Consider the following 113,679-nt stretch of genomic DNA (forward strand, 5'->3'; position numbering starts at 1 on the left):
GCCATGGCTCCGCCATGGCGCCCTCCTCCGCCGTGCGATGCACGGCACCAGGACCCGCTCCCCGATCCGGCCTGATCCGAACGAAAGACCCTAGGGGCTGTCAGGGAAACGCGAGCGCGTCCGGGCCCAGGGGCGGTACGAGTCCCTCGGCCGCCGCACGCGTGAGCAGTCCGCGGACCGCGGCGTAACCGTCCTCGCCGAGGTCGGCGGTGAACTCGTTGACGTACAGCCCGATGTGCTGGTCGGCGACGGCCGGGTCCATCTCCTGGGCGTGCGCCAGGACGTACGGACGGGAGGCCTCCGGGTCGTCCCAGGCGGCCCGCACCGAGGCGCGGACGGACTCGGCGAGCCGGCCGAGCGTCTCGGCGCCCAGCGCGCGCCGGGCGATGATCGCGCCGAGCGGGATCGGCAGTCCGGTGGTCAGCTCCCAGTGCTCGCCCATGTCGGCGAGCTTGTGCAGCCCGTAGTTCTGATAGGTGAACCGGGCCTCGTGGATGACCAGTCCGGCGTCCACCTTGCCGTCCCGTACGGCCGGCATGATCTCGTGGAACGGCAGGACGACGATCTCGCCGACCCCGCCCGGCAGCGTGTCGGCGGCCCACAGGCGGAACAGCAGGTAGGCGGTGGACTTCTCGCTGGGCACCGCGACCGTACGGCCCGTCAGGTCGGTTCCCGGCTCGCGGGTGAGGACCAGCGGTCCGCAGCCCCGGCCCAGCGCGCCGCCGCACGGCAGCAGGGTGTACGTGTCGAGGACGTACGGCAGGACGGCGTACGACACCTTCAGCACGTCCGACTCGCCGCGCTCGGCCATGCCGTTGGTGATGTCGATGTCGGCGAAGGTCACGTCCAGCGCGGGGGCGCCGGGGACGCGCCCGTGGGCGAGGGCGTCGAAGACGAAGGTGTCGTTCGGGCAGGGCGAGTACGCGATCTGCAGCGGCTCAAGTCTCATGCGGGTTCCAACTCTCCAGTGCGGGCGCCAGCTTCCCGAAGCCCTCGGTGAGGGCGGCGAGGGCGTCGGCGATGCGCCAGGCGGCACGGTCGCGCGGCCCGACGGCGTTGGAGACGGCGCGGATCTCCAGCACGGGCACCCCGTGCGCGGCGGCGGCCTCGGCCACCCCGAACCCCTCCATGCCCTCGGCGAGCGCGCCGGGGTGCCGGGCGCGCAGGGCGTCGGCGCGGGCGGCGGTGCCGGTCACGGTGGAGACGGTCAGGATGGTGCCGGTACGGGCGCCGGTGGCCTCGGACGCGACCCGTACGAGTGATTCCGGCGGGCGGTGGGTGACGGTTCCGAACCCGAGTTCGGTGACCGGCAGGAAGCCGTCGGCGGTCTCGGCGCCGAGGTCGGCCACGGTGACCGCGTCGGCGACGACGAGGGAGCCGACGGGCGCGCCGGGCGGGAAACCGCCGCCGATCCCGGCCGAGACCACCAGGCCGTAGGGCCGGCCGGCCAGCGCGGCGGCGGTGAGGGCGCCGGCGGTCGACGCGGCGGCGAGCGCCGGGCCGACCCCGGCGGCCAGCAGGTCCCATCCGGCGGCCGTACGGCACAGCACCGCACCCGGCAGCCGTACCTCCTCGGCCGCGGGCAGCGCCCGGGCCACCGCGTCCCGCTCTACGGGGACCGCGGTGGCGACCAGGACCCGTGCCGCCGTCGTGATCAGGCCTTCTTCAGCTTGAAGGACCAGACGCCCTCGTTCGACTTGCCGCCCATGCGGATGGAGACCGTGTTGGTGTTGCCCTGGGTGCCGTACTGCGCGCTGAAGAACGCGCTGCTCGGGATCGTCCGGTACGTCTCCTTGCTGGTGTCGGTGAACTGGCGTCCGTTCACCAGGAGGATCCAGCCGGCGTCCGCGATCTTCGGGTCGACACCGACGCGGACGGTCTCGTCCTGGCCGACCTTGATCGACTTGACGTCGTCGGCCTTCTTGACGCACTTCGCCAGCGACTTGTCGTCAAGGGCCTTGCCGTCGTTGTAGCAGAGAGCCTCGGCGTTGACCGAACTCCTGCCGACGGTGATCGTCGCGACGGGTGTCGGCTTGTCGCAGGCCGACAGGACGAGCAGTCCGGCGGAAACGGCGCCGGCGGCGGCGACGGCGCGGCGGCGTCGCACAACGGATTGCAGCGTGGTCATGGCCGAAGGCTATCGGGCGCCCGTGGCCGCCCGCCCACGCGGGGTGCGGCGTGCCCGGTTCGTTACGCCGGCCGTGCCCGCGGCCGGGCGGCCCGGGTCCGGATCGTCACGCCACCCGGGCCCGGGCCCGGGTGCCGTGCCGGGCCGAGGCGAGCAGCCCCCGCAGCGTGGTCAGCAGACCGACGGCCACGAACGCGGCGCCGACCAGCAGCCCCACCGTGCCGTTGAGCGGCATCACGATGCCGACCGCGCCGCCGAACACCCACGCCATCTGGAGCAGCGTCTCCGAGCGGGCGAACGCCGAGGTCCGCACCGCCTCCGGCACGTCCCGCTGGATCAGCGCGTCGAGTGCCAGCTTGGCCAGCGCCTGCGCGAACCCGGCCACCGCGGCGAGGCAGGCCACCAGGAACGCCCCGAAGAACACGGCGGCGATCACCGCGGCACCGAGGACCACCGCGACCACGGTCACGATGATGATCTCCGGGGCGCGGGACCTGAGCCACGCCCCCACGGCCGTCCCCAGGGCGTTGCCCGTCCCCGCCGCGACACCGACCACGCCCAGGGACACCGCCGCGCTCTCCCCGGTCAGCGGGTGCTCGCGCAGCAGGAACGCGAGGAAGAAGATCAGGAAGCCGGACAGGCAGCGCAGGCCGGCGTTGGCGCCGAGCGCGTGCGTGACGGCGGGCCCGACGGTCCGCAGCCCCGGCCGCTTCGCCGGGGTGCGGCGCGAGCCGTGCAGGTGCTCCTCGTCGGCCGCGAGCAACGCCCTGCCCTCGCCCCTGGCCGAGTCGACCGAGGTCGGCAGGGAGAACGACAGGATCGTTCCGCCGACGAAGATCAGGAAGGCGCCGTACAGCGGCCACGGGTCACCTATGGCGTGCAGCCCCGCCGCGACCGGCGCGGCGGCACCGGTGGCCAGCAGCCCGGCGAGGGTCACCCGGGAGTTGGCCTTCACGAGCGAGAACCCGGGCGGCAGCAGCCGGGGCACGACGGCACTTCTCACCACGCCGTACGCCTTCGACGCCACCAGCACGCCCAGCGCCGCCGGATACAGCTCCAGGCCGCCGCTCGCCACCGCGCCCGAGATGATCAGCGCGAGCAGCGCCCGCGCGAGCATCGCCCCGGCCATCGCCGCCCGCCGCCCGTGCGGCAGCCGGTCCAGCAGGGGCCCGATGACGGGGGCGAGCACCGTGAACGGCGCCATGGTGATGGCGAGGTACAGCGCGACCCGCCCGCGTGCCTCGTCGGTGGGCACCGAGAAGAACACGGTGGAGGCGAGCGCCACGGTGATCATCACATCGCCGGCGCCGTTCACCGCGTGCAGTTCGATCAGCTTGCCGAGGCCCGACTCGCCGGCCCCGTGCGCGTGCGTCACCCTGCGGATGCCCCGCGCCGTGCCGGTGACCGGAAGGTGCAGGGCACGCCCCATCGAGCGGACGGCGCCACCCACCCGGCCCGAACCGCCGCCCCGACCCTCTACCTTGTCCGCGGCTGCCACGACGTTCATAGTGCCCCGAGATGGGCTTGGATAGTGCCCTCCGGATGCGTGTGGCGGCGTACAAAGCTCTGATCGGGGCCCGCCGGGGCTTCGGATCGGGTGCCGCGCCCGCCACTCGGCCGGGGCGGGTGGCCGGGTCGGGGAATCCACGAATCCCGCCCGGTGTAGCGTGCCTATCTCAGCCATAACGCAGAATGGATGGCAGAGGTGCGCCCGGGCGCGCGGATGCAGACGTCGATGCGGTCCCCTGGTCCGCTCCGTAGGCGAAACCGCCGGAGGCAGCCGCACTCGATGAGACGGCGTAGGAGAGAAGCGATACCTGTGAGCGCAGCGACCACGCGAAGCCGCACCCCCGACCGCCTGTGCGCCGAGGCCGTCGACCTCGCACGTGCCGCCGCCGAGGAGGCCGCCGCGCCCGGCGAGGTCGGTGAGCACAGCGGCCTGGTGTCCGAGGGCGACCGCGTTGTCACGCACTTCTTCGCGTGCGAGGAGCTGGGCTACCGGGGCTGGCGCTGGGCCGTGACGGTGGCCCGCGCCTCCCGCGCCAAGGCCGTCACGCTCGACGAGGTCGTCCTCCTGCCCGGCCCCGACGCCCTCCTCGCCCCCGAGTGGGTCCCGTGGAGCGAGCGCCTGCGCCCCGGTGACCTCGGCCCCGGCGACCTGCTCCCCACCGACCAGGACGACCTGCGTCTGGAGCCCGGCTACACCGGCGAGGAGGAACCGCTGCCGAGCGCGGCGGTCTCCGAGGAGATGCGGGAACTGGCGGAGGCGGAGGACGCCGACGTCACCCCCGGCACGCCCGCCGCCCAGCAGGCCGTCCCCGCCCGGGGGACGATCGCGGCCGTCGCCGAGGAACTCGGCATGCGCCGGGCCCGCGTCCTGTCCCGCTACGGCCTGCACAGCGCCGCCGACCGCTGGGAAGAGGCCTTCGGCCCCAAGACCCCCATGGCCCAGGCGGCCCCCGCCAGCTGCGTCAGCTGCGGTTTCCTCGTCCCCATCGGCGGCTCCCTCGGCCAGGCCTTCGGCGTCTGCGCCAACGAGTTCTCGCCGGCGGACGGCCACGTGGTCTCCCTCGCCTACGGCTGCGGCGGCCACTCCGAGGCGGCGGTCATGCCCAGACCCCCGCAGCCGGCCGCGCCGGTCATCGACGAGACCCGGGTCGACCCCTTCCCGCTCCGCCCCGCCCGCGACTCCGGCTCCGTCCCGGACACGGGCGACGACGAGACGGCGGAACTGGGCCACTCCTGACCCACCGCCCCCGCGGCCGGGCCGTCCCCCGACCGCAGGCACACCTCCGCCCACACCGTCTTCCTCGGTGACGGCCCGGGCGCCGTGCCCCACCGCCGCGCGAGCGCGTCCACGAGCAGCAGCCCGCGGCCCGCGTCGGCGTCCGGCGCGGGCCGCCCGGGCACGGGCAGCCGGTCACCGCGCGTGTCGGTCACCTCGATACGGAGGGTGTCCCCGACGGCGTACAGCGTCAGCCGGAAGTCCCGGCCCGTGACCCGCCCGTGGGTGGCCGCGTTGGCGGCCAGCTCCGCCACGATCAGCGCCGCGGGATCCGGCGGGAGCCCCCAGGAACGGAGCTGCTCTGTGGCCAACAGCCGGGCCAGCCGGGCCCCTCGGGGCGTGGGTGACAGCTGCACCGTGAAGTTCGGGACGGGGGTGGAGATCTGCTCGTTCACATCGCCCAGGGTGGCCGCGCCTGCTACCTGTGAACAGTGACTGCGCGATTGCGTACGGTCACTGTCCATCGCTTGTCCGGGCGGGTCCGGGCTGTCGAGAAGGGGGTGCGCTGTGAGCGAGGAAGAGGAGCCGGGGTGGGAGGTCGATCCCGACGACGAGTGGGGGCTCGCCGTCATCGCCACCGTGGGGCGCCAGTTGAGGCTGCGCCGGGAAGCCGTGGGCATGCGGGCGTCCGACTTCGGCAGGGCCATCGGGTACGGCGAGGACATGGTCTACAAGGTGGAGGCCGGCAAACGCATCCCCAGGCCGGAGTACCTCGACAAGGCCGACAGGGTCCTGGACGCGGGTGGGCTGCTCGCCGCGATGAAGGAGGACGTGGAGAAGGTCCGCTATCCGAAGAAGGTGCGGGCGCTGGCGGAGCTGGAGGCCAAGGCCGTGGAACTCCAGCTCTATGATCCGCTGAACGTCCACGGGCTGCTGCAGACGCCTGAGTACGCGCGGGCACTGTTCATGATGCGGCGGCCGGCTGTCACGCAGGACGACATCGATCGGGGTGTGAGGGCGCGGACGTCGCGGAAGTCGGTGTTCGCGCGTGATCCGGCACCCGAACTCAGCTTCGTCGTGGAGGAGTGGGTGCTCCGGCGTCCCTTGGGTGGCAGGCAGCTGCTCCGGAAGCAGCTGGAACACGCCCTGGAGGTGGGGCAGTTGCGGAGCGTCGAAATCCAGGTGATGCCGATGGATCGGCCGGAGCATGCTGGAACTGAAGGCGGTATCGAGGTGCTGAAGTTCGAGGACGGTTCGGCGGTCGGGCGCTCTCCGGGTGTGGCCAACGGCCGTCCGGTTTCCGAGCCGAAGCAACTCCGCATCCTCGAACTGAGGTATGGCATCATCCGGGCGCAGGCGCTCTCCCCGCGGGAGTCGCTGGCCTTCATCGAGCACCTGCTGGGAGAGACATGATCCGCTGGTTCAAGAGCAGCCACAGCAGTAGCAGCGATATCGACTCCTGCGTCGAAGTCGGTCTGGACTGGTTCAAGAGCACCTACAGCAGTGGCCCTGACGGCGACTCCTGCGTCGAGGTCGCCGCAGCCCCCTCCGCCGTCCACATCCGTGATTCCAAGCAGACCGGCGGAGCCGTCCTCACCGTGGCGCCCGCGACCTGGACCGACTTCGTCGGGCACGCGGCCACCGGCTGAACTACCCCCGGGTCAGGGTGGTCTCGTGGGCGGTGCGCAACTCCGCCTCAGGCGTGGTCAGTTCCAGGCGGAGGTGGGCCGCACGACCGCGCAGGGTCAGGGTCATGAGCTGGTTGCCGAACCACGGCCCGCCCTGCTTGCGCCAGACCACCGGAGGTCGCTCGCAGCGGCCGTGCCGGGCGAGGAGGCGTCCCAGCAGGCGGGCCGGGGCGCTCCAGCCGAAGCGGAAGCCGACCCGCATCGACAGGGGCACGGAGTTGTGGACGGGTGAGCAGGTGAGCTGGACGACGGGGATGCGAGGTCCGTCGATCGGCCAGGAGGCCCGGGCCAGGTAACCGTGGTGCACGTCTCCGGACAGCACGCACACGCTCGCGGGGCCGTCCGGCGCGGTCCCGGCCTCGGCGATCAGCGCGGCGAGGGAGGCGAAGGAGCGGGGGAAGGCGGCCCAGTGCTCCAGGTCGGCGCGGCGGCGCAGGTACTCGCCGAAGCGGGCCCAGCGCGCCCCGCGTTCCCCGGCGCACAGGGCGGCGTCCCAGTTCTCGGTGTCGTGCACGAGGTGCGGCAGCAGCCAGGGCAGGGACGTGCCGAGGAGCAGGTGGTCGTACGACCCGGGGTCGGACAGCACCTGTTCGCGCAGCCAGTCGGCCTCGCTGGGGGCGAGCATGGACCGGCGGTCCTCGTCCAGGACCCGTGCCGCCCGGGAGTCCACCATCACCACGCGGACCCGGCCGAAGTCGCGCCGGTAGCTGAAGCGGACCGCGGCGGGGTCGGCGTCGGCCCGCGTGGCGAGGTCGCGCAGCGCGCCGGTGCCGTCGGGTGTGGCGCGCACGGCGGCGTAGGCGGGGTCGTCGGCCAGTTCGGCGGGGGAGAGGTTGCCGAGGTGCTGGTGGACCCAGTAGGACATCAGGCCGCTGAGGAGCCGTTCCTGCCACCAGTCGGTGGCGCGCATGTCGGCGAGCCAGGAGGCGGAGGTGTTCCAGTCGTCCACGACGTCGTGGTCGTCGAAGATCATGAAGCTGGGCACGGTGGACAGCAGCCAGCGGACCTCGGGGTCGAGCCAGGACTCGTGGTAGAGGTGGCAGTACTCCTCGTAGTCCGTGACCTGGCTGCCGGGCGCCTTGTCCAGGTCACGGCGGCCGGCCAGCCAGCGCCGGGTGTCCTCGGAGGTCTCGTCCGCGTACACCTGGTCGCCCAGGAGCAGCAGGACGTCGGGGCGCTGGGCGCCCGGGTCGGCCGCCAGCCGGGTGGCGAGGGTGTCGAGGGCGTCCGGGCCGACCGGGTCCGTGCCGTCGGCCGGGGGCGCGGCCCAGCGGCAGGACCCGAAGGTGACCCGGACGGCGTCGCCGGCGCCGGGTGACCGGATCACGGAGGGCGGGAAGCGGGAGTCGGGCAGGGGCCACACCGGGGCGTCGTCCAGGAACACCTCGTACGACGGTGAACTGTCCGGCCGCAGCCCGGTGACCGTGACGAGTGCGTAGTGGTGTCCGGCCACCTGGAAGGTGGGGGCCGTGCCGCCCGCACCGTCCGAGCAGCGCACCTCCACCGTGCAGGGGCGGCTCGTCTCGACCCACACGGTCGCGCACGAGTCGTCGGTGTACCTGAGTACTGGTCCCAGACGCAGTTCCGGCACGTGTGGGCCCTCCTGTCTCACACCGTACGGATAGGAACGACCGTAGCGACCGTACAGGGCGCGGCGGACGGCGGTCGCCCCCGGTCCCAGGTCGTGGGTCTGGCTTCGGTCTCCGGGGGCACGTGGGAGAAAGGTGAGGTCCGGCGGGGTGGCCCCGGCGAGTGGCCAGGCGGGAGAGGCGGTCCATGGCCGAGCACGAGCAGGTGACGGAGACACGGGGCACCCACGGCACGGTGAGGGAGGACGACCTGCTGCGGGGTCTGGAGGTGGACGACCGGCAGCCGGAACGGCCGGTGCTCCTGGAGGCCGACGGCGGGCCGATCGAGACCTGGCGGGAGAACCATCCCTACGACAGCAGGCTCGGCCGACGCGAGTACGAGCGGACCAAGCGGATACTCCAGATAGAGCTGCTCAAACTCCAGCGCTGGGTGAAGGAGACGGGCCGGCGGGTCGTCGTGGTGTGCGAGGGCCGGGACGCGGCCGGCAAGGGCGGCACCATCAAGCGGATGACCGAGCGGCTCAACCCCCGCGGGGCCCGCGTGGTGGCGCTGGACAAGCCGACCGAGCGCGAGGCGGGACAGTGGTACTTCCAGCGGTACGTGACGCACCTCCCGGCCCGCGGCGAGATCGTCTTCTTCGACCGCTCCTGGTACAACCGGGCGGGAGTCGAGCGGGTCATGGGTTTCTGCACGGAAGCCGAGTACGAGCAGTTCCTCGTACAGACCCCGATGTTCGAGCGGCTGCTCACCGACGACGGCATCCTGCTGGTGAAGTTCTGGTTCTCGGTGTCCCGCGCGGAACAGCGCACCCGCTTCGCGATCCGCCAGGTCGACCCGGTACGCCGCTGGAAGCTCTCCCCCACCGACCTGGCCTCCCTCGACCGCTGGGACGACTACACCGCGGCCAAGGTGGCGATGTTCCGGGCGACGGACACGGCACACGCGCCCTGGACGGTCGTGAAGAACAACGACAAGCGGCGGGGCCGGCTGGAGGCGATGCGCAGTCTGCTCGACCGCTTCGACTACCTCGCCAAGGACGACACGGCGGTGGGCACCCCCGATCCGCTGATCGTCGGTGCGGCGGACACCCTGCTGGAGCCGGGTGAGGAACCCACGGCGCTGTCGCCGACGCCGCTGGCCGGGCCCGGCAACGGCCCCGGGAACCATCCGGGCCGATCGTGACGGCCGGCCGCTTCCACAGCTGAGGAGACACAGACCATGGGGACGGTGGTCCATGTCCCGCAGACACGGGACATGATCGGGGAGGAACTCTCCGGCGACGAGGCCTTCACCGCGCTGCGCCGCTACGGGGGCGTGCGGCTGCTGCTCGACGCGTTCTCCCGGTTCCGCTACGCCGACGGTTTCACCAACGCGCGGGCCCTCGGCTTCCAGATCGTGCTGGGCATGGTGCCGCTCCTCATCGCGCTGGTCGGCCTCGCCACGGCCGCGCACACGGAGAGCGTGGGGCGCGTCATCGAGCTGACCCTGCGCGGGATCGTGCCGGGGGGCGGCTCCGACGTCATCCAGGACGCGCTGCGCGGCACCCGCCGCACCGCCGGCTCCGACCTGTGGGGCAAGGTCGCGCTCTGCCTGGGCCTGGCCTTCTCCGTCCTCAACCTGGCGTCGGCCATGGGCCAGGTCGAACGGGGCGCCAACCGCATCTACGGCATCGAACGGGACCGGCCCTTCCCCCGCAAGTACGCCAGGGCCGTGCTCCTCGCGTTCGCCGCCGGCGTGCCGATGGTCCTCGGCTTCCTCGTCCTCGTCGCGGGCGAGGCCGTCGGCGCCGCGACGGCCGAGACGCTGGGCCGGCCCGCGCCCCCGGCGTGGTGGGGCGCCCTGGAGGTGCCCGTGGGCACGGCCCTCGCGTGGATGGCGTCCGCCGTCATCCTGCGCTGGTCGCCGCGCCGGGACCAGCCCGGCTACACCTGGCTGGCGTTCGGTTCCGCCGTCCACCTGGTGCTGTGGGTCATGGCGACCTGGCTGCTGGCCCTGTACGTCTCCCGGAGCGGCTCCTTCGGCGCCGTGTACGGGCCGCTCACCGCCTTCGTGGCCCTGCTGCTGTGGGCCAACCTGACGGCCGTCGCCCTGTTCCTGGGCATCGCGTTCGCCGCCCAGCTGGAAGCCGCGCGCGCCGGTCTGGGCCGCGCCGTCAACCCGGATCCGGGGCCGGGCCCCTGACCCGGGAGGCGGGGCACCGCCGAGGGACGTTCCCCCTGGCCACTGACGTTCCCGGGCCCGGGCCACCGCCTCCCGCCCCGCGGCCGCCCCGCCCCTTCGGTCTCCCGCCCGTCCGCGCTGTACCTTCGTCCTCACGTCGACGAGGAGAGTGAACGTGAGCAAGTTCGTGCGGCCGGCGGCCGAGGGCGCCGACCCCTTCGGCACCGCCCGTCTGCGCCGCGGCGTTCTCGACGCCTGGGCCACCAGCCCCGCCCGGTTCCGTGAGGACGCCAACGCCGAGGAGGACCTCGTCCTGGGCGGCTACCGCGACCGGCTCGTGGTGGAGCTGGCCCAGAACGCCGCCGACGCCGCCGCCCGGGCGAACGTGCCGGGACGGCTGCGGCTCACCCTCCGCGACGGCGTCCTGGTGGCCGCGAACACCGGCGCGGCCCTGGACGCGGCCGGCGTCGAGTCGTTGTCCACGCTGCGGGCCTCCGCGAAGCGGGACGCCGGGAGCACGCACGGCGCCGTCGGCCGGTTCGGCGTCGGTTTCGCCGCCGTCGTCGCGGTGACGGACGAACCGGCGGTCGTGGGGCGGCACGGCGGGGTGCGCTGGTCCCTCGCCGAGGCAAGGGAGCTGGCCGCCGACACCGCCCGGCACAGCCCGGGGCTCGGTGACGAGGTGCGGCGCCGGGACGGACACGTGCCCCTGCTGCGGCTGCCCTTCGCCGCCGAGGGCACCGCTCCGGACCCGTACGACACCGCCGTCATCCTGCCGCTGCGGGACGCCGCCGCGGCCGGTCTGGCCGAGCGGCTGCTCGACGCCGTCGACGACGCGCTGCTCCTCGCCCTGCCGGGACTCGAGGAGGTCGTGATCGAGGTCGAGGCCGCGCCGGCCCGCACCCTGCGCCGGCGCGACGACGGCGGCCTCACCGTCGTGGAGGACTCCCGGGAGGGAGCGACGGCGTGGCGGACCGCGTCCGCGCACGGCCCGCTCACTCCCGACCTGCTCGCCGACCGGCCGGTGGAGGAACGGCTGCGGCCCCACTGGTCGGTGACCTGGGCGGTGCCCGCCGACGAGCAGGGGCGGCCGGTGCCGCCCCGCACGAACGCCGTCCTGCACGCGCCGACCCCCAGCGACGAGCCCCTGGGGGTGCCCGCCCTGCTCATCGCCTCCTTCCCCCTCGACACCACCCGCCGGCACGCGGCGCCCGGCCCCCTCACCGACTTCCTGGTGCAGCGCGCGGCCGACGTCTACACGGAACTGCTCGCCCGGTGGCGGCCGGTGACGGACGGGATCATCGGCCTCGTGCCCGGGCCGCTGGGCCGGGGCGAGCTGGACGGGGCGCTGCGGCAGGCGGTCCTGGAGCGGCTGCCGCGGACCGCCTTCCTGCCGCCGGCCGTCGAGGCGGACGGCGACGAGGAACTGCCCGAGGCGCTGCGGCCCCGGGACGCGGAGGTCGTGGAGGGCGCCGGGGCCGGCACCGTGCGCGTCCTCGCCGAGGTGCTGCCCACGCTGCTGCCCGCCGGGCTGGAGCGGCGCGCCGAGCTGCGCACCCTCGGGGTCGCCCGGCTGCCGCTCGCCGACGCCGTCGACCGGCTGGCCGGGCTGGAGAAGGACCCCGACTGGTGGTGGCGGCTCTACGACAGCCTCGCCGGCGTCGACCCCGACCGGCTCTCCGGGCTTCCGGTGCCCCTCGCGGACGGCCGTACGACCGTCGGGCCCCGGCAGGTCCTCCTGCCCACCCCCGACGCCGCCCCCGTCGACCCGGACGTCCTCGGCCGGCTCGGGCTGAAGGTCGCCCACGAGGATGCCGCGCACCCGCTGCTGGAGAAGCTGGGCGCGCTGCCCGCTTCACCGCGCGCGGTGCTGACCACCCCCCAGGTGCGGGCCGCCGTGGCCGGATCCCTGGACGAGGGCGGCGGGATCGGCTGGGAGGAGGACGCGCCGGACGCCGAGGAGCTGGCCGAGACCGTCCTCGCCCTGGTCCGGGACGCCGCGCTGGAGCCGGGTGACGAGCCCTGGCTGGGTGCCCTGGCGCTGCCCGACGAGGACGGGGAACTCTCGCCCGCCGGTGAACTCGTCCTTCCCGGCAGCCCGTTCGCCCGGGTGATCCGGGAGGGCGAGCTGGCCGCCGTGGACTCCGGCCTGGCCGAGCGGTGGGGCGAGCAGCCGCTGGCCGCCTGCGGGGTGCTCGCCGACTTCGCGCTCGTCCGCGCCACCGACGTCGTCCTCGACCCGGACGAACTGGACCCCCGCGAGGGCGACTACGCCGAACCGGACGACGCCGGCCTGCTGGACGCCGTCGACGTGTGGTGCGAGGACATCCTCGACCGGTTCCCGGACAGCCCGGTGCCGCCGGTCGCCACCGAACTCGTCGCCGTCCGCGACCTTGACCTGGTGGACGACGCCCACTGGCCCGAGGCACTGGCCCTGCTGGCCCGGCCGCCGCTGCGGGACGCCGTGACCCAGCCGGTGCGGATCCTGCTGCCCGACGGCACCCACGAGGCCGTACGGCCGTACACCGCCTGGTGGTTGCGCGGGCATCCGGTCCTGGACGGCCGGCGTCCGGCCGGTCTGCTCGCCGCCGGCGGGGACCCGCTGCTGCGCGGGCTGTACGACGAGGCCGACGCCACCGGGTTCGGGGACGAGCAGGTGCTGCGGGCGCTCGGCGTGCGCACCTCCGTCGGCGCGCTGCTGGACGAGCCCGGTGGCGCCGCCGAGCTGCTGGACCGGCTCGCCGACCCGGACCGCCCGGTCACGGCCGCCCAACTGCACGGCCTGTACGGGGCGCTGGCGGAACTGGACCCCGAGCAGGTGACGCTGCCGGACGAGCTGCGGGCCGTGGTCGACGGCCGGGTGGAGGTCGTGGACGCCGGTGCGGCCGTCGTGGTCGACTCCCCGGACCTGCTGCCGTTCACCTCCGGGGTGCCGCTGCTGCCGGTCCGGCCCGCGGTGGCCGCCGAGCTGGCCGAGCTGCTCCAGGTGCGGCGCCTCAGCGAGTCCGTCACCGGCGAGGTGCACTCCGAGGGGACCGAGCACGAGGTTCCCCGCCCCGTGCGGGTGCTGCTCGGGCCGCGTACGCCGGGCACCTACGTCGAGCACGGTGAACTCGTCGTGGACGGCGTCGAGATCGACTGGCGGCTCACCGACGACGGCGTGCTGCACGCGGCCACGCTGGAGGGCGTCGCCGCCGGGCTGGCGTGGGCGGCGGGGCAGTGGCCGCGGCGGTTCGAGGTGGCCGCGCTGCTGGAGGACCCGTCGCGGACGGAGGAGCTGGCGCGGGACCGGTGGTTCGACTGAGCTCGACGGTAGTTTCAGGAAAATCTCATCAGTAGTACAACCTTTCACTATGTCCCCACGTCACATGTGCGGAGTCACACGACTTCCCAGATCTGATCGTGGGGACAACACATGCGTTTTCGAGTCTCTGTCGCCGTCGTCGGCGGTGCCCTGGCCCTGTCCGCCCTCGCCGTGCCGGCCGCGCAGGCCAGCGGCAGCCAGGGCGACACCAAGATCACCAAGGTGGTCGTGGACGGTGACAACAAGGTGTCGGTCGGCATCTCCAGCGCGGTCACCGTCAAGGTCAGCGTGACCGCCACCGACGGCTCGGGGATCAAGAGCGCCGACGAGTTCGACCTCTACGGCCCCGACTACGGGTACGCGACGACCGGCAAGCCCACCTGCACCAAGGTGAACGCCACCACCTCCACCTGCACCGCCTCGGTGAAGATCGACCCGAAGACGGACTACCTCACCAACAAGAGCGCCGGCACCTGGTACGTGGACGCGTGGGTCGACGCCAACGACGAGGACTACATCTGGAAGGAGAAGGCCGGCTCCTTCTCCTTCCAGCGCGCCGCCAAGCTCACCGTCAACGCGGCCCCCGAGCCCGTGACGAAGGGCAAGACCCTCACCGTCACCGGCGCCCTCACCCGCGCCAACTGGGAGTCCCTGAAGTACGGCGCCTACGGCTCGCAGGCCGTCAAGCTCCAGTACCGCAAGAGCGGCTCCAGCACGTACACCACGCTGAAGACGGTCACGGCGGACTCCAAGGGCAACCTGAAGACCACCACCACCGCCTCGGCCGACGGCTACTACCGCTACTCCTTCGCGGGCAACTCGACCACCGCCGCGGTCAGCGCCGCCGGTGACTTCGTCGACGTGAAGTAACCGGCCGGGATTTCAAGCACCTTCTCCATCAGGGACAAGAACACATGCGCTTCCGTGCCACCGTGGCCGCCGTCTCCGGCGCCCTGGCCCTCTCCGCCCTCGCCCTGCCGGCCGCGCACGCGGCCGACGGCGGGGCGTCCTACCGCGCCGGCGTCGCCGAGGCCCTCGCACGGCACACGTCCGGCAAGGCGGCCTTCACCGCCACCGCCGCGCCGATCGGCGACCTGGACGTGTCCTTCTCCGACTTCAGGATCGCCAAGGCGGTCAAGGTCGGTACGACCAACCGCGTCTCCACCACGGTCACGTTCACACTGACCCACGACGCCGGCCTGGACCCGACCGGCGACGGGTTCGCCACCGGCCCGCTGATCTACCGCGGCTCCTCCGACGACCCCGACAACGTCCTGGGCGGCGAGGACCCGGCCACCTGCGTCAAGAAGACGGCCACGACGGCCACCTGCAAGGGGCCGATCGACATCAACCCGCGGGAGACCGACGCCGACCTGAAGCTGTTCAACAGCCAGGCGGGCACCTGGCACGGCGCGGGCCTCGCCCTGGACATGGTCAACGACAAGTCGGCCGTCCAGTTCGGCCTGGGCACCACCCTGGTCCAGCGCGTCTCCACGCTGACGGTCAACGCCTCCCCGGAGCCGGTGAAGAAGGGCAAGACCCTCACCGTGACGGGCAAGCTCGCCCGCGCCAACTGGGAGGACCACAAGTACCACGGCTACACCGGCCAGTCCGTGCAGCTCCAGTTCCGCAAGAAGAGCTCCAGCACCTACACCACGCTGAAGACCGTCAAGACGGACTCCACGGGCAACCTGCGGACGACGACCACGGCTACCGCCGACGGCTACTACCGCTTCTCCTTCGCCGGCACCACGACCACCCCGGCGGCCAGCGCCACGGGTGACTTCGTCGACGTGCAGTAGTCAGGCGGCACTCCTCCTGGAGTGTCACCCGCTCCGTCCGTCGCCGCCCCGGACAACGCACGACCGGGGGGCTGCCTTCGCAGGCAGCCCCCCCGGTCCCGGGTGGTGTGCGAGCGAGGTGACGAGCAGACCTGTCCCGGTTACGTGAGTCTCAGGCCGGGAAGCGGCGGTCCACCCACCTCCACGCGAGAGTCAGGGTGGCCGCCGCCCCCGCCGCCACCCCCGCCGCGGTCCACGGCATCGGCACGCCGACCAGTTCGAGCGCGAAGAAGTCCCGCAGGGCCGGTACCACGAGGACGAGCAGGAACGCCACGCCCATCGCCGCCACCAGCGCCACCCGCCACCAGGTGTAGGGCCGGGCGATGATCGCCAGCACCCACAGGGAGATCAGGAACAGGGTCAGGGTGGCCGCGCTGGTCTCCGCGTCCAGGGCGCCCGGGCCGGTGTAGTGGTGGCGGGCGAGCAGATACGTCACGAAGGTCGCCCCGCCGGCCACCACGCCGCCGGGGACCGCGTACCGCATCACCCGGCGCACGAAGTGGGGCTGTGCCCGCTCCTTGTTGGGTGCCAGGGCCAGGAAGAAGGCCGGCACGCCGATGGTGAGCGTGGAGAGCAGGGTCAGATGCCGGGGCAGGAACGGGTACTCCACCTGCGCGCACACCACCAGCACCGCCAGCAGCACCGAGTACACGGTCTTGACCAGGAACAGCGTCGCCACGCGCGTGATGTTGCCGATCACCCGGCGGCCCTCGGCGACCACCGAGGGCAGGCTCGCGAAGCTGTTGTCCAGCAGCACGATCTGGGCCACCGCCCGGGTGGCCTCCGAGCCGGAGCCCATGGCCACACCGATGTCCGCGTCCTTCAGCGCAAGGACGTCGTTCACGCCGTCCCCGGTCATCGCGACCGTGTGCCCGCGTGACTGGAGCGCGCCGACCATGTCCCGTTTCCGCCGCGGGTCGACCCGCCCGAAGACGGTGTTCGAGTCGAGGGCCTCCGCCAGGGCCGGCCGGTCGTCGGGCAGCCGGCGTGCGTCCACCGCCGTACCGTCCAGGCCCAGTTTCGCGGCGACCGCGCCGACCGACACCGCGTTGTCCCCGGAGACGACCTTGGCGCGGACGCCCTGCTCGGCGAAGTAGCGCAGGGTGCCGGCCGCGTCGGGGCGCAGCCGTTGTTCCAGTACGACGAGTGCGGTGGGGCGGGCGCCCCGGGCCGGCTCGGCGTCGTCCAGGTCGCGGCTCGCCCGGGCCAGCAGCAGGACCCGCAGCCCCCGCTCGTTCAGTCGCCCGGTCTCGGCCAGGGCCGGGGCGCCGGGGTCGAGCAGGACGTCGGGGGCGCCCAGCAGCCAGGTGCTGACCTCGCCGTCGCCCTCGCTGAACGCGGCCCCGCTGTACTTGCGGGCCGAGGAGAACGGCAGCGACTCCACGCACCGCCAGTCGTCGCTGTCGGGACAGGCGTCGATGATCGCCCGGAGGGAGGCGTTGGGGCGGGGGTCGGACTCGCCGAGCGCGCCGAGGACCTTGCGTACGTACGTCTCGTCCGCGCCGTCCAGCGGCCGCAGCCCGGTGACGTCCATGCCGCCCTCGGTGAGCGTGCCGGTCTTGTCCAGGCAGACGGTGTCCACGCGGGCCAGTCCCTCGATGGCCGGCAGTTCCTGCACCAGGCATCGTCTGCGGCCCAGCCGGATGACGCCGATGGCGAAGGCCACGGAGGTGAGCAGCACCAGCCCTTCCGGGACCATCGGCACGATCCCGCCGACCGTGCGGGCGACGGCGTCCGCGAGGCCGTTGCTCTTGACGACGAGCTGGGTGACGACGAGTCCGACGGCCGCCGGGACCATCATCCAGGTGACGTACCTGAGGATGGTGGAGATGCCGGTGCGCAGCTCGGAGTGGACGAGCGTGAACCGGGACGCCTCCTCGGCGAGCTGGGCGGCGTAGGCCTCGCGGCCGACCCGCGTCACGGTGAAGGCGCCGCCGCCGGCGACCACGAAGCTGCCGGACATGATCCGGTCGCCGGGGCGCTTGACGACCGGGTCGGCCTCGCCGGTGAGCAGTGACTCGTCGATCTCCAGGCCGTCCGCCTCCGCGCACACCCCGTCGACCACGACCCGGTCACCGGGGCCGATCTCGACCAGGTCGTCCAGGACGATCGCGTCGGTGCCCACCTCGGTGGCGGCCCCGTCCCGCCGTACCGTCGGCCGGGCCTCCCCGATCACCGCCAGCGAGTCCAGGGTCTGTTTCGCCCGCCACTCCTGCACGATGCCGATACCGGTGTTGGCGATGATCACGAAGCCGAAGAGGCTGTCCTGGACCGGCGCGACGCACAGCGTGACCACCCACAGGACGCCGATGATCGCGTTGAACCGGGTGAGGACGTTCGCCCGGACGATCTCCCGCAGCGACCGGCTCCGGCGCACCGGCACGTCGTTGACCTGCCCCCGGGCGACGCGTTCCGCGACCTCGGCCCCGCTCAGCCCGCCCGGCCGGCGCACGGGCGGGGCCACGGGGTGGACGGGGTCGAGTTCCGCACCCGCGTCTGTGGGGGTCATGTTCTCGACGGTACGTGCGGATGTGTCCCGTCGCCCGCCGGATCGGGCGGGCCGGGCGACTCCCGGCCGGAGCCGGACGTACCGGCGTGGCGACGACCGGGTGCTCGGCGCGAACGGCGGCGAACGGCTACTCGGCGGGGGCCGGCCTCGGCGCGGCGGCCCGCCGGAGCGCCGCGTCCCGCCGGCGCACGTACCAGACGCCGATCAGGCCCAGGCCGCCGCCCGCCAGGCACGTCCACAGCCACCACAGGTGCCCGTGGTCCTGGAACCAGCCGTAGAAGGGCAGCTGGACGAGGAAGAGCACGAACCACACGATCGTGCCGCCGGTGATGGTGGCGACCACGGGGCCCTCCAGGGGCTCCGGCGCTTCGTGCTGAGGGGTCCACTTGGCCATGGGGACAGCTTACGAGGCGGCGCGGACGCGGCGTGCGGCGCGGACGTGAGCAGTTCTACGCGCGGAGATAGCGATCTTCTCTCTCATACCTTCATACTGAAACCGTTTGTCTCTGACCACTTCCGCTCGTACGAAACTCCAACGGGGCTCGGGGGAACCCCGCTGGTGATGAGGTTGCGCATGTCCACCTCGGCCCCCGCCAAGGTCCCCACCCCCGAGAAGCCGGGCGGTGCGTCCGGCTCCGGTCCCCTCGACCGCTACTTCAGGATCTCCGAGCGCGGCAGCTCCGTCGCCCGTGAGGTCCGCGGTGGCTTCGCCACCTTCTTCGCGATGGCGTACATCATCGTGCTGAACCCGATCATCCTGGGCAGCGCGAAGGACATGTACGGCCACCACCTGGACAACGGCCAGCTGGTGACCGCCACCGCGCTGACGGCCGCGTTCACCACGCTGCTGATGGGTGTCATCGGCAACGTGCCGATCGCGCTCGCCGCCGGCCTCGGCGTGAACTCCGTCGTCGCGCTCCAGCTGGCGCCCCGGATGTCCTGGCCCGACGCCATGGGCATGGTCGTCCTGGCCGGCTTCGTGGTCATGCTGCTGGTCGCCACCGGCCTGCGCGAACGGGTGATGAACGCCGTGCCGTTCGGCCTGCGCAAGGCGATCGCGATCGGTATCGGCCTGTTCATCATGCTGATCGGCCTGGTCGACTCCGGGTTCGTCACCCGGATGCCGGACGCGGCCCAGACCACCGTCCCGCTCCAGCTGGGCACCGGCGGTCACCTCACCGGCTGGCCGGTGCTGATCTTCATCCTGGGCGCGCTGCTCACCTTCGCACTCATCGTCCGCAAGGTGCCGGGCGCCATCCTGATCTCGATCGTCGGCATGACCGTCCTCGCGGTCGTCATCAACGCGGTCGCCACCGTCCCGTCCTGGGGCCTGACCGTCCCGAAGTGGCCGGGCAACCCGGTCTCCACGCCCGACTTCGGCCTGGTCGGCCACGTCAGCCTGTTCGGCGGGTTCTCCAAGGTCGGCGTGCTGACCGGCATCCTCTTCGTCTTCACGGTCCTGCTGTCGTGCTTCTTCGACGCGATGGGCACGATCATGGGCATCGGTGACGAGGCCAAGCTGACCGACGCCCAGGGCTACATGCCCGGCATCAACAAGGTCCTCTTCGTGGACGGCCTCGCGGTCGCCGCGGGCGGTGCCAGCTCCTCCTCGGCCACCACGGCCTTCGTGGAGTCCACGGCCGGCGTCGGCGAGGGTGCCCGCACGGGCCTGGCGAACGTCGTCACGGGCGGCCTGTTCGCGGTGGCGCTGTTCCTCACCCCGATCGCCACGATGGTCCCGTCCCAGGCGGCCACCCCGGCGCTGGTCGCGGTCGGCTTCCTGATCCTGTCGAACTCCGTCAAGGAGATCGACTGGGCCGACTACACGATCGCGATCCCGGCCTTCGTGACGATGCTGATGATGCCGTTCACGTACTCGATCACGAACGGCATCGGCATGGGCTTCATCACCTTCACGGTGCTGCGCCTGGCCGCCGGGCGGGCCCGGGAGATCCCGGTGGCGATGTACGCCGTCTCGGCCGTCTTCGCGTTCTACTACCTGATGCCGGCCCTGGGTCTCACGTGAGTCCTCACCTGCCTCACCTGACCCCGTAGAACCTCTCCGTCTCCTCGACGGCGGCCTGGAACCGTTCGTCGAAGTCACCGTGAATGAGCGTCCGGACGACATAGTCCTGGACGCTCATTCCTCTTTTCGCCGCGTGGTGCCGGAGCCGCTCGAGCAGCTCCCCGTCTATCCGCAGGCTGAGCACACTGGTCCCCATGCGTACGAGGGTCGCCACATCCGGCCGGCCGGTGCGCCGCTTTCCGTGACCGGCTCACCCGTACGGGTGATTGATGCGCGCAGTGGCGGGCATCACGGGCGGTGCGGCCGTTCCGAGTGGTCTTTAGCGAGAGTAATGAGTTACGCTAAAGAACATGCCGGACCTCACCCATGGCGACGACGCTGCCGCCGTGAACTCCCTCCGCTCCGCCGTGATGCGGCTCTCCCGTCGGCTCAAGCACCAACGGGTCGACGAGTCGCTGAGCCCCACCGAGATGTCGGTGCTCGGCACCCTCGCCCGCTGCGGCTCGGCCACCCCGGGCGAGCTGGCCCGCAAGGAGCACGTCCAGCCGCCCTCGATGACCCGCATCGTCGCGCTGCTGGAGGCCAAGGGGCTGGTCCGGCTGGAGCCGCACCCCGAGGACCGGCGCCAGAAGGTCGTCACCCAGACCGAGCAGGCCGAAGCCATGCTCGAGGAGAGCCGCCGCAAGCGCAGCGCGTTCCTGGCAGGCCTGGTCGAGGGACTCGACGAGGACGAATGGGCCACCCTGCGCGCCGCCGCCCCCGTGCTGGAGAAGCTCGCACACCTGTAAGCAAGCCACCAAAGGAGGCGAAGCCTTTTGAGTACGGGATCCGGAACACCTTCCGCCCCCGCACCGACCGTCACTACAGCCCCAGCTCCCCGCGCGACCTCGATGTTCAGCTCTCTGAAGATCCGTAACTACCGGCTCTTCTTCATGGGCCAGGTCGTCTCCAACACAGGCACCTGGATGCAGCGCATCGCCCAGGACTGGCTGGTCCTCGCGCTCACCGGCTCCTCCGCGGCCGTCGGCATCACCACCGCCCTCCAGTTCCTGCCGATGCTGCTGTTCGGCCTCTACGGCGGCGTCCTCGTGGACCGCCTGCCCAAGCGGCCGACCCTGCTCGGCACCCAGTCCGCCATGGCCGTCACCGGTCTGGCGCTGGCCGCGCTGACCCTCTCCGGCCACGTCCAGGTCTGGCACGTCTACGTCGCCGCGTTCGCCGTCGGCCTCGCCACCGTGCTCGACAACCCGGCCCGCCAGTCCTTCGTCTCCGAGATGGTCGGCCCCGGCCAGCTCCAGAACGCGGTCAGCCTGAACTCCGCGAACTTCCAGTCCGCCCGGCTCGTCGGCCCCGCCGTCGCCGGACTGATGATCACCGGTGTGGGCACCGGCTGGGCGTTCCTCGCCAACGGCCTGTCCTTCGCCGCGCCCCTCGCCGGCCTGCTGCTGATGCGGGCCCGAGAGCTGCACGTGGTCGAGCGCGCGCCGCGCGGCAAGGGCCAGCTGCGGGAGGGCCTGAACTACGTCGCCAAGCGGCCGGAGCTGATCTGGCCGATCGTCCTGGTCGGCTTCATCGGCACGTTCGGCTTCAACTTCCCGGTGTGGCTGTCGGCCTACGCGGACGACGTCTTCCACGCCGGCGCCGGCGGGTACAGCCTCTTCAACACCCTGATGGCCGTCGGCTCCCTCGTCGGCGCCCTGCTGGCCGCCCGGCGCGGCACGGCCCGGCTGCGCGTCCTGATCGCCGCCGCGCTGGCCTTCGGCGTACTGGAGACGGTGGCCTCGGTCGCCCCCCAGTACTGGCTGTTCGCGCTGCTCATGGTCCCCATCGGGATCTGCGGCCTGACGGTGAACGTCACCGCGAACACGGCGGTCCAGATGGGCACCGACCCGGCCATGCGCGGCCGGGTGATGGCCCTGTTCATGATGGTCTTCATGGGTGGTACGCCGCTCGGCGCGCCGGTCGTCGGCTGGATCACCGACACCTACGGCGCCCGGGTCGGCTTCGCGGCCGGCGGTGTGGTGTCGGCCGTCGCGGCCGGTGCCGTCGGACTGGTCCTGGCCCGTATCGGCGGCCTGCGCCTGGCGGTGGGCTGGCACCACGGCCACCCACGGGTCCGCTTCGTCCCGCGCGAGACGGAACAACTGGCGACGGCGGCCTGAGCGGACCGGGGCGGGCCCGGGGGCGCTACAGGACCCTGCGGGCCAGCACCTGCCCCGGCCACGCGTCCTCGCCGAAGGTGAAGGGCTCGGTCCGGATGAAGCCGTGGCGCTCGTAGTAGGCGACCAGCTTGCCGTCGTCTCCCGCGTAGCAGTCCACCCGCAGCAGGGAGACCCCCTCCCCACGGGTCACCTGGGCCGCGTGCGCGAGGAGGGCGGCCCCGGCGCCCTGCCCCTTGAACCGGCGGTCGGAGGCGAGCAGATTGATGTACCGCTCGGGTTCGTCGGCGGGCTCCAGGTACGGGCTGGGAGCGTCGGTGAGGGTGAGGGTGGCCGCCGGGACGCCGTCCACCTCGGCCACGTACGGCCGGCCCTGGGTGGCGTACCGCTCGACCATGGCCACGGCCCGGGGATTGCCCGACCAGGGCTCCGTGCCCCACTGCCGGGTACGGCCCTGTGAGACGAGCCACTCCACGGAGCTGTCCAGCATGCCCAGGATCAGGGGGACGTCGTCGGGTCCGCCTTCGCGGATCGTGATCGGCATCCGATCATCATGCCCCCGGAACTCGGGGATCGTGAAGACATGAGACTCTTCGCCGCCGTACTGCCCCCGGAGAACGTCATCGACGAACTCGCCGCAGAAGCCGCCCGGTTGAGGACGCTTCCGGGCGCCGGCGGGCTGCGCTGGACCGCCCGCCCCGGCTGGCACCTCACCCTCGCCTTCTACGGCGAGGTCACCGACGACCTCGTACCCGCCCTCTCGGACCGCCTGTCCCGCGCAGCCCACCGTACGGCCCCGTTCGCCCTGCGCCTGGCGGGCGGCGGCCAGTTCGGGCAGGGCCGTGCGCTGTGGGCGGGCGTGCGGGGAGACGTGGAAGCCCTGCGGCTGCTGGCCGGCCGGGCCGAGGCCGCGGCGCGCAAGGCCGGGATGCCGACGGGGGAGCACCGGCGCTACAAGGCCCATCTCACGCTGGCCCGCAGCCGGGAGACGGTGGACGTACGGCCCTTCGTCACCGCGCTGGCGGAGTTCGCCGGCAGCACCTGGACGGTCGCGGACCTCGCCCTCGTGCGCAGCAGCCTGCCGAGGTCCGGGGTGCCCGGCGAGCAGCCCCGGTACGAGGCGGTCGCGCGCTGGGCACTCGGCGCGGGCGGCTAGGCTCGACGGCGTGGACCCGAAGACGCGGAACCGGATCATGGCCGGTGTGCTGGTGCTGATGTTCGTGATGGTGGCCTTGGCGGCGGCCGTCAAGTAGCGACCCCTGCGACCGCCGGGCGGCGGCACGGCGCTCGCCGTCCGACGGCGGCGACAGCGGCGGAGCCCGCCGGGCGAGCGGCACCGGGCGTGGACGGGCCGGCTGTCGGGTGGCGACCGGCCGTGGGGTGACGAGGCAGTGGCTGTCGGGCGGCGTCGGCACCGGGCGGCAGCGGGCGTGGGTGGGCCGGCCGTCGGGTGGCGACCGGGCGTGGGCGATGAGGCAGTGACTGTCGGGCGGCGGCGGTGGTAGCGGTCGTCGGAGGGCGGCCGGTGGACCGTACGCCCATCTGCCGCGGAGCCCCTGACAGGAGCGGCGGCTGCCGGCCGGGACACGGAACCCGTGGTGGACCTGCCGGCCGGCCGGGGCACGAGCCCCGGCCGTAACGGCGGCTGCCGGTCGCCTCAGCATCCGCAGCCGCCGTTCCCGCGCTCCTCGCGGAGCGCGGAGCGCCGGTGCCGGGCGCTGTCACCAGGCGAAGGCCTCCGGGGACGGGCCCGGGCCCGGGAAGATCTCGTCCAGGCCGGAGAGCACGTCCTCGCTCAGCTCCAGCTCCACCGCCCTGAGCGCCGACTCCAGCTGCGCGGCCGTGCGCGGGCCGACGATCGGGCCGGTGACGCCGGGGCGGGTCAGCAGCCAGGCCAGGGCGACCTCGCCGGGCTCCAGGCCGTGCTTGTCCAGCAGGTCCTCGTACGCCTGGATCCGCGCGCGGGCGGCCGGGTCGCCGAGGGTGTCCGAGGCCCGGCCGGAGCCGCGTCGACCGCCCTGGACGTCCTTCTTGAGGACCCCGCCCAGCAGGCCGCCGTGCAGCGGCGACCACGGGATGACACCGAGGCCGTAGTCCTGCGCGGCCGGGATGACCTCCATCTCGGCCCGGCGCTCGTACAGGTTGTACAGGCACTGCTCGCTGACCAGGCCGATGGTGCCGCCGCGGCGGGCGGCCGTCTCGTTGGCCTGGGCGATCTTGTAGCCGGGGAAGTTGGAGGAGCCGGCGTAAAGGATCTTGCCCTGCTGTACGAGGACGTCGATCGCCTGCCAGATCTCCTCGAACGGGGTGTTCCGGTCGATGTGGTGGAACTGGTACAGATCGATGTGGTCCGTCTGGAGCCGCTTCAGGCTGGCGTCCACCGCGCGCCGGATGTTCAGCGCGGAGAGCTTGTCCTGGTTGGGCCACACGGACGCGCCGTCCTGCCCCATGTTGCCGTACACCTTGGTGGCGATGACGACCTTGTCGCGCCGGTCACCGCCCTTGGCGAACCAGTTCCCGATGATGGACTCGGTCCGGCCCTTGTTCTCGCCCCACCCGTAGACGTTCGCGGTGTCGAAGAAGTTGATGCCCGCGTCCAGCGCCGCGTCCATGATCGCGTGGCTGTCGGCTTCGTCCGTCTGCGGGCCGAAGTTCATCGTCCCGAGGACGAGTCGGCTGACCTTGAGTCCCGTGCGTCCGAGCTGTGTGTACTTCATGGTTCACCAGCCAACGACCTGGAGTGCGCTCCAGGCAAGGCCCCGGGCCGCGGGCGCGACGCCGCCGCCCGGGACGGCGGTCGCCGTGGCACTCCTCCCCGGCCGCCCACGGCCGCCCACGGCCGCCCACGGTCGGGCGCGGTCGGGCGGCCCGACGATGCGCACGGTCCGGGGAACGCGGGAGGCCGGTCAGTGCGTTCCGGCCGTGTACGGCTGTCCGACCCCCCACGCCTCCCACATCGCCCCCGCGAACGCCTCCGCGATCCGGTGTTCCCCGCTCGCGTTGGGATGGGTGCCGTCGTACGTGTCGGTGTGGATGTCGTACGCCTCCGGCGGCGAGGCCGACAGCAGGGGCGAGCGGGGTTCGTCCAGGTCGGCCACGGCCTTGGCGAGCAGGACGTTGAACCGGTCCACCTGCTCGGCGAAGGGCGGGTCGGCCGCGGCCCGGATGTTCGGGATCACCGGCAGCAGCACCATGCGGATGCGCGGGTCCGCCTCGCGGGCCGCGGTGACGAAGGCCCGTACGTTGTCCGCCGTCTGCTCGGCGTTGGTGTAGAAACCGAGGTCGATCAGGCCGAGGGAGACGAGGAGCACGTCGGGGCGGTGGTCCCGCACGGCGTCGCCGATCAGCGGGACCATGTGCAGCCAGCCCTCGCCCCAGCCCGCCAGGTGGGCGCGAGGGAAGGCGGGCTCGGCGTAGTCCAGGGACGTCGGGGAGTCGTCGTCCTTGTCGTACAGCTTCTCGCGCGGGCCGACGAAGGTGAACGGGCCGCCGTGCGACGCGGACAGGTGCCGCCACAGCCGGTAACGCCACGTGTGGTCGCCCGCGCTCCCGATCGTCATGGAGTCGCCCACGGGCATGAACCTAAGCATCCGGTCATGATGGACGATCGCGGGAGCCCGCGGGATCCAGGGTGCGTGTGAGGCGGACCACGTCCCCTGAACCCCCGGCGGTGATGGCAGGCTTGGGGCATGCGTCGATCGTTCGCCGTCCTCGCCGGGGTGCTGCTCGCCGGCGCCTGCGCGCTGCCCGCCTCCGCCGCCGACGGAACCGGTGACGGGGGGTTCACCCTCAAGGATCCGCGGATCACCGAGTCCAGCGGGCTCGCCGCCTCCCGTCTGCACCCCGGTGTCTACTGGACGCACAACGACAGCGACGACGGGCCGTACCTCTACGCCGTCGACAGCGCCACCGGCAGGACCGTCGCCCGGATCACCCTGCGCGGCATCGGTTCCCCGCGCGACGTCGAGGCCGTCTCCGTCGGGCCGCACAACGAGATCTACGTCGGTGACATCGGTGACAACTTCGGCGGCCGATGGCCGTACGTGTGGATCTACAAGTTCCCCGAGCCGAAGCGGCTGACGGACCGGACGGTCACGGCCACGCAGTACGTCGTGAAGTACGCGAACGGGCCCCGTGACGCCGAGTCGCTGCTCGTCCACCCGAGGACCGGGCGCGTCTACATCATCGACAAGAAGGAGAACGGCGGGCATCTGTACGAGGGCCCGGCCACGCTCTCCACCTCCGGCGCCAACGTCTTCCGGCCCGTCGCCCCCGTCGACCTGTGGGCCACCGACGCCGCGTTCTCCCCGGACGGCCGGCAGCTCGCCGTCCGCGGGTACTTCGGCGGCGTGTACTACGGCTTCGACGGTGGCCGGATCAAGCGGGAGGGCCGCCTCGACGTGCCGTTGCAGGGGCAGGGCGAGTCGGTCTCGTACTCCGCCGACGGCACCAGGCTGATGTACGGCAGCGAGGGTGCCGACAGCGCCGTGCAGGCGGAGGACGCCCCGGCCCGTCCGGAGGCGAAGTCGCCGTCGGCGAACGGCGGTTCCGGCGCCTCCGGGGACAAGGCGGGCGGTGGCGGAAGTCTGAAGGTGGGCGCGGTGATCGTCGCGGTGGGAGTGGCCGCGCTGTTCGGACTGCGGCGGCTGCGGCGGGGCTGACGCGGCTGTACCGGTCACGCGGGACGGCTGTACCGGTACGCGTCGGTAGCCTTGACGTGCTCATGGTGGCTGAGTTTCCTGGGTGTGCGCGGCGTTTGGGAGCGCTCCCATGACGTCCGGAGCCGCGCCTCCCGAGAGGAAGCAGACACATGTTCCGCAGCTTACGAAGGGCGCTGTGTGCTGCCGCCGCCGCGCTCCTCCTGCCCCTGGCCGGGGCGTACTCGGCGCAGGCGGCCGACCCGCCCACGGCCGCCGCCGCACCCGGCGCCGGGTACTGGCACACCAGCGGCCGGCAGATCCTCGACGCGGCCGGTCAGCCGGTACGCGTCGCCGGGATCAACTGGTTCGGCTTCGAGACCAGCAACCAGGTGGTCCACGGCCTGTGGTCGCGCGACTACAAGAGCATGATCGACCAAGTCCGGTCCCTGGGCTACAACACGCTCCGGCTGCCCTACAGCGACGACATCCTGAAGCCGGGCGCCGCCCCCAGCGGCATCGACTTCTCCGCCGGCAAGAACGCCGACCTGCAAGGACTTTCCTCCCTCCAGGTGCTGGACAAGCTCGTCGCCTACGCCGGCCGGGACGGGCTGAAGGTCATCCTGGACCGGCACCGGCCCGACTCCGGCGGTCAGTCGGCCCTCTGGTACACCGCCTCCGTGCCCGAGTCGACATGGATCACCAACCTCAAGGCACTCGCCGGCCGCTACCGGGGTCAGGACACGGTCATCGGCATCGACCTGCACAACGAGCCGCACGACCCGGCCTGCTGGGGCTGCGGCGACCAGGCCACCGACTGGCGCCTCGCGGCCCAGCGCGGCGGGAACGCCGTCCTCTCCGTCAACCCGGACCTGCTCGTCTTCGTCGAGGGCGTCCAGACGTACAACGGCGTGTCCGGCTGGTGGGGCGGGAACCTGATGGGCGCCGGCCAGTACCCGGTGCGGCTCAGCGTGCCCGACCGGCTCGTCTACTCCGCCCACGACTACGCCACGAGCGTCGCCCAGCAGAGCTGGTTCAGCGATCCGTCGTTCCCGGACAACATGCCGGGGATCTGGGACAAGTACTGGGGGTACCTCTTCAAGCAGAACATCGCCCCCGTGTGGGTCGGCGAGTTCGGTACGACACTCCAGTCGGCCGTCGACCAGAAGTGGCTGGCCGCACTGGCGAAGTACCTCAGGCCGACCTCGACGTACGGCGCCGACTCCTTCCAGTGGACGTTCTGGTCACTGAACCCCAACTCCGGCGACACGGGCGGCATCCTCAAGGACGACTGGACGACGGTCGACACGGTCAAGGACGGCTACCTGGCGAGCGTGAAGGCACCGCTCTTCCCGAGCGGCGGGGGTGACGGCGGGGGCGGCACCGGCGGCGGTGGCGGAGGCAGCACGGCCGCGTGCAGCGCCGCCTACACCGTCAGCAGCGACTGGGGCGGCGGCTTCAACGCCGACGTGAAGGTCACCAACACCGGCACGGTCGCCCTGAAGTCGTGGACGGTGACGTGGAGCTGGAGCGGCTCCCAGAAGATCACGTCCATGTGGAACGCGAGCTACACCCAGACCGCGTCCACGGTGACGGCGGCGAACGCCGCCCACAACGGCTCGGTCCCCGCGGGCGACTCGACCAGCTTCGGCCTCGGCGGGACACCGGGGGGCGGCACGGCTCCCTCACCGACCTGCACAGCGACCTAGGACAAGGGCGCCCGGCGCGGCACCGGGCGCCCCTGGTCGAGGACTGGCACGCCGAACTCCGGCTGGACGGCGCAGAAACAGTCGCTCTCTACCGCCGCGTCTGGGGCACCCTCGCCGAGTCGGTCGTCTTCGGCGTCGAAGCACAGCAGGTGATCGCCCGCGTCCGCCGGAGCATCAAGGTCTGAGGTCCTGGTCGTCAGAGGCGGCCGAGGGCGTTGCGAACGGTCCGGAACACGGGCTGACGCACGAGGGGCGCCCGGCGAGCACCGGGCGCCCCTCGCTGTCGTGCGGGTGACGGCTACAGCTTCTCGATCACGTAGTCGACGCACCTCGTCAGCGCCTCGACGTCCGCGGGGTCGATCGCCGGGAACATCGCGACGCGCAGCTGGTTGCGGCCCAGCTTGCGGTACGGCTCGGTGTCCACGACGCCGTTGGCGCGCAGCACCTTGGCGACGGCGGCGGCGTCGATCTCGTCGGAGAAGTCGATCGTGCCGATGACCTGCGAGCGCTCGGCCGGATCCGGGACGAACGGGCTCGCGTACTTGGACTCCTCCGCCCAGCTGTACAGGCGGGTCGAGGAGTCCTTCGTGCGGGCCGTGGACCAGGCGAGGCCGCCCTGGCCGTTGAGCCATTCCAGCTGCTCGTTCAGCAGGAACAGCGTCGCGAGGGCGGGGGTGTTGTACGTCTGGTTCTTGCGGGAGTTGTCGATCGCCGTCGGAAGGCTGAAGAACTCCGGGACGTGGCGGCCGGAGGCGTGGACGCGCTCGGCGCGCTCGATCGCGGCCGGGGAGAAGACGCCGATCCACAGGCCGCCGTCGGAGGCGAAGGACTTCTGCGGGGCGAAGTAGTAGACGTCCGTCTCGGCGATGTCGACCGGCAGGCCGCCCGCGCCGGAGGTGGCGTCGACCAGGACGAGGGCGCCCTCGTCGGCGCCGGCCACGCGCCGGATCGGCATGGCGACACCGGTGGAGGTCTCGTTGTGGGTGAGGGCGTAGACGTCCACGCCGGCCTCGGCCCGCGCCTGAGGGTGGGTGCCGGGGTCGGCGGCCACGACGGTGGGCTCGGCCAGCCAGGGGGCGAGCTTGGCCGCCTTGGCGAACTTGGAGGAGAACTCGCCGAAGGTCAGGTGCTGCGACTTGTTCTCGATCAGGCCGTGCGTGGCGATGTCCCAGAAGGCGGTGGAGCCGCCGTTGCCGAGGACGACCTCGTAGCCCTCGGGGAGGGAGAACAGCTCGGAGATGCCCTCGCGGACCTTGCCGACCAGGTTCTTCACGGGCGCCTGCCGGTGCGAGGTGCCCAGCAGGGACGTACCGGTGGCGGCGAGGGCGTCCAGCGCCTCGGTGCGCACCTTGGAGGGGCCCGCGCCGAAGCGTCCGTCGGCGGGCTTGATGTCAGCGGGAATCTGGATGTCGGCCACGGAACGAGGTTAGCCCGTGGCGCGGGCCGGGGGAGGGGCGTGTCCGTCGGATGAGACGAGATCCACGGGACGCGGGCTTGTGGGGTTGTACGACGATACAGGCGGGGTTGTGGAAAAGAGGCGGTGACTGTGCGTGATCGGATGCATCCTGGACGCATGACAGATCTTGCGGGTGAGCTGCGCGGGGCCGTCCGGGGCGAGGTCGGCTTCGACACGGGCTCCCGGGCCCTGGTGACCATGGACGCGTCCAACTACCGGCGCGTCCCCCTGGGCGTGGTGGCCCCCCGGGACGCCGACGACGTGTCCGCCGCGCTGGAGGTGTGCCGGGCGCACGGCGTGCCCGTGGTGGCCCGGGGCGGGGGCACGTCGATCGCCGGGCAGGCGACCGGCACGGGCGTGGTGCTCGACTTCACCCGGCACATGAACGGGTTGCTGGAACTGGACCCGGTCGGCCGAACGGCCGTCGTGCAGCCGGGCCTCGTGCTCGACCGGCTCCAGGAGGCCGCCGCCCCGCACGGACTGCGGTTCGGCCCCGACCCGTCCACACACAGCCGGTGCACGCTCGGCGGGATGATCGCCAACAACTCCTGCGGCTCCCACTCGGTCGCCTGGGGCACGACCGCGGACAACGTACGGGAGCTGTCCGTCCTCACCGCGCGCGGTGAGCGGCTGCGCCTCGGCCGGGACTGGGCCGGCGCCCCCGACGGATTGCGGGAACTGGTGGAGGGCGAACTGGCCCGGCTGCGCACAGGCTTCCCGGACCTGCCCCGCCGCATCTCCGGCTACGCGCTGGACGCGCTGCTGCCCGAGCGGGGCGCGGACGTCGCCCGTTCCTTCTGCGGCTCCGAGGGCACTCTCGGCATCCTCACCGAGGCGGTGGTCGGCCTGGTCGAGGTGCCGCGCGCGCGTGCCCTGGCGGTCCTGTCCTACGCCGACGAGAGCGCCGCCGCCGAAGCCGCCGCGGGCCTGCTGCCGTACGGGCCGCTGACCGTGGAGGGCATGGGCGCCGACCTCGTCCCGGCCGGGGCCGGCCTGCCCCCGGGCGGCGCCTGGCTGTTCGTGGAGACCGGTGGCCGGACGGCGGCGCAGGCACACACGCGTGCCCGGGAGATCGTCCGAGCCGCCGACGTCGTGGACGCCCTGGTCGTCACCGACCCGGCGGCCCAGCGCACACTGTGGCGCATCCGTGAGGACGCCGCCGGCACGGCCACCCGGATGCCGGACGGCACGGAGGCCTGGCCCGGCTGGGAGGACTGCGCGGTGCCGCCCGCCCGGCTCGGTGCCTACCTGCGCGACTTCCGCGCCCTGCTGACCGCCCACGGGTTGCGCGGCACGCCGTACGGCCACTTCGGCGACGGCTGCATCCACGTCCGCATCGACTTCGACCTGCTCACCGAGACCGGTGTCGGACGCTTCCGCCGCTTCTCCGAGGAACTCGCCGACCTGGTGACCGAGCACGGCGGCTCGCTGTCCGGGGAGCACGGGGACGGACAGGCCCGCGCGGAACTGCTGCCGCGGATGTACGGCGCGGAGACGGTCCGGCTCTTCGAACGCGCCAAGTCCCTCTGGGACCCGGACGACCTGCTCAACCCCGGCATGCTGGTCCGCCCCGCCCCGCTCGACACCAACCTCCGCTTCTCCGTCCTGCCCCGCCGCCCGGTCGACGTGACCTTCGGCTACCCCGCCGACGGCGGGGACTTCCGCGCGGCCGTCCGCCGCTGCGTCGGCGTCGCCAAGTGCCGTACGGCATCGGTGACCGGCCCCGCCGTCATGTGCCCCTCCTTCCGGGCCACCGGCGAGGAGCAGCACTCCACCCGCGGCCGGGCCCGCCTGCTGCACGAGATGCTCGCGGGGGAACTGGTCACCGACGGCTGGCGGTCCACGGAGGTCCGGGACGCCCTCGACCTCTGCCTGTCCTGCAAGGGCTGCCGCTCGGACTGCCCGGTCGGCGTCGACATGGCCACCTACAAGGCGGAGTTCCTGCACCACCACTACGCCGGCCGCCGCCGCCCCGCCGCCCACCACAGCATGGGCCGGCTCCCCGAGTGGCTGCGCTGGACCACCCGCACCCGCACGGCCCCCCTGATCAACAACCTCGCCTCGATACGGCCACTGGCCGCCCTCGGCAAACGGCTGGGCGGGATCGCGGCGGAACGGGACATCCCCCGGCTGGCGGCACGGACGTTCACCGCGTGGTGGCGTCACAGGAAACCCGCCCGGGGAACCGGGGACCTGGTCGTCCTCTGGCCGGACACCTTCACCGAACACCTGACCCCCTCCGTCGGCCGGGCCGCCGTCCGCGTCCTGGAGGACGCCGGGCTGCGGGTGGCCCTTCCGCCGACGCTGCCACCGCGCCGGGGAGTGATCGGCGACGGCCGGACCAGGGCGGCGACCGCACTGCTCACGGCCCGCCGCGCCCGGGTCTGCTGCGGCCTCACCTATGTCTCCACCGGCCAGCTCGACCGCGCCCGCGCGGTCCTGCGCCGCACCCTGGACCTGATGGAACCGGTGCTGCGGGCCGGACTGCCGGTCGTCGTCCTGGAACCGAGCTGCGCGGCGGCCCTGCGCGGTGACCTGCCGGAACTCCTGCACGACGACCCGCGTGCCGCCCGGCTGGCCGCCGCGGTCCTCACCTTCGCCGAAGCGCTGGAGCGGCACGCCCCGCAGTGGACACCGCCCGCCGTCGACCGCCCGGTGGCCGGCCAGACCCACTGCCACCAGCACGCGGTGCTCGGAGACACGGCCGACCGCCGGCTGCGCACCGCCGCGGGCCTCACCGGCGACCTCAGCGGGGGCTGCTGCGGCCTCGCCGGCGACTTCGGCTTCCAGAAAGGCCACTTCGAGGTCTCCCGGGCGTGCGCGGAGGAACAGCTCCTGCCCGCCGTACGGGACGCGCCCGAGGACGCGGTGATCCTCACGGACGGCTTCTCCTGCCGGACCCAGCTGGACCAGCTCGCCGGAGTGCGGGGCCGGCACCTGGCGGAGGTGCTGGCGGAAGCGCTGGAGAGCGGAGAGGGGGCCACGAAGCCGGCACCGTGACCGGACCGCGGCCGGTGGGCACATCGCGGTCCGGGCCGGGGGAGGCACGGCCGGGCTCGTCGGCGGTCCGGGGGAGGCGGGAGGCCTGCCGGCCGGGTGGGGCGCTACTGGCCCTCGGCCGGCAGGGGCGGGAGTTTGCCCCGCGCCACCTGGGTGCGTACCGCGCCGATGCTCGCCGCGATGACCAGGGCGATCGCGGCGGCCTCCGTGGCGGACAGGGCCTGGTCGAGGATGAGGAAGCCGGCCGTGGCCGCGATGGCCGGTTCCAGGCTCATCAGGATGGCGAAGGTGGAGGCGGGCAGCCGGCGCAGGGCCAGGAGTTCCAGGGTGTACGGCAGGACCGAGGAGAGCAGCGCCACCGCCGAGCCGAGGGCGATCGTGGTGGGGTCCAGCAGGCGGGTGCCCGCCTCCGCGATGCCGAGGGGGAGGAAGAGCAGGGCCGCGACCGCCATGGCCAGCGCCAGGCCGTCCGCCTGCGGGAAGCGGCGCCCGGTACGGGCGCTGAAGACGATGTAGGCCGCCCACATGGCGCCCGCGCCCAGGGCGAAGGCGACACCTGTGGGGTCCAGGTCGCCGAAGCCTCCGCCGCCGAGCAGGAAGACGCCCGCGAGGGCCAGGCCCGCCCAGAGCGCGTTGACGGCGCGGCGGGAGGCCAGGACGGACAGGGCCAGCGGGCCGAGGACCTCCAGGGTGACCGCGGGGCCCAGCGGGATGCGGGCGACCGCCGAGTAGAACAGCCCGTTCATCGCGCCCATCGCGACGCCGAAGACGATCACCGTCCCCCAGTCGCCGCGGGAGTGCCCGCGCAGCCGGGGCCGGCAGACCAGCAGGAGGACGACGGCCGCCGCGAGCAGGCGCAGGGTCACCACGCCCAGCGCGCCCGCCCTGGGCATCAGGGTCACCGCCAGGGCACCGCCGAACTGCACCGAGACGCCGCCGGCCAGGACCAGCCCGACGGGGCCGAGTGTGCCGAGGCGGCCCGGTCCCGGCGCGGGGGTGACCGGGGTCGGCGTGGCGGTGCTGGATGTGGCGGTCACGGGCGGTCCTGTGGCTCGGCTGGGCACTCGGGGTACGTTCGCGGGGTCCATCTGGGTGTACTTTCGCGTCCAGGGTAATGGACTTAGACAGGTGCGTGAACCCCTTTAGGGGCTGTCCCGGATGCTGGGATCGGATCGCTGGGACCCGTTGGCTGGGTTCAGCCGCTGGGATCAGCTGCCCGACGGCCGGGACCGACTCCCGTACGCGTACCCATGCTCGTACCCATATTCGTGCATATGCGCCGTTTCCTGCGCCGGCTTCCACGGCGGCGCCGTGAATCCGCTGTGGAAGCCGGGGAAGGACCTCAGCGGCGGGCCATGTAGACGTTCAGCGCCTTGTGCAGGAGGCGGTTCAGCGGGAAGTCCCACTCGCCCACGTACTCCACGGCCTCGCCGCCCGCGCCCACCTTGAAGCGCAGCAGGCCGAGCAGGTGGTCGGACTCCTCCAGGGTGTCGGTGATGCCGCGGAAGTCGTAGACGTGGGCACCGAGTTCATGGGCGTCGCACATCATGCGCCACTGCATGGCGTTGTTGGGCTGGACCTCGCGCTTACGGCTGGTGGAGGCGCCGTAGGAGTACCAGACATGCCTGCCGACGACCAGCATCGTGGCCGCGGCGAGCACGTCCCCGTCGTGGTGGGCGAGGTACAGCCGCATCCGGTCGGGCTGTTCGGCGGTGAGCGCGCTGAACATGCGCTGGAAGTACGACAGCGGGCGCGGCAGGAAGCGGTCGCGCCCGGCGGTCTCGGTGTACAGCTCGTAGAAGGCCGGCAGCTCCTCCGGTCCGCCGCGGACGACCTTCACGCCCGCCTTCTCGGCCTTCTTGACGTTGCGCCGCCACTGCTGGTTGAGCCCGCCCCGGATGTCCTCCAGCGACCGTCCGGCGAACGGTACCTGGCACACGTACCGGGGCTGCCCGGCGGCGAAGCCGCCCTCGCCGCCCGGCTCGGTCTGCCGCCAGCCCATGCGGCGCAGCCGGTCGGCGAGATCGATGCCGCCAGGCTCCTCCGACGTCGCCGGCACATCGCGCAGCCGGTGCGCGTCCGGGTCGGTGATCGCGGCCTTCACCGCCTCGGGGCTCCACCGCCGGGTCACCACGGGCGGCCCCATCCTCACCGAGAAGGCACCCCGGCTCCTGAGGTGGGCCAGCATCGGCTCCAGCCAGGCCTCCAGGTCGGGCGCGTGCCAGTCGATGACCGGGCCCTCGGGCAGATAGGCCAGGTACCGCTTGGTCCGGGGCAGCGGGCGCAGCAGCACCAGGCCGACCCCGGCCGGCCGTCCGTCCTCGTCGAACCACCCCAGGCTCTCGGCCCGCCAGTCGGGCTTCACGTCCCCCCAGGACGGCACCTGCATATGGCTGACCGAAGGGCACTCCGCCACGAAGGAGAGGTGTTCGGCGCGGGACACGGGGCGGACGGTGAGGGGCATGCGCGGGCTCCTTCGGGTCGGCTCGTGCGGCCACTGTAAGAGCGCGCTGCCGCCGGTCCCGGTTCCGCTCGCCCACCTGGAGCACCGCCCGCGTCCGGGTGGCCGCCCGCTCGATTCATGCAAGCACGCTTGATTGTTTCCGCCCTCGCTGCCATGCTCCCCCCATGTCCGATCCGACGCCCGTCTTCGACGACCTGCGTGAGGAAAGCGAGCAACTCGACCTGCTGGTCGCCGAGTTGCCCGAGGAGCGGTGGATGCTCGGCACGCCCGCCCCACGCTGGACCATCGCCCACCAGATCGCCCACCTGCACTGGACGGACCGGGCCGCGCTGCTCGCCGTGACGGACGAGGACGGGTTCGGGAAGGTGCTCCGTACGGCCCTGACGTCACCCGACGCCTTCGTGGACGAGGCCGCCGAGGAGGGCGCCCGGCTCCGGCCCGCCGAACTGCTGGCCCGGTGGCGGGAGGGCCGGGCCGCGCTCGACACGGCACTGCGGGCCGCCCCCGGTGGCAGCCGATTCCCCTGGTTCGGGCCACCCATGTCGGCCGCCTCTATGGCCACCGGTCGTCTTATGGAGACCTGGGCCCATGGGCAGGACGTGGCGGACGCCCTGGGTGTGGTCCGCGCACCCACCGACCGGCTCCGGCATGTGGTCCGCATCGGGGTGCGAGCCCGGGACTTCGCCTTCGGGGTGCGGGGGCTGCCCGTGCCGGCGGAGGAGTTCCGCATCGAGGTGACCGCACCGTCCGGGCAGGTGTGGGCCTACGGCCCGCCGGACGCCGCCCAGCGGGTCACCGGCCCCGCCCTCGACCTCTGCCTCCTCGTCACCCAGCGCGCCCACCGCGCCGACCTCGCCCTGCGCGCCGAGGGCCCGGACGCCGACCGCTGGCTCGGCATCGCCCAGGCCTTCGCGGGCCCTCCGGGCACGGGCCGCCCGCCGAAGCACCCCGATCACTCCCCCACCCCACCCGGCCGTCCGCCCGGTCGAGCCGGCTCCCGCCCGGACGAGGGGGCCGCGCCGTGACCGTGCCGGGCGGGGCCGAGCCGGTGGCCCCGGCCGTGTCAGACACGTGCGACCCGGTGGCCCCCCTGCGCATCGGTAACTTCTCCGGCTTCTACGGCGACCGCTCCGACGCCCTGCGCGAGATGCTCACCGGTGGCGACGTGGACGTCCTCACCGGTGACTACCTCGCCGAACTCACCATGCTCATCCTCGGCCGCGACCGGCTGAAGGACCCCGCCGCCGGGTACGCCCGCACCTTCCCGCGCCAGCTGGAGGACTGCCTCGGCCTCGCCCACGAGCGCGGAGTGCGGATCGTCACCAACGCGGGCGGTCTCCACCCGGCCGGACTCGCCGCGGAGATACGGAAGCTGGCGGACCGGCTCGGCGTCCCGGTGCGGGTGGCCCATGTCGAGGGCGACGACCGGAGCGCGGCCCACCCCGGGACGCTCGCCGCCCACGCCTACCTCGGCGGTTTGGGGATCGCCGCGTGCCTGCGGGCCGGCGCCGACATCGTGGTCACCGGCCGGGTGACCGACGCGGCGCTCGTGACCGGCCCCGCCGCCGCCCACTTCGGCTGGGGGCCCGAGGAGTACGACCGACTCGCCGGTGCCGTCGTCGCCGGACACGTGCTGGAGTGCGGCACCCAGGCGACCGGCGGGAACTACGCCTTCTTCACGGAGGGCGACGTGCGCCGGCCCGGCTTCCCGCTCGCCGAGATCCACGCCGACGGCAGCAGTGTCGTCACCAAGCACCCCGGCACCGGCGGCTTCGTGGACGTGGGCACGGTCACCGCCCAGCTGCTCTACGAGACCGGCGGCGCCCGCTACGCCGGCCCCGACGTCACCGCCCGGCTGGACACCGTACGGCTCGGTCAGGAAGGGCCGGACCGGGTGCGGATCGAGGGCGTGCGCGGGGAGGCGCCCCCGCCCACCCTCAAGGTCGGGCTCAACCGGCTCGGCGGCTTCCGCAACGAGGTCGTCCTCGTCCTGACCGGCCTCGACATCGAGGCCAAGGCGGCCCTGGTGCGCGAGCAGCTCGCCGGCGCGCTCGCCGCTTCGCCGCCGGAGGAGGTCCGGTGGGACCTGGTGCGCACCGACCGGGCCGACGCCGACACCGAGGAGACGGCCAGCGCGCTGCTGCGGCTCGTCGTACGGGACCCGGACCAGCAGGTGGTCGGGCGGGCGCTGACCGGGGCCGCCGTGGAGCTGGCACTCGCCAGCTACCCCGGCTTCCACATGCTGTCCCCACCCGGGAAGGGCGCACCCTATGGGGTCTTCGAGGAGGTGTACGTGCCACATGGGGCCGTGGACCATGTGGCCGTCCTCCATGACGGGCGCCGGGTCCCCGTGCCGCCGCCCCAGGAGACGCGCCCCCTGGACGCCGTACCGCCCCCGCCCCTCCCGGAGCCCCTCCCGCCCGGCCCGGTCCGCCGCGCGCCCCTCGGCCTGGTCGCCGGAGCCCGCAGCGGGGACAAGGGCGGGAACGCCAACGTGGGCGTGTGGGCGCGGACGGACGAGGCCTGGCGGTGGCTCGCGCACACACTGACCACCGAACGCCTGCGCCGACTGCTCCCCGAGGTCCGGGACCTGCCCGTCACCCGGCACGTGCTGCCGCACCTGCGTGCCGTGAACTTCGTCGTCGAGGGCGTCCTCGGCGCCGGCGTCGCCGCCCAGCACCGCTTCGACCCGCAGGCCAAGGCACTCGGCGAATGGCTGCGCTCCCGCCACCTGGACATCCCGGAGACCCTGCTGTGACGGTTCTGCGAACGGCCCTCGACCCCACGGGACCCGACTACCGGGCCCACCGCGAGGCGATGCTCGCCAAGCTCGCGGACCTCGACACCGAACACGCCAAGGCGCTCGCCGGCGGCGGCGAGAAGTACGTCCGGCGGCACCGGGAGCGCGGCAAGCTGCTCGCCCGCGAGCGCATCGAACTGCTGCTGGACCCCGACACCCCGTTCCTGGAGCTGTCCCCGCTGGCCGCCTGGGGCAGCACCTACCCCGTCGGCGCCTCCCTGGTCACCGGCATCGGCGTGGTGGAGGGCGTGGAGTGCCTGATCACCGCCAACGACCCGACCGTACGCGGCGGCGCCAGCAACCCGTGGAGCCTGAAGAAGGCCCTGCGGGCGAACGACATCGCGCTCGCCAACCGGCTGCCCTGCATCAGCCTGGTCGAGTCCGGCGGCGCCGACCTGCCCTCCCAGAAGGAGATCTTCATCCCCGGCGGGGCCGTCTTCCGGGACCTCACCCGGCTGTCCGCCGCCGGCATCCCGACGATCGCCGTCGTCTTCGGCAACTCCACCGCCGGCGGCGCCTACGTCCCCGGCATGTCCGACCACGTGATCATGGTCAGGGAACGGGCGAAGGTGTTCCTCGGCGGGCCGCCGCTGGTGAGGATGGCCACCGGTGAGGAGAGCGACGACGAGTCCCTGGGCGGCGCCGACATGCACGCGCGCGTGTCCGGCCTCGCCGACCACTTCGCCCTGGACGAGCACGACGCGCTGCGTCAGGCCAGACGGGTCGTGGCCCGCCTCAACCACCGCAAGGCCCACCCGGACCCCGGCCCGGCCGAGCCGCCCCGGTACGACCCGGAGGAGCTGCTGGGCATCGTCCCCGGCGACCTTAAGGTCCCCTTCGACCCGCGCGAGGTCATCGCCCGGATCGTCGACGCGTCCGACTTCGACGAGTTCAAACCGCTGTACGGCACCAGCCTGGTCACCGGCTGGGCGGCCCTGCACGGCTACCCCGTCGGCATCCTGGCCAACGCCCAGGGGGTGCTGTTCAGCGCCGAGTCCCAGAAGGCCGCCCAGTTCGTCCAGCTCGCCAACCAGCGCGACATCCCGCTGCTCTTCCTGCACAACACCACCGGCTACATGGTCGGCAGGGAGTACGAGCAGGGCGGGATCATCAAGCACGGCGCGATGATGATCAACGCGGTCGCCAACAGCAGGGTCCCGCACCTGTCGGTCCTCATGGGGGCGTCGTACGGCGCCGGGCACTACGGCATGTGCGGCCGGGCCTACGACCCCCGGTTCCTGTTCGCCTGGCCCAGCGCCAAGTCCGCCGTCATGGGCCCGCAGCAGCTCGCCGGCGTGCTCTCGATCGTCGCCCGGCAGTCGGCGGCGGCGAAGGGGCAGCCGTACGACGAGGACGCGGATGCCGCGCTGCGCGCCATGGTGGAGCGGCAGATCGAGGCCGAGTCGCTGCCCGTCTTCCTGTCCGGGCGGCTGTACGACGACGGTGTCATCGACCCGCGCGACACCCGCACCGTCCTCGGTCTGTGCCTCTCCGCCCTGCACACCGCCCCCTACGAGGGCGCGCGCGGCGCCTTCGGCGTCTTCCGGATGTGAGGGATCCCGTGATCTCCAGTGTGCTCGTCGCCAACCGGGGCGAGATCGCCTGCCGCGTCTTCCGAACCTGCGCCGACCTCGGCATACGCACGGTCGCCGTGCACTCGGACGCCGACACGGACGCGCTGCACGCGCGCCTGGCGGACACGGCGGTACGGCTGCCGGGCGCGGCGCCCGCCGACACCTATCTGCGCGGCGACCTGATCGTGAGGGCGGCCCTGAGCGCCGGCGCGGACGCCGTGCACCCCGGGTACGGCTTCCTGTCGGAGAACGCCGGCTTCGCGCGCGCCGTCCGCGCCGCCGGCCTCACCTGGATCGGGCCGCCCCCGCAGGCCATCGAGGCCATGGCGTCCAAGACCCGCGCCAAGCGGCTGATGGGCCTCACCCCCCTCGACGCGGACCGGGTCACCGACGCCGACCTGCCCGTCCTGGTGAAGGCGGCGGCCGGCGGCGGGGGGCGCGGCATGCGGATCGTGCGCCGGGCGGAGGAGCTGCCGGCCGCGCTGGAGGGCGCACGCGCGGAGGCCGCGAGCGCCTTCGGTGACGGGGAGGTGTTCGCGGAGCCGTACCTCGAACACGGCCGCCATGTGGAGGTGCAGATCCTCGCCGACACCCACGGCACCGTATGGCCGCTCGGCACCCGCGACTGCTCCCTCCAGCGCCGTCATCAGAAGGTGATCGAGGAGGCCCCGGCGCCGGCCCTGCCGGCCGCGCTCACCGAGGAGCTGTACGCGCTGGCGGTGCGCGCCGCCCGGTCCGTCTCCTACGTCGGCGCCGGCACGGTGGAGTTCCTGGTCGCCGACGGCCGCGCGCACTTCCTGGAGATGAACACCCGGCTCCAGGTCGAACACCCCGTCACGGAGGCGGTGTTCGACATCGACCTCGTCGCGGAGCAGATCCGGATCGCCGAGGGGCACGCCCTCGCCACCGTGCCGCCACCCGCGCGCGGCCACGCCGTCGAGGCCCGCCTGTACGCCGAGGACCCGGCCCGCGACTGGGCCCCCCAGACCGGCACCCTGCACCGCCTCGCCGTACCGGCCGGCGTCCGCCTGGACACCGGCTACACCGACGGCGACCCCATCGGACACCACTACGACCCGATGCTCGCCAAGGTCGTCGCCCACGCCCCCACCCGGGCCGAGGCGATCCGCCGGCTGGCCGGCGCGCTGGAGCGGGTCACGGTCCACGGCCCGGTCACCAACCGCGACCTGCTGGTGCGCTCCCTGCGGCACGAGGAGTTCACGTCCGCCCGCATGGACACCGGCTTCTACGACCGCCACCTCGCCGCACTCACCGCGCCCGCCCCCGACCCCCACGCCCCCCTGGCCGCCGCCCTCGCCGACGCCCACGGCCGCTCCCGCTTCGGCGGCTGGCGCAACGTGCCGTCACAGCCGCAGGTGAAGCGGTACGCGATGGGCGGCGAGGAGCACGAGGTCCGCTACCGGCACACCAGGCAGGGCCTCGCGGCGGACGGGGTGCGGGTCGTGCACGCCGACGCCCGTCTGGTCGTCCTCGAAGTCGACGGCGTCCGGCGCCGGTTCGAGGTGTCCCGGTACGGCGACCGGATCCACGTCAACACCACCGCCCTCACCGCCCTGCCCCGCTTCCCCGACCCGGCCGCCCGGCTCGCCCCCGGCTCCCTGCTGGCCCCGATGCCCGGCACGGTGGTACGTGTCGCCGAGGGCCTCGCGGAGGGCACGGCCGTCGAGGCGGGCCAGCCGCTGATCTGGCTGGAGGCGATGAAGATGCAGCACCGGATCTGCGCCCCGGCCGACGGGACGCTCACCGCCCTGCACGCCAGGCCGGGACAGCAGGTGGAACCGGGCCTGTTGCTCGCCGTCGTCCGAGAATCCTAGGAGCGCCATGACCTCCGTCATCGAATCCGAAGAGCAGCAGGCCCTGCGGTCCGCGGTCGCCGCCCTGGGCAGGCGCTACGGCCGCGACTACCTCACCCGGACCATCGCGGAGGGCCGTCACCCCACCGAACTGTGGTCCGAGGCGGGTGAACTCGGCTACCTCGGCGTCAACCTGCCCGAGGAGTACGGTGGCGGAGGCGCCGGCATCGAGGAACTGTCCATCGTGCTGGAGGAGCTGGGAGCGGCGGGCTCGCCGCTGCTGATGCTCGTCGTCTCGCCCGCGATCTGCGGGACGGTGATCTCCCGCTTCGGCACGCACCAACAGAAACGCGCCTGGCTCCCCGGACTCGCCGACGGCACCCGCACCATGGCCTTCGGCATCACCGAGCCCGACGCCGGATCCAACTCCCACCGCATCACCACCACCGCCCGCCGTGACGGCGCCGACTGGCTCCTGACCGGCCGCAAGGTGTTCGTCTCCGGCGTGGACCAGGCGGACGCCACGCTCATCGTGGGCCGCACCGAGGACGCCCGCACCGGCACCCTCAAGCCCTGCCTGTTCATCGTCCCGCGCGACACCGAGGGGTTCTCGCGTCACCCGATCGACATGGAACTCACCGCCGCGGAGAAGCAGTTCGAGCTGGTCCTGGACGACGTACGGCTGCCTCCAAAGGCGCTTGTCGGCGACGAGGACGCCGGTCTGCTCCAGTTGTTCGCCGGACTGAACCCGGAGCGCATCATGACGGCCGCGTTCGCGATCGGCATGGGCCGGTACGCCCTCGCCAAGGCCGTCGCCTACGCCCGCGACCGCACCGTGTGGAACGCACCCATCGGCGCCCACCAGGCCGTCGCGCACCCCCTGGCGCAGGCGCACATCAGCCTGGAGCTGGCCCGGCTGATGATGCAGAAGGCGGCCCGTCTGTACGACGCGGGCGACGACGCCGGCGCGGGCGAGGCCGCCAACATGGCCAAGTACGCGGCCGGCGAGGCCTGTGTGCAGGCCGTCGACCAGGCCGTGCACACCCTCGGCGGCAACGGGCTCACCCGGGAGTTCGGGCTCGCCTCGCTGGTGACGGCCGCGCGCGTGGCCCGTATTGCCCCGGTCAGCCGGGAGATGATCCTGAACTACGTCTCCCACCAGACCCTGGGCCTGCCCAAGTCGTACTAGGCCCTTTCGTTCGGATCATGCCGGGCTCGCGGGTTCTGGTGCCGCGCCTCGCCGCGTTGTCGTCGGTTGCCATGGCTCCGCCATGGCGCCCTCCTCCGCCGTGCGATGCACGGCACCAGGACCCGCTCCCTGATCCGGCCTGATCCGAACGAAAGACCCTAGGTCGTGTCCGCACCGTCCCCCGCGCCGCCTCCGGCAGGAGCGTGCGCCGACAGCTCAGGGAGCACACGTGAGCGCACCGATCGGACGCACGCGCGCGCGGGGCGTCGACACCCTCAGCCTGGACGCCACCGGCAGCCGCAACGCCCTCTCGGCGCCCCTGGTGGCCGCCCTCGCCGAGGCCCTGGCCGACTGCGCCCGGGACCCGGACGTACGGGCCGTGGTCCTCACCCACACCGGTACGACGTTCTGCGCCGGCGCCGACCTGCGCGAGCCGCCGCACCCCGACGCCCTCGTGGCCCTGCTGCGGCAGATCGTCGAACTGCCCAGACCGGTCGTCGCCCGCGTCACGGGACACGTCCGCGCCGGCGGCCTCGGCCTGCTCGCCGCCTGCGACATCGCCGTCTCCTCCACCACGGCCACCTTCGCCTTCACCGAGGTACGCGTCGGCGTCGCCCCCGCGGTGATCTCCCTGCCGGTGCTCCCGCGCACCGACCCCCGCGCCCTCGCCCGCCACTACCTCACCGGCGAGCGCTTCGACCCCGCGGAGGCCGTCCGCACCGGTCTGCTCACGGCGTGCGCCGACGACGTGGACGACGCCCTCGCCCCCGTCCTGGACGGCCTGCGCCGCTCCTCCCCCGAAGCCCTGACCGAGACCAAACGGCTGCTCACGGCTAGGGTGCTGGAGACGTTCGACCGGGACGCGGCGCGGCTGACCGCGCTCTCGGCCCGGCTGTTCTCCTCCGCCGACGCCCGGGAGGGGATGACGGCCTTCCTGGAGAGACGGGACGCGGCATGGGTGGTGTGAGTACGACGGAACGCGAGCGCGTGCCCAAGCAGGACCGCAGCCGGGCCACCCGGCAGCGGCTGCTGGAAGCCGCCGTGGCCTGCCTCGCCGAGCACGGCTGGGCGGGCTCCACGGTCGCCGCCGTGGCGGAGCGGGCCGGCGTCTCCCGGGGCGCCGCCCAGCACCACTTCCCCACCCGCGAGGACCTCTTCACCGCCGCCGTCGAGTACGTCGCCGAAGAACGCTCCACCGCCCTCAGAGCCCTCTTCCCCGACGGCCCCGCCGACCGCCGCGCCGTCGTCGCCGCCCTCGTCGACCTCTACACCGGCCCGCTCTTCCGCGCCGCCCTGCACCTGTGGGTCGCCGCGTCCGACGAGGAGCAGCTGCGTCCCCGGGTGACCGAGCTGGAGGCCCGCGTCGGCCGCGAGACCCACCGCATCGCCGTCGACCTCCTCGGCGCCGACGAGAGCCGCCCCGGCGTCCGTGAGAGCGTGCAGGGCCTCCTCGACATGGCCCGCGGCCTCGGCCTCGCCAACCTCCTCACCGACGACACCGCCCGCCGGCAACGGGTCGCCGCCCAGTGGGCCGCCCTGCTGGACGAGAACCTGGGCTGAGATGCGGGCCGACGAGCCCGGACGCACCACCGGCACGGGAGGCTACTCTTGGGCCCATGTCCCCGATGCTCGTCCGCCGCCGCCACGTGGACTACGTGCGCGTCACGAGCACGGGCTGTCGGCGCTTCTCCGCCTGACAGCCCCCCTCCTCCCTTTCTCTTCCGGCACCCGGGGGCCGCTCTCCACCCCCTCGGCGGCCACCCGTGCCCCGTACACCCTGCGGACGCACCATGACGATCCACCCCGCGACGACGCACACCCCGGCGACCCCGTCGTACGACCAGCTCCCGATCATCGACCTGTCGGCGGCCGACCGCGGCCCCCAGGCCCGCACCCTGCTCCACGCCCAGCTGCACAGCGCCGCCCACGACGTCGGCTTCTTCCAGCTCACCGGGCACGGCGTGACCCCGGCCGAGACCGACGCCCTGCTCACCGCCATGCGCGCCTTCTTCGCCCTCCCCGAGGCCGACCGGCTCGCCCTGGACAACGTGAACTCCCCGCACTTCCGCGGCTACACCCGCACCGGCGACGAGCGCACCGGCGGCTCCCGCGACTGGCGCGACCAGCTCGACATCGGCGCCGAACGCCCCGCCCGCGTCCCCGGCCCCGGCGAACCCCCGTACTGGTGGCTCCAGGGCCCCAACCAGTGGCCGGCCGCCCTGCCCGGACTGCGCACGGCCGCCCTTGCCTGGATCGACCGGCTGAGTGCGGTCGCCCAGCGCCTGCTGCGCGAACTGCTGACCGCCATCGGCGCCCCCGCCGACTTCTACGACCCCGTCTTCGGCGGCCACGCCCACCCGCACCTCAAGCTCGTCCGCTACCCCGGCAGCGCGGACGACGGCACCGGCCAGGGCGTCGGCGCGCACAAGGACTACGGCTTCCTCACCCTGCTCCTCCAGGACACCGTCGGCGGCCTCCAGGTCCAGCGCGAGGACGGCCGCTTCCACGACGTACCGCCCATCGAGGGCGCCTTCGTCGTCAACCTCGGCGAACTCCTGGAGGTGGCGACCGACGGCTACCTCCTGGCCACGAACCACCGGGTCGTCAGCCCGCCCGGCGCCACCGAGCGGTTCTCCGTCCCGTTCTTCTACAACCCGCGCCTGGACGCGAAGGTCGAGCCGCTGCCCTTCCCGCACGCGTCGAAGGCCCCCGGCATCACCGCCGACCCGGCCAACCCGTTGCACGCGGAGTACGGCTACAACGAACTGAAGGGCAAGCTCAGGGCCCACCCGCTGGTCGCCGAACGGCACCACGCGGGCCTGCTGACGCCGGCGTGACGCACGCCCCGCAGGGCGCGGAGCCGCACCGGCAGGCGGCTCCGCGTCGTCCTAGTGGGCGATGTCCGCGTACCCGTCGACCTCCTGCGGACGGCGCGGCCCCGGCCCCACGTACCGCGCGGAGGGCCGCACCAGCCTCCCCGTCCGCTTCTGCTCCAGGATGTGCGCCGACCACCCCGCGGTCCGCGCACACGTGAACATGGACGTGAACATGTGCGCCGGCACCTCGGCGAAGTCCAGCATGATCGCCGCCCAGAACTCCACGTTCGTGGCGAGCACCCGGTCCGGCCGGCGGTTGTGCAGCTCCTCCAGCGCGGCCTTCTCCAGCGCCTCCGCGACCTCGAACCGCGGCGCCCCCAGCTCCCGCGCCGTACGCCGCAGCACGCGCGCCCGCGGATCCTCGGCCCGGTACACCCGGTGCCCGAACCCCATCAGCCGCTCGCCGCGGTCCAGCGTCCGCCGGACGTACGCCTCCGCGTCCCCCGTCCGCTCGATCTCCTCGATCATCCCGAGCACCCGCGACGGCGCACCGCCGTGCAGCGGCCCCGACATCGCGCCCACCGCGCCCGACAGCGCGGCGGCGACGTCCGCGCCGGTGGAGGCGATGACCCGCGCGGTGAAGGTGGACGCGTTCATGCCGTGCTCGGCGGCGGACGTCCAGTACGCGTCCACGGCGGCGACGTGCTTCGGGTCCGGCTCCCCCCGCCACCGGATCATGAACCGCTCCACCACCGAGTGCGCCTTGTCGATCTCCCGCTGCGGCACCATCGGCAGCGCCTGCCCGCGCGCGGACTGGGCGACGTAGGACAGGGCCATCACGGCGGCCCGCGCCAGGTCCGCCCGTGCCTGCCGCTCGTCGATGTCGAGCAGCGGCCGCAGGCCCCACACCGGAGCCAGCATGGCCAGCGCCGACTGCACGTCCACCCGGATGTCACCGGAGTGCACCGGGATCGGGAACGGCTCGGCGGGCGGCAGACCGGGGTTGAACGCGCCGTCGACCAGCAGCCCCCACACGTTGCCGAACGAGACGTGCCCGACCAGGTCCTCGATGTCGACGCCCCGGTAGCGCAGGGCGCCGCCCTCCTTGTCGGGTTCGGCGATCTCCGTCTCGAACGCGACGACTCCCTCGAGCCCGGGTACGAAGTCGGACATCTGGCGGCTCCTCGTGATGTGCGGCCGGCGGTCATCCCGGTGATGCCCCGATCGGCCGGTCGTCACCCGTGGTGAACCCAACCGCAGGGGGATCAGCACGATAGCTCCCGGTGCCGCACTTGGGGAGACCACACGACACCCGGTGCCATACCCGTTCGATACGGCAAGATGACCGCGTGACCGACCGCGACCCGTTCCTGGACCCCGTCCTCGATCCCGCCGCCATGCGCAAGCAGTACCGGGCCGACGGCCTCGCCGAGGAGGACCTCGCCACCCATCCCATGGACCAGTTCGCCCGCTGGTTCGAGGAAGCCGCGCGGGCGGCCGTCCACGGCGCGCTCTACGAGGCCAACGCGATGGTCGTCTCCACCGTCGACCCGACGGGCCGGCCCAGCTCACGCACGGTCCTGATGAAGCAGTTCGACACCGACGGCTTCGTCTTCTACACCAACTACGACTCGCCCAAGGCCCGCGACCTCGCGCACAACCCGCGCGTCGGTCTGCTCTTCCCCTGGCATCCGCTGGCCCGCCAGGTGATCGTCACCGGCACCGCACGCCGCACCGGCCGCGACGAGACCGCCGCCTACTTCCGCACCCGCCCGCACGGCTCCCAGCTGGGCGCCTGGGCCAGCGCCCAGTCCACGGTGATCGCCTCCCGCGCCGAGCTGGACACCGCCTACGCCGTGCTCGAAACCCGCTACCCCGAGGGGGAACAGGTCCCGGTCCCGCCCCACTGGGGCGGTTTCCGCGTCGCACCGGAGACCGTCGAGTTCTGGCAGGGCCGCGAGAACCGCCTGCACGACCGCCTGCGCTACGCCGCCCGCCCGGACGGCACCTGGCGCGTGGAACGCCTCAGCCCCTGACCGGACCGGTCCGGGGAACGCAGACGACCCGCGGGCTGGGTTCCTCAGGGAGGAGCCGGCCGGACGTACCGGCAGCCCGCGGGTCGGGTGACTGCGTCGGATTGGCCGGCCGCGTGGTGAACACGCCGGTCCGGCACCGCACTGGGTGTGGTGGCGGGCCGCTAGCCCGCAGCCACCTCGCGCGTCCGGGTTTCACTCATGTACCCGATCACCTCCTTTCGTACGTGCCCTCAGCGTAGGAAGGCGGGGCCGGTGGACTCAACTGTTTTTTCGGCGGGCTCGCGCACAGGGGCCGCCGGGCACCGGGGCCGGGGAACTCTCCCGGGCCGGTTGCCCTGACAGGCGGGTGGCGCGGATGGTAGACGTGCTTCCGTGACCGGACTTCGCATCGTCACCGTCGACGGCGACGACATGCTCGAACACTGGCGGTACGTCCACAACGCGGTCGTACCGCCCGCCGCCCTGTCCCCGGAGGACGCCCGGCGGCGGTCGCAGTGGTACCGGCTGGCCAACGCCTACCTCGGGGACGTGGTCGTCGGGTGTTCCACCGTGCGGCCCCCGGCGGACCGGAACGGCGTGGCGACCGTCATCGCGCGCGTGCTGCCCGCGTTCCGGGGGCGCGGGTTCGGGACGGCGGTGTGGGAGGACGGGCGGGCGCACGCGCGCGCGCTCGGCGCCGGGGTGATCGAGACGTGCGTGCTCGCGGCGAACGGCGACGGGCTGCGATTCGCCCTGCGGCGCGGATTCGTGGAGGTCGAGCGGTACGTGCTGGACGGGGAACGGGACGAGTGGGTGGATCTACGGCTCCCGCCGGGCGGGCCCGGGGATTGATTGCCGCAATCTTGCGGGAACAGGATGTGGGCTGTGTCACGTTCCAGTTGAATGAAGGCCAGTGAGCGGACCGAGCGCCGTACGTGCGCGGACGCAGCCTCCAGGGGGTCCAGGTGAGTGCTTCGCGGCGGAGTGGGACCACGGACGAGCTGGGGCCGGACGAGCCCGGTGAGCCCGGCGGCTCCGACCTGCTCGCCGCGCTGCTGGACGGCATGGACGCGGCCCTGTGCGCCTTCGACGCCGACGGGGTGGTGACCCACTGGAACCGGGAGGCCGAGCGGATCCTCGGCTGGACGGCCGGCGAGGCCGTCGGCCGGCACGGCTTCGCCGGCTGGGCGGTGCGCAGCGCCGACGCCGAGGACGTGCACGCCCGGCTGATGTCGGTGATGCGGGCGCCCGGGCGGCAGGTGCACGAGTTCGCGCTCGTGACCAAGGACGGCGGCCGGGTGCTGGTGCGGACGCAGTCCGCCGCCGTACGCGGACCCGACGGAGAACCCGCGGGGGTGTACTGCGCGTTCAGCGAGGTGCACGCGCAGATCGACCTGGAGCGGTCGATCGCGTTGAGCGAGGCGCTCTTCGAGAACGCGTCCTGGGGGGTCGTGCTGGTCGACGCCGATCTGCGGCCCGCCGTGGTCAACGCGCACGCGGCAAGGGCCCTGGGCGTGGGGCGCACGTCCGTGCTGGGGCGTCCGCTGGGTGAACTGCTCGGGCGGGGCATGGAGGAGCTGGAGGCGGCCCTCACCCACGTCCTGGCCGAGGGTGCGCCGCCCGCGCCCGCCGATCTGTGGGTCGGCGTACGCACACCGGAGGGTGAGACGCGGCGCTGCTGGCGCAGCGGGTTCCTGCGGCTGGCCTCACCGCTCGCGGAGGAGCCGGTGCCGCTCGGCGTGGCCTGGCTGTTCCAGGACGTCACCGAGGCCCGCCAGGGTGAGCAGGAGACGGCCCTGCTGCGGTTCCGGGCGAACCAGCTGCACCGGGCGGCCCGGGCCGCGGCCGAGTGCGAGGACCCGGTGGAGGCGGCCACCGTCCACCTGGACTTCGCCCTCGCCGGCTTCGCCGACCACGCGCTCGTCGACCGGGTTGCGGGCCCGGCGCGCGCGGAGGGCGAGGGCACGCCGGATCCGGTACGGCTGGTACGGCTCGCCGCCACGCCCGCCGCAGCGCCGGGCCCGAGCGTGCCGACGGGCGCGGCGGGACTGCCCGTGCGGTACGCGGAGGGGCACCCGGCGCTCCAGTGCGTGGAACGGGCCGGGATCGTGCGCGCCGACGCCGGCTCGGTACCGGCGGCGCGAGCGCGGGAGTGGGCACTGGAGCGGCGGTGGCCCGGCGACGCGGTGCACGCGCTGTGCGCGGTGCTGCGCAGCCGGGGGCGCACGCTGGGCGTGGTGACGTTCCTGCGCGGAGCCGGCCGGAACCGCTTCGAGCGGTCCGACACGGCCTACGCGGAGGACGTGGCCGTACGGATCGCGACGGCCCTGGACCTGGCGGAGGCGCTGCGGGGGCGGCCGGAAGAACAGGGCCCGGATCAGCGGCGGTAGAAGATCCGGTCGCCGTACTCGTCCATCACCCTGCCGTTCCACTCGTGTCCGCCGTCGACGTTGCCCGAGCGCAGCAGCGGGGGTTCGATGCCGCGGTCGGCGAGGGCGGCGGCGGCGGTCGCCATGACCGCCTGCACGAGAGCCGTGGTGACGACCGTGGAGGCGGGTGCGAAGGGCGCCGGGATGGTGTCGAGGGTGAGTTCCGCGTCGCCGACGGCGATCTTCGAGTCGAGGACGATGTCGCAGTGGTCCTTCAGGAAGGTGCCGGAGGCGTGCCGGGACGTGGTTTCCGTGGCGTACGCGACGGAGGTCACGCCGATGACCTTCACGCCGAGGGCGCGGGCGCCCTGGGCCATCTCCACGGGCAGGGCGTTGCGGCCGGAGAGGGAGATGATCAGCAGGGCGTCGCCGGCGCGGACCGGGGAGGTGCCGAGGACGGCGCTCGCGAGGCCGTCGACGCGCTCCAGGGCCGAGCCGAGGGTCGCGGGGGTGACGTCGACGCCGACGACCCCGGGGACGGCGAGCAGGTTCATCAGGGCCAGGCCCCCCGCGCGGTAGACGACGTCCTGCGCGGCCAGGGAGGAGTGTCCGGCGCCGAAGGCGAACAGGCGGCCGCCGGCCGCGACGGTGTCGGCGAGCAGGGTGCCGGCCGCGGTGATCGTCCCGGCTTCCTCGTCGCGGACCCGTTGCAGCAGGCCGATGGCGGCGTCGAGGAACAGGTCGGCAGGCGTGCCGTCGCTCATGCGGTGCCCCTTCGCAGCGTCTGTGTCGCGGATCACCGTGCGGTCTGGACCAGTGCGGTGTCAATACGGCCGACGGCACCGGGTGCCGGTGCCGGCCCCGGCCGGGCGGACCCCCCGTTTCCGCGGCACCGCACGCTTGTCAGTGGGATCCGGCAGAATTGGGTCCAGGGCCAGCGCACGCGTCGGGCTGCCGGCTGAGGTAATCGAGGGGCACGTATGTCCGGACTGATCGACACCACGGAGATGTATCTCCGCACCATCCTCGAACTCGAAGAGGAAGGCGTAGTCCCCATGCGCGCCCGCATCGCGGAGCGGCTGGACCAGAGCGGGCCGACGGTGAGCCAGACGGTGGCGCGGATGGAGCGCGACGGCCTGGTGTCCGTGGCCAGCGACCGGCACCTGGAGCTGACGGACGAGGGGCGCCGGCTGGCCACGCGCGTGATGCGCAAGCACCGGCTGGCCGAGTGTCTCCTCGTGGACGTGATCGGCCTGGAGTGGGAGCAGGTGCACGCGGAGGCGTGCCGCTGGGAGCACGTGATGAGCGAGGCGGTGGAGCGCCGCGTGCTGGAGCTGCTGCGGCACCCGACCGAGTCGCCGTACGGCAACCCCATCCCGGGCCTGGAGGAGCTGGGCGAGAAGGACGGGGCGGAGGCGTTCCTGGACGAGAGCATGGTGTCGCTGGCCGACCTGGACCCGGGCACGGACGGCAAGACGGTCGTGGTGCGCCGCATCGGTGAGCCCATCCAGACGGACGCGCAGCTGATGTACACGCTGCGGCGGGCGGGCGTGCAGCCCGGTTCGGTGGTGAGTGTCACGGAGTCGCCCGGCGGAGTGCTGGTGGGCAGCGGCGGCGAGGCGGCCGAGCTGGAGGCGGACGTCGCCTCCCACGTGTTCGTGGCCAAGCGCTGAGACGGGAGAGGCCCCGGCGCCGTGCGGCGCCGGAGCCCGTCCTCCCCTGTGCTGACCCGGAGCCCCGAGCTCCCAGGGTCATTTCCCCTCGGACCGTTTTTCCCCGAGCGGTCCGCCTCCTGACTGAAGAGATCCCCTCGACCGCGGCGATCATTCCCTGAGAGGTGTCACTCGAATGAGGGGTGTTGTCCGCGGAGACGAAATTTTCGAATAAGTATTCGATAGCCTGAAACAAGTGGACGACGAGGCAGGCGGAGCTGGGGGGTACCAGGCCGATGGCACGGCGTATCGACGTGACGGGAACGGGCGGGGTGCGTCTGGCCGCCTGGGAGTTCGCGGATCCTCCGAAAGCGGACCCTCCGCAACAGCCGGGGGAGCCGCGCACGGACGCGGAGTCCGGCGCTCCGGGCGTGCTGTTACTGCACGGCCTGATGGGCCGCGCCTCCCACTGGGCGGCCACCGCCCGCTGGCTCGCCGGGCGCCACCGCGCCGTGGCGCTCGACCAGCGCGGACACGGCCAGAGCGACAAACCCGCCCCGGCCGCCTACACCCGCGAGGCCTACGTCGGGGACGCCGAGGCCGCCGTCGAGCAGCTCGGCCTCGGCCCGGTCCTTCTCGTCGGCCACGCCATGGGCGCGCTCACCGCCTGGCAGCTCGCCGCGAAGCGCCCCGACCTGGTACGCGGGCTGATCATCTGCGACATGCGGGCTTCCGCGCTCGGCGCGGCCTCGCAGCGCGAATGGACCAACTGGTTCCGGTCCTGGCCCCTCCCCTTCGCCAGCCTCGCCGACGTCCGCGCCTGGTTCGGCGAGGACGACCCCTGGGTGGAGCGGCCGAACCCCGCGCGCGGCGCGTTCTACGCCGAGGTGATGCACGAGTGCCAGGACGGCTGGCGGCCCATCTTCGAGCCGGAGCAGATGCTCAGCTCCCGCGAGGCATGGGTGTACGACGCCCACTGGGAGGAACTGGCCCAGGTCCGGTGCCCCGCGCTCGTCGTCCGCGGTCTCGACGGCGAACTGGGCCGCGCCGAGGCCCAGGAGATGGTCCGGGTCCTGCCCCGGGGCGCCTATGCCGAGGTGCCCGACGCCGGCCACCTCGCCCACTACGACCACCCGGAGTCCTGGCGCGCCGCGGTCGAACCCTTCCTCGGGCAGGTCCTCACCGGCTGACCGGCCGCGCCAGCTGCCGTTCCCTTCCCCGGGCGGCCACCGCCCCCGTACCCACAGCGAGGACCGCGCATGAGCATCCAGGCCCAGGAGGACTTCCTGAAGGGCTTCCACGCCGGCCGGCCGGCGGTGACCACCGAGGCGTTCGCCGCGGCCCGCGCCGCCGGCGCCCGCACCGGTTACGAGGTCCTGCGGGACCGCGTCACCGGCCGCCACCGCGTCCTGGACCTCGGCTGTGGTGACGGCCTGCTGCTGGAACTGCTGGCCGGCACCCCCGGCCGCCGGCTCGCCGGGGTCGACCTCTCACCGCGGTCGCTGTCCCTGGCCCGCCGTCGGCCGGCGCTGTCCGCGGCGGCCCTGCTGGAGGCCCGGGCCCAGCGGCTCCCGTTCCGCACCGGCGCCTTCGACGCCTGCGTCTCGCACCTGGCACTGATGCTGATGGCCGACCTCGGCCAGGTCCTCGCCGAGCTGTCCCGGGTCCTGGCCCCGGGCGGCCTGCTGGCCTGCGCCATCGGGGCCGGCGGGAGCGGGACGGCGTACGAGCTGTTCGGCGAGCTGCTGCCGCAGGCGCTCGCCGGGGCGCCGGCCGGCCGCCGGATGCCGGCGCTGGGCGACCGCCGGGCCCGCGACCCGGAGGCGCTCGGCGCACTGATCGCCGCGGCCGGCTTCGCCGGCGAGCCGGAGTGGGAGACGGTGACGGTCGACATGAGCGGGCCGCCCGAGCGGGTCTGGACGGCACTGTCCGGCATGTACGACCTCGCCGCGCTGGACGGCGCGGCGCTGGCCGCGCTCGGGCGGACCTTCCGCGCCCGGGCCGCCGCCGTCACCGGCGAGGGCGAGGACGTGGACTGCCACTTCCGCCTGCGCGTGCTGACGGCCCGGCGGCCCTGACACGACACGCTCCCGTCGTGCCCGCGCCGTACCCCGGACGGACCCGGGCGCCCGACCCTAGCGATCCCGGCCGCACGCGTAGGTCAGCGGGGAGATCAGTTCCTCCGCGTCCGGCAGCCAGCGGTTCGCCGGGGTCGGCCGGCGGGCCCACTGCACGGCCCCCCGGGAGCCGACCCGGGTGGGAGGCGCGGCCACATACGCGCCCTCGCCCAGCACGAGCAGATCCAGGGACGACAGCGACCACCCCAGTTTCCGCACCAGGTCCGGCACCTTGGCGCCGGCCCCCGGCAGCACGAAGAAGTGCATCCGCCGGTCGGGGGTCAGCGTGACCGGCCCGAGCGTCAGCGCCATCCGCTCCATCCGGGCGAGGGCCAGGAACCCGGTGCTCTCCGGGACGGACAGCGTGTCGAACGTCCGTCCCGTCGGCATCAGGATCGACGCCGTCGGCTGCTGCTGCCACATCCGGCGCACGACGGTCGCGCTGCCGGTCGCCCGGTCCGCCCAGTCGGGGCGCGCGGGGTGCGCCCCCGGCGCGGGGCAGGAGAAGTCACGGCACGAGCAGTACGGCACCCCGTCGACCGCTTCCAGCCAGCTGCCGGGGACCACGTCCCAGTGCCGTTCCTCGGCGTACCGTACGGCGGTCTCCAGCAGCGACTCCCCCCGCTGCTGCGGGACGTGACCGGCGCTCTGAGTGTCCTGGGCTCCCGCGATCGTCTCTTCCACGCCCCTCTCAACTCCCTCGCCCATCCGGGGTTACGGCCGCGGCGTGCGCGGGGGAGGAGCACCGGTCCGGCAGTCGGGGCGCATGGGTGCACGTGCGGGGGCGCGCGGGAGGAAGCGAGGCGTGGGATGGGTAACCAGGGAGGGGGAGGGCAACCGTCGTTACCCCGGCAAACCGCACATGTCGTGCATTGGCGGTATGTCAGCTGGGCAGTGATCTTCCCGGCCCGAACTTCACGCTCCAGGAGATCGCAACGCAGGGGGTAGCACATGGCCGCAAGGCCGCTCGTGGCGAGGCAGCCGAACGAACGTCTCCAGACACTCATCCAGGAAGCGGGGTGCTCGAACGCCGGGCTGGCCCGGCGGGTCAACATGTGCGGCGCCGAGCACGGTCTCGACCTGCGCTACGACAAGACGTCCGTTGCCCGCTGGCTGCGCGGCCAGCAGCCGCGGGGCCGGGCGCCGGCGATCATCGCCGAGGCGCTCGGGCGCAAGCTCGGCCGTACGGTCACGATCGACGAGATCGGCATGGCCAACGGCAAGAACCTCGCCTCGGGGGTCGGTCTCCAGTTCTCGCCGACGGTACTGGGGGCCATCGAGCAGGTCTGCGAGCTGTGGCGCAGCGACGTGGGGCGCCGGGACTTCCTGTCCGGCTCCTCCGTCGCCGCCTCCGCGCTGGTCGAACCCAGCCGCGACTGGCTGATCTCGGCGCCCGACGCCCAGGTCGCCCGGCAGGCGGGCCCGCGCGTGGGCCAGTCCGACGTCGCCGCCGTACGGGCCATGACCCAGTCGCTGACGGACCTCGACCACCAGTACGGCAGCGGGCACGTGCGCCCCGTCGTCGTGCACTACCTGAACAGTGTCGTCTCCGGACTGCTCGCGGGCTCCTACCGGGAGGCCGTGGGGCGGGAACTCTTCGCGGCCGTCGCCCGGTTGACCGAGCTGGCCGGGTACATGGCCGTCGACACCGGTCAACCGGGCCTGGCCCAGCGGTACTACATCCAGTCGCTGCGGCTCGCCCAGGCCGCCGGGGACCGGGGGTACGGCGGCTACGTCCTCGCCGCCTCCATGAGCCACCTCGCCGCACAGCTCGGGAACCCGCGGGAGATCGCCCAGTTGGCGCGGGCGGCCCAGGAGGGGGCGCGCGGGCAGGTGACCCCGCGCGTGGAGGCGATGTTCCACGGGGCCGAGGCGCGCGGGCACGCACTGCTCGGCGACGCGCGCGCGGCGCAGGCGTCCACCGGGCGGGCCGTCGCGGCGATGGAGCGGGCGGACGGCTCCCGCGGGGACGACCCGGTGTGGATCCGGCACTTCGACGAGGCCTACCTGGCCGACGAGTTGGCGCACTGCCACCGAGACCTGGGGCAGGCCGAACAGGCGGCGCGGTACGCCGAGCAGTCGCTCGACGGCCACCCCGAGTCCCGCGCCCGCCGGCGCGCCATCGGCTATGTGCTGCTGGCCACGGCCCAGGTGCAGCAGCGCGAGATCGAACAGGCCTGCAGCACGGGCATGAAGGCGGTCGAGCTGCTGGAGACCCTGCGGTCCAACCGGGGTGCCGAGTACCTGGACGACCTCCAGCAGCGGCTGGAGCCGTTCCGGGACGAGGCGGTGGTGAGGGAGTTCGGGGCGCGCCTGGAACTTCCGCAGGCCGCGTGAACACCGTCCCCGCCAGGTGGTGAACGGAAGGCGAACGGCGGCCGGGCGGACGCCCGGTGCCGTGGAGGCGCGTCGCGGGGCGGCGCTGTTACCGCCGTCACAGGAAAGGAGGTTGCGTCCTGAGCTGCGTGGCACCCGGCTCGGGGGACCCGGTAGCGTGAGCCGACGATTCACAAGGTCCCCCATTGGTAGGAGTCCCGGTGACGCAGAGTGGACAGGGCGAGGAGCCCTCGGCGCGGCCCGCGCGCGAAGGCATCGTGCTGCCCTCCGACGGAGGCGAGCCCCTGCTGCCGGGCACGACCGGAACGCCCGCCCCCGCGGCCCCGGCCGGCGGCCAGGCCTGGGGCGGCCCCCGGGGCCCGGAGCAGCAGGCACCCCAGCCGGGCCCGGGGCTGCCACCGGCCGCCCCGCAGTGGGGCACACCGGACGGTGCCGGCCCGCAGCCCCCGTCCGCGGCGAACCCGGGCCCGCTGCCTCCCGAGGGCGCCCCGGCTCCGTCGTACGGCAACCAGACCCCGTCCTACGGCAGCCAGCCGCCCCCGTACGGCGGCCGGCCCCCGTCGTACGGCGCCCCCGCCGGGCAGGGGGGACAGCAGTACGGCGGCCAGGGTGACCCCGCCGGGCAGGGGGGACAGCAGTACGGCGGCCCGCAGAGCGGTGGCTACGGCGTGCCCCAGCAGCCCGCGTACGGCGCGCCCGACCCCTATGGGCAGCCCCAGCAGTACCCGCAGCACCCCCAGTCCTCGCAGCAGTACCCGGCGCAGTCCGCACCCGGCGCGCCGCTGCCGCCCGCCGCCCCCGGCGCCGGGTTCCCGGGGGCGGGGGCCCCGCTGCCGCCCACGGCCGACGGCGCCACCCAGTACCTCCCGCCGGTTCCCGCGGGCCCCGCCGACGAGGGCGCCACCCAGTACCTGCCGCCCGTCCAGGCGGCCCCCTCGGACCAGGCCGCCACCCAGTACCTCCCCCCGGTGCCGCCGGGCACGGCGCCGCCCGAGTCGGCCGGTGAGCAGACGCGGTACCTCGGCCACGGGCCCCGGCCGGCGGCGCCCGCGCACTCCGACGCGGAGGCCACGCAGTACATCCCGCCCTACGCCGGCCAGGCCCAGGCGGCCGGCGGGGACCGGCAGCCGCCGGCCGAGTTCGACAACCTCTTCCGCGGCGGCCCGGGGGGCGACGACGGCCCGGCCGGGTCCACCCAGCAGCTCCCGCGCGTGCCCGACGCCCACTCCGGCCCGGCGCAGACGCCGTACCGCCCGGCGCAGCCGTCGTACGGCCCCGAGGCGGACGACGAGGGCGGGCGGCGCCGGGGCCGGTCACGGCTGCCGCTGATCGCCGCCATCGGCGTCGGCCTGATCGTGCTCGGCGTGGGCGCCGGCGCGCTGCTGAGCGGCGGGGGCGGCAAGGACGGGGGCACCGACGACAAGACGGCCGCCACCGCGTCCCCCACCACCCAGGGCTCCGCCTCACCGGCCGTCGACCCCGCCCGGCAGCAGGCGGTCGACCTGGACAAGCTGCTCGCGGACAGCGGCAGCAGCCGTGCCTCGGTGATCCAGGCGGTGACCGACGTCCGGCGGTGCGACAACCTCGACCAGGCCGCCGCCGGCCTGCGGGACGCGGCCAAGCAGCGCGGCGCACTGGTCACCCGGCTCGGCACGCTGTCCGTCGACAAGCTGCCGGGCAGCGGCGACCTGACGGCCGCACTGACCAGTGCCTGGCAGGCGTCCGCCGCGGCCGACAACCACTACGCGGCCTGGGCCGACCAGGCCAAGGGCCGCAAGGTCTGCCACAAGGGGCACGCCCGGACCACCGGTGAGACGCAGGCCGGCAACCGGGAGAGCGGCACCGCCAGCGCGCAGAAGGCGAAGGCGGCGGCGCTGTGGAACGCGATCGCGCGGAAGTACGGTCTGACCCAGCGCCAGCCCACCCAGCTGTGACCGCCCGACGGGTCCCGGCCGCCGGGACCCGTCACGGCACGTCGGCGTGCTCCAGGATGGCCGTCATGTCGGTGATCCCGCCGTTGCCGCCGGTGCCCTTGCGGGCCGCGACCAGCCTGCCGTCGCGGACGACCTGGAGGGTGACGTGGGCGTTGACCAGCCGCGGGAAGCCGACCGCGGCGAGCCTGCTCTCGTAGGGCCAGCGCAGGGTCGGGGTGAGGCCGCCGGTGGAGACGCGCAGGCCGCCGCCGAGGGTGTGCCGCACGGTGTCGGCGCTCACCTCGCCGTCGCCGATCCGCTCCAGCGCGGCCCTGAGGACGGTGTAGGCGATCCAGGTGGTCTGCACACCGGCGTCCGCGGGGTCGATGCGGTTGTCGCCGAAGGCCTCCTCGTTGATCACCTTCTTCATCGGGGCCCACCGCGGGTCGGAGGCGACCGGGTACCAGCCGGTGATGTACGACCCCTCGTACGGCCCCGACGCCCCGCCGGTGGCGTCGATCACGGTCTGGTCGACGCTGCCCAGCACGGTCGCCGTGCGCACCTGCGGGAAGTCGTCGCGGGCCCGCCGGAAGGAGTCCATGAAGGTGTCCGTGCGGTCCCCGAGTGCGGGCACCACACAGCCCTTCCTCGCCGTCTCCCTGGTCGCGTACCGCAGCGCCCGCTCGGCCTGGCCGCCGTACTCGGTGGCGTCCTCCGCGGCCAGCTGGTCGCCGGCGTCCGAGTGTCCGCCCGCCCTCAGCCCCGAGTCGAGCATCGTGGGCAGCTGGTCGCCGGCGATGCTGTCGGGGCGTACCAGGGCGACGTTGCCGCAGCCGGCCGCCAGGGCCTCGCCGAGGCCGGCCAGGAGAGCGGGCTGGCCGCCGTTCACCGGATAGGACAGGGCGCCGGTGAACTCGTCGTTGGTGACGCCGTAGCCGCCGACGTAGGGGATGCCGGCGCCCTCCAGCGGGGCGAGGAAGGAGTCGCCGAACTGGCTGTAGGAGCCCACGACCGCGACGACGTCCTCGTCCACCGCCCGCCGCGCGCACTTCGCCGCGCCCACGCTGTCGTTGTGGTCGTTGCAGGTCAGCACCTGGATGCTGCGGCCGTGGATGCCGCCGTGCGCGTTGACCCACCGGGCGTAGGCGCGGGCCATCGCCGGCATGCCGGGCTTGTTGGTCGCGTCGGTGTCCTGCGGGGCCCAGGTCATCACCTTCACGGGGTCGTCCCCGGAGCCCCCCGTGGCACCGGGCACGACCCCGCATGCGGCGGTGAGCGACGTACAGAGGGCCACGGCGCCCGCCGCGAGGGTGCTGGCTCTGACAGCACGGGAGGGTGCGGGAGGGAAGGTGCTGCGGGTGCGTCGCCTGCCGGTCATGCGCACACACGATTCCCTCACACCACTAACCCGGAAGTGACCCACGGTCGACAAAGGGTGACCGCGGGATGAATTGCGGGGGCCGGTGGGACCCGCGGCGGGCGGAACGTACGATCGATGACCGTGCAAGGTTCGGAGAACACTTCCCGTCGCGGCCGTCGCTCCTCCACCATGGGCGGCATGCCCCTGAACGACATGCCGTGGTGGCGGTGGCGCAGCAACGTGCGCTCGGCGCTGCACATGCTCTCCGACCCGGTGTTCCAGCGGGACGTCTGGCTGGCCGGCCTGGACGGCTTCGGTGACGTCACCGACGCCGTGTACCGGCTGGTGGAGGACACCTGGCTGGACAACTGGTCCGCGGAGAAGTACGTCGGCACCATCTTCCGCGACTCGCAGGAGGCGGCGCTCGTCGACACCGCTGTGCTGCGGGTGCTGCGGATCATGCACCAGGTCGGGCCGGACGCCCCGGTCGCCGCGTACCTGGAGCATCCCGGATGGCCGGAGGCGGTGCGGGCGGCGCGCGACGCGCACGTGCGGATGTCGGTGAGCGACGGGGACGACCCGGAGACGCCGCCGAAGAGCCTGGACGTCCTGCGCATCCAGACCCGCAGCGCGTAGCGCGGGTCCGGCTGGCGGACGACCGGGAGCGGCGGGCCGCCGGTATGGGACCCTGTGGTGCATGAACGAGCAGTCCGCCTCCTCGGCCGCCGCGCCGGCCGACCAGTACGTCCTCACGCTTTCCTGCCCGGACAAGCAGGGCATCGTGCACGCCGTGTCCAGCTACCTGTTCATGACCGGCTGCAACATCGAGGACAGCCAGCAGTTCGGCGACCACGACACAGGTCTGTTCTTCATGCGCGTCCACTTCTCGGCCGAGGCGCCGGTGACGGTGGAGAAGCTGCGGGCGAGCTTCGCCGCGATCGGCGACTCCTTCCACATGGACTGGCAGATCCACCGGGCCGACCAGAAGATGCGGATCCTGCTGATGGTCAGCCGGTTCGGGCACTGCCTGAACGACCTGCTGTTCCGGGCGCGGATCGGGGCGCTGCCCGTGGAGATCGTCGGCGTGGTGTCGAATCACACCGACTTCCAGGAGCTGGTGGGTTCGTACAACATCCCCTTCCACCACATTCCGGTGACGAGGGAGAACAAGGCGGAGGGCGAGGGCAAGCTGCTCGAGATCGTCCGCGAGGAGGACGTCGAACTCGTCGTCCTCGCCCGCTACATGCAGGTCCTCTCGGACGACCTCTGCAAGCAGCTCAGCGGACGCATCATCAACATCCACCACTCCTTCCTGCCGAGCTTCAAGGGCGCGAAGCCGTACCACCAGGCGCACGCGCGGGGTGTGAAGCTGATCGGGGCGACGGCGCACTACGTCACCGCCGACCTCGACGAGGGGCCGATCATCGAGCAGGAGGTCGAGCGGGTCGGGCACGACGTGACGCCGGACCAGCTGGTGGCCGTCGGGCGGGACGTGGAGTGCCAGGCGCTGGCGCGCGCCGTCAAGTGGCATGCGGAGCGCAGGATCCTGCTCAACGGCCGGCGGACGGTCGTCTTCGCCTGACGCGCCGCGGCGGCTACTCGGCGACCGTGAAGTAGCGCGCGAACGCCGGTACGATCTCCGCCTCGCCGATCGTGCCGTCGCCGTCGGTGTCGAGGGCGGCGGCGACCTGCCGGGCCACCTCGTCCGGCACGCGCAGCACCCGCAGCACGCGCGCGGCGTCGGCGGTGCCCAGCCGGCCGGCGTCGTCGGCGCCGGCCACGGCCAGGGCCGCGTGCAGGAAGGGGCGGGCGATCTCGGCGAAGCGGCCGGGGTTGTCCCGCAGCCGCTTGACCGCCCCGGTGACGAACTCCTCGCGGGTGATGCGCTGGTCGCCGTCCCGGTCGGCGATGCCGGCCATGCCCTGCCAGAACGCCTCCGCACCGGCGTACAGCGCCTGGCCCCGGTCGGAGCGGGCGGGCACGGTGAACTCGGCGAGCAGGGCCTTGGCCGCCGCGCTGAAGTCCGCGCGGTCGATGGAGCCGTTGCCGTCCTGGTCGAAGGTGGCGAACCGGGCGGCGATCCTGCGCTCGTACTCGGTGCTGACCATGTCTGTTCGGACCGCCTTACGTGTGGGTCGTCCATGTGGGCTGCGCCCGTCGGTGGGGCCGGCCTGGCAGGGAGCGTACGACGCGGATGACTGCCGGGTGGCGGGAAACCGGCGGTTGTGCCAGGACCGGGGGAATTCCGCGACAACGGTGTTGCCGCGCACGCGGCCGTGCGGGCCGCTCAGGCGGAGAGGGGCCCGGCCTCGTCGGTGGTCGCCGTGTCGAGGTCGGGGCGGACGTCGAAGAGGCGGCGGACGCCGAGCGCGCCGAGGACGCGGTTGACGTGCGAGCCGTCCTCCGCGCCGTGGTCCGGCAGGATCAGCCGGAGCCGGCCCTGGCAGGAGCGGATCAGCCGGCGGGAGGCGATGAGCACGCCGACTCCGCTGGAGTCGCAGAAGAAGACGTCGGAGAGGTCCACGACCAGGCTGTGGTGTCCCTCGGCGACGACGTCGTGCACCCGCTGACGCAACACCGGGGAGGTCATCAGGTCCAGTTCCCCGGAGACCCGGAGCACGGCCCACTCGCCCTGTTCGACGCCGGTCACGTTGAATACCACGGCCCTGCCCCTCCGTTCGCCGGATTCCCGGAACCGCCCGGAAACGGAAGCAGTTCCTACGTTTCCTTCGGGGCGGCTGCCCAGCGGCCGTTCCCTGAAACGCGAAGCGGTAAACGGCAGGTGATCGACAAGAGGCTTGTTTCGGTCACTATCGACCAAATTCGATCAGAGTCACACGCGGCGGGCGTGAAGGATGTGTGAAGAGGGCACTATCACCTGCGGTGCTCCGGGGGGCGCACTTTGACACACAGGGGCGTGCGCTGTCAGACGTGCCGACTACATTCGGGACGGCAGGGACGACAGGCTGGTCGGGCCGGACACGCGCGAGGGGAGGGGACGGCATGGCCGGGAAGGACGTACCACCCCGCTGGGACCGGAAGATGCAGCAGCGGCTCGCCCGCGGTGAGGCCGCGGCCCTCGGCGAGCTCTACGACCGGTTCGCCTCCCTCGTGCACGGCCTCGCCCACCGCGTCCTCGGCGCCGAGGAGGCCGCCGACGCCGTCACCCGCGAGATCTTCGCCCACGTCTGGGAACACCCCGAGACCTACGACCCCGGACAGGGGCCCCTGCGCACCTGGATCGCCGGCCTCACCCACCGGGCCGCCGTCCGGCGGCTGCGCGACCGGGAGGAACGGGAGCAGCCGCGGCCCGAGGAACTGGAGAACACCGTCCGCCGTGCCTCGGTCGCCGCCCGCGCCGACTACATCGTCCACTCCATGCCGGCCCCGCTGCGCGCCGCCCTGGACCTCGCCTACTCCCAGCGCCGCGACTACCGCCAGACCGCGGCCGACCTCGGAGTCACCGAGGAGGAGGCCCGCCGCCGGCTCCGCCTCGGCCTGCAGTTGCTGTCCACCGCCCACGACGCCGGCACACCGCCGGAACACGGAGGTGCGGCGTGAGCGGCGCCGACCGGTCCGAGGCGCACGACGGGCGCGAGGACCGCGGCGCGCGGGAGCGGCACGCGCGCGAGGCCGACGGCGAACAGCCGCACGGCGGCGCCGGGACGGACCCCGGACACCCCGCCCACGACGACCCCGGCGCCGGGGCCCGCGCGGGCAACGCGTCCCACGGCACCGGCGGTCCCGGCCCGGCCAGGCAGTCCCGGATATCCACACCCCGCGCCTGCGTCGAGGACGACGGCCCCCGGCCGCCCGGCCTCACCGGCCCGGCGGACCACGCCCCCGCGGACCACGCCCCCGCGCCGCCCGAACTGTCGCACGGCGTCCTGAAGTCGCTCCTCGGCGCCTGGGCGCTGGCCGCCTGCTCCGCGGCGGAGACGGCGGCCGTCGAGGAACACCTGGGCGACTGCGGCGGCTGCGCCGACGAGGCCCGCCGGCTGCGCGAGGCGGTCGGCCTGCTGTACCAGCCGGAGAGCCTCGACCTGAACCCCGCACTGCGCACCCGCGTCCTGAAGAACTGCCTGAGCCGCCGGCCGCCGCGTATCCCGGTGCCCGACTGGGCCGTGCCCTACGACGCCGAGACCGCGCGCCTGGACGCGCTGCTCCAGGACTTCGGCGACGCGGAGTGGCACGCGCCGGTGCGGCTGCGCTGGTTCGACGACGACCGCCCGACGAGCCGCCGTACGACGGTCGCCGGGGTCATCGCGCACCTGCTGTCGGTCGACGGGCTGGTCGCGGCGGCGCTCGGCCTGGAGGACCCGCTCCCCGCGGCGCCCGGGCGGGGCGACGGCGTCACCGGCCCGGCCGGGCGCACGGAGGCGTACTGGCGGGCCTCCCGCTTCCCGCCGACCCGCACGGTGCGCGGACCCTGGCGGGAGCAGAGCCACAGCCTGGTGCGGACGGTGGCCTTCACGGGCGGCCACGCCGGCGGACTGCCGGTGACGTACGGCGACTTCGCCCTGCCCCTGCACGACGCGATGCTGGACCGCGCCTTCGAGTGCTGGGTGCACGCCGCGGACATCGCGGAGGCGGTGCACTACCCGTACGAGCCGCCGGCCCCGCGTCACCTCAACCGGATGATCGACCTCGCGGCCCGGCTGCTGCCGGTGGTTCTCGCCGGACGCCGCCGTGCGGGCCTGTCCGCACCGGGCGGCGGGACACCCCACCTGGTCCCGGCCGGCGCCCCCGGACGCAGCCTGCGCCTGGAGATCGAGGGCGCGGCCGGCGGCGAGTGGCTGATCCCGCTCGACTCACCGGCGGCGGTGGGCTCCGCCGACCACGAGGTGGCGCATGTCGCCCTGGACGGCGTGGAGTTCTGTCACCTGGCCGCGGGCCACATCTCCCCGGAGGACGCCGCGGCGGGCCAGCACGGCGACCGCCGGGCGATCAGGGACGTTCTCTTCGCCACGGCGAGCCTGAGCCGGATGTGACCGGAAGCGCCCGTCCCGGGCGCCGGGTTCCACGGGCGTCCTCGTCTGGAGGATCGCCATCCGCTGACCAAGCTTTGGCCTGCGATGTCGCGGATCGTGGCGTGTCGGCGTCACAGAGCGTTGATATCGGGTTGTGTCCATACCGCGACTTGTCACGGCCTGGAGTCGGGCGTCCGCTCCGGTACCTTGTGTGGGATGCGAGTGGCTGCGCGGACGAGCCGGGCCGGTGATGCCCCTGGGGCGATGCCGGACCGTGCGGTGCGCGCCGCTGCTGGCAGGGCGGTCGGGCCTTCGGCCGGCGCCTGTTCGACTCCCCGGCACGAGCGTCGCACAGTATGCCTCACGCGTACTCCTTCGCGCGGGAATATGCCCGAAGCGCTTGTTGGGGTGACTGTACGTCAACCATGCTGTCTCGCAAGGGAGTCACACAACGTGACCCCTGCTCTGGCCGTTGTCCTGGCCATGCAGAAAATGGCTACGATCGTGGCCCTCGTCGTGATCGCCGCCGCGGCTGACGCCGCGGCGCGCGGCCGGCGCGGGGTCATGTGTCCGCCGGTTCGGATGGTGTGAGCGGTGCAGGTGCTTCAAGTGCAGCTGGAGATCCGGCCCGACCCCGCGGAGGTGGGACGGGCCAGGAAGTGGGCCCGCTCGCGGCTCGCCGGGTCGGGGATAACGGCCGACGAACCGCTGGCCGAGACCCTGATCCTGCTCGTCTCCGAGCTGGTGACCAACGCCGTGGTGCACACCGGCCGACCGGCTGTGCTGCGCCTTCGTCTGCCGGGCCCGGTGGCCGGGAAGACCGCGCCGGCCACGGTACGGGTGGAGGTGGCCGACGCCAGTTCCCGCGCACCCGTGCCCCGTTGCGCCGGCAACGACGCCACCGGTGGCCGTGGCCTGGCCCTCGTGGACTGCCTGGCCGACCGCTGGGGCTGGAGCCCCGACGGCACCGGGAAGAGCATCTGGTGCGAGCTGGACCGCTGTTCCAAGCCCCGGGACAGCGCGGCGATGGCGTACGGGGGCGCAATGTCCGCGTACGAGGGCTTCGCGTTCGAGGTGGTGTAGTCCGCCTGCGCGGTGGTGCGCCGGTGGTGCACCCGTGCGCGGGGTCGGCGCACAGTTCGCGGACGGGCAACGCCCGTACCGGCGTTGACGTCAGCCGGCTGCTTGATCAGGCTGGTGGACGTCGATCCGCCGCGAGGGGACGGCGAGGGCCCGGGTGACGGCGGCCCTCGTCGAGCGCGGGTCGCATCGGAGGGCGGCGCGCGCGGGACGCTCGGGGGGGCGCGCCGCCGACCGCGCCCCCTGCCGTCATGCCCGTGCCGGGCGAGTGACCGGCATCCCGCACATCACTGCCGGCGCGTTGGTGCCCCATGGCGGCGGGCGAACGCGCGCCGTCTCGTTTCTCCACAGGCTGTGGATAACTTTTCGCCGCGCGGCGGCCCGGTGCTCACGGGCGGGTGCCGCTACCCGCCCGGAACGTCCGCCGGTACGCCGTCGGCGTCACCCCGAGCGTCTGCTGGAGGTGCTGCCGCATCGACTGGGCCGTGCCGAAGCCCGCCTCCCGGGCCACCCGGTCCATGGACAGACCGGTGGATTCCAGCAGATGCCGGGCACGTTCCACGCGCTGCCGGGTGAGCCACTGGCCGGGGCTGACGCCGACCTCCTCCCGGAAGCGGCGGGTGAACGTGCGTACCGACATGGCCTCCTGCCCGGCCATGTCCCGCAGCTGGATCGGTTCGTGCAGCCGGGCCAGCGCCCAGGCGCGGGCGGTGGCCGTCGTGGCCAGCTGGGGGTCGGGGACCGGGCGGTGGATGTACTGGGCCTGGCCGCCGTCACGGTGGGGCGGTACGACCGTGCTCCGGGCGACCTCGTTGGCGACGGCCGTGCCGAAGTCGCGGCGGACCATGTGCAGGCACAGGTCGATGCCGGCGGCCACACCGGCCGAGGTCAGCACGTCGCCGTCGTCGACGAACAGCACGTCCGCGTCCACCCTGATCCGCGGGAACAGCCGTTGGAGGTGTTCCGCGTGCGCCCAGTGCGTGGTCGCCGGGCGGCCGTCGAGGTAGCCGGCGGCGGCGAGGACGTAGACGCCGGTGCAGATGGAGGCGAGCCGGGTGCCGGGGCGGATGCGGGCGAGGGCGGCGGCCAGGTCGTCGGTGAGCCGGCCCTCGTCGTGGACCGGGCCGAGTTCGTACGACGCCGGGACGATCACCGTGTCGGCCGTGGCCAGCGCCTCGGGGCCGTGGGCGACGTGCACCGCGAAGTCGGCGTCCGTCACGACCGGGCCCGGCGGCCGGACCGAGCAGGTCACGACCTCGTACAGGCGCCGTCCCCGCGCGTCCCGCGGGCGGCCGAAGATCCGGTGCGGGATGCCGAGTTCGAAGGGCAGCAGGCCGTCCAGGGCGAGGACGGCGATCCGGTGCGGCCGGGATTCCCCTGTGGACGTCATGGCCCGATCGTAGCGAAGGCTGTCCTCCGGGCCACTCGTCGCCCGCCCACGGGGACCGGAGGCTGGATGACGTGACTCGGACAAGCCCAGCCCCCGCCCCGGACGCCGCTCCCGCCCCTCTCCAGGCCTCACCCGCCCGGCACCACCGCGTGCACCGCGCCTGGTTCGTCGCCGCCGTCACGTTCGTCACGATCATCGGCGCGGCCGCCTTCCGCTCCCTGCCCGGCCTGCTCGTCGACCCGCTGAACCAGGAGTTCGGCTGGTCACGCGGCACCATCGGCGCGGCCGTCTCCCTCAACCTCGCGCTGTACGGCCTCACCGCGCCCTTCGCCGCCGCGCTGATGGACCGCTTCGGCATCCGGCGTGTGGTCGCCATCGCGCTCACCGTGATCGCGGCCGGCTCCGGGCTGACGGTGTGGATGACGGCGGCCTGGCAACTGTGGCTGTGCTGGGGCCTGCTGGTCGGCCTCGGTACCGGCTCCATGGCGCTGGCCTTCGCCGCGACCGTCACCAACCGCTGGTTCACCGAGCGGCGCGGCCTGGTCAGCGGCATCCTCACCGCGGCCTCCGCCTCCGGACAGCTGATCTTCCTGCCGCTGCTGTCCCGGATCGTCGAGCGGCACCACTGGCGTCCCGCCGCGGTGACCGTCGCCCTGGCCGCGCTCGCGGTGGTGCCCTTCGTCTGGCTGCTGCTGCGTGACCACCCGGCCGACGTGGGCGCGGCGCCCTACGGGTCGCGGGAGTTCGTGCCCAAGCCGGCGCCCGTCACCGGCGCCGCCCGCCGCACGCTCGCCGTCCTGTTCTCCGCCGCCCGGACGGGCACCTTCTGGCTGCTCGCCGGCACCTTCGCGATCTGCGGTGCCTCCACCAACGGACTGATCCAGACCCACTTCGTGCCGGCCGAGCACGACCACGGGATGCCCGTGACGACGGCGGCCTCGCTGCTCGCGGTGATCGGCGTGTTCGACGTCGTCGGCACGATCGCCTCCGGCTGGTTCACCGACCGCTTCGAACCGCGCCGTCTGCTCGCCGTCTACTACGCCCTGCGCGGGCTGTCGCTGCTCTTCCTGCCGATGCTGCTGGGCCCCGCCGTGCACCCGCCGATGCTCTTCTTCATCGTCTTCTACGGCCTGGACTGGGTGGCCACCGTCCCGCCCACCCTGGCGCTGTGCCGCGAGCGGTTCGGCGAGGACAGCGCCATCGTCTTCGGCTGGGTCCTCGCCTCCCACCAGATCGGCGCGGCCCTCGTCGCCTACCTCGGCGGCCTCGCCCACGACGTCCTCGGCTCTTACGACCTCGTCTGGTACGCCTCCGGCGCCCTGTGTGCGGCGGCGGCCCTGATGTCCCTGGTCATCCGCCGCGGCACGGCCGCCCGCACGGTCGCCGTGTGAGGGTGCCCGGCGGGGTCACCCCCGGGCGGGAAGACTCCTGGCGACGGCCCGTGCGATTCTGCGCGCGTCGATCGCCAGCTCCCGCAGCATCCCGCTGATCGGGTTGGTGAAGCCGGTGAAGTACAGGCCGGGCGCCTGCGCGGGCGTACGGCCGCCGTGCACCACCGGCCGTCCGCGTTCGTCCAGCACCCCGAGGTGCCCGACGAGCCCCTCCAGTGCCCGGACGTACCCGGTCGCCGCGATCACCGCGTCGGGCGTGATCCGGCCGCCGTCGGCGAGGACCACCTTCCCGTCGTCGAACGCCTCGACGGCGGCGACGATCTCCACCCTGCCCCGGCGCACGGCGTCGGTCAGGCCGACGTCCTGGACCGGGATCGCGCCCTGCCGCACCCTGCTGTACAGGCCGGTGTCCGGGCGCGGCAGTCCATACGCGGACAGGTCCGGGGTGCTCAGCCGGGTCACCGGCCCGGCGAGCCGGTCCACGAGCCGCACCGGCAGCCGCCGGACCAGCACGGCCGAGTACTGGGCGGCCCAGCCGAGGGTCGACCGGCGCAGGATGTGCGGCGCCGTGCGCACCGCCAGCCGCACCCGCGCGGCCCCGCCCTCGACCAGGTCGACGGCGATCTCCGCGCCGGTGTTCCCGATGCCGACGACGAGCACGTCCCGGCCGGCGTACGGCCCGGCGGCGCGGTAGTCGCCCGCGTGCAGGAACTCCCCGGTGTACGTCTCCCGGCCGGGCCAGTCGGGGACGCGCGGGGTGTGGTTGTAACCGGTGGCGACGACCACCGCGGTGCCGGTCAGCTCCCGCCCGCCGGAGGCGTGCAGCAGCCAGCCGGTGCCGTCCCCGGACCGCTCGACGCGGTGCACCTCCACCCCGGTGACGATCTCCAGCCGGTGGTGTTCGGCGTACTTCTCCAGGTAGCGCACCACGTTGTCCCGGGCCACCCAGCGCCCGAACCGGCGGGGGATGGCGAGGCCGGGCAGCGTGGACAGCCGCCGGGTGGTGTGCAGCCGCAGCCGGTCGTAGTGCCGTCGCCACGAGGCGCCCACCCGGTCGGACTTCTCCAGCACCACGGCCCGTACGCCCCGCGCCCGCAGCGCGTGGGCGGCGGCCAGGCCGCCCGGACCGGCGCCGATGACGTAGACCGGGCGGTCGGCGGGGGTCGGCGAGAGGTGGACGGGGGAGGGACGCGAGACGGCCATGAGCCGGAGCGTAATCACACACCCGGTTGATGGGTCTCGGTCAAGACCGGAATCGGTTGCGAATTGATCACGGGGCCCGGTCGCGGCGGAACTCCAGCCGCCCGCACGGCCACAGCCGACCCCCGTCTCAGTGCGCGGCCGGCGTCCTCACGGCCACAGCAGGCCCCTGCTCCAGCCGAACCCCGTGCTCCGGTACTCCAGCCGGAGGTGCTGCCGTCGCGCGTCACCCTGGAAGAACTCCACCGTCTCCGGGCGGACCCGGTACAGCGTCCAGGTCGGCGACGGCTCTTCCGGGTTCTCCCGCGCCCTCTCCCACGCCGCCTCCGAAGCCTCCCGCAGCTCGGCCGCCGAGGACAGCTCCTCGCTCTGCCGTCCGGTCAGCGCGGCTGCCAGCGCACCGGTGGAGCGCGCGTGCAGATCGGCCTGGCTCTCCTGCGGCAGCGCCGCCGCCACCGGCCCCCGCAGCCGCACCTGCCGACCGAGCACCGGCCAGTAGAAGGTGAGGGCGGCATACGGCCGGACGCTCAGGTGGCGGCCCTTCCGGCTCGTGGCGTGCGTGGCGAAGGACCAGCCGTCCGCGTCGGCGCCGTGCAGCATCACGATCCGCGCATCCGGCCGGCCCTCCTCGTCCGCGGTCGCCAGCGACATGGTGTGCGGCTCCGGCTGGCCCGCCGCCACCGCTTCCGCGAACCAGTCCGTGAACAGGGTCAGCGGCGTGGGAGGGGCCGTGTCCGGATCGAAGGGGCGCAGCTCCGTCACCCCGGGGTCCCAGACGCGCAGCGAGCGGAGGAGTGCGTGGAGATCCTTTTGTGCCATGGGGCGAGTATCACCGGTGGGGGCGGTCTCACTCCCTTACGGCGCCACCGTCCCCGGGGACCACGCGGTCGGGCACCGCGGGACGGCACGGCTCAGAGCGTCGCCAGCCGTTCCACCAGCAGCAGGGCGCCGATGCCCAGCATCGCCGCCCCGGAGGTGCGGGTCACCGCGCGCGCCGCCGCCGGGCGGGCGGCGAGCAGGGCGCGGGCGAGGACGCCGACGGTGAGGTAGACGGCCGCGCAGCACGCCATGTGGAGCAGCCCCAGTGCCGCCGTCTGCGCGGGCACGGGGAGGTGGGCGCCCCGCAGGGTGAGGAACTGGGGGAGGACGGAGAGGTAGAGCAGCAGGCCCTTGGGGTTGAGGCCGCTGATCGTCGCGCCCCGCAGGAAGGGCCGCCCGGCAGGCGGCGGCGCGTCGGCGGCGCCGGGGACCACCGGACGGCGCAGGACGCCCCAGCCCAGCCACAGCAGGTACCCGGCGCCGGCCACGGTCAGCGCCGTCAGCAGCCGGGGGGAGCCGGCCACCAGCACCGCGAGGCCGGCCGTCGCCAGGGCGGTGTGCAGGGCGTATCCGCAGACCAGGCCCGCCACCGCGCGCGGGACCGGGCTGCCGCGCAGGGCGCCCGCGATGACGTACGCCCAGTCGGCGCCCGGCACGCACACCAGCAGCAGGTCCACGACGAGGAAGGAGAAGAGCAGTCCCGAGTCCATGCCGGGGACATTAGGCGCGAATGGCCCGAAAGTGTTCCCGAAATTTGCCCATGATCGCGTGGTCTGGGCAAGTATTTTCTTCATGGACGACGTGGACCGGAAAATCCTTGCCGAGCTGCAACAGGACGGGCGGCTGACCGTGACCGAGCTGGCCGCCCGGGTGCGGCTGAGCGTCTCGCCCTGCCACCGGCGGCTGCGGGAGCTGGAGCGGTCCGGCGCCATCCAGGGCTACCGCGCGGTGGTGGACGCGGCGGCGCTCGGGCTGAACTTCGAGGCGCTGGTCTTCGTGTCCATGCGGCAGGAGGACCGGGACACGGTCGCCGGGTTCGAGCGGGCGGTCGGTGAGCTGGAGCACGTGCTGGACGCCCAGCGGCTCTTCGGGGAGCCGGACTACCTGCTCCGGGTCGCCACCGCCGACCTGGCCGCCTTCCAGCGGCTGTACGACGAGCGGCTGGCGACCCTGCCGGGGGTGCAGCGGCTGACGTCGACGCTGGTGATGAAACACGTGGTGCGGGACCGGCCGTTGCCGGCCCAGGACAGGACCCGATGACAAAGGCGGTGGTCCACCTCGGGTGAACCACCGCCTGCCAGACAGGACGTGGACCGGGAAAAAGGAGTGGGCGCTACTTGCTCGGCTTCCTGCCGGTCACCCCCAGGTGCACCAAGAGCGCCAGAGCGGGCTTGAGTTCGGCCGCCTTCACCCCCCAGGACGAGGGGCCCTTCTGGTGGCCCGCCACCGCCGCGAGCATGGCGACCAGCGCACCGGCCACCGCCGCCGGGTTCACGTCCTTGTCGACCCTGCCCTTGGACTGGAGTTCGGCGATGGAGCCGGCGAGCGAGGTGTTCACCGAGTTCAGGATCTTCGTGCGGATCTTGGAGAACCGTTTGTCCCCCTCGGCCGCACCGAGGTCGATCACCCGCAGGATGGCGTCGTTGCGGCGCCAGAAGTCCAGGAACCCGTCCACGAGTTCCTGGGCGGTCTGCCAGCCCGACCGGCCGGCCCAGGTGCGTCCCTCGAGCAGCTCGGTCAGCCCCGTGCCCTCGGCCGCCATCTGCTCGGCGACCTCCAGGACGGCGCCCTCGACATCCGGGAAGTACTGGTAGAAGGTCGCGGGCGACGTACCCGCCTTCCGGGCGACATCGATGACCTTGACGTCCCGGTAGGGGGAGGAGGTGAGCATCTCGCTGAGGCAGTCGAGCAGCTTCTGCCGGGTCGCCTGCCCACGCCGGCCGGCCACGCGGCCGTCGACGGTACGCACTTGTCCTGTCATGTCGTCAGCTTACCGAGGGGTGATGGGAGCGCGATTCGGCCGACTGCAAATGGGGTGCGCGAGGGGATCGGGGATGGTGTGCCTGGTCTGCGCGGTGCGCGCGACCCGGTTACGTTGACCGCATGGCCGAAAACAGGGCATCCAGGAACGAAGAGGTGTACGGGGAGGGAGTCCCCTGCTGGGTGGACGCCCAGTTGCCCGACGTGGCGGCGGGCAAGCGGTTCTACGGCGGACTCTTCGGGTGGACGTTCGAGGAGGCCCACGGCTCCGGCGTGTGGGCGCGGCTGGACGGCGGCCTCGTCGCCTCCCTGGCCCCGAAGTCGGACGGCCGTATGCCCACCGTCTGGACCGTCTCCTTCGCCACCTCGGACGCCGAGGCCCTCGGCCGGCGGATCACGGCGGCCGGCGGGCAGGTGGTCATGGCCCCGTTCCCGGTGGGCGACCTCGGGACCGCCGCCCTGGCCGCCGACCCCGAGGGCGCGGTGTTCGGGCTGTGGCAGCCCGGCACCCACCGCGGCTTCGACCGGCGGCACGAGCCCGGCACCTTCGTCTGGGCCGAGCTGTACACCCGGGACACCGCCGGCGCCAACGCCTTCTACGGCGGCCTCTTCCACGACGCCCTGTTCGGCGGCGCCGAACCCGACTTCGGCCGCGCCGAGGTCACCGAGGTGTTCCCCGCCGAGATGCCCCCGCACTTCCTCACCCACTTCCGGGTCGCGGAGCTGGCGGACGCCCTGGGGGCCGTGGGACGGCTCGGCGGCCGGGTGCAGGCGCCACCCTTCGAGACGTCGTACGGACGCGTGGCCGTCGTCACCGACAATCAGGGGGCGTCGTTCGCGCTGCTGGAGCGCTGACGCGTCCGCTTTGGCGTAAGACACCCCGATATCTGACCGGGTTCGCAACCAGCCGCCCGGCCAGGAAGAATCAGGGTGCGTGGCGCCACGGCGGTGCGGTGGTGAGACGCTGCACTTCGGTCGCGTACATATGTGGATGGCGCGGCTCGTACGGGGAGGTGGCAGGCAAGTGGTGGATCAGCTGACACAGCACGATCCGCGGCGGATCGGGCCGTTCGAGGTGCTGGGCCGGCTGGGGGCCGGCGGCATGGGGCTGGTCTATCTCGCGCGCTCGGCGTCCGGCCGGCGCGTGGCGATCAAGACGGTGCGCACCGAGCTGGCCGAGGACCAGCTCTTCCGCGTCCGCTTCACCCGCGAGGTCGAGGCGGCCCGCGCGGTCTCCGGCTTCTACACCGCGGCCGTGGTCGACGCCGACCCGCGCGCCGCCGTGCCCTGGCTGGCCACCGCCTACGTGCCCGCGCCCTCGCTGGAAGAGATAGTGAACGAGTGCGGGCCGCTCCCCGCGCAGGCCGTGCGCTGGCTCGCGGCGGGCGTCGCCGAGGCCCTCCAGTCCATCCACGGCGCGGGCCTGGTCCACCGCGACCTGAAGCCGTCCAACGTCCTCGTCGTCGAGGACGGCCCCCGGGTGATCGACTTCGGTATCGCCTCCGGCGTCTCCAACACCCGGCTGACGATGACGAACGTCGCCGTCGGCACCCCCGCCTACATGTCCCCGGAGCAGGCCAAGGACTCCCGCAGCGTCACCGGCGCCAGCGACGTGTTCTCGCTCGGCTCCACCCTCGTCTTCGCGGCCACCGGCCACCCGCCCTTCCACGGCGCCAACCCGGTCGAGACCGTCTTCATGCTGCTCCGCGAGGGCCCCGACCTCACCGGCCTCCCGGACGAACTGCGCCCGCTCATCGACGCCTGCATGCAGATGGAGGCCACCGGCCGCCCCAGCCCCGCCGACCTCCAGGCGCAGCTCGCCCCGCACCTGTTCGGCTCCGGCTCCGACGACAGCGGCACCGCCTCCGCCTGGCTGCCGGAGAAGGCGGTCGCGCTCATCGAGACCCGCCGCGGCGGCCGTACGGCCGTCAAGGCCGTCCCCGTCACCACCGGCGGCCCCCGCAGCGGCGGCCGGCAGGCCGTCCCCCCGCCGCCGCCCTACGACCCCCCGGTCCCGGCGTCCGTACCCACCCCGGCCGGCGCCCCCGACTCCGGCCCGGTCCGGCTGGCCGGCGCCCAGGTGCCCATCGGTCCCGGCCCCCGGGTCGCCGACGCCCGCGCCGCCGCCGTCAAGGCGCCCCCGCCCGAGGCCGGCCTGGTGGCCGGCTGGTCCCGGCCCCGCCCCGGCGTGGCCGGCGCCGACCCCGCCGTACCGCCCCTCCCGCCGGCGCCCCCGGAGACGTCGGGCGGCTGGCGCCCCTGGCGCTTCCGCATGTCCAACGACGTCTGGGGCACCCCGTCGGTCGACGGCGACCTCGTCTACGTCACCTCCTTCGAGGTGCACGCCCTGGACGTGGCCACCGGCCGCCGCCGGTTCAAGACGCGGGACGTGGCCTGGTCCATGGCCGTGGCGGACGGCCGGGTCCACGCCTCCGACGGCCCCACCCTGTTCGCCCTGGACGCCCGCGAGGGCACCGACCTGTGGCGGCTGTCCACGGACGCCTGGGTGTACTCCCTGAACGCCGACCGCGGCACCGTCGTCACCGGCACCCGGGGCGGCGGCGCGCAGGCCTGGGACGCGTCCAACGGCCAGAAGCTGTGGGAGATCACCGGCTGCCAGACCGACTTCGAGTCCCCCGAGGCGGGCCCGGTCGTCCACGACGGCACGGTCTACGTGTGGCAGGACGCCCGGCTGCGCGCCCTGGAGGCCCGCACCGGCGAGGAACGCTGGTCGTACCCCATCGGCGACGCGGCCTCCTGCGGCGGCGTCCCGGTCCGTCTCGCCCCGGCCGGCGACGGCTGCGTCTACCTCTCCGCCGGCACCCGGGTCCTCGCCGTCGAGGCGGCGAGCGGCATGGTCCGCTGGCACTTCGAGGCCCCCGCGGTCTTCCTGTGCCCGCCGGCGTTCGCCCCCGGCCCGGCCGTCACCGGCGGCGGTGTCTACCTCGCCGACTACCTCGGCACGGTCTACGCCCTCGACGCCGCCGACGGCCGCGACCGCTGGCGCATCGCGACGGAGGGCCGCTCCTCGGTGGAACCCGTCCTGGTGGCCGCCGGGCACGTGCACGTCGGCAGCGGAAAGGGCCTGTACACCCTGGACGCGGTCACCGGCACACCCAAGTGGCGCTTCCAGGCGGGCGGTGACGTCGTCGGCTCGCCCGCCGTGGCGGAGGGCCGCATCCACTTCGGCTCCACCGACCACCTGCTGTACACCCTCAAGGCCGACGACGGCCGGCTGCGCTGGAAGCTCGCCACGGGCGGCGAGATCACCGGCTCGCCGGTCGTCCGGGACGGGGTGGTGTACGCGTGCAGCAAGGACCGGTGCGTGTACGCGCTGGACGCGGAGAAGGGCACGGGGACCGCGCGGACCGCGTAGGGCGCGACGGCCGTCGAACCGGTGTACACGGAAGGGCTCCGGACGGCGGCCGTCCACGGCCGACGCTACCCCCGGCGCCCGGCACCCGCCAGACGGTACGGCCGGCGGACCGGGGGCGGTGGGAGCGGCTCCCCGACCCGGTGCCGATGGCTCCCGGAGTCCGGCGCCGCCCGTTCCCGGACACGCCTCGGCCGCGACGGCTCCCCCTCCGCGCCGCCGCGGCCGATTCCCCCGTCGGACGAGAGGCCGGTCAGACCGTCTCGTCGGTGGCGTGCGAGTTGTCCGGCGTGGCCTCGCCGGTGGACCCGTCACCCGAGACGGGGCTCAGCTTCACCGGCTGGATGGTTGCGTGACTGTTCAGCGTGGTGATCTCGGCCGCCTCGGTGTTCGCCGCCGCTGCCTCGGTCGTCTGGTTGTCGCTCATGACTTCGCTCCCCTGAAAGTTCTTACGGCGTGGGCTGGAAGGCCCGTCCGGCACTCCCCCGAGTGCCACCGGACGGGCCTTCGGGCCGCTACACCTTACGGTGCGGCCGCTCGCCGGCCGGCGTGCCCCCCGACGCGACGGACCGACAGCACGAGAGTGCCCTGGGGCGATAAACGAACGATGAACGCACGCGGCGTCAGGCGAGGGCACGCGGCTGGAGGAGAGCCCTGACCTCCTCGGCCTCCGTGGCCTTCAGGGCGTCGAAGATCTCGAGCGCCTCCTGCCAGCAGACCTGTGCCCGGCCGGGCTGCCCGATGCCGGTGAGGGCGCGGCCCAGCACGGTGAGCACGTTCCCGCGCCGCCAGTCGCCCCCGACGTCGCGCAGGAGGGCGAGCGCCGTCTCGGCGTCGGTCGCGGCCTGCGCCGGGCGTCCGGCCGCCAGGGCGAGTTCCGCGAGCCGGAACAGCGACATGCCCTCCCACAGACGCTGCCGGCTGTCCCGGAACACCGAGAGCGCTTCCTCCAGACGCTCCGCGGCCTGCTCGTACCGGCCGCACTGGGTGAGCGCGAGACCCAGCGCGTACCGGCCGTTGGCGCCCTTCAGGGCGTGCCCCATGTCGTCGTACATGTCGGTGCCCTGCTGTGCCAGGGAGACGGCGCTGCGGGTGTGTCCCATGGCCAGCCGGATACGCGAGAGGTTGCACAGGGCGCTGGCCTCGCCCGGGCGGTCCGCGCAGGAGCGGAAGCTGTCGATGGCGCGGGTCAGGTGCTTCTCGCCGTCCTCGAACCGGCCCTGGTACAGCGCGATGATGCCCAGCATGTTGGAGGCCCAGCAGCAGGGGAGGGGGTCCCCCGTCAGGTCCGCGAGCCGCAGCGCCTGGCCGGCCTCCTCGTCGGCGAGTTCGAACCGGCCCGTCAGATGGTGGGCGTTGGCCAGTGTGACGAGGGCGCGTGCTTCCGCGTGCCGGTCGGCCACAGCCCGTGCCGCGGCGCGGATGGAGGCGCCGGTCGCCTCGTACTCCCGGGAGTTGGCGCCCGACTCGGTCAGGTCGATGGCGGCCCACAGCAGATCCACGGCGCGCCTGAGGCGGCCGGCGGCAGTGGACTGGCGCACGCATGCCAACAGGGCCGTGGCCTCCGCGTACAGCCAGTCGCGGGCCTGGTGCCGGTCGTCGAACGTCAGCCCCGGGTACGCCGTCGCCTCCCGGTGGTCCACCAGCCGGTCCCCGGGCCGCTCGATGGCGTAGACCCCCGCCGCCGTCGCCAGGTAGAAGTCCAGCAGCCGGGACAGCGCCGCCTCCCGTTCGCTCGGCGGCTGTTCGTCCCGCTCCGCGCACGCCCGGGCGTAGAGCCGGACCAGGTCGTGGAAGCGGTAGCGGCCGGGTGCCGCCGACTCCAGCAGGGACGTGTCCACCAGGGACTCCAGCAGGTCCTCCGTGTCGTCCTCGGGGAGGTCCAGGACCGCTGCCGCCGCCGCCAGGGAGAGGTCGGGGCCGTCGGCCAGGCCCAGCAGGCGGAAGGCCCGGGCCTGGGCGGGTTCCAGCTGGCCGTAGCCGAGTTCGAAGGTGGCCTTCACGGCGAGGTCACCGGCCTGCAGCTCGTCCAGGCGGCGGCGTTCGTCGGCGAGCTTGGCCGCCAGGACGGACACCGTCCAGGTGCGGCGGGCCGCCAGCCGGGAGGCGGCGATACGGATCGCGAGGGGGAGGAAGCCGCAGGCGGCGACCACGTCCAGGGCGGCCTCGCGTTCCGCGGCCACCCGTTCCTCGCCGACGATCCTCGTGAAGAGGCAGAGGGCCTCGTCGGGGGACATCACGTCCAGGTCGACCAGGTGGGCCCCGGCGAGGTCGAGCATGCGGACCCGGGAGGTGACCAGGGCGGCGCAGCCCGCCGTGCCGGGCAGCAGGGGCCGTACCTGGGCCGCGTCCTTGGCGTTGTCCAGCAGGACCAGGACCCGGCGCCCGTCCAGGACCGAGCGGTACAGGGCCGCCCGTTCCGCCAGCGAGTCGGGGATCGCCGAGTCGGCGGTGCCGAGGGCGCGCAGGAAGGAGCCGAGGACGGTCTCCGGTTCGGCGGGACGGGGGCCCGCGCCCTGCAGGTCCACGTACAGCTGGCCGTCGGGGAAGGCGGTGCGGGCGCGGTGGGCCACGTGCACCGCCAGGGTCGTCTTGCCGACACCGCCGATGCCGGCCAGCGCCGACACCGCCATCACCCGGCCCTCCGCCTCGGACGCCGAGGACAGCACCTCGCTCAGCTCCGACACGGACGCGGCCCGGCCGGTGAAGTCGGGCACGGACGCCGGGAGCTGGGCCGGGCGGACGGACACCGCGGCGGGCTCCGCCACGGGGGCCGAGCATTCGGCCAGGGCCGGGTCCGCCCGGAGGATGCGCTGCTGGAGTTCTCGCAGGCCGGGACGCGGGTCCACGCCGAGTTCCTCGGCCAGCAGGCGGCGGGTGTCGGCGTACACGGCGAGGGCCTCCGCCTGCCGGCCGCTGCGGTACAGGGCCAGCATCAGCAGCTCGCGCAGGCGTTCGCGCAGCGGGTGCGCCGCGGTCAGGGCGGTCAGTTCCGAGACGGCCTCGGCGTGGCAGCCCTGTTCCAGGTCCATGTCCAGGCGCGCCTCCAGCAGGCCGAGCCGCCATTCCTCCAGCCTGGCCCGCTGGGCCTCGGCGTAGGGGCCGGGGACGCCCGCGAGCGGTTCGCCGTCCCAGAGCGCCAGTGCCTCGTTCAGCAGGGTGCGCGCGTGGGAGAGGTCCCCGGCGGCCCGGGCCTTCTCCGCCTGCGTCGCCAGGTCCTGGGCGACCGCCGCGTCCAGGGCGCCCTCGCGCAGCCCGCGGACGGCGTAGCCGCCGGACTCGCTGACCAGCACGCCGGGATCCAGGCTCTTGCGCAGCCGGGACGCGTAGGTGCGGACCGCCGCCAGCGCCTGGGACGGTGGCTCGGACCCCCACAGCGCGTCGATCAGTTCCGCCGCCGTGGCCGTACGGCCTCCGCGCAGCAACAGGGCGGCGAGCAGGGCGCGCTGCTGGGGGGAGCCCGTGCTGAGTGTCTCCTCGCCGCGCCAGGCCCGTACCGGGCCGAGCACGCCGAAGCGCAGCGGGGCCGCCTCCGCGGTGGCCGCGGAGGCGGCACGCCGCTGCTCGGGTACTCGCGGCCGACCGTCCATGCGTTCGTCCCCCTCGGCATCACGAACAACCCCGTCAGTTTGCCTTGTTCCGGGGGGTTGCGTCAGCCGTGGGAGACGCCGATCACAGGTGGCGGGTTCCGGTCCACAAGGCCCTCACACGGTCTCCGCATCCGGTTCGCCCGGCGATCACCGCTGACGAAGCGTCAGGCGGAGTGCCGTAAGACGACTTGGGGGCGCGGGGTCCGCGCTCAGTCCGTCAGGTCCACCCGGACCGTCAGCAGGTCCGTGCCGAACGCCCGTACCGCCGTGCTGTTGAGGCGCGGCAGGGAACGCAGCCGGGCCACGGCGTCGTCGTCGGGGAGGAGATGGGCGGTGCCGTGGTGCCAGCGGCCGGCGACGCGGACGCGGACGCGGGGGTCGGCCTCGATGTTGCGCACGTACTGCGACTTGCGGCCGAACTCCGAGACCAGCCAGAAGGAGTCGCCGATCCGTCGTCCGCCCACCGGTGTCGGCCGGGGCAGGCCGGACTTGCGGCCGGTGGTCTCCAGCAGGGTCTGGAACGGCAGGCGCCGGTTCAGCGGGTTGGCGACGTGCCGCTGCAGGCGGGTCACGACGAGGTGCTTGAGGTCGGCGCGGCCTGGCATGTCTCAGGATCTCCTGCTCTCTGCGGGCACGGGCTGCGCACCGCGGGAACGCCGGCCCGGCCCCGTGCGGGGCGTGTCACGCGCCGGCGGTCGCGGGACGCACGCCTGCCAGCCTCCCCCGCGGCCCGGCCGGGCGCAACGGGGGAGCGCGGCAGAGGGGAGGGCCGGTACGTCCCGGCGCCGGCCGGCACACCGCCCGTGCCCGATTCCGACCAGTCGGTATGGACAGATGGGCCGGTGCCCGGTACAGATGCCCCATGCGTATCTCCGTCACGGTCTTCCTCACCGACGAGACCGTCACCCCCGTCCGCCTCGCCCGTGAACTCGAGGCCCGCGGCTTCGCCGGCCTGTATCTCCCGGAGCACACCCACATCCCCGTGGAGCGCACCAGTCCGTACCCCGCCGGCGGCGAGCTGCCGCGCGAGTACGGCCGTACCCTCGACCCGTTCGTCGCCCTGGGCCAGGCCGCCGCCGTCACCGACCGCCTCGGCCTCGGCACCGGCATCACCCTGGTCGCCCAGCACGACCCGATCGGCCTCGCCAAGCAGATCGCCACCCTGGACCACCTGTCCGGCGGCCGGTTCACCCTCGGCCTCGGCTACGGCTGGAACGTGGAGGAGGCCGCCGACCACGGGGTGCGGTGGGGGTCCCGGCGCGAGCTGGTCCGGGACCGGATGGCGCTCATGCGCGCCCTGTGGGAGCGGGAACCCACCGCCTACGAGGGGCAGTTCGGCGGTGTACGGGCCAGCCTCGCCCACCCCAAGCCCGTCCAGGAGCCGCGCGGACCGGTCACCGGCCCCCGCACGCTGGTCGGCGGGGCCGCAGGGCCCGGACTGTTCGCACACATCGCCGAGTTCGCCGACGGCTGGCTGCCGATCGGCGGGCGCGGGCTCACCGAGGCGCTGCCCGTCCTGCGCTCGGTGTGGGCGGACGCGGGCCGCGACCCGGCGGCCCTCCAGATCGTCCCGTACGCCGTCCGGCCCACCCCCGGCAAGCTCGCCCACTACGCCGAGCTGGGCATCGAGGAGGTCGTGGTCCAGCTGCCGCCCGCCGGGGAACCGGAAATCCTGCGCGCGCTCGACGCCTACGGGAGCCTCCTGCCGGTGAACGGTGCGTGACGTGCGTGACGAAGGGGCGCGGGGAACCGTGCGACAAGCCACGGCGCACCCGCACCGGCCCACGCACCACGCTCCCCGAGCCCCCTGACCTCGCTGAACCCGTGGAGCCCAAACGTATGCTCAGGGGATGACGACTTCCGCGACCCCCGGAACCGGCCCCACCGAGAACTCCATGCGTCGCGCCCTCAAACGTGCCCGGGACGGCGTCGCCCTCGACGTGGCCGAGGCGGCGGTCCTGCTCCAGGCGCGCGGCGAGGCGCTCACCGGTCTCGCCGCGTCGGCCGCCCGGGTGCGGGACGCGGGGCTCGAGGCGGCGGGCAGGCCCGGCGTCATCACGTACTCGAAGAGCGTCTTCGTCCCGCTGACCCGGCTGTGCCGGGACAAGTGCCACTACTGCACCTTCGCGACCGTGCCGGGCCGGCTGCGCCGTGAGGGGCACGGGATGTTCATGTCCCCCGACGAGGTCCTGGACATCGCCCGCAAGGGCGCCGCGCTCGGTTGCAAGGAAGCCCTGATCACCCTCGGGGACAAGCCCGAGGACCGGTGGCCCGAGGCGCGCGAGTGGCTCGACGCGCACGGCTACGACGACACGATCGCCTACGTCCGCGCCGTCTCCATCCGCATCCTGGAGGAGACGGGCCTGCTGCCCCACCTCAACCCGGGCGTCATGAGCTGGACGGACTTCCAGCGTCTGAAGCCGGTGGCGCCGAGCATGGGCATGATGCTGGAGACGACCGCGACGCGGCTGTGGTCCGAGCCGGGCGGCCCGCACCACGGATCCCCGGACAAGGAGCCGGCCGTCCGGCTGCGGGTGCTGGAGGACGCCGGCCGTTCCTCCGTGCCCTTCACCTCCGGTCTGCTCATCGGCATCGGCGAGACGTACGAGGAGCGCGCGGAGTCCCTGTTCGCCCTGCGCAAGGTCGCCCGCGCCCACCACGGCATCCAGGAACTGATCATCCAGAACTTCCGCGCCAAGCCGGACACGGCGATGCGCGGCATGCCGGACGCCGAACTCGACGACCTCGTCGCCACCGTCGCCGTCGCCCGGCACATCATGGGCCCCACCGCCTGCCTCCAGGCCCCGCCGAACCTGGTCGACAGCGAGTACGAACGGCTCATCGGGGCGGGCATCGACGACTGGGGCGGCGTCTCCCCGCTCACCATCGACCACGTCAACCCCGAACGCCCCTGGCCGCAGATCGAGGAACTGGCGCGGAGGTCGGCGGCGGCGGGCTTCGAGCTGCGCGAACGCCTGTGCGTCTACCCGGAGTTCGTCCGCCGCGGCGAGCCGTGGCTGGACCCGCGGCTGCGTCCGCACGTCAACGCCCTCGCCGACCCGGCGACGGGCCTGGCCCGCCCGGACGCGGTCGTCGAGGGCCACCCGTGGCAGGAGCCCGACGAGGTCTTCACGGCGACGGGCCGCACCGACCTGCACACGTCCATCGACACCGAGGGCCGCACGGCCGACCGCCGCGGGGACTTCGACGAGGTCTACGGCGACTGGGAGGCCCTGCGCGAGGCGGCGGCCCCCGGCATGGTGCCGCAGCGCATCGACGCCGACGTGCGCGGGGCGCTCGGCACCGCGGCCGACGACCCGACGCGCCTGACCGACGCCGAGGCGCTCGCCCTGCTCCACGCGGACGGCCCGGCGCTGGACGCGCTGTGCCGGGTGGCCGACGACGTCCGCAGGACGGTGGCCGGCGACGACGTCACCTACATCGTCACCCGCAACATCAACTTCACCAACGTCTGCTACACCGGCTGCCGGTTCTGCGCCTTCGCGCAGCGCCGCACGGACGCGGACGCGTACACGCTCTCGCTGGAGCAGGTGGCGGACCGGGCGCAGCAGGCGTGGGATGTCGGCGCGGTCGAGGTGTGCATGCAGGGCGGCATCCACCCGGACCTGCCGGGCACGGCGTACTTCGACATCGCCAGGGCGGTGAAGGAACGCGTCCCCGGCATGCACGTGCACGCCTTCTCCCCGATGGAGGTGGTCAACGGCGCGACGCGGACGGGGATGTCCGTCCGGGAGTGGCTGACCGCGGCGAAGGAGGCCGGTCTGGACTCCGTCCCCGGTACCGCGGCGGAGATCCTGGACGACGAGGTCCGCTGGGTGCTGACCAAGGGCAAACTGCCCGCGGCCACCTGGATCGAGGTGATCACGACGGCGCACGAGCTGGGCATCCGCTCGTCGTCCACCATGATGTACGGGCATGTGGACCAGCCCCGCCACTGGCTCGGCCACCTGCGCACCCTGGCCCGGATCCAGCGGGAGACGGGCGGCTTCACGGAGTTCGTGACCCTGCCCTTCATCCACACGAACGCGCCGGTGTACCTGGCGGGCATCGCCCGCCCGGGCCCGACGATGCGGGACAACCGGGCGGTGACCGCGATGGCACGCCTGCTCCTGCACCCCTGGATCCCCAACATCCAGACGAGCTGGGTGAAGCTGGGCACGGAAGGGGCGGCGGAGATGCTCCGTTCCGGCGCGAACGACCTGGGCGGCACGCTCATGGAGGAGACCATCTCCCGGATGGCGGGCTCCTCCTACGGCTCGTACAAGTCGGTCCGTGACCTGGTGGCGGTGGCGGAGGCGGCCGGCCGCCCGGCGAAACCGCGGACCACCCTGTACGGCGAGGTCCCCGCGGAACGGCAGCGGGCGGCCGAGGCGTCCGACGGGCACCTGCCGGACCTGCTGCCCGTCCTGGACTGAGTACGATGATCCGACCCCCGATCCCAGAAGGGGCCCCGTAGCGGAGGAGATGCGTACCCGTGGCTGCCCTACTGCCCTCGTGGGCCTGGGTCACCGGTCTGACAGCGGGGGCGACCGCGGTCGTCGTCGCCCTCGCCGTGCAGGCGGACCACGCGCCGCACCCCACGGCCGCGACGGCCAGGCCCGGCCCGTCGGCGTCGGCGAGTGCCCACGCCTCCCCGACGCCGAGGACGCCGGCCGCGCCCGCCCTGCCGGACGCGTCCGGCGAGGGCCGCCGGATCGTCTACTCGCTCGGCGCGAAGCGGGTGTGGCTGGTCGACGCGACCGGCCGGGCCGGCCGCACGTTCCCGGTGTGGCCGGGCACGGTCGGCCCGCGGCCCGGCCGCTACTCGGTCACCCTGCGCACCCAGTCCCTCAAGGGCTCGGACGGCGTGGAGATCGAGCACGTCATGTACTTCACCAAGGCGTCCGGCGTGAACATCGCCTTCTCCAATGCCCTGGACGGTGCCTCGCCGCCGCCCGCGAACGGCCAGAAGCTGGGCGGCATACGCATGCACAAGGAGGACGGCGCCGCGCTGTGGGCCTTCGGCGACCAGGGCACCAGGGTCGCGGTCGTCAACTAGCGTCCGGCCGCCCGCCGGGCAGGTGGTTGACGATCAGGGCGACCCCGCTGATCAGGAACACCCGGGTCGCCGCGTCCAGCCCGTTCCAGCTCTTGGACTGCCACATCGCGAACCACTCGCCGCCGATCGCGATGAACCCGGCACCGAAGAGCAGCAGCAGCATCAGCAGCCCGTAGGTGGACACGCGCCGGGCGAGACCGTGCCGCCCCCGCGCCCAGAGGTACGTGCCCCACACCAGGACCAGCGCCGCCACCGTCTCCCACGCGATGATCAGGACGTAGGCGGTGTCCTGGAGGCCGGTGCTCGTGATGGCCCGCCACATCAGGGCGTCGTCCCGGAACGTCGTGTCCATCGCCAGTACGTGCCGTACGAACTGCTGGTTCGTGCCGAAGTCGGTGATGTTCCCGACGGCCACCAGGGCGATGTACAGGGCGAGGATGCCGGTCAGGATGCCGGCCGCGGTACTGGCGGTGCGCGAGGTGCGCGTGGTCATGTCCATGGCTGGCATCTTGCCCGACCGCGGGCGGCCGGCGCCGGGGTGCCGCGATCCCCGCGCACGGAATCCGCCACCCCGCGCCGCCCCCGTCCCCTTCGGCCCGCTTCGCCCCACTGAACGGACCGTCCCCGGTCGATTACAGTGCCTAGCGTCGTACGGATGGACGGTGCCGTGAGGAGGCCTGGTGGGTGCGACGTCCGGCGCCGTCTGGGGCCGTGCCGAACAGCAGGACTTCCGCAGCAGGGTGCGCGGCACCCTCCTCGGCACCGCCGTGGGCGACGCGCTGGGCGGCCCGGCGGACGCGCTGTCCCTGGACGAGATCCGGGCTTCCTACGGCCCCGAGGGGCTGCTCGACCTCGCCTTCGGACACGGACGGCGGGGCACGGTCACCCACCACACCCAGCTGACCCTGTTCACCGTCGACGGGCTGATACGCGCCCAGGTGCGCCGCGACACCGGCGCCTGGCACCCGCCGACCGACCTGCACCGGGCGTACCGGCGCTGGGCCGCCACCCAGACCGACTGGGGGCCGGACGAACGCCGCAAGGACGACGGGTGGCTGGCCCGCGAGGAGTGGCTGTACGCCCGCCGCGAGCCGACCCGGGCGCTGCTCATCGGGCTCGGCGACGCCGCCATGGGCACGCTGGAGCGGCCCAAGAACCCCGGCGAAGCGGGGCCGGAGGCCGTCGCCCGGTCGGCGCCGTTCGGGCTGCTGGTCGGCTGGGATCCGCAGCTCGTCGTCCAGCTGGCGGTGGAGTGCGCGGCCCAGACCCACGGCCACCCCCTCGCCTGTCTGGCGGCGGGCGCGTACGCCGTGATCGTGCACGGGCTGGCCCGGGGCGAGAGCCTGGACGGCGCCGTACGGGGGGCCCTCGGCCTGCTCGCCGTCCGCCCCGGCCACCAGCCGGTCACGGACGCCCTCCGGCACGCCCTCGGCGCCGTACGGCAGGGCGTCCCGGGTCCGGCCCGGGTGGAGGAACTGGCCGGGGACGGCACGGCGGACGGGCTGCTGGCCGCGGCCGTGTACTGCGCGCTGGTCGGGGAGGACGTACGGCACGGGCTGTGCCTGGCGGTGAACCAGAGCGGCCCCTCGGCCGCCGCGGGCGCCCTGACCGGCGGCCTCCTCGGCGCCCTGCACGGGGAGACGGCCCTCCCCCCGGCCTGGCTGGCCGAGCTGGAGGGCCGCCCGACGATGCTGGAACTCGCCGACGACTTCGCGATGGAGATGACCCAGGGCCCCGCCCTGCACAGCCCCGCCGGCTCGTCACCGGGCTGGCTTGCCCGGTACCCGAGGGCGTGACGCGGCCCGGCGCGGGGGACCCGGAGCCGGTGCCGTCCAGCGGCTCGGGCACCCGCGCCTACAGCGGCTTGTCGGGCGCCGCGACGATGTCGTCTCCCGCCGTGGCCGGCGCCGGGACCGCCGCCGTCGCGTCCCCGTCCGTGTTGACCTTCTCGATGACGGCCAGCCGCTCCGGGGTGTCCTCCGGCTTCAGATAGCCGACCAGGACGTAGAGGACCAGGGAGACGGCGAGCGGCACCGAGACCTGGTACTGGAGCGGGACGCCGCCGTCGATGTTCCAGTTGATCGGGTAGTTGACCAGCCAGAAGGCCAGCAGGCCCGTCGCCCAGCTGGTGAGGGCCGCCGTCGGGCCGGAGCGGCGGAACGGGCGGAGCAGACCGAGCATCATCGGGATCGCGATCGGCCCCATCAGACCGGCCACCCACTTGATGACGACCGTGATGATGTCCTTGAAAGCGGGCGAGTTGACCTGCGTGGCCACCGCCATGGACAGGCCGAGGAAGACGACCGTGGTCACGCGGGCCGCGACCAGTCCCGACCGCTCGCCCCAGGCCCGCGCCCGCGCCGACAGCACCGGCGCCACATCGCGGGTGAACACCGCCGCGATCGCGTTCGCGTCGGAGGAGCACATGGCCATGGTGTGCGAGAAGAAACCGACGATGACCAGGCCCAGCAGGCCGTGCGGCAGCAGCTGTTCGGTCATCAGGGCATAGGAGTCGGAGCCGTCCGGCTTCTGCGCGTGGACCAGCAGCGGGGACATCCACATCGGGAAGAACAGGACCACCGGCCAGACCAGCCACAGGATCGCCGACAGCCGGGCCGAGCGCTCGGCCTCGTGCGCGCCGGCCGTCGCCATGTAGCGCTGGGCCTGGTTGAGCATGCCGCCGTTGTACTCGAAGAGCTTGATGAACAGGAACGCCAGCAGGAACACCGTGGTGTACGGGCCGACCAGCGGCTTGCCGTGGCCGTGCAGGGCCGGCTCGTCCCAGGCGTCGAGGAAGCCGATGTGCCGGTCGCCGAGCTTCACCACGACCGCGACGAACATGGAGACGCCGGCCAGCAACTGGATGATGAACTGGCCGAGTTCGGTCAGCGCGTCCGCCCACAGGCCGCCGATCGTGCAGTAGACCGCCGTGATCGCGCCGGTGATCAAAATGCCCTGGTTCAGCGACACGCCCGTGAACACCGCCAGCAGGGTGGAGATCGCCGCCCACTTCGCGCCCACGTCCACGATCTTCAGCAGCATGCCGGACCAGGCGAGCGCCTGCTGGGTGCGCAGGTCGTAACGGTTCTTCAGGTACTCCAGCGGGGAGGCCACATGGAGGCGGGAGCGCAGCCGGTTGATCCGCGGCGCGAACAGTTTCGAGCCGATGGCGATGCCGAACGCGATGGGGAAGGACCAGGTGATGAACGAGGTGACGCCGTAGGTGTAGGCGATGCCCGCGTACCCGGTGAACATCACCGCGCTGTAGCCCGACATGTGGTGCGAGATGCCGGACAGCCACCAGGGCATCCTGCCGCCGGCCGTGAAGAAGTCCGAGACGTTGTCCACCCGCTTGTGCGACCAGACGCCGATCGCGACCATCACGCCGAAGTAGCCGATGAGCACGGCCCAGTCGAGACTGTTCATGTGCCCGATCGTGGGTCCGAGCACATGAACACGACAAGCAAGAGGTAAGTCAAGTCGAGGTAAAATCGTCCGTGAGGTTGACCGGGGTTCATCTACGTGAACGTGGGCGGTGGTCCCGCGCTGAAACGCCAACGGCCCGGCACCGCGCCACCACGGCGGCGGGCCGGGCCGCTTGTCAGGCGACCGCGGGGACCTGCGTCAGGCGGGCGGAGGGACGCGCGCGCGGCCCACCGCCCCGCCCGTCAGGGCGTCTTCAGCTCGTCCGGGCACGGCGTACCGCGCGGCAGCTGATAAGGCGCGGCCAGTCGGTACGTCCCCGTGTGCGGCGCCAGCAACACCGTCCACCGGTCCCCGTTCGCGTCCTCCGGCGTCTGCATCAGACACCCGTCGACGTTGCGGTACGTCTTCGGCGCGTCGGGGGACAGCTGCGGCGGCCGCACACTCTTGCCGTGCTCGTCGACGACGCTCAGCCACGGCGAGTACGGGATCCGGATCAGGATCCGCCCCGCCCTGCGCACCTCCAGCGTCATCTCCCCCTGCTCGGCCCGGTCCACCACCGCGTTCGGCTCGGCGAGCGGCGCCGGATCGGTCACCTTGAACAACTGCCAGTTGGCGTCGCCCCAGACCTGCTCCAGATACGGCATCCCGCGCCGCAGCAGCTCCCGCTCGCGCTCACCGCCGTCGCCGTCCGGGTTGTCCCGGGGCAGCACCACGAAGTGGACGGCCCACCGCTGGAGCCACTCGTGGTAGTTCGCCGAGTTGAGCGTGTCGTCGTAGAAGAGCGGATTGCGCTCCATGTCGGCCTGCCGGTTCCAGCCGCGGGCCAGGTTCACGTACGGGGCGAGGGCCGACGCCTCGCGGTGGGAGCGGGCCGGGACCACCTCGACGCGGCCCTTCTCGGCACCGGCCTTCTGCAACTCGTGGACCAGCGGCGCCAGCTCCCGCGCCCAGGACGCGGCCGGCGTCGTGTGGATGATGTCGTCCACCGTCTTGAAACCGAGCCAGCCGGTGAAGCCGAGCAGCGCGAGCACGGTCAGGTACCACGGGCGCGACTTCCGCACCGTGTACGGCAGTACGGCGATCAGCGTCGCGCCCGCGAACAGCATCGGCAGCCGGGAGATGTTCGACCCGATCTGCGAGCTGATCAGCCACACCAGGACGACACCGAGGCTGTAGACCGCGGCCGTCAGCCGGACGGTCACCCACTCCTTCGGCGCCAGGAACAGGCACAGCAGGCCGTAGAGCAGCGGCAGGATCACCGAGCCGATGCCCATCGGCTGGGTGCCGGAGAACGGGAACAGCCAGGCCGACACCGCGACCACCGCCGTCGGCGCGAGCCCCAGCGCCCACGCGCCCGGCCGCCGCTTCTGGAGGAACAGCGCCGCCGCGACCAGACCCACGAACAGCCCCGCCACCGGCGACGCCATCGTGGCGAGCGCGGCCAGCGGGGCGGCGACCAGCGCCTTCGCCCAGCGTTTGTACCGCCACCGGTGCGGCCAGCAGAACACGGCCGCGACCGCGCCGAGCGCGAACATCATGCCGAGCCCGAAGGTGACCCGCCCGGAGATCGCGTTGCACAGGAACGCGACGACCCCGGCGAGGGAGGCCCACAGCGGGTTCCGCACCCCTCGGCTGCGGATCAGCACCAGCGTCAGCAGGCCCGCCGACACCGTCCCGGCGATCATCATCGTCGTACGGACACCGAGGACCGACATCAGATACGGCGACACCACGCTGTACGACACCGGGTGCATGCCCCCGTACCAGGCGAGGTTGTACGCCGAGTCCGGGTGCCGGCCGACGAACTCCGCCCAGGCGTCCTGCGCCGCGAGATCGCCACCACTGTTCGCGAACGTGAAGAACCAGATGATGTGCAGCACACCTGACAGCGCGGTCAGCGACAGCACCGGATGCCGCAGCAGCCGCTGCCGGAGAGCGTCGACGGCACCCGGCGCGGGGCCGCCCGCCTGTGTCCCGGCGGCGGGTGCGTCCGCGCCGCTCGTCTGCGCGGCGGTCGGCTCCGCGTCAGTCGCCGGCCGGCGTATTCGAGGCCCGGGTCCCGGGCCGGGATCTGTGTCGTCGGCGCGTGTCGGCTCCACTGTGGCCACCTGAAGGCACTCCCCGTGTCCCGTCTTCTGTTCTCGGCCGCTTTCCTCGGTGGTCCCGGCCGCTTCCCGTCCAGTTCACCGCCGTGTCCCGCGACCGGCGGCCTGCCCGATTCGTGACGCTAGCACGCACCCCGCCACGGGGCTCCCGGGTGGGGCTCCGTCGACGGGGTGCGGGCCGGGCCGGCCGGCAGACAGGGTCAGCGGATACGGGTCAGCTTCGCGCCGAGCCCCGGCGCGGTCAGGTCCTTCTCCAGGGCCACCGGAACGCTCACCCCGCCGGCCGAGCCGTCGCCCACGGTGAGCGAACCGACCCGGGTGCCGGCCTTCGCGGTGTGCGGCACCGTACCCGAGGTGAAGGACAGGCTCACCTTCAGACCGGACCAGCCGACGGCCAGGACGTCCCTGGTGACCACGACCGGGGTACGGCCGCCGAGCTGGTCGTCCACGTAACCGACCACATCGCCCTTCTTCAGGATCTTCGACGGGGTCAGCGCCTTCTGGGCGGCGAGCAGCGCGGTCTTGCTGACCTCGTTGGCCGTGGTGAGGATCGGCGGCTTCTGCTGGTCCAGGATCGCGCCGACGATGGTGATCGTCTGCCCGCCGACCTGCTTGCGGGAGGCGAAGAGCAGGTTGCCGCCGGCCGCGGTGGTGGTGCCGGTCTTGATGCCGATCGCGCCGATCCGGTACGGCAGCTCGTTGTAGTTGGGCCAGTTGCGGCCGGAGGGATCCGTCCAGCTGGCCGCGCTGGTGATGTCGACCAGCGCCGGCACCTTCACGACCGCGCGGCCCAGCTTCACCTGGTCCTCGGCCGTCGAGACGGTGGTCTCCTTCAGACCCGAGGGGTCGGTGTACGTCGTACCGGTCATCCCCAGCTCCCTGGCGGTGGCGTTCATCTTCTTGACGAACCCCGCCTCCGAACCCGCGTCCCAGCGTGCGAGCAGCCGCGCGATGTTGTTGGCGGAGGGGATCATGACGGCCGACAGGGCCTGCTTCTCGGTGAGGTGGTCGCCGGCCTTGACGGTGTTCAGCGTCGACTCGCCGTCCTTGTCGTAGCCGCCCTCCTTCTCCGCCTTCGCGTCGACCTCGATCTTCGGACCCTCCTGCCCCCGCTTCAGGGGGCGGTCCCTGAGCACGATGTAGGCCGTCATGGTCTTGGCGACCGAGCCGATGGCCACGGGCGTCTGCTTGCCGAAGTGGCCCATCGTGCCGACGCCGTCCACGTCCACCCAGCCCTGGCCCTCGCCCGGCCAGGGCAGCCGCAGCGCGTCACCCTCGAACGTGTAGCCGTCCTCGGCGGTCAGCGCGAGCGCGGGGGACGGCAGCGGGCGGAACGCCTGCACGACCGCGAGGACGATCACCAGGAGCAGGACCAGGGGGGTCCAGATCTTGACCCGGCGCACCAGGGTGCGGACCGGGGTCTCCGGGGGCGGCGGCGTGTTCGTCAGCTCCGCCAGCAGATCCAGCGGCGGCTTCGGCGGGAGGGGCTGCTGGGTGGTCCGCTCGGGACCGACCTGGGGGACGGTGGTGGTGGCGTCGGAGGCGGGCGTGGGGGCGGGTGCCGTCGTGGGTGCAGGTGTCGTCGTGGGGGTAGGTGCGGGTGCGGGTGCGGGTGCGGGTGCCTTGCCGGCCGGCCGCATGTCGTCCTTCAGCGCGACGAACTTGCTCGTGCGCTCGGACTCGGACTCCGGGGGCTTCGGCTTGCCGCCGAGCTTGAGCATGGTCGTCGGCTGATCGACCTCCGCCTTCTTCGGCCGTACGGCCTTGAAGACGGCGGTCGCCTGATCGACGGCTACGGCTTCGGCTCCGCCGCCGGCCTGCTTCGACTTCCCGCCCGCGGCACCCGTGCGGCTCTCGTCGTCACCTGCGCGTGGCCCCTGCGGGGCGTCCGCGTCGTCGGCGGCCTCGGGTTCGTTGCCGGCGTCGGCGTCCTTGGGCTCGTCCTTGGCGGCAGTGCCTTCCGGCCTGCCCTCGGCGTCGGCGACCTCGAGTGCGTTGTCGGCGTCGCCGTCGGGGGCTTCCGGTTCGCTTCGGCCGTCGACGGCCTCCGGCCCGTCCTCGGCGTCGCCGGTCCCCGGCCCGTCCTCCGTGCCGACGGCTTCGGTGCCGGCGGGCTTCGGCTTCGTTCCGGCCCTGCCCGCCTCGGCCACCTCCTCAGCGGCGCCGGCCTGCGCGCCGGTGGCGACGGCATCCCCGGCCGCACCCTTCGAAGCGCTCCTGGCCCCGCCGGCCCGGGACTTGGCACCGGGCCGGGCCTTCGTGCCGGTCTTGCCCGCTGTGCGGGTCCTGGAGGCGGTGACGTCGGCGTCCGGGGCAGCCTTCGCTTCGGCGGCTTCGGCGGCTTCGGCGGCTTCGGGGTCCGTGTCGGTCTTCGCGTCGTCCTTTGCCCGCGAGGCGGCCTTCGGAGGGGTCTTCGCGCCGGCCCTGCCCTTCGGGACGGCCTTCGCGACCACGTCGGCCTCGGCGTCCGGCTCGTTCCCGGCACCCGCCTCGGTGTCCGCGGCGGACTTCGCGTCGGCGCCCGGGGCGGCCTTCACGCCCGCCTCGGCGCCCGTGCCGGCCTCGGCGCCCGTGCCGGCCTCGGCGCCCGCGTCGGCCTTCGCCTTCGCGTCCCGCGCGTCCGCGCCGGGGACCGGCTCCGCCGGGGCCGGGGGCTTCGCGGGCGTGCCGGGACCGGGCTTCGGGGTCTCGGCACCGCGCACCCATGCCGACACCGCCGTGCGGAGGTCGGTGTCCTCGTCCGGGGTCGCCGAGGGCTCGGCTTCGGGTTCCGCCGGCTCGGTGACCGCGGTCGGCCGTGCGCCCCGTACCGACAGGACCTTCGTCGCCGTATCCACCCGGCCGCCCGAGGAATCCTTCTCGCGGGAGACCGCGACGCGCGGATCGCGCGCCTCGGGAACCGAACCCGCGCTCCCCGACGTCGGTTCCGCCGACGACTCGCGCTGCTTCGACCTGTCGGGGGACTCGCCCGCCACCGATGCCTCCTCCATGCGCCGCACGCCCGCAGGCGCGCCCTGTCCGAACCATGTACCAGTGTCCTGTGTGAGGACTTGGCCCCTGCGGTAGACGAGAACGACATACCTGCCGGTTCCCTCACGAACCGGTCACGCGCCCTCGACAGACCAATGTGAGAGGGGTCACCCTGTCATTCATCCACGCGGGGAGGCATGGATGGGCAGGAGCCGCAGAACACTTCCGGAGGAGCTTCTGTTGCTCGCACTGGACCCGACCACGGGTACCACTGCGCAGCCGCAGTCGCTCGACCTCGGTCTGGCCGGTGCACAGCTAGTGGAGCTGGCGCTGGCCGGACGGATAGCCCCAGACGGGGATCGTATCGCCGTGGTCGTGCCACGGCCGACAGGAGATCCGACCTTGGACTGCGCGTTGGAGCTGCTGCGAAGGCGTGGCGCTCCAGTACGTGCCGTCCACTGGATCGGCGGGCCACGCCTGGGGCTCCGCCAGACCTACCTCTCGCATCTGGAGAGGTGCGGCATGGTGCATGCCGTGGCCGGCCAGATGTGCGGGGTGCTGCCGACGACGCGTTATCAGGCGACCGACAACGAGATCAGCCGGGAGATCCGAGCCCGGCTGGATTCCGCGATCCGCACCGGAGTACCGCCGGACCCGCGGACCGCGGCGCTCGCCGCGCTGGCGCACGCCGTCGGGCTCGGCAAGCACCTGTATCCGGGGAACGAGGGACGCTCGTCCCGGTCCCGGCTGCGGGACCTGATCCGCCACGACCCCATGGGCGGACTGGTCGCACACGCCGTGATGGACGTGCAGAACGGTGCGGGCGCACAGCCGCGCCGTGGCCAGGCCCCGGCCGGCCGGCAGGCCGCGCCCGGCGTCCGGTCCGCGCCGGAACCCGCACACGGGGTTCCGATGCAGCCGCGTCACGGGTCCATGGCTCGCGCCGTGGCCCACTGAGCCGTAACCCCGGTTCCCGCAGACCCGGTTCGGGAGCCGCTGGTCCGAGCGGGGCGGTGAGACCTTTGTGGTCCGCCGCCCCGCTCGGCTGCTTCCGGGTTTCCGCGGCGGCACCCGTGCGCCGCATATCCACTGTTTCCCAGCGGCGGAAAGCGCCTTGGTGGCAGTCTGCTGAACAGCAGATACGGAAAGTCAAGTAACAGGCAGGCAGCCGGAGGTGCGCGTCCCGTGGCGTCCAATGTCAATCCCACCGTCAGGCGGCGCCGGCTGGGCCAGGAGCTGCGCAGGCTCCGTGAGCTCAAGGGCATGACGGCCGAAGAGGTGGCGGAGCGGCTGCTCGTGTCGCAGTCGAAGATCAGCCGGCTGGAGAACGGCCGCAGGAGCATCAGCCAGCGCGACGTGCGCGATCTGTGCGGGGTGTACGAGGTCGAGGACCAGCGGATCGTCGACTCGCTCATGGAGATGGCCCGGGACTCGCGGCAGCAGGGGTGGTGGCACACCTTCGGGGACATCCCGTACAGCGTGTACATCGGCCTGGAGACCGACGCGGAGTCACTGCGGGTGTACGAACCCCAGCTGGTGACGGGCCTGTTGCAGACCCGGGCCTACGCCGAGGCGCTGGTGCAGGGTGCGTTGCCGGAGACGTCGACGGCGGAGATCGAGAAGCGCGTCGAGGTCCGGATGCGCCGACAGGAACGTATCACCGCCGAGAACAACCCCCTGCGGCTGTGGGTGGTGCTGGACGAGGCCGCCCTGCGCCGGGTCGTGGGCAGCAGGCTGGTGATGCGGGAGCAGTTGGAGCACCTGACGGAGATGTCCCAGCTGCCGCACGTCACCGTGCAGGTGCTGCCCTTCGAGGTGGGCGCGCATCCGGGGCTCAACGGCCAGTACGCGATCCTGGAGTTCGCCGACGCGGCCGACTCCAGCGTGGTGTACCTGGAGGGCGTCACCAGCGACCTGTACCTGGAGAAGGCGCAGGACGTGCAGAAGTACGCCGTGATGTACGAACATCTGCGGGCACAGTCCCTCAATGTGGAAGCATCCCGGCAGTACATCGCGAATGTGGCGAAAGGGTACGCCGACTGAGCCGCTCCCCGTGAGGGCGCCGGATCGTACACCGCCGGTCCACTCCAATGGAAGACACACCTGGAACATGCCATCCGGTCGAGTGAACGGCTCCTCCGAAGGCGGCAGTTGCCCGCTAGCGTCGATCACGCCAAGCAGCCGACATGGTTGGCGTGAACCGCACTACCGCAACTCGCAACAGGAGTGGACATGGCACTGATTCAGGGCGCTTCGGAGACGTGGATGAAGTCTTCCTATTCCGCGGGCAACGGCGCTTGCGTCGAGGTCAAGTCGCCCACCGCCGCCGAACTCGCCGTCCGCGACTCCAAGGACCTCCAGGGCCCGGTCCTGGCCTTCCCCGCCACCGCGTGGAACGCCTTCGTGGCCTCCGTCAAGGCGTGAGGGCTTCTCCCTGACCCTGGCCCGACGACTGAACCAGCATCACAGCACCTCGGCACCACAGCACCACCGGAAGAGCCCTCTCGACCAGTCGCCGTCCTAGCCGAGAGGGCTCACGCCTTCCCCCACGGACTCCACCCCCACGGGGGCCCAGCAGCCGGTGTGGAGACTCCGTCGCCGCGTACGGGGGGACGGTGCGGAAGCTCGTCCGCCCGCCGGGCGGGGACGGTTCGGCTCACCGCACCGGGAAGGCGACGTCACACACCGGATCGTCGGCCCCCGCCGCCTCCCAGTCCGCGAAGTACACCTCCCTGCAGGGCCCCGCCGTCCGAAGCCCCCGCCCGGCCACCCACTGCTCCACCGCCTCGAACGCGGCCAGGATCTGCGGATGCGCCACCTGCGCCTTGGTGATCCGGGTGTAAGCCAGCCGGGCCGCCGGCTGCACCCGCACCCCCGGCTCCCAGGCCCGCCCGTGCCGTCCGGCCCACGCCCGGGCCGCCGCCTCGTCCGCCACCGGCACGCAGCACTCGGCCGGCCCGTCGCTCTCCATCGACACCTCGGAGTGGTAGACCACGAACGGCGCCCCGGTGACGCCCCCGCACTCGCGAGCGGCGCCCTCCAGCCGTCCCAGCGACGCCCCGATCCAGGTCGGCAGCTCGTCCGCCAGGGTGTGCCGCGACTCGGTGATCAGCACCTGCTCCGGCACGTCCACGGTCTCGATCACGAACTTGTCGTACATCTCGGAGTTCCTTCCCGACAGCCGTCCACGGAGGTACTCGGCGAGGGTCCGCTGGCCGGCCAGCCGGGCCTCCACGTCCGCCCAGTAGGCGCCGAGCAGCTCGGCGGCCCGAACGCCCTCGGCCCCGGCCACCTCGGCGATCCGGGCGAGCGGCATGTCCAGCCGCCGTAGCAGGGCCACCAGCCGCGCCTGTTCCACCTGGCCGACGCGGTAGTAGCGGTAGCCGCTGGCCTCGTCGACGTGGGCGGGGGCCAACAGGCCCAGCCGGTCGTACAGCCGCAGCGCCTTGGCCGACAGCCGGGCCCGCGCGGCGAACGCGCCGATGCTGAGCAGTTCCTCGTCCACGGTGCGGGCCCCCTCGGTCACCGGTTCGCCGGCAGGGCACCCGAGCCGGTGCCGGGACCCCGACCGTGCTCGGCCCCTCCGGCCGCCGCACGCTCGCGTCCCCGCCCCCGACGGGCCCCTACGGCTCGCTCGCTCCTCCGTCACCGGGCGGTTCCGTTCCCGCCCGGTGAGAAGGACGCTCGTCCTTGCCCCTGGGGCAAGGTCAAGCCGTACTCAGCCCAGCTGCGCCTCGATCGCGGCGGTGACCGCGTCCGAATCCGGCTCGGTCTGCGGCGAGAACCGCGCGACGACCTGTCCGTCCCGCCCGATCAGGAACTTCTCGAAGTTCCAGCGGATGTCCCCGCTGTGCCCCTCGGCGTCGGCGAAGCCGACCAGCCGCTCGTACAGCGGGTGCCGGCCCGCGCCGTTCACGTCCACCTTCTCGGTCAGCGGGAAGGTCACGCCGTACGTCGCCGAGCAGAACTCCGCGATCTCCTCGGCGCTGCCGGGCTCCTGCCCGAGGAACTGGTTGCAGGGCACGCCCAGCACGGTGAAGCCCTGCTCGGCGTACCGCTCCTGGAGCTTCTCCAGCCCCGTGTACTGCGGGGTCAGCCCGCACTTCGAGGCCACGTTCACGATGAGCACGGCCTTGCCCGCGAACCGCGACAGATCAGCGGAGCCACCCTGGAGGGCCCCGATCTCGACATCCAGCACGGAGCCGTTGTGGTCAGTAGTCGTCATGGGCGGATGCTAGCCCCTGCCTGACGACCGGCCTTCACTCTGCTGCGCCGCAGCGGGAGACGGGGCGTGCAGTTCCGCGGCCCGCGGGGGCACACCGTGGCCGCTGCGGCGGCTCCCGCGTCCGAGGAAGGCCCCAGGGCCCGGACGTGCTGCGCCGAGGCCGAGAGCCGACGACCACCCCGTCACCGGGCGGACGGGTGCCCGGACCTCGCGCACCGGGTCACGTCAGGGGGGTGTCGTCCGGATCGGTGTCGGCGAACTCCCACCAGGCGAGCGGCAGCCAGTCTCCGTCGACGAAGCCGTCGACCGATCCTCCGGTGCCCCGTATGGTCACCGGGGTCCCTGCCGGATAACTGGTGCCGGACAGCCCTGACACCGGGACGAGCAGCTTACCGAGACGTCGTGTCAAGGTTCTTGATCCTCTCCGAGCCGTGCGCAAACAGGACTTCACAGCCCTTAGATGCAAATCATCTCATCATGCGCGAGTCTGGAATATGAGGAAAACCACAGAAGACCGGTCGAGCTGCACGGATCGAGGCCCGTTTCCGTGACGGACGACGAGGCCTCGCTGCCGTCGTTCCCGTTCGTGATCGAGCAAGCACACTCAGTGGAGGTGCTCGACGATGAGGGCTGTTGTGTACAAGGGACCGTTCGAGGTAGCGGTCGAGCAAGTGGAAGATCCCCGGATCCAGCACCCGAACGATGTGATCGTTCGTGTCACGTCCACCGCCATCTGCGGCTCCGACCTGCACATGTACGAGGGCCGCACCGCCGCCGAGGCCGGGATCGTCTTCGGCCACGAGAACCTGGGGATCGTCGAGGAGGTCGGCGAGGGCGTGACGACGCTCAGCCGTGGGGACCGGGTCGTCATGCCGTTCAACGTCGCGTGCGGCTTCTGCAAGAACTGCACGGCGGGCATGACCGGCTTCTGCGTGACCGTGAACCCGGGCTTCGCCGGTGGCGCCTACGGCTACGTGGCGATGGGTCCCTACGTCGGAGGGCAAGCGGAGTACGTGCGGGTGCCCTACGCCGACTTCAACTGTCTGAAGCTCCCCGAGGGCACCGAGAAGGAGACCGACTTCGTCCTGCTCGCCGACATCTTCCCCACCGGCTACCACGGCAACGAACTGGCCGACGTGCGCCCCGGTGAGAGCGTCGCCGTCTACGGCGGCGGCCCGGTCGGGCTGATGGCCGCGTATGCGGCGATGCTGCGGGGCGCGAGCAAGGTGTTCGTGGTCGACCGAGTGACCGAGCGGCTGCAGAAGGCCGAGGAGATCGGCGCCGTACCGGTCAACTTCACCGAGGGCAACCCGGTCGAGCAGATCAAGGAGCAGACCGCGGGTGAGGGTACGGACAAGGGCATCGACGCCGTCGGCTACCAGGCCCAGTCGCGCGGCGAGGATCGCGAGGAGCCGGCGACCGTGCTGAACTCGCTGGTGGAGACGGTACGGCCGACGGGTGCGCTGGGTGTGCCGGGCCTGTATGTTCCGCGCGACCCGGGCGGACCGGACGAGCAGGCCAAGCAGGGCATGCTGGTGGTTGCCGTCGGGCGTATGTTCGAAAAGGGACTGCGCATGGGCACTGGCCAGTGCAACGTCAAGCGCTACAACCGTCAGCTGCGTGACCTGATCATCGAGGGCCGCGCACAGCCCAGTTTCGTGGTGTCTCACGAACTGCCCCTCGACCAGGCGCCGACGGCATACGAGAAGTTCGACAAACGAGTGGAGGGCTACACCAAGGTCGTTCTCCACCCACAGGCGTGAAGGCACTCTCACGCACCCGGCTTGCCGCGGAGCAGCGTGCGTGGGAGGGAGCCGAACGCTCCACGGACAGCGGTGAAGCTCCAGCCGCACGCACGTTCATGACCTGAGACACGACAAAGGGCCGGCCGGGAGGTGGAACCTCCCGGCCGGCCCTTCTCTCGACGCCCCGGCAGGACCCGAACCTGCGGCACCCGCTTCACGAGCTGTGCCGAGCGTGTCCTCAAGGCCTGGTGCCGGCCGGTGCACAGCCCCCTCAGTCGACGTCCACCCGCCCGTCCTTCGGCTTCTGCTCCTTGCCGGCGGCCAGCCGGAGCAGACCGCTGTCCTCGCTCCCCTCGGAGCGGCGGCCGTCGGAGTCCTGGCCGTTCAGATTCTGCCGGACCGAGTCCAGGATCGTCAGGCCCTGGGACACCAGACCGGCGGCGATCTCACCGAGGCCGTCCGCGCCGTTGAGGACGTTGACGTTGGCCCCGGCGAGGCCGCCGGCGGCCTCCTTGACGATCTGCGGGAGCTGGTCGATCAGCATCCGGTCGAGTGCGACCCGGTCGTACGAGGCCGCCGCCTCCGCCTGGATCTTCATCCGCTGCGCCTCGGCGGCCGCGAGGATCCTGACTCGCTCGGCCTCGGCCTCGGCGGGCTTCACGATCTCGGCCACCAACTGCTGCTGACGCAGCCGGGCCTGGCGTTGGGCCAGCTCCGTCTGGGCGGCGAGCACCTCCTGCTGGGCGTCTGCCTGCGCCAGCGGTCCGGCCTGCGCGGCCTTCGCCTGGGCGCGGTCCACCTCGGCCGAGTACTCGGCCTTGACGATGGCGGTCTGCCTGGCGTACTCGGCCTGCTCGCGGGCCGCCGCCTGCTCCGCCTGGGCCGCTGCCTGGGTGGCCTGCGCCTGCGCGATCTGGGCCTGCCGCTGGATGGCCGCCTTGTGCGGCGCGGACATCGCGTCGATGTAACCGGTGTCGCCGTCGTCGATCGACTGGATCTGGAGGGAGTCGACGGTCAGGCCGATCTTCGCCATCTCGGTCTTGGAGGTGTCCAGGACCTCCGCGGCGAGCTTCTGCCGCTCCGTGACGATCTCCTCGACCGTCATCGATCCGATGATGGCCCGCAGGTGGCCGGCGAAGATCCGGCCGGTGAGCACCGACATCTGCTCCTGGTCGGAGAGGAACCGCTGGCCCGCGTTGATGATGCTCTCGTGATCGTTGCCGACCTTGAAGGCGATCACCGCGCGGACGTGCAACGCGATGCCCTGCCTGGTCACACACGTCTCGGTGACCTCGGACTCGCACATGGACAGGGTGAGGAATCGGACCTTCCGGAAAACCGGAAGCACGAACTTGCCGTGCCCCGTCACCACTCGGAACGGCGCACCCCCCAGGCCCCGCCTGCCTCCCGAGATCAACATCGCCTCGTCGGGGGCGGGGACGCGGTATCCGAACATGCCTGTACTCCTCAGTCGGCGTCGGCGGTGTCCTCGCCGAGCGCGTCCAATGGATCCACCCACTCGATGACACCGACCTCACGGCATCCACGCGATTCGATCACGAGCACCGTCGCGCCCGCGGACAGGGGGGCGTCCGACCAGGCGAGGAAGGTCTCCAAGCCGCCTCTGACCCGCACCAGGATCTCGCCGGGGCCCGCGGATCCGCGAGTTCCGATGAGCAGCTTCCCTGTGCAGCCGATCACGGCCTCGTCCTGCGGCATCACCGGCCGTCCTCCTCGTCCTGGCCCATGATTCCGACGATAGCCCCAGCCCGGCCGGGACCCAACGGGTAGGACGTCACGGTCTGCACCGCCGGCACCCCCGCGGCCGGCCGACGGCCACGAGTCGTCCCCGCATCCCAGGAGGGCATCCCAGGTCACCGCGTTTTCCCAGGTCGACGGGGGTGGGATGGTTCCACGGCCGCAGGTGCGGCGGCAGCTCTTGTGCGGCTACCGCGGCGTCCCCGAAGCTCTGGGTGTCGCACCGGCCGAGGCGGAACCACCCCGGCAGCAGTCTGGCGACGACACCCACTCCGCGCCTGCGTACCGGGGCACCCCTGTGCCCGCGTACCCGGGGCGCGGAGGCAGGGGCGCCTGCGGTACGAGAGCCGTGAACCGGCCGCGAGCAACCACCCACGACCACAGAAGGAAGACGCACATGAACTGGAAGTCCCCCGCACACCGTCGTCCGGGCCGCCGCGCGGCCGTCGCCGTCGGCCTCGCCCTGGCTGTCGGACTCGGTGTGTCGACACAGGTGCCGGCACGGGCGTCCGTCCATGCCCCCGCGAAGGCGACCGCCGCCGCGCCGCAGTCGGTCGACGGCACGGCCGGCCGGGCGGTGACCCGGGTCGCCGACTTCTACGGCGCGTACATCGACGCGAAGGGCGACTACACGGACCCGGACGGCACGCTGGCCACGGCGCTCCGCGACCACTACCTGACACCCGACTTCGCCAAGCGGCTGGCGGCCTGGGAGAACAAGAACGAGGCGGACGGCGTCCTGCGGGCCCAGAACGTCCCGGCGCAGTGGACGGTGACCGACAACGGCACCGTGGGCAACGGCCACGAGGTCGTCGTCACCCTGACCTTCGGCAGCGGGGAGACGACGCAGAAGACCAAGCTCTTCGTGCTGCTGGAGCGGTACGACCACATCGTCGACATCGGCACCACGAGCGCACGCTGAGGGCGGAGCCCGCGCCCCGGTGAACAGCGGCCCGGAGGCGCGGTGCGCGGCCGGCGGTGTGCGGGAAGTGAGTGAAGTGAGCCGCCACGGGCCGCGAGCCGCACGGGACGACTCCCGTTCCCGGATCCACACGGGTCACCCCGCGCCGGGAACGGGAGCCGTGCGTCAGGACGGCGGCTGAAGGACCGCGTCGATGACGTAGATGGTCGCGTTGGCGGCCTTGATGTTGCCACAGACGATCTTCGCGTTGCCGTTGACCTTGAAGTCGGTGCCCGAGCCCGACGTGGTCAGCTTGCCGCCCTCCACCGTCGTGAAGGAGCCCTTGGAGAGTTCGTCCGGGGTGATCTGTTTGTCCACGACGTGGTAGGTCAGCACCTTCTTCAGCTGCCCCTCATTGCTGAGCAGCGAGGAGAGCTGCGACACGGACACCTTCTGGAACGCCTGCTGGTTCGGAGCGAAGACGGTGATGTCGGGCTTCCCGTCGAGGGTGCCGTTCAACCTCGCCCTGACCACGGCTGCGACCAGTTGGCTGAGCTGCGGATATGCGGCCGCGGCCTCTGTCACCTTGTCCTTGGCCGTGCTGGCCTTTTGGTTGAGTGACGAACAGTCGGGACCGAACGTACCCGACGGGCTGGGGGACGCGTCCTGGGCGTGGCTCTGCGACGCAAGACCGCCGAGAGCGAGCGGGACGGCGACCACAAATGCCGCGGTGGCCTTCGCTGTACGCATGCGGGTGAACCTCATCGCAACCTTCCTCCCGTGGAGGGCGAACCCTGCAGAGGTTGGGACTGCGGACGCCTTCGTTTCCGCTGGGCGGGGTGGGGGCGTCTGCCGCGCCCGGCCTGAGGCCATCGTCACCCGGCCACTCAGCGAGCGTATCCGGCAGGTCAGGGGGGCCGCATCTCGAAGCAGGGACGCGAACTCGCCCCCAGCCGGATCGTGGACGAGGACTGACACGAACTGACCCCGTACAGCGCCACTTACGCCGAGCTGTGCGAGCGGCTCGGCGGCCAGTGCGGTGTTCCCGGCCGATCCGTCGCCGAGCTGCGTCTGTGCGAGGTCGACGCGCAGACGAGCGTCGTGGACGCGTGCCCCGCTCTCCCGGCGCCGGACGAGTACTCACTCGCGTATCGGATGCGAACGTGCGACACCCGCTTCAGGAGTTGCCCCTGGACGGCGCCTCGGCCTGTGGAAACCTGGGTGACGTCGAACGTCACCGCCTGCGGACCAGTGGGAGCACACGCCCGGGCCGCCCTCGTCCCCATGACAGCTGACGCCCGCCCACCCGTCCTCTCACCGGAGGCCACGACCACGCGCTGCCTCAGGCTGCGGGCGGTCCGGACGCTTCGGCGGCGCGGCGGTGTTCGGCGTTGATGCGCCGGGCTTCCTCGAGTTGGTCCTCGAGAACGATGATCCGGCAGGCGGCCTCTACGGGGGTGCCCTGGTCGACGAGTTCCCGGGCCCGGGCGGCGATGCGCAGCTGGTAGCGGGAGTAGCGGCGGTGACCGCCCGCGGAGCGGAGCGGGGTGATGAGGCGGGCTTCACCGACGGCGCGGAGGAAGCTCTGGGTGGCGCCGAGCATCTCGGCGGCCCGGCCCATGGTGTAGGCGGGGTAGTCGTCGTCATCGAGACGGCCGAACGAGTCGTCTGCGGTCATCGCGCCTCTCTGCGGAACGCGTCGAGGGGCCCTGGCGCCGTACCGGCACCAGGGCCCCGAAGGAACTACTACACCATCTGCCGACCCTGTACTGCGTCGGCCTTCTGTTTCCGCGGACCCGACCTCAACGCTGTCGGGGGCGCGGGGATCGCGGTTGCTCGACCGGAGACCACCTCACTATCGATGTCCTGCGGTACCCGGGCCCAATACCTCCGCCCGGGCGATCCTGATGGCGCCTGGCTCCTCCGTTCTTTCCCTCTGTACGAACTGCTTACCGAGCGGGAACTTCGTACTGCTGGTGTTGCGAACTGCTGGTGGCCTGTCACAGCGCCACTCCTCGGCAGCCGGCCCGTCGCCCGTCCTGCATCTGCTCCGGCTCAGAACCCCACTGCCGAACCTCCCGGTACGCGCGCCCGCAGCCGACGCCTTTACCGAGGAACCACTGACAAACACACTGCGGATCCTGCGAACTGCACCTACTGAACTGCTCCTACGGCATTGCTCACGGCGACTCCTGATCACTGCGAGTCACCCGGTCCGGTCGTCAGTTCCGTCACCGTCCTTCAACAACCCTGGCTTCGGAACTCCACCACCGCACCGTCCTGCGAACCGCGCTTGCGGGTACTTCTGACCGGCAGTTCGTCTCTGCCGGGTCCTGCTTGATCTCGGCTACGAGAGAAACCATAACCACGCCACCGCCCAATGTCTACTCCAGCCAACACAGATTTTCGTGTGCCGGGGAGGGAGAACATCGGCCTCGGTCACGGAAGGGCACGCGGTGGCCCCACTCCGGCTTCCTCGTGGCGTCCCGCTGTACGCGGCCTCCGTGCCGCCACCGCCATGGGTCCGCGCCGAAGGGAGATCGCCGGCCTTCACTGGTCGGGCGCCGACCTCGACGGCCGCGTCCTCCACGTCCGACACAAGGCCCGGCCCCGCCGTGAGTCCTGTACGACGACGACGGAAGCCACCGTGACCGTGCCGTCCCGCCGCCTGCCTGTACATCGCGCCCCTGCCGCCGGCACCGGCTGCGGGCAGGCTGACGCTCGCGCCAAGGCGGGGGAGAAGCGGCAGGAGACGCACGGATCTGCCCACTGTGATGCGGGTTCATCTCCCGCGGGTGGGACATTACTCCGGGCGCACACGAGCCCGGAGCAACGTCACATCAGGGCTGGAAGGGGAGACAGTGAACTTTCGGGGTGCTCGGGCCGCGTCGTTCGCGGTGCCACTCGGGCTCGGCTTACTGCTGGGCCTGACAGGACCTACCGCTGAGCACTGGGCCGGCCGTCCAGGTGTGGCCGTGGGCGCCGTTTTCACCGGTGGGTGGCCGTGGGCCTGTTACGCGTTCCTGGTGGGTTATTTCCGCCGGTCCACGATCGAGTCGATCGTTCTCGCGCCTCTGGGGCTGGCTGTCGGTGTCGTGACCTACTACCTGACCAAGGGATACCTGGCCTCCCTGGGTGGACTGGATTCCTCAGGCGCGGGAACATCCGGAATCGCCCTCTGGGGTGTGCTGGCATTCGTCTTCGGAGCACCTCTCGGGCTCCTGGGGAACCTCGCGCAAGTACCGGGCCTCGGCGGCCTGTTCTTCCGGCTGCTTGTTCCCCTGGTGGCTTTTTATGAGACTTCCAAGCGCCTGGAGACGGAGTCGCGCGGGCCGAGTCAGGTTGTTCTGGGCACCTGGACCACCGTGCGGTTCGCGGCTGTTGCCGTTGCGGTCGCCCTGGTGGGCCACACGCTCCGGGGTTGGTGGAGGTCTCGCCGTACTCGTCCCGCGGCGGCGGACGTTGGCTAGTGTCTCGTGATCCCGTCCATGTCATTCGAGGTGGACTTGATGACAGCTTTCCGGGACGCAGCCATGGCAGGGCCCCGGCGTTCTGGATGTAGCGGCCCGGACGGGAGTCAGCATCGCTCGGGTCTCCCAGGTCGAACACGGCGAAAGGGGCCGCCCTGGACGTCGTCCAACGCGATGTGGAGGCGCTCGGCGGGAGCCTGGACCTGGTCGCGGACTTCGGCGACCACACCCTGCGCATGCCGGCCAGCAGCAATCAGGACAGCGCGGCGGCGAGCCGTCGGGTGGTGGCTCTGGTGAGATCGCGAGCGCCCGGAGTGGCCAGGGTTTTTCCGCTGACTGCTCTCATCTACCTGAGCATGCCTGACTCCCAACGAGGAAACCCCCGCCCGTCAACCTCAGCTCTCCCTCAGAAGATCCACGGAACTTTCGCCTCCGGCATGTCCCTGCCATACGGTCAGGCCATCCGATCGCCTCCAGAGCGGTCCCCACCGGATGGGCGGTCCTGTGAAAATCCCAGCACGTCGCACCATGTTTGTTCCCGCGACTGCGCTCCTGCTGTGCACGGCCGTGGCTGGGCCTGCGCTGGCCGAGGATGAGGCGCCATCGACTGCGTCTTCGACATCTACACAAGCCGATGACTCCCTCATCAACACGTCACCGCCCGATCAGCCTGAGGAAGATGTCAGCGAGGTCCCTGCTGATGAGGTAGACAAGCAGCCCGAAGCACCTGCGTCTGAGGCCAGGCCGCCACTTCCCGGGGATGTGCCGGCTGCTGCCGACTGCGCCCCGGCTCATGGCGTCTACATTCCCACCAAGCAGGGCCGCAAGTACCACCGGGCGGTAGGCCCCACCAACTCGAACTACAACGGGACGTCAAGGACCGCCAAGTCGACTTTCACGTCGGAGGTCACCGGCGAGGTAGGCGTGGCCGTCACCGGCGAGCTGGAGACATCGGTGGGCACGCTGCTTGCCAAGGTCAAGGCCAAATACCAGGTAACCGTGTCCGCCAAGCTGACGGCCAAACTGGGGAACTCCATCGCGGTGGACACACCGTCCCACAAGTCCACCCACGCGACGTACGGTGTCTGGCGACTCAAGCACACCGGCAAGAGCTACTGGCTGCACCAGAACTGCACCACCACACCGGAGCGCACCGTCGTCAGTTACTCGCCCTTCCGCATAGGGTGGTACCTGTGGGAAAGCTGAGCCCTCTGGTAACCGCAGCCACGTTGACCGCTGTCACGGTTCTTGCCGTCGGCTGCAGCAGCGACGATGGCAAGGCGTCGGACGCCGGCCCGAAAGCCTCGCCTCATTCGTCGTCCTCTTCGACGCGGACGCCAAGGCCTGATCGCGCCGAACACATACCCGGTGAATCCGTGACCAAGGCACCTGCCCTGCCGGACGGAGATGTCGTCGCTCAGGCGGTGAACGCCAGCGGCAACCGGGAGATGGACGTCAAAGGCGGCCTCAAGGGCGGCCCCCTGGCAGTCCTGGTGAATTGCAAGGGCAACGGTAAGCTGACTGTCGAGGTCAAACCGGTCGGATTGAGTTTCCCGCTTGAATGCGTTGCCGGGGAAGTCAGCAGCACCTATAACCAACTGGATCTGAAGCGCACGCGTCAGCAGGGAACGGTGAGTGTGACCGCACCCTCGAACGTCCGGTGGGCAATCACCGTCGGACGTTAGAAGCCGTATCTCAACCGGTCTCGGAACCTGCAAGTCGGACGGAGTTCCTGGTCGGGTGATCTTCCGGCCTTACGCGCATGAAGGCAGGGCCTCCTGGTAGCTCGGGGGTGCGACCCCATTTCCGAGCGGTTTCCGGAGGCCCTGTCGTCGTTGTTGTGCGCGCCCGAGCCCGCCTTCTTCAACTCGCCCGCCGGATCGTGCGATTGCCCCGCGCACGCGTACTCAGGTACGAGGCGGCCAGGGGTAGGTAGGTCACGGGTCGGATGGCCCAAGTGACGCGGGTGCCGGCGTGTGTGACTGACACCGTGCAGGGCTCCGCCCGCAGTAGGGCTCGTCCGGTCTCCGCACGGCGGTCGTGCAGCCACGCCCATGCCTCGGCGTGGCGTCCTCCACAACGACGACCCGAAGAGCCGCCGTCGACGGGCGGTCCCGCTCCTTCACCCGCGCCGCCCAGTCCGCCCGCCTCCGCGTGATCCGGCTGCACGACGCCCGGCACGGGTGCGCCACACTCCTCACCGCTGCCGGGGTGGCTCCCCGCGTCGTGATGGAGATCTTCGGCCACAGCCAGATCGGCATCACCATGGACGTCTACACCCACGTCGTCCAGGGCACCCAGCGCGAGGCCATGAGCCACATGGACCGGCTGCTGCGGAAGAGCGTCCTGATCGCGGGTGACCGACACCGTTGATGTCGAAGGCCCCGGACCATGATGGGTCCGGGGCCTTTTGCCTGGTGCCCCCGGCAGGATTCGAACCTGCGACACCCGCTTTAGGAGAGCGGTGCTCTATCCCCTGAGCTACGAAGGCGTGGGTGGGCGTCCTGGTGGGCGCTCGGTCCACAGGGTACCGGATCGGGGCGGGACGGGGTGGGGCTGGTTGATCAGGAGGACGGGACGTGGGCGAAGCGGGGGGCGGTGTGGAGGTCTGTCTGGATGCGGTCGGCCGTCGGACGCAGGGCCGGGAGGAGGTCCTGGACGCAGTCGTCGAGGGTGGGGCGGGCCGTGTGGGTGGCCACGTTCAGCGTGGCGACCGCCCGGCCCGTCCGGTCCCGTACCGGTACGGCTATGGAGCGCAGGCCCGACTCCGGTTCCTCGCCGACCAGGGCGCACCCCCGGGTCCGGACCTCGGTGAGCGCGGATGACGTAGGTTCGCCTGTGTCCGCCAGGAGGTCGCGGCGGCCGGCAGGCGTGCGCCCACGATGGTTCAGGGACATCGCGCGGCGGCGAGTGGCCTGGTGGAGGAGGCGGATCCTGTCGGGGTCGGCGACCGCGAGCGACACCGACTCGTCGAGTTCGTCGGCGAGGGCGTCGGCGTGCGCGCCGAGCAGTGCGGGCAGGCGCAGGGCGGCCAGACAGGCGTTGCCCAGCTCCATCACACGGGGGGCACACGGGGGGTGAGGGCGACGTCCCGGCCGTCCAGGCGGACGTAGCCCATGTGGGTGAGGGTGCCGGTGATCCGGGCCATCGTGGAGCGGGCGAGGCCGGTGGCCCGCTCCAGCGCGCTCGGGCTCAGTGTGCCGCCCGCCTCCGTCAGCCGGCGCAGCACACCGCAGGCCTACGGTGAACCGCGAACCTCGCTCTCCGGCCCGGCCGGCCGGTGTTCCCGTCCTGCCCGGGGCCCTCTCACGCCCGCGTTATCCGCACCCGGTAGTTCCCTTCCTCGTCCCTGCTCATGACCCGCACCGTTATCCCGTGGCGCGGGTCCTTGAAGCTTTCGCCGGGCGTGAAGGGGGCGTCGGAGAGTTCCACGTGGACGTTGGGGCTGCGGGTGCAGCCGCCGGAGGAGCGGTGGCTGTCGTAGACGGTGACCGGGCCGCGGCCGGTGTCGACCATGGTGTCGATCTTGTAGATCAGCAGGCCCGGCCGGCACACCATCTCGTCGTTGCCGCCCTGAGCGCGTATCTCCAGCGCGTAGGCGCTGCGGGCGGTGACGGGTACCAGCAGCAGTTTGCTGCCGCCCGTTCTGTACAGCGGTGTCAGGGTGTACTCGATGCTGCCCCGCGCCGCCGCGCAGCCGACCTGGTTGGCGTCCAGCCAGCCCAGTTTCCACTTGTGCCAGCCGAGCAGGTCGTTGTCGGCGCCCCAGTCCTCGCTCATGATGTCCCAGTGCCCGACGGCGCCACCGCCCTCCTGGGTGTACAGGTCGGGCAGGCCGAAGGTGTGGCCGTTCTCGTGCGGCAGCACCCGGAAGCCGGTGCGGGCGTAGGAGCCGGAGCCGTCGTCCTGGCGGGAGTAGACGAAGGACGCGTTGGCGACGCGGACGCCGTCGGCGACCGGGGCGTCGGTGTTCCCGGCGAAGGTCACGGACAGCACGGTGTCCAGGGCGGACGGGCCGGCGTTCGGGGTGACGAGCACGTTCAGCAGGTCGTAGCTGCGGAAGTCGACCGTGGGATCGGCGGCGGCGACGATGTCCTGCACCAGACGCCGGTAGCCGGGGTCGAAGGGGGCGCCGCGCTCTATGCCGTACGCCCGGAAGGTCTTCGGCATCCGCAGCCAGTCGGTGACGGGGGTCTCGGGGCGGTAGTCGAGACGGCCGTACGACGCGGTGCGGAACCATTCCTGGGTCTGTGGGAAGAACTCGTGGAAGCGGTCCATGGCGCTGCCCTGGCCGGGTGCGTCGGGGAAGTCGATCATCAGGGTCAGGGCGCGGACCGTGCCGGTTGAGCGGGAGTAGCCGGGCGGGGTGGGCAGGCCTTCGGTCATCTGCACCTCCAGGCCTCCGTGGACCATGCACGGTATGAGCGCGGAGGAGCGGGCCAGGCCGACCGGCCCGGCGGCGGTGGGCGCCGTCAGATGTCCGGTCCCTGCCGATGTGCTGACCGCGAGGGTCAGCACGGTCACCACGGCGAGGGCGGTCACACGGCGCGGGCGTATGCGGCGGCGGGGCGGCTGCGGCTGCATACATGGACCTTTCGCTCCACGGCAGCCGCCGGTCTCCGGCTGCACCCTTGCGCTCACCCTGGGGCGGCGGGAGGCCGGGCGCGCGCCGGCGGAGCCGATCGTGGGAATGCCGGTCCGCGCAGGGGTGAAATTCGAGGGCGGGGGAGTGTGGCCCAGGTCACAGGAATTTTCCGGGGGAGCGGGAAATAACCGGGGACGCTCTCCCCGTTTAGCCCTGTGTCGGAGCGAAACGGGGACCGGCTCCCCGGATCGACCACCCCGCCCCGGCAGCCGACGACCGGTGACACAGCGAACAGCGCCATAGCGACACAGCGACACAAGAGCACTCACTCGAGCACCGACCACGCGTCAACTCAGGCCCCGTGCCTCAGAAACCCAAGGAGTACACCGTGACGGCCACGACCGCCCCCACCGTGCGCAAGGTGCCCCGGCCTCGCGCCGACGCCCTGCGCAACCGGGAGCGGATCGTCACCGCCGCCCAGGAGATGTTCGTCGAGCACGGGCCGGACGTGCCGCTCGACGAGATCGCCCGCCGGGCCGGCGTCGGCAACGCCACGGTGTACCGGAACTTCCCCGACCGGGACGCCCTCGTCCGCGAGGTCGTCTGCACCGTGATGGACCGCACGGCCGAGGCGGCCGAGCGGGCCCTCGCGGAGACGGGGGACGCCTTCGCCGCCCTGGAGCACTTCGTGCACACCGCCGCTGACGAGCGGATCAGTGCCCTGTGCCCCATGGTGTCGAGCACCTTCGACCAGCACCATCCCGACCTGGAGGCCTCCCGCGGGCGCATCGAGCAGCTCGTCGAGGAGGTCATGGGCCGGGCCGAGGCGGCCGGGCAGCTCCGGTCCGACGTGGGGGTCGGCGATCTGCTGATCGTCGTGGCCCAGTTGAGCCGGCCCCCGGCCGGCATGGACTGCGTCCGTGGCGACCGCTTCGTCCACCGTCACCTGCAGCTGTTCCTGGACGGCCTGCGGGCTCCCGCCCGCTCCGCCCTGCCGGGCTCGGCCGTGAGCATCACCGAGCTGCGCGCCTGCTGACGCCAACAGCGATCAGACCGACCGATCAGACCGACCGATCAGACCGACCGATCAGACCGACCGATCAGACCGACCGATCAGTTCGGCCCCCGACCACAGTCCACCCACCACGTACACGGCAGCGGCCCTGTCACCGTCCGGCCGCCGTGCACCCACTGTTCTCCCGCTGCTCTGCTCCTGTCTTCGTTTTCTCGTCATTTTTCCGTTACACACCGTCTTTTCCGTCACGAAGTCCCGAAGTGGGTATCCCCATGTCAGAAACAGCCCTCAGGGCTCCCGGCCTCACCGCCCCGCGCGGTGACGCCAACCGCTGGAAGGCGCTCGTCTTCATCGCGCTCGCCCAGCTGATGGTCGTCCTGGACGCCACCATCGTGAACATCGCCCTGCCCTCCGCCCAGCACGACCTCGGCATATCCGAGGGCAACAAGCAGTGGGTCGTCACGGCGTACGCCCTCGCCTTCGGTGGTCTGCTGCTCTTCGGTGGCCGCATCGCCGACCTGTGGGGCCGTAAGCGCGCCTTCGTGCTGGGCCTCGTCGGTTTCGCCGCCGCCTCCGCGCTCGGCGGTGCCGCCACCACCGGCACGCTGATGTTCGGCGCCCGTGCCCTCCAGGGTGCCTTCGGCGCGCTGCTCGCCCCGGCCGCGCTGTCCCTGCTGGCGGTGATGTTCACCGACGCCAAGGAGCGCGCCAAGGCGTTCGGCATCTACGGCGCCATCGCGGGTGGCGGCGGTGCCGTCGGCCTGATCCTGGGCGGTTTCCTGACCGAGTACCTGGACTGGCGCTGGACCTTCTTCGTGAACGTCCCGTTCGCCGTCGTGGCCGCGGCCGGCGCCTACTTCGTCATCCGGGAGCCGGAGGGCGGCCGTAACCGCTCCCCGCTCGACATCCCCGGCGTGATCCTCTCCACGCTCGGCCTGGTCGCCCTGGTGTACGGTTTCACCCGTGCCGCGTCCGACGGCTGGGGTGACAGCGTGACCGTCGCCATGTTCGTCGCGTCCGTGGTGCTGCTGGTGACGTTCGTGATCGTCGAGGCCCGGGTCAAGGCCCCGCTGCTGCCGCTGCGCGTGGTGACCGACCGCAACCGCGGCGGGATCTACCTCTCCCTCGGCCTCGCGATCATCGGCATGTTCGGCCTGTTCCTGTTCCTGACCTACTACCTGCAGATCGTGAAGGGCTACTCGCCGGTCAAGACCGGCTTCGCGTTCCTGCCGATGGTCGCCGGCATGATCACCGGGTCCACCCAGATCGGTACCCGGCTGATGACCCGCGTCCCGGCCCGCCTGCTGATGGGCCCGGGCTTCCTGGTCGCCGGTCTCGGCATGTTGCTGCTGACCCAGCTGGAGATCGGCTCCTCGTACGCCGGTCTGCTGCTGCCCGCGATCATGCTGCTCGGTCTCGGCATGGGTACGGCGTTCATGCCGGCGATGTCCCTGGCCACCCAGGGTGTCCAGGCCCGGGACGCCGGTGTGGCCTCCGCGATGGTCAACACCTCGCAGCAGGTCGGCGGCGCGATCGGCACCGCCCTGCTGAACACCATCGCCGCCTCGGCGACCACCTCGTACGTCAGGGACCACATCGCCGGTGCCTCGGCCCGGCCGCAGCAGGAGCTGGTGAAGCTCCAGGGCATGGTGCACGGCTACAGCACGGCGATCTGGTTCGCCGTCGGCATCCTGGGCCTCGCCTCCCTGATCGCCTTCACCTTCGTCAACGCGGGTCGTCCCGGTACCACGATGGTGGCCGCCGGCGAGGGCGCCGAGGACGAGCTGCCGGTGCCGGTGATCGCCCACTGACGGCCCGCCGTCCGCTCCCGCTTCCGCTTCGGTACGTGAGCCGGCGGAGTCGGGGCGGGTCCGCGCCCGCGGCGCCGGGCTGACCCGGGTGCGGGTCAGCGGAGCCAGGGCAGGTCCGCACCCGCTTCGTCGGGCTGGAGGCCCTCGGCGACGATCTTCATGATCTCGCCGAGGGCCTTCTGCTGTTCCGGGGTCAGCCGTTCGAACAGCGCCTGCCGTACGGCGGTCACATGGCCCGGCGCGGTGCGCCGCAGCACCTCCTGGCCCTCGTCGGTGAGCACGGCGAACTGGCCGCGCTTGTCGGACGGGCAGTCCTCGCGCCGTACCCAGCCGTTCTTCTCCAGCCGGGCGATCGCGTGCGAGAGCCGGGAACGCGTGATCTTGGCCTGCATGGCCAGCTCGGTCATCCGCAGCCGGCGGCGCGGTGCCTCCGCGAGGCCGACGAGGAGGCCGTAGTAGATGTGCGGCATGCCCGCGTCACGCTGCAGCTGCCGGTCGAGGTGGTCCTCCAGCAGGGTGGTGGCGTGCAGGTACGCGCGCCAGACGCGCTGTTCCTCGTCGGTGAGCCAGCGGGGGGATGCGGCGGTGTCCGGTGCCGTGTTCATGGGACCACTGTACGAGCAGGCTGCTTGAAAATTGAACAAGTCGGGCGTAAGGTCTGCCCTACGAGCTTGAGAGTTAAAGTATCTTGCTCGAGACCCGCAGTCTCTGGTCCACCGGGAGCCGCCGATGTCCGCCACCACCCAGGAGCGCATGCCCGCCCTGTACCTCAGCCACGGCGCCCCGCCGCTCGCCGACGACCCCGTCTGGCCCGGCCAGCTCGCCGCCTGGTCCGCCGGGCTGCCCCGCCCCCGGGCCGTCCTCATGGTCTCCGCCCACTGGGAGGAGGCCCCGCTCGCCCTCGGCGCGGTCGAGACCGTCCCGCTGGTCCACGACTTCTGGGGCTTCCCGGAGCACTACTACCAGGTGCGGTACGCCGCCCCCGGCGCCCCCGCGCTCGCCGACTCCGTCCGCAAGCTGCTGCGCGCCCCCGGCACCCCCGTCCAGGACATCCCCGACCGCGGCCTCGACCACGGCGCCTACGTCCCCCTCGTCGAGATGTACCCGGCCGCCGACGTACCCGTCCTCCAGATCTCCCTGCCCACCCTGGACCCGGTCCGCCTGATGGACATCGGCCGCAGACTCGCCCCGCTGCGCGACGAGGGCGTACTGATCGTCGGCTCCGGATTCTTCACCCACAACCTCGCCGCCCTGCGGTACACCGGCCCGGGCGTGCCGAGCTGGTCCTCCGAGTTCGACGACTGGGGCCGGCGCGCGCTGGAGGCCCGCGACTGGGACGCCCTGCTCGACTTCCTGGACAAGGCCCCGGCCGGCCGCTACGCCCACCCGCGCACCGAACACTTCGCCCCGCTCTTCGTCACCATGGGCGCGGCGGAGGCGGGCGGCGAGCTGGACGCGCCGAAG

At 72.7% G+C, this 113,679-nt stretch carries 98 protein-coding genes, 1 tRNA gene and 2 pseudogenes (1 of these 101 only partly in view); 56 read left to right on the forward strand and 45 right to left on the reverse strand.

The features are described from left to right. Window positions 1-100 precede the first annotated feature (100 nt). From ACF1BE_RS11995 to ACF1BE_RS12010, 4 genes are all read right to left on the reverse strand, one after another. Complete coding sequence (locus ACF1BE_RS11995; RefSeq protein ID WP_392198879.1) at window positions 101-949, reverse strand: 1,4-dihydroxy-6-naphthoate synthase; 849 nt, start codon at window positions 947-949, stop codon at window positions 101-103. Continuing rightward, window positions 939-1,655, reverse strand: a complete 717-nt coding sequence (locus ACF1BE_RS12000; protein WP_392199129.1) for a futalosine hydrolase — start codon at window positions 1,653-1,655, stop codon at window positions 939-941. Before ACF1BE_RS12000 ends, ACF1BE_RS11995 begins: the two co-directional genes overlap by 11 nt. Beyond that, window positions 1,655-2,128, reverse strand: a complete 474-nt coding sequence (locus ACF1BE_RS12005; RefSeq protein WP_392198880.1) for a DUF2771 domain-containing protein — start codon at window positions 2,126-2,128, stop codon at window positions 1,655-1,657. The genes ACF1BE_RS12000 and ACF1BE_RS12005 overlap by 1 nt, the downstream gene beginning before the upstream one ends. Window positions 2,129-2,234: 106 nt before the next feature. Further along, window positions 2,235-3,635: an MFS transporter gene (locus ACF1BE_RS12010; RefSeq protein ID WP_392198881.1), complete on the reverse strand. Its 1,401-nt coding sequence runs from the start codon at window positions 3,633-3,635 to the stop codon at window positions 2,235-2,237. 312 nt (window positions 3,636-3,947) lie between these two features. On the opposite strand from ACF1BE_RS12010, the gene ACF1BE_RS12015 reads away from it, so the two are divergent. Next, window positions 3,948-4,874 carry a DUF3027 domain-containing protein gene (locus ACF1BE_RS12015; protein ID WP_392198882.1) on the forward strand — a complete coding sequence of 309 codons (927 nt, stop codon included), beginning with the start codon at window positions 3,948-3,950 and terminating at the stop codon, window positions 4,872-4,874. A gap of 41 nt (window positions 4,875-4,915) precedes the next feature. Here the strand turns inward: ACF1BE_RS12015 and ACF1BE_RS12020 are convergent. Next, a pseudogene (locus ACF1BE_RS12020) lies at window positions 4,916-5,308 on the reverse strand (ATP-binding protein); the annotation flags it as partial. Between the two features lie 112 nt (window positions 5,309-5,420). On the opposite strand from ACF1BE_RS12020, the gene ACF1BE_RS12025 reads away from it, so the two are divergent. Together ACF1BE_RS12025 and ACF1BE_RS12030 are read left to right on the forward strand one after the other, a co-directional pair. Further along, window positions 5,421-6,266: a helix-turn-helix transcriptional regulator gene (locus ACF1BE_RS12025; protein WP_392198883.1), complete on the forward strand. Its 846-nt coding sequence runs from the start codon at window positions 5,421-5,423 to the stop codon at window positions 6,264-6,266. Next, window positions 6,263-6,502 carry a DUF397 domain-containing protein gene (locus tag ACF1BE_RS12030; RefSeq protein WP_392198884.1) on the forward strand — a complete coding sequence of 80 codons (240 nt, stop codon included), beginning with the start codon at window positions 6,263-6,265 and terminating at the stop codon, window positions 6,500-6,502. Before ACF1BE_RS12025 ends, ACF1BE_RS12030 begins: the two co-directional genes overlap by 4 nt. 1 nt (window position 6,503) lies before the next feature. Here the strand turns inward: ACF1BE_RS12030 and ACF1BE_RS12035 are convergent, their stop codons facing one another. After that, window positions 6,504-8,132: an alkaline phosphatase D family protein gene (locus tag ACF1BE_RS12035; RefSeq protein ID WP_392198885.1), complete on the reverse strand. Its 1,629-nt coding sequence runs from the start codon at window positions 8,130-8,132 to the stop codon at window positions 6,504-6,506. A gap of 185 nt (window positions 8,133-8,317) precedes the next feature. Here ACF1BE_RS12035 and ppk2 point away from each other — a divergent pair, with 185 nt between their 5' ends. From ppk2 to ACF1BE_RS12060, 5 genes are all read left to right on the forward strand, one after another. Continuing rightward, window positions 8,318-9,313, forward strand: coding sequence for a polyphosphate kinase 2 (gene ppk2 / locus ACF1BE_RS12040; protein ID WP_392198886.1), 996 nt, complete (start codon window positions 8,318-8,320; stop codon window positions 9,311-9,313). A 36-nt stretch (window positions 9,314-9,349) separates the two neighbouring features. Then, window positions 9,350-10,312 carry a YihY/virulence factor BrkB family protein gene (locus tag ACF1BE_RS12045; protein ID WP_392198887.1) on the forward strand — a complete coding sequence of 321 codons (963 nt, stop codon included), beginning with the start codon at window positions 9,350-9,352 and terminating at the stop codon, window positions 10,310-10,312. A 154-nt stretch (window positions 10,313-10,466) separates the two neighbouring features. Beyond that, complete coding sequence (locus ACF1BE_RS12050) at window positions 10,467-13,595, forward strand: sacsin N-terminal ATP-binding-like domain-containing protein (protein ID WP_392198888.1); 3,129 nt, start codon at window positions 10,467-10,469, stop codon at window positions 13,593-13,595. Between the two features lie 111 nt (window positions 13,596-13,706). Further along, window positions 13,707-14,465, forward strand: coding sequence for a calcium-binding protein (locus ACF1BE_RS12055; protein ID WP_392198889.1), 759 nt, complete (start codon window positions 13,707-13,709; stop codon window positions 14,463-14,465). Window positions 14,466-14,509: 44 nt separating this feature from the next. Next, window positions 14,510-15,397 (forward strand): hypothetical protein, encoded by an 888-nt coding sequence (locus ACF1BE_RS12060; protein ID WP_392198890.1) that lies wholly within the window; start codon window positions 14,510-14,512, stop codon window positions 15,395-15,397. Between the two features lie 151 nt (window positions 15,398-15,548). On the opposite strand, the gene ACF1BE_RS12065 is transcribed toward ACF1BE_RS12060, so the two are convergent. After that, complete coding sequence (locus tag ACF1BE_RS12065) at window positions 15,549-17,945, reverse strand: HAD-IC family P-type ATPase (protein WP_392198891.1); 2,397 nt, start codon at window positions 17,943-17,945, stop codon at window positions 15,549-15,551. Window positions 17,946-18,072: 127 nt separating this feature from the next. Next, window positions 18,073-18,339: a DUF2530 domain-containing protein gene (locus ACF1BE_RS12070; protein ID WP_392198892.1), complete on the reverse strand. Its 267-nt coding sequence runs from the start codon at window positions 18,337-18,339 to the stop codon at window positions 18,073-18,075. Between the two features lie 180 nt (window positions 18,340-18,519). On the opposite strand from ACF1BE_RS12070, the gene ACF1BE_RS12075 reads away from it, so the two are divergent. Further along, entirely contained in the window at window positions 18,520-19,971 is a 1,452-nt protein-coding gene (locus ACF1BE_RS12075; protein WP_392198893.1) for an NCS2 family permease, read from the forward strand. A 13-nt stretch (window positions 19,972-19,984) separates the two neighbouring features. Here the strand turns inward: ACF1BE_RS12075 and ACF1BE_RS12080 are convergent, their stop codons facing one another. Then, window positions 19,985-20,167: a ribbon-helix-helix protein, CopG family gene (locus ACF1BE_RS12080; RefSeq protein ID WP_392198894.1), complete on the reverse strand. Its 183-nt coding sequence runs from the start codon at window positions 20,165-20,167 to the stop codon at window positions 19,985-19,987. A gap of 154 nt (window positions 20,168-20,321) precedes the next feature. Here ACF1BE_RS12080 and ACF1BE_RS12085 point away from each other — a divergent pair, with 154 nt between their 5' ends. Then, a complete protein-coding gene (locus ACF1BE_RS12085; protein WP_392198895.1) occupies window positions 20,322-20,759 on the forward strand; it encodes a MarR family winged helix-turn-helix transcriptional regulator in 438 nt (145 codons plus the stop codon). Window positions 20,760-20,786: 27 nt separating this feature from the next. Continuing rightward, a complete protein-coding gene (locus ACF1BE_RS12090) occupies window positions 20,787-22,133 on the forward strand; it encodes an MFS transporter (protein WP_392198896.1) in 1,347 nt (448 codons plus the stop codon). A gap of 25 nt (window positions 22,134-22,158) precedes the next feature. Here the strand turns inward: ACF1BE_RS12090 and ACF1BE_RS12095 are convergent, their stop codons facing one another. Next, window positions 22,159-22,674: a GNAT family N-acetyltransferase gene (locus ACF1BE_RS12095; RefSeq protein ID WP_392198897.1), complete on the reverse strand. Its 516-nt coding sequence runs from the start codon at window positions 22,672-22,674 to the stop codon at window positions 22,159-22,161. A 39-nt stretch (window positions 22,675-22,713) separates the two neighbouring features. Between ACF1BE_RS12095 and thpR the strand changes: the two genes are divergently transcribed. Next, window positions 22,714-23,286, forward strand: a complete 573-nt coding sequence (gene thpR, locus ACF1BE_RS12100) for an RNA 2',3'-cyclic phosphodiesterase (protein WP_392198898.1) — start codon at window positions 22,714-22,716, stop codon at window positions 23,284-23,286. Window positions 23,287-23,851: 565 nt separating this feature from the next. Here thpR and ACF1BE_RS12105 read toward each other — a convergent pair. Both ACF1BE_RS12105 and ACF1BE_RS12110 read right to left on the reverse strand, forming a co-directional pair. After that, complete coding sequence (locus ACF1BE_RS12105; RefSeq protein ID WP_392198899.1) at window positions 23,852-24,847, reverse strand: aldo/keto reductase; 996 nt, start codon at window positions 24,845-24,847, stop codon at window positions 23,852-23,854. A 189-nt stretch (window positions 24,848-25,036) separates the two neighbouring features. Beyond that, window positions 25,037-25,720 carry a GDSL-type esterase/lipase family protein gene (locus ACF1BE_RS12110; protein WP_392198900.1) on the reverse strand — a complete coding sequence of 228 codons (684 nt, stop codon included), beginning with the start codon at window positions 25,718-25,720 and terminating at the stop codon, window positions 25,037-25,039. 99 nt (window positions 25,721-25,819) lie between these two features. Between ACF1BE_RS12110 and ACF1BE_RS12115 the strand changes: the two genes are divergently transcribed. Continuing rightward, on the forward strand, window positions 25,820-26,791 hold the full coding sequence (locus ACF1BE_RS12115; protein WP_392198901.1) for a WD40 repeat domain-containing protein: 972 nt from the start codon (window positions 25,820-25,822) through the stop codon (window positions 26,789-26,791). A 149-nt stretch (window positions 26,792-26,940) separates the two neighbouring features. Further along, window positions 26,941-28,476 carry a cellulase family glycosylhydrolase gene (locus ACF1BE_RS12120; RefSeq protein ID WP_392198902.1) on the forward strand — a complete coding sequence of 512 codons (1,536 nt, stop codon included), beginning with the start codon at window positions 26,941-26,943 and terminating at the stop codon, window positions 28,474-28,476. Between the two features lie 298 nt (window positions 28,477-28,774). Here ACF1BE_RS12120 and serC read toward each other — a convergent pair whose 3' ends face one another. Continuing rightward, window positions 28,775-29,893, reverse strand: coding sequence for a phosphoserine transaminase (gene serC / locus ACF1BE_RS12125; protein WP_392198903.1), 1,119 nt, complete (start codon window positions 29,891-29,893; stop codon window positions 28,775-28,777). A gap of 156 nt (window positions 29,894-30,049) precedes the next feature. On the opposite strand from serC, the gene ACF1BE_RS12130 reads away from it, so the two are divergent. Next, window positions 30,050-32,932: an FAD-binding and (Fe-S)-binding domain-containing protein gene (locus ACF1BE_RS12130; RefSeq protein WP_392198904.1), complete on the forward strand. Its 2,883-nt coding sequence runs from the start codon at window positions 30,050-30,052 to the stop codon at window positions 32,930-32,932. A gap of 104 nt (window positions 32,933-33,036) precedes the next feature. Here the strand turns inward: ACF1BE_RS12130 and ACF1BE_RS12135 are convergent, their stop codons facing one another. Continuing rightward, on the reverse strand, window positions 33,037-34,020 hold the full coding sequence (locus tag ACF1BE_RS12135) for a DMT family transporter (RefSeq protein WP_392198905.1): 984 nt from the start codon (window positions 34,018-34,020) through the stop codon (window positions 33,037-33,039). A gap of 254 nt (window positions 34,021-34,274) precedes the next feature. Continuing rightward, window positions 34,275-35,396, reverse strand: coding sequence for a lipid II:glycine glycyltransferase FemX (locus ACF1BE_RS12140; protein WP_392198906.1), 1,122 nt, complete (start codon window positions 35,394-35,396; stop codon window positions 34,275-34,277). 164 nt (window positions 35,397-35,560) lie between these two features. On the opposite strand from ACF1BE_RS12140, the gene ACF1BE_RS12145 reads away from it, so the two are divergent. The 8 genes from ACF1BE_RS12145 (at window position 35,561) to ACF1BE_RS12180 (ending at window position 45,610) form a co-directional block, all read left to right on the forward strand. Further along, window positions 35,561-36,421 carry a TIGR03084 family metal-binding protein gene (locus tag ACF1BE_RS12145; protein ID WP_392198907.1) on the forward strand — a complete coding sequence of 287 codons (861 nt, stop codon included), beginning with the start codon at window positions 35,561-35,563 and terminating at the stop codon, window positions 36,419-36,421. Between the two features lie 56 nt (window positions 36,422-36,477). Then, window positions 36,478-38,154 (forward strand): acyclic terpene utilization AtuA family protein, encoded by a 1,677-nt coding sequence (locus ACF1BE_RS12150; protein WP_392199130.1) that lies wholly within the window; start codon window positions 36,478-36,480, stop codon window positions 38,152-38,154. Further along, a complete protein-coding gene (locus ACF1BE_RS12155) occupies window positions 38,151-39,749 on the forward strand; it encodes an acyl-CoA carboxylase subunit beta (protein ID WP_392198908.1) in 1,599 nt (532 codons plus the stop codon). The genes ACF1BE_RS12150 and ACF1BE_RS12155 overlap by 4 nt, the downstream gene beginning before the upstream one ends. Before the next feature lie 8 nt (window positions 39,750-39,757). Beyond that, window positions 39,758-41,605 (forward strand): biotin carboxylase N-terminal domain-containing protein, encoded by a 1,848-nt coding sequence (locus tag ACF1BE_RS12160; RefSeq protein WP_392198909.1) that lies wholly within the window; start codon window positions 39,758-39,760, stop codon window positions 41,603-41,605. Window positions 41,606-41,612: 7 nt separating this feature from the next. Continuing rightward, the gene (locus tag ACF1BE_RS12165; protein ID WP_392198910.1) at window positions 41,613-42,773 is read left to right on the forward strand and encodes an acyl-CoA dehydrogenase family protein; all 1,161 of its coding nucleotides are present in this window, start codon (window positions 41,613-41,615) and stop codon (window positions 42,771-42,773) included. 229 nt (window positions 42,774-43,002) lie between these two features. Continuing rightward, window positions 43,003-43,740: an enoyl-CoA hydratase family protein gene (locus ACF1BE_RS12170; RefSeq protein WP_392198911.1), complete on the forward strand. Its 738-nt coding sequence runs from the start codon at window positions 43,003-43,005 to the stop codon at window positions 43,738-43,740. Continuing rightward, complete coding sequence (locus ACF1BE_RS12175; RefSeq protein ID WP_392198912.1) at window positions 43,728-44,333, forward strand: TetR/AcrR family transcriptional regulator; 606 nt, start codon at window positions 43,728-43,730, stop codon at window positions 44,331-44,333. The genes ACF1BE_RS12170 and ACF1BE_RS12175 overlap by 13 nt, the downstream gene beginning before the upstream one ends. Before the next feature lie 230 nt (window positions 44,334-44,563). After that, window positions 44,564-45,610: an isopenicillin N synthase family dioxygenase gene (locus ACF1BE_RS12180; protein WP_392198913.1), complete on the forward strand. Its 1,047-nt coding sequence runs from the start codon at window positions 44,564-44,566 to the stop codon at window positions 45,608-45,610. A 51-nt stretch (window positions 45,611-45,661) separates the two neighbouring features. Here the strand turns inward: ACF1BE_RS12180 and ACF1BE_RS12185 are convergent, their stop codons facing one another. Further along, a complete protein-coding gene (locus ACF1BE_RS12185; RefSeq protein ID WP_392198914.1) occupies window positions 45,662-46,762 on the reverse strand; it encodes a citrate synthase 2 in 1,101 nt (366 codons plus the stop codon). A gap of 176 nt (window positions 46,763-46,938) precedes the next feature. On the opposite strand from ACF1BE_RS12185, the gene pdxH reads away from it, so the two are divergent. The 3 genes from pdxH (at window position 46,939) to ACF1BE_RS12200 (ending at window position 49,994) form a co-directional block, all read left to right on the forward strand. Beyond that, window positions 46,939-47,625: a pyridoxamine 5'-phosphate oxidase gene (pdxH, locus tag ACF1BE_RS12190; protein WP_392198915.1), complete on the forward strand. Its 687-nt coding sequence runs from the start codon at window positions 46,939-46,941 to the stop codon at window positions 47,623-47,625. Between the two features lie 372 nt (window positions 47,626-47,997). Beyond that, a complete protein-coding gene (locus ACF1BE_RS12195) occupies window positions 47,998-48,456 on the forward strand; it encodes a GNAT family N-acetyltransferase (RefSeq protein WP_392198916.1) in 459 nt (152 codons plus the stop codon). A 113-nt stretch (window positions 48,457-48,569) separates the two neighbouring features. Beyond that, window positions 48,570-49,994, forward strand: coding sequence for a PAS domain-containing protein (locus ACF1BE_RS12200; protein WP_392198917.1), 1,425 nt, complete (start codon window positions 48,570-48,572; stop codon window positions 49,992-49,994). Here the strand turns inward: ACF1BE_RS12200 and ACF1BE_RS12205 are convergent. Continuing rightward, window positions 49,982-50,737, reverse strand: a complete 756-nt coding sequence (locus ACF1BE_RS12205; RefSeq protein ID WP_392198918.1) for an SIS domain-containing protein — start codon at window positions 50,735-50,737, stop codon at window positions 49,982-49,984. The genes ACF1BE_RS12200 and ACF1BE_RS12205 overlap by 13 nt on opposite strands. Before the next feature lie 216 nt (window positions 50,738-50,953). On the opposite strand from ACF1BE_RS12205, the gene ACF1BE_RS12210 reads away from it, so the two are divergent. From ACF1BE_RS12210 to ACF1BE_RS12220, 3 genes are all read left to right on the forward strand, one after another. Continuing rightward, entirely contained in the window at window positions 50,954-51,646 is a 693-nt protein-coding gene (locus ACF1BE_RS12210) for a metal-dependent transcriptional regulator (protein ID WP_392198919.1), read from the forward strand. A gap of 275 nt (window positions 51,647-51,921) precedes the next feature. Continuing rightward, on the forward strand, window positions 51,922-52,815 hold the full coding sequence (locus ACF1BE_RS12215; protein WP_392198920.1) for an alpha/beta fold hydrolase: 894 nt from the start codon (window positions 51,922-51,924) through the stop codon (window positions 52,813-52,815). Window positions 52,816-52,884: 69 nt separating this feature from the next. Further along, window positions 52,885-53,703: a class I SAM-dependent methyltransferase gene (locus ACF1BE_RS12220; protein WP_392198921.1), complete on the forward strand. Its 819-nt coding sequence runs from the start codon at window positions 52,885-52,887 to the stop codon at window positions 53,701-53,703. A 57-nt stretch (window positions 53,704-53,760) separates the two neighbouring features. On the opposite strand, the gene ACF1BE_RS12225 is transcribed toward ACF1BE_RS12220, so the two are convergent. Continuing rightward, on the reverse strand, window positions 53,761-54,426 hold the full coding sequence (locus ACF1BE_RS12225; protein ID WP_392198922.1) for a bifunctional DNA primase/polymerase: 666 nt from the start codon (window positions 54,424-54,426) through the stop codon (window positions 53,761-53,763). Between the two features lie 267 nt (window positions 54,427-54,693). On the opposite strand from ACF1BE_RS12225, the gene ACF1BE_RS12230 reads away from it, so the two are divergent. Next, window positions 54,694-56,079: a transcriptional regulator gene (locus ACF1BE_RS12230; RefSeq protein ID WP_392198923.1), complete on the forward strand. Its 1,386-nt coding sequence runs from the start codon at window positions 54,694-54,696 to the stop codon at window positions 56,077-56,079. Window positions 56,080-56,279: 200 nt separating this feature from the next. Further along, window positions 56,280-58,013, forward strand: a complete 1,734-nt coding sequence (locus ACF1BE_RS12235) for a hypothetical protein (RefSeq protein ID WP_392198924.1) — start codon at window positions 56,280-56,282, stop codon at window positions 58,011-58,013. A gap of 31 nt (window positions 58,014-58,044) precedes the next feature. Here the strand turns inward: ACF1BE_RS12235 and ACF1BE_RS12240 are convergent, their stop codons facing one another. Continuing rightward, complete coding sequence (locus ACF1BE_RS12240; RefSeq protein ID WP_392198925.1) at window positions 58,045-59,370, reverse strand: ABC transporter substrate-binding protein; 1,326 nt, start codon at window positions 59,368-59,370, stop codon at window positions 58,045-58,047. A 117-nt stretch (window positions 59,371-59,487) separates the two neighbouring features. Here ACF1BE_RS12240 and ACF1BE_RS12245 point away from each other — a divergent pair, with 117 nt between their 5' ends. Further along, window positions 59,488-59,988, forward strand: a complete 501-nt coding sequence (locus ACF1BE_RS12245) for a hypothetical protein (protein ID WP_392198926.1) — start codon at window positions 59,488-59,490, stop codon at window positions 59,986-59,988. Between the two features lie 61 nt (window positions 59,989-60,049). Next, window positions 60,050-60,934 (forward strand): formyltetrahydrofolate deformylase, encoded by an 885-nt coding sequence (purU, locus tag ACF1BE_RS12250; protein WP_392198927.1) that lies wholly within the window; start codon window positions 60,050-60,052, stop codon window positions 60,932-60,934. Window positions 60,935-60,947: 13 nt separating this feature from the next. Here the strand turns inward: purU and ACF1BE_RS12255 are convergent, their stop codons facing one another. Next, complete coding sequence (locus ACF1BE_RS12255) at window positions 60,948-61,460, reverse strand: EF-hand domain-containing protein (protein WP_392198928.1); 513 nt, start codon at window positions 61,458-61,460, stop codon at window positions 60,948-60,950. Between the two features lie 179 nt (window positions 61,461-61,639). Then, window positions 61,640-62,014 (reverse strand): STAS domain-containing protein, encoded by a 375-nt coding sequence (locus ACF1BE_RS12260; protein WP_392198929.1) that lies wholly within the window; start codon window positions 62,012-62,014, stop codon window positions 61,640-61,642. A 341-nt stretch (window positions 62,015-62,355) separates the two neighbouring features. On the opposite strand from ACF1BE_RS12260, the gene ACF1BE_RS12265 reads away from it, so the two are divergent. The 3 genes from ACF1BE_RS12265 to ACF1BE_RS12275 all read left to right on the forward strand — a co-directional run bounded on the left by ACF1BE_RS12265 (window position 62,356) and on the right by ACF1BE_RS12275 (window position 65,405). Further along, window positions 62,356-62,913 (forward strand): RNA polymerase sigma factor, encoded by a 558-nt coding sequence (locus ACF1BE_RS12265; protein ID WP_392198930.1) that lies wholly within the window; start codon window positions 62,356-62,358, stop codon window positions 62,911-62,913. Further along, window positions 62,910-64,343: a maleylpyruvate isomerase N-terminal domain-containing protein gene (locus ACF1BE_RS12270; protein WP_392198931.1), complete on the forward strand. Its 1,434-nt coding sequence runs from the start codon at window positions 62,910-62,912 to the stop codon at window positions 64,341-64,343. The genes ACF1BE_RS12265 and ACF1BE_RS12270 overlap by 4 nt, the downstream gene beginning before the upstream one ends. Window positions 64,344-64,931: 588 nt before the next feature. Beyond that, complete coding sequence (locus ACF1BE_RS12275) at window positions 64,932-65,405, forward strand: ATP-binding protein (RefSeq protein WP_392199131.1); 474 nt, start codon at window positions 64,932-64,934, stop codon at window positions 65,403-65,405. A 385-nt stretch (window positions 65,406-65,790) separates the two neighbouring features. On the opposite strand, the gene ACF1BE_RS12280 is transcribed toward ACF1BE_RS12275, so the two are convergent. After that, window positions 65,791-66,792: a GlxA family transcriptional regulator gene (locus ACF1BE_RS12280; protein ID WP_392198932.1), complete on the reverse strand. Its 1,002-nt coding sequence runs from the start codon at window positions 66,790-66,792 to the stop codon at window positions 65,791-65,793. 71 nt (window positions 66,793-66,863) lie between these two features. On the opposite strand from ACF1BE_RS12280, the gene ACF1BE_RS12285 reads away from it, so the two are divergent. After that, window positions 66,864-68,183, forward strand: a complete 1,320-nt coding sequence (locus ACF1BE_RS12285) for an MFS transporter (RefSeq protein ID WP_392198933.1) — start codon at window positions 66,864-66,866, stop codon at window positions 68,181-68,183. 15 nt (window positions 68,184-68,198) lie between these two features. On the opposite strand, the gene ACF1BE_RS12290 is transcribed toward ACF1BE_RS12285, so the two are convergent. The 3 genes from ACF1BE_RS12290 to ACF1BE_RS12300 all read right to left on the reverse strand — a co-directional run bounded on the left by ACF1BE_RS12290 (window position 68,199) and on the right by ACF1BE_RS12300 (window position 70,912). Beyond that, a complete protein-coding gene (locus ACF1BE_RS12290) occupies window positions 68,199-69,386 on the reverse strand; it encodes a flavin-containing monooxygenase (RefSeq protein ID WP_392198934.1) in 1,188 nt (395 codons plus the stop codon). A gap of 147 nt (window positions 69,387-69,533) precedes the next feature. Then, on the reverse strand, window positions 69,534-70,202 hold the full coding sequence (locus ACF1BE_RS12295) for a pyridoxal 5'-phosphate synthase (protein WP_392198935.1): 669 nt from the start codon (window positions 70,200-70,202) through the stop codon (window positions 69,534-69,536). Between the two features lie 92 nt (window positions 70,203-70,294). Beyond that, window positions 70,295-70,912, reverse strand: coding sequence for a LysE family translocator (locus ACF1BE_RS12300; protein ID WP_392198936.1), 618 nt, complete (start codon window positions 70,910-70,912; stop codon window positions 70,295-70,297). 82 nt (window positions 70,913-70,994) lie between these two features. Between ACF1BE_RS12300 and ACF1BE_RS12305 the strand changes: the two genes are divergently transcribed. After that, the gene (locus ACF1BE_RS12305; RefSeq protein ID WP_392198937.1) at window positions 70,995-71,462 is read left to right on the forward strand and encodes an Lrp/AsnC family transcriptional regulator; all 468 of its coding nucleotides are present in this window, start codon (window positions 70,995-70,997) and stop codon (window positions 71,460-71,462) included. Between the two features lie 73 nt (window positions 71,463-71,535). Here ACF1BE_RS12305 and ACF1BE_RS12310 read toward each other — a convergent pair whose 3' ends face one another. Then, window positions 71,536-72,171, reverse strand: coding sequence for a TetR family transcriptional regulator (locus ACF1BE_RS12310; protein WP_392199132.1), 636 nt, complete (start codon window positions 72,169-72,171; stop codon window positions 71,536-71,538). 134 nt (window positions 72,172-72,305) lie between these two features. Here ACF1BE_RS12310 and ACF1BE_RS12315 point away from each other — a divergent pair, with 134 nt between their 5' ends. Both ACF1BE_RS12315 and ACF1BE_RS12320 read left to right on the forward strand, forming a co-directional pair. Then, window positions 72,306-73,037: a VOC family protein gene (locus ACF1BE_RS12315; protein ID WP_392198938.1), complete on the forward strand. Its 732-nt coding sequence runs from the start codon at window positions 72,306-72,308 to the stop codon at window positions 73,035-73,037. A gap of 169 nt (window positions 73,038-73,206) precedes the next feature. After that, window positions 73,207-75,558: a PQQ-binding-like beta-propeller repeat protein gene (locus tag ACF1BE_RS12320; RefSeq protein WP_392198939.1), complete on the forward strand. Its 2,352-nt coding sequence runs from the start codon at window positions 73,207-73,209 to the stop codon at window positions 75,556-75,558. Between the two features lie 250 nt (window positions 75,559-75,808). Here ACF1BE_RS12320 and ACF1BE_RS12325 read toward each other — a convergent pair whose 3' ends face one another. From ACF1BE_RS12325 to ACF1BE_RS12335, 3 genes are all read right to left on the reverse strand, one after another. Further along, entirely contained in the window at window positions 75,809-75,982 is a 174-nt protein-coding gene (locus ACF1BE_RS12325) for a hypothetical protein (protein ID WP_392198940.1), read from the reverse strand. A 196-nt stretch (window positions 75,983-76,178) separates the two neighbouring features. Beyond that, window positions 76,179-79,145 (reverse strand): BTAD domain-containing putative transcriptional regulator, encoded by a 2,967-nt coding sequence (locus tag ACF1BE_RS12330; RefSeq protein WP_392198941.1) that lies wholly within the window; start codon window positions 79,143-79,145, stop codon window positions 76,179-76,181. Between the two features lie 209 nt (window positions 79,146-79,354). Further along, a complete protein-coding gene (locus ACF1BE_RS12335) occupies window positions 79,355-79,750 on the reverse strand; it encodes a nitroreductase/quinone reductase family protein (protein ID WP_392198942.1) in 396 nt (131 codons plus the stop codon). 257 nt (window positions 79,751-80,007) lie between these two features. Here ACF1BE_RS12335 and ACF1BE_RS12340 point away from each other — a divergent pair, with 257 nt between their 5' ends. From ACF1BE_RS12340 to ACF1BE_RS12350, 3 genes are all read left to right on the forward strand, one after another. Continuing rightward, the gene (locus ACF1BE_RS12340; RefSeq protein WP_392198943.1) at window positions 80,008-80,868 is read left to right on the forward strand and encodes a TIGR03619 family F420-dependent LLM class oxidoreductase; all 861 of its coding nucleotides are present in this window, start codon (window positions 80,008-80,010) and stop codon (window positions 80,866-80,868) included. A gap of 127 nt (window positions 80,869-80,995) precedes the next feature. Beyond that, the gene (locus ACF1BE_RS12345; RefSeq protein WP_392198944.1) at window positions 80,996-83,581 is read left to right on the forward strand and encodes a bifunctional FO biosynthesis protein CofGH; all 2,586 of its coding nucleotides are present in this window, start codon (window positions 80,996-80,998) and stop codon (window positions 83,579-83,581) included. Between the two features lie 59 nt (window positions 83,582-83,640). Continuing rightward, window positions 83,641-84,204 carry a hypothetical protein gene (locus tag ACF1BE_RS12350; protein ID WP_392198945.1) on the forward strand — a complete coding sequence of 188 codons (564 nt, stop codon included), beginning with the start codon at window positions 83,641-83,643 and terminating at the stop codon, window positions 84,202-84,204. On the opposite strand, the gene ACF1BE_RS12355 is transcribed toward ACF1BE_RS12350, so the two are convergent. Next, window positions 84,197-84,697, reverse strand: coding sequence for a DUF2165 domain-containing protein (locus ACF1BE_RS12355; protein WP_392199133.1), 501 nt, complete (start codon window positions 84,695-84,697; stop codon window positions 84,197-84,199). The genes ACF1BE_RS12350 and ACF1BE_RS12355 overlap by 8 nt on opposite strands. A gap of 187 nt (window positions 84,698-84,884) precedes the next feature. On the opposite strand from ACF1BE_RS12355, the gene ACF1BE_RS12360 reads away from it, so the two are divergent. Beyond that, the gene (locus tag ACF1BE_RS12360; protein ID WP_392198946.1) at window positions 84,885-86,000 is read left to right on the forward strand and encodes an ADP-ribosylglycohydrolase family protein; all 1,116 of its coding nucleotides are present in this window, start codon (window positions 84,885-84,887) and stop codon (window positions 85,998-86,000) included. Window positions 86,001-86,058: 58 nt separating this feature from the next. On the opposite strand, the gene ACF1BE_RS12365 is transcribed toward ACF1BE_RS12360, so the two are convergent. From ACF1BE_RS12365 to ACF1BE_RS12375, 3 genes are all read right to left on the reverse strand, one after another. Continuing rightward, entirely contained in the window at window positions 86,059-87,630 is a 1,572-nt protein-coding gene (locus ACF1BE_RS12365) for a sodium:solute symporter family protein (RefSeq protein WP_392198947.1), read from the reverse strand. A 242-nt stretch (window positions 87,631-87,872) separates the two neighbouring features. Then, a complete protein-coding gene (locus tag ACF1BE_RS12370) occupies window positions 87,873-89,738 on the reverse strand; it encodes an MFS transporter (protein ID WP_392198948.1) in 1,866 nt (621 codons plus the stop codon). A 197-nt stretch (window positions 89,739-89,935) separates the two neighbouring features. Further along, complete coding sequence (locus ACF1BE_RS12375; protein WP_392198949.1) at window positions 89,936-92,710, reverse strand: D-alanyl-D-alanine carboxypeptidase; 2,775 nt, start codon at window positions 92,708-92,710, stop codon at window positions 89,936-89,938. Window positions 92,711-92,906: 196 nt separating this feature from the next. Between ACF1BE_RS12375 and ACF1BE_RS12380 the strand changes: the two genes are divergently transcribed. The 3 genes from ACF1BE_RS12380 to ACF1BE_RS12390 all read left to right on the forward strand — a co-directional run bounded on the left by ACF1BE_RS12380 (window position 92,907) and on the right by ACF1BE_RS12390 (window position 95,129). Continuing rightward, entirely contained in the window at window positions 92,907-93,662 is a 756-nt protein-coding gene (locus ACF1BE_RS12380) for a GPP34 family phosphoprotein (RefSeq protein ID WP_392198950.1), read from the forward strand. A 228-nt stretch (window positions 93,663-93,890) separates the two neighbouring features. Then, window positions 93,891-94,748 (forward strand): helix-turn-helix domain-containing protein, encoded by an 858-nt coding sequence (locus ACF1BE_RS12385; RefSeq protein WP_392198951.1) that lies wholly within the window; start codon window positions 93,891-93,893, stop codon window positions 94,746-94,748. 189 nt (window positions 94,749-94,937) lie between these two features. Beyond that, window positions 94,938-95,129, forward strand: coding sequence for a DUF397 domain-containing protein (locus ACF1BE_RS12390; protein ID WP_121788261.1), 192 nt, complete (start codon window positions 94,938-94,940; stop codon window positions 95,127-95,129). 232 nt (window positions 95,130-95,361) lie between these two features. Here ACF1BE_RS12390 and ACF1BE_RS12395 read toward each other — a convergent pair whose 3' ends face one another. The 3 genes from ACF1BE_RS12395 to ACF1BE_RS12405 all read right to left on the reverse strand — a co-directional run bounded on the left by ACF1BE_RS12395 (window position 95,362) and on the right by ACF1BE_RS12405 (window position 97,339). Next, window positions 95,362-96,231: a MerR family transcriptional regulator gene (locus tag ACF1BE_RS12395; RefSeq protein WP_392198952.1), complete on the reverse strand. Its 870-nt coding sequence runs from the start codon at window positions 96,229-96,231 to the stop codon at window positions 95,362-95,364. Between the two features lie 192 nt (window positions 96,232-96,423). Continuing rightward, a complete protein-coding gene (locus ACF1BE_RS12400) occupies window positions 96,424-96,930 on the reverse strand; it encodes a glutathione peroxidase (RefSeq protein WP_392198953.1) in 507 nt (168 codons plus the stop codon). Window positions 96,931-97,150: 220 nt separating this feature from the next. Continuing rightward, a complete protein-coding gene (locus tag ACF1BE_RS12405) occupies window positions 97,151-97,339 on the reverse strand; it encodes a hypothetical protein (RefSeq protein ID WP_392198954.1) in 189 nt (62 codons plus the stop codon). Between the two features lie 214 nt (window positions 97,340-97,553). On the opposite strand from ACF1BE_RS12405, the gene ACF1BE_RS12410 reads away from it, so the two are divergent. Next, window positions 97,554-98,693 (forward strand): glutathione-independent formaldehyde dehydrogenase, encoded by a 1,140-nt coding sequence (locus ACF1BE_RS12410; RefSeq protein WP_392198955.1) that lies wholly within the window; start codon window positions 97,554-97,556, stop codon window positions 98,691-98,693. A gap of 253 nt (window positions 98,694-98,946) precedes the next feature. Here the strand turns inward: ACF1BE_RS12410 and ACF1BE_RS12415 are convergent, their stop codons facing one another. Beyond that, window positions 98,947-100,131 carry an SPFH domain-containing protein gene (locus ACF1BE_RS12415; RefSeq protein ID WP_392198956.1) on the reverse strand — a complete coding sequence of 395 codons (1,185 nt, stop codon included), beginning with the start codon at window positions 100,129-100,131 and terminating at the stop codon, window positions 98,947-98,949. An 11-nt stretch (window positions 100,132-100,142) separates the two neighbouring features. Next, a complete protein-coding gene (locus ACF1BE_RS12420; RefSeq protein WP_392198957.1) occupies window positions 100,143-100,394 on the reverse strand; it encodes a hypothetical protein in 252 nt (83 codons plus the stop codon). Window positions 100,395-100,830: 436 nt separating this feature from the next. Here ACF1BE_RS12420 and ACF1BE_RS12425 point away from each other — a divergent pair, with 436 nt between their 5' ends. Then, a complete protein-coding gene (locus ACF1BE_RS12425; RefSeq protein ID WP_392198958.1) occupies window positions 100,831-101,355 on the forward strand; it encodes a hypothetical protein in 525 nt (174 codons plus the stop codon). Window positions 101,356-101,520: 165 nt separating this feature from the next. On the opposite strand, the gene ACF1BE_RS12430 is transcribed toward ACF1BE_RS12425, so the two are convergent. Both ACF1BE_RS12430 and ACF1BE_RS12435 read right to left on the reverse strand, forming a co-directional pair. After that, window positions 101,521-102,084 carry a fasciclin domain-containing protein gene (locus tag ACF1BE_RS12430; RefSeq protein WP_392198959.1) on the reverse strand — a complete coding sequence of 188 codons (564 nt, stop codon included), beginning with the start codon at window positions 102,082-102,084 and terminating at the stop codon, window positions 101,521-101,523. A 592-nt stretch (window positions 102,085-102,676) separates the two neighbouring features. Next, window positions 102,677-103,012: a MerR family transcriptional regulator gene (locus ACF1BE_RS12435; RefSeq protein ID WP_392198960.1), complete on the reverse strand. Its 336-nt coding sequence runs from the start codon at window positions 103,010-103,012 to the stop codon at window positions 102,677-102,679. A gap of 1,297 nt (window positions 103,013-104,309) precedes the next feature. Between ACF1BE_RS12435 and ACF1BE_RS12440 the strand changes: the two genes are divergently transcribed. The 4 genes and pseudogenes from ACF1BE_RS12440 to ACF1BE_RS12455 all read left to right on the forward strand — a co-directional run. Beyond that, a complete protein-coding gene (locus ACF1BE_RS12440) occupies window positions 104,310-104,804 on the forward strand; it encodes a hypothetical protein (protein WP_392198961.1) in 495 nt (164 codons plus the stop codon). A 504-nt stretch (window positions 104,805-105,308) separates the two neighbouring features. After that, window positions 105,309-106,010, forward strand: coding sequence for a hypothetical protein (locus ACF1BE_RS12445; protein WP_392198962.1), 702 nt, complete (start codon window positions 105,309-105,311; stop codon window positions 106,008-106,010). Continuing rightward, window positions 105,998-106,489, forward strand: coding sequence for a hypothetical protein (locus ACF1BE_RS12450; RefSeq protein WP_392198963.1), 492 nt, complete (start codon window positions 105,998-106,000; stop codon window positions 106,487-106,489). The genes ACF1BE_RS12445 and ACF1BE_RS12450 overlap by 13 nt, the downstream gene beginning before the upstream one ends. Window positions 106,490-106,916: 427 nt before the next feature. Next, a pseudogene (locus tag ACF1BE_RS12455) lies at window positions 106,917-107,164 on the forward strand (tyrosine-type recombinase/integrase); the annotation flags it as partial. A 55-nt stretch (window positions 107,165-107,219) separates the two neighbouring features. Here the strand turns inward: ACF1BE_RS12455 and ACF1BE_RS12460 are convergent. The 4 genes from ACF1BE_RS12460 to ACF1BE_RS12475 form a co-directional block, all read right to left on the reverse strand. Next, window positions 107,220-107,295 (reverse strand) — tRNA-Arg (locus ACF1BE_RS12460). 73 nt (window positions 107,296-107,368) lie between these two features. Continuing rightward, window positions 107,369-107,860 carry an IclR family transcriptional regulator C-terminal domain-containing protein gene (locus tag ACF1BE_RS12465; protein ID WP_392198964.1) on the reverse strand — a complete coding sequence of 164 codons (492 nt, stop codon included), beginning with the start codon at window positions 107,858-107,860 and terminating at the stop codon, window positions 107,369-107,371. Beyond that, window positions 107,860-108,033 (reverse strand): helix-turn-helix domain-containing protein, encoded by a 174-nt coding sequence (locus ACF1BE_RS12470; RefSeq protein ID WP_392198965.1) that lies wholly within the window; start codon window positions 108,031-108,033, stop codon window positions 107,860-107,862. The genes ACF1BE_RS12465 and ACF1BE_RS12470 overlap by 1 nt, the downstream gene beginning before the upstream one ends. A gap of 77 nt (window positions 108,034-108,110) precedes the next feature. Then, window positions 108,111-109,388: a M6 family metalloprotease domain-containing protein gene (locus tag ACF1BE_RS12475; protein ID WP_392198966.1), complete on the reverse strand. Its 1,278-nt coding sequence runs from the start codon at window positions 109,386-109,388 to the stop codon at window positions 108,111-108,113. 389 nt (window positions 109,389-109,777) lie between these two features. Here ACF1BE_RS12475 and ACF1BE_RS12480 point away from each other — a divergent pair, with 389 nt between their 5' ends. Together ACF1BE_RS12480 and ACF1BE_RS12485 are read left to right on the forward strand one after the other, a co-directional pair. Continuing rightward, on the forward strand, window positions 109,778-110,425 hold the full coding sequence (locus ACF1BE_RS12480) for a TetR/AcrR family transcriptional regulator (protein ID WP_392198967.1): 648 nt from the start codon (window positions 109,778-109,780) through the stop codon (window positions 110,423-110,425). A 251-nt stretch (window positions 110,426-110,676) separates the two neighbouring features. After that, window positions 110,677-112,215: an MFS transporter gene (locus tag ACF1BE_RS12485; protein WP_392198968.1), complete on the forward strand. Its 1,539-nt coding sequence runs from the start codon at window positions 110,677-110,679 to the stop codon at window positions 112,213-112,215. 95 nt (window positions 112,216-112,310) lie between these two features. Here ACF1BE_RS12485 and ACF1BE_RS12490 read toward each other — a convergent pair whose 3' ends face one another. Beyond that, the gene (locus ACF1BE_RS12490) at window positions 112,311-112,820 is read right to left on the reverse strand and encodes a MarR family winged helix-turn-helix transcriptional regulator (RefSeq protein WP_392198969.1); all 510 of its coding nucleotides are present in this window, start codon (window positions 112,818-112,820) and stop codon (window positions 112,311-112,313) included. 124 nt (window positions 112,821-112,944) lie between these two features. Between ACF1BE_RS12490 and ACF1BE_RS12495 the strand changes: the two genes are divergently transcribed. Continuing rightward, window positions 112,945-113,679: the 5' portion of a dioxygenase gene (locus ACF1BE_RS12495; RefSeq protein ID WP_392198970.1), read on the forward strand. Its footprint extends 57 nt past the window's final position; only the first 735 of its 792 coding nucleotides appear in the window; it begins with the start codon at window positions 112,945-112,947; the stop codon falls past the right edge of the window.

Origin of the sequence: Streptomyces sp. NPDC014991 (assembly GCF_043080665.1) — a bacterium.
In the GTDB taxonomy this organism is placed as follows: domain Bacteria; phylum Actinomycetota; class Actinomycetes; order Streptomycetales; family Streptomycetaceae; genus Streptomyces.

Excerpts from the sequence above, each read along its gene's own strand:
- ACF1BE_RS11995 (WP_392198879.1), bottom strand. The coding sequence starts at position 949 with ATGAGACTTGAGCCGCTGCAGATCGCGTACTCGCCCTGCCCGAACGAC.
- ACF1BE_RS12005 (WP_392198880.1), bottom strand. The coding sequence starts at position 2,128 with ATGACCACGCTGCAATCCGTTGTGCGACGCCGCCGCGCCGTCGCCGCC.
- ACF1BE_RS12010 (WP_392198881.1), bottom strand. The coding sequence starts at position 3,635 with ATGAACGTCGTGGCAGCCGCGGACAAGGTAGAGGGTCGGGGCGGCGGT.
- ACF1BE_RS12030 (WP_392198884.1), top strand. The coding sequence starts at position 6,263 with ATGATCCGCTGGTTCAAGAGCAGCCACAGCAGTAGCAGCGATATCGAC.
- ppk2 (WP_392198886.1), top strand. The coding sequence starts at position 8,318 with ATGGCCGAGCACGAGCAGGTGACGGAGACACGGGGCACCCACGGCACG.
- ACF1BE_RS12045 (WP_392198887.1), top strand. The coding sequence starts at position 9,350 with ATGGGGACGGTGGTCCATGTCCCGCAGACACGGGACATGATCGGGGAG.
- ACF1BE_RS12055 (WP_392198889.1), top strand. The coding sequence starts at position 13,707 with ATGCGTTTTCGAGTCTCTGTCGCCGTCGTCGGCGGTGCCCTGGCCCTG.
- ACF1BE_RS12060 (WP_392198890.1), top strand. The coding sequence starts at position 14,510 with ATGCGCTTCCGTGCCACCGTGGCCGCCGTCTCCGGCGCCCTGGCCCTC.
- ACF1BE_RS12065 (WP_392198891.1), bottom strand. The coding sequence starts at position 17,945 with ATGACCCCCACAGACGCGGGTGCGGAACTCGACCCCGTCCACCCCGTG.
- ACF1BE_RS12070 (WP_392198892.1), bottom strand. The coding sequence starts at position 18,339 with ATGGCCAAGTGGACCCCTCAGCACGAAGCGCCGGAGCCCCTGGAGGGC.
- ACF1BE_RS12075 (WP_392198893.1), top strand. The coding sequence starts at position 18,520 with ATGTCCACCTCGGCCCCCGCCAAGGTCCCCACCCCCGAGAAGCCGGGC.
- ACF1BE_RS12080 (WP_392198894.1), bottom strand. The coding sequence starts at position 20,167 with ATGGGGACCAGTGTGCTCAGCCTGCGGATAGACGGGGAGCTGCTCGAG.
- ACF1BE_RS12085 (WP_392198895.1), top strand. The coding sequence starts at position 20,322 with ATGCCGGACCTCACCCATGGCGACGACGCTGCCGCCGTGAACTCCCTC.
- ACF1BE_RS12095 (WP_392198897.1), bottom strand. The coding sequence starts at position 22,674 with ATGCCGATCACGATCCGCGAAGGCGGACCCGACGACGTCCCCCTGATC.
- thpR (WP_392198898.1), top strand. The coding sequence starts at position 22,714 with ATGAGACTCTTCGCCGCCGTACTGCCCCCGGAGAACGTCATCGACGAA.
- ACF1BE_RS12105 (WP_392198899.1), bottom strand. The coding sequence starts at position 24,847 with ATGAAGTACACACAGCTCGGACGCACGGGACTCAAGGTCAGCCGACTC.
- ACF1BE_RS12110 (WP_392198900.1), bottom strand. The coding sequence starts at position 25,720 with ATGCTTAGGTTCATGCCCGTGGGCGACTCCATGACGATCGGGAGCGCG.
- ACF1BE_RS12115 (WP_392198901.1), top strand. The coding sequence starts at position 25,820 with ATGCGTCGATCGTTCGCCGTCCTCGCCGGGGTGCTGCTCGCCGGCGCC.
- ACF1BE_RS12120 (WP_392198902.1), top strand. The coding sequence starts at position 26,941 with ATGTTCCGCAGCTTACGAAGGGCGCTGTGTGCTGCCGCCGCCGCGCTC.
- ACF1BE_RS12130 (WP_392198904.1), top strand. The coding sequence starts at position 30,050 with ATGACAGATCTTGCGGGTGAGCTGCGCGGGGCCGTCCGGGGCGAGGTC.
- ACF1BE_RS12135 (WP_392198905.1), bottom strand. The coding sequence starts at position 34,020 with ATGGACCCCGCGAACGTACCCCGAGTGCCCAGCCGAGCCACAGGACCG.
- ACF1BE_RS12140 (WP_392198906.1), bottom strand. The coding sequence starts at position 35,396 with ATGCCCCTCACCGTCCGCCCCGTGTCCCGCGCCGAACACCTCTCCTTC.
- ACF1BE_RS12145 (WP_392198907.1), top strand. The coding sequence starts at position 35,561 with ATGTCCGATCCGACGCCCGTCTTCGACGACCTGCGTGAGGAAAGCGAG.
- ACF1BE_RS12165 (WP_392198910.1), top strand. The coding sequence starts at position 41,613 with ATGACCTCCGTCATCGAATCCGAAGAGCAGCAGGCCCTGCGGTCCGCG.
- ACF1BE_RS12175 (WP_392198912.1), top strand. The coding sequence starts at position 43,728 with ATGGGTGGTGTGAGTACGACGGAACGCGAGCGCGTGCCCAAGCAGGAC.
- ACF1BE_RS12180 (WP_392198913.1), top strand. The coding sequence starts at position 44,564 with ATGACGATCCACCCCGCGACGACGCACACCCCGGCGACCCCGTCGTAC.
- ACF1BE_RS12185 (WP_392198914.1), bottom strand. The coding sequence starts at position 46,762 with ATGTCCGACTTCGTACCCGGGCTCGAGGGAGTCGTCGCGTTCGAGACG.
- ACF1BE_RS12205 (WP_392198918.1), bottom strand. The coding sequence starts at position 50,737 with ATGAGCGACGGCACGCCTGCCGACCTGTTCCTCGACGCCGCCATCGGC.
- ACF1BE_RS12210 (WP_392198919.1), top strand. The coding sequence starts at position 50,954 with ATGTCCGGACTGATCGACACCACGGAGATGTATCTCCGCACCATCCTC.
- ACF1BE_RS12215 (WP_392198920.1), top strand. The coding sequence starts at position 51,922 with ATGGCACGGCGTATCGACGTGACGGGAACGGGCGGGGTGCGTCTGGCC.
- ACF1BE_RS12220 (WP_392198921.1), top strand. The coding sequence starts at position 52,885 with ATGAGCATCCAGGCCCAGGAGGACTTCCTGAAGGGCTTCCACGCCGGC.
- ACF1BE_RS12230 (WP_392198923.1), top strand. The coding sequence starts at position 54,694 with ATGGCCGCAAGGCCGCTCGTGGCGAGGCAGCCGAACGAACGTCTCCAG.
- ACF1BE_RS12240 (WP_392198925.1), bottom strand. The coding sequence starts at position 59,370 with ATGACCGGCAGGCGACGCACCCGCAGCACCTTCCCTCCCGCACCCTCC.
- ACF1BE_RS12245 (WP_392198926.1), top strand. The coding sequence starts at position 59,488 with ATGACCGTGCAAGGTTCGGAGAACACTTCCCGTCGCGGCCGTCGCTCC.
- purU (WP_392198927.1), top strand. The coding sequence starts at position 60,050 with ATGAACGAGCAGTCCGCCTCCTCGGCCGCCGCGCCGGCCGACCAGTAC.
- ACF1BE_RS12255 (WP_392198928.1), bottom strand. The coding sequence starts at position 61,460 with ATGGTCAGCACCGAGTACGAGCGCAGGATCGCCGCCCGGTTCGCCACC.
- ACF1BE_RS12265 (WP_392198930.1), top strand. The coding sequence starts at position 62,356 with ATGGCCGGGAAGGACGTACCACCCCGCTGGGACCGGAAGATGCAGCAG.
- ACF1BE_RS12280 (WP_392198932.1), bottom strand. The coding sequence starts at position 66,792 with ATGACGTCCACAGGGGAATCCCGGCCGCACCGGATCGCCGTCCTCGCC.
- ACF1BE_RS12290 (WP_392198934.1), bottom strand. The coding sequence starts at position 69,386 with ATGGCCGTCTCGCGTCCCTCCCCCGTCCACCTCTCGCCGACCCCCGCC.
- ACF1BE_RS12295 (WP_392198935.1), bottom strand. The coding sequence starts at position 70,202 with ATGGCACAAAAGGATCTCCACGCACTCCTCCGCTCGCTGCGCGTCTGG.
- ACF1BE_RS12300 (WP_392198936.1), bottom strand. The coding sequence starts at position 70,912 with ATGGACTCGGGACTGCTCTTCTCCTTCCTCGTCGTGGACCTGCTGCTG.
- ACF1BE_RS12305 (WP_392198937.1), top strand. The coding sequence starts at position 70,995 with ATGGACGACGTGGACCGGAAAATCCTTGCCGAGCTGCAACAGGACGGG.
- ACF1BE_RS12315 (WP_392198938.1), top strand. The coding sequence starts at position 72,306 with ATGGCCGAAAACAGGGCATCCAGGAACGAAGAGGTGTACGGGGAGGGA.
- ACF1BE_RS12325 (WP_392198940.1), bottom strand. The coding sequence starts at position 75,982 with ATGAGCGACAACCAGACGACCGAGGCAGCGGCGGCGAACACCGAGGCG.
- ACF1BE_RS12330 (WP_392198941.1), bottom strand. The coding sequence starts at position 79,145 with ATGGACGGTCGGCCGCGAGTACCCGAGCAGCGGCGTGCCGCCTCCGCG.
- ACF1BE_RS12335 (WP_392198942.1), bottom strand. The coding sequence starts at position 79,750 with ATGCCAGGCCGCGCCGACCTCAAGCACCTCGTCGTGACCCGCCTGCAG.
- ACF1BE_RS12340 (WP_392198943.1), top strand. The coding sequence starts at position 80,008 with ATGCGTATCTCCGTCACGGTCTTCCTCACCGACGAGACCGTCACCCCC.
- ACF1BE_RS12345 (WP_392198944.1), top strand. The coding sequence starts at position 80,996 with ATGACGACTTCCGCGACCCCCGGAACCGGCCCCACCGAGAACTCCATG.
- ACF1BE_RS12355 (WP_392199133.1), bottom strand. The coding sequence starts at position 84,697 with ATGACCACGCGCACCTCGCGCACCGCCAGTACCGCGGCCGGCATCCTG.
- ACF1BE_RS12365 (WP_392198947.1), bottom strand. The coding sequence starts at position 87,630 with ATGAACAGTCTCGACTGGGCCGTGCTCATCGGCTACTTCGGCGTGATG.
- ACF1BE_RS12380 (WP_392198950.1), top strand. The coding sequence starts at position 92,907 with ATGGGCAGGAGCCGCAGAACACTTCCGGAGGAGCTTCTGTTGCTCGCA.
- ACF1BE_RS12390 (WP_121788261.1), top strand. The coding sequence starts at position 94,938 with ATGGCACTGATTCAGGGCGCTTCGGAGACGTGGATGAAGTCTTCCTAT.
- ACF1BE_RS12400 (WP_392198953.1), bottom strand. The coding sequence starts at position 96,930 with ATGACGACTACTGACCACAACGGCTCCGTGCTGGATGTCGAGATCGGG.
- ACF1BE_RS12410 (WP_392198955.1), top strand. The coding sequence starts at position 97,554 with ATGAGGGCTGTTGTGTACAAGGGACCGTTCGAGGTAGCGGTCGAGCAA.
- ACF1BE_RS12415 (WP_392198956.1), bottom strand. The coding sequence starts at position 100,131 with ATGTTCGGATACCGCGTCCCCGCCCCCGACGAGGCGATGTTGATCTCG.
- ACF1BE_RS12420 (WP_392198957.1), bottom strand. The coding sequence starts at position 100,394 with ATGCCGCAGGACGAGGCCGTGATCGGCTGCACAGGGAAGCTGCTCATC.
- ACF1BE_RS12425 (WP_392198958.1), top strand. The coding sequence starts at position 100,831 with ATGAACTGGAAGTCCCCCGCACACCGTCGTCCGGGCCGCCGCGCGGCC.
- ACF1BE_RS12430 (WP_392198959.1), bottom strand. The coding sequence starts at position 102,084 with ATGCGTACAGCGAAGGCCACCGCGGCATTTGTGGTCGCCGTCCCGCTC.
- ACF1BE_RS12435 (WP_392198960.1), bottom strand. The coding sequence starts at position 103,012 with ATGACCGCAGACGACTCGTTCGGCCGTCTCGATGACGACGACTACCCC.
- ACF1BE_RS12465 (WP_392198964.1), bottom strand. The coding sequence starts at position 107,860 with ATGGAGCTGGGCAACGCCTGTCTGGCCGCCCTGCGCCTGCCCGCACTG.
- ACF1BE_RS12475 (WP_392198966.1), bottom strand. The coding sequence starts at position 109,388 with ATGCAGCCGCAGCCGCCCCGCCGCCGCATACGCCCGCGCCGTGTGACC.
- ACF1BE_RS12485 (WP_392198968.1), top strand. The coding sequence starts at position 110,677 with ATGTCAGAAACAGCCCTCAGGGCTCCCGGCCTCACCGCCCCGCGCGGT.
- ACF1BE_RS12490 (WP_392198969.1), bottom strand. The coding sequence starts at position 112,820 with ATGAACACGGCACCGGACACCGCCGCATCCCCCCGCTGGCTCACCGAC.